The organism is Pantoea sp. MBD-2R (assembly GCF_039134845.1).
Taxonomy (GTDB): domain Bacteria; phylum Pseudomonadota; class Gammaproteobacteria; order Enterobacterales; family Enterobacteriaceae; genus Erwinia.
On record NZ_CP152417.1, the window covers coordinates 972,152 to 1,083,378 of the forward strand.

The window sequence follows — 111,227 nt, forward strand, 5'->3', positions numbered from 1 at the left end:
AGAGAACGTGGCAGCTGTGGTGCTTCCAGCTCAACCAGCTTGATGTTTTTCGGATTCTCTACCACATCCAGCGAGGTTGGCAGCAGACCAACGCCATCTTTCAGCTTGATCAGACCGACTTTTTGCAGCAGCAGCAGTGAGCGCCCCAGGTTGGTTGGGTCGTTTGGAATCGCGACCTGAGCACCGTTTTGTAACTCATCCAGTGATTTGATTTTCTTTGAGTAACCGGCAATCGGATAGACAAAGGTATTGCCTACGGAAACCAGCTTGTAACCGCGATCCTTGATCTGTTGATCCAGGTAAGGCTTGTGCTGGAAAGCGTTAACATCAATATCGCCCTTGCTTAACGCTTCGTTAGGCAGCACGTAATCGTTAAAGGTCACCAGCTCAACGTCCAGACCGTATTTGTCTTTAGCAACTTGCTTAGCCACTTCAGCAACCTGCTGCTCGGCACCGACAATGACGCCCACTTTAATATGGTTTGGATCCTTCGCTTTCTGATCGCAACCAACCAGCGCCAAAGTACCAATCAGCGCGCCCACAGCGGCAAACGTTTTAAAATTAAAAGACATATCCCTTCCTTAATCTGTTCGAACGAACGTTTATTTATGTGTGACTGCACGGACAATGCGGTCGCCAAAGAACTGAATCAAATAGACTAAAACGACTAACAGGACCAATACCGTATTCATTACCGTCGCGTTATAACCAATATAGCCATACTGAATACCAATCTGACCCAGACCGCCAGCACCGACTGCGCCGCCCATTGCTGAATAGCCGACCAGCGTGATGAGCGTAATCGTCGCTGCGTTAATCAGGCCTGGAAGCGCTTCAGGCAGCAGCACTTTCTTAACGATCTGCAAAGGCGTCGCGCCCATTGCTCGTGAAGCTTCAATCAATCCTGCGGGCAGTTCCAGCAGCGTGTTTTCTACCATACGGGCAATAAAGGGCGCGGCTCCAATGGTCAGCGGCACGATAGCGGCCTGCAAGCCAATTGACGTTCCTACAATCATGCGGGTGAATGGAATCATCCACACCAGTAAAATGATAAACGGAATGGCGCGGAAGATATTGACGACGGCCGATAAAAAGCGATACAGCGCACGGTTTTCAATGATCTGCCCCGGGCGGGTGACATATAAAAGGACGCCAAGGGGCAGGCCAATAACAAAACCGAAAAAGCCAGAGACGAACGTCATCACCAGCGTTTCCCATACGCCACGGCAGAGTAGAAGAATCATTGCCTCAGACATAACCTAACACCTCTACCTTTACATGATGCTCTTGCAGAAAACCGATTGCTGCTTGTGTATCCGCGTCTGCGCCGTGCATCTCAGTCAGCATAATGCCGAACTTCACGCCACCGGCATAATCCATCTGAGCGCTGATAATATTGTTATTCACGTCGAAACGACGGGCTGCTTCAGAGAGAAGCGGCGCGTCTACCGACTGCCCGGTAAATTCCAGCCTTAATAAAGGAACGCTATCCGCTTTGGCCACCGCTGACAAACGTTCAGCATAGTCATCGGGAATATCCAGATGCAGAGTGGACTGAATAAACTGCTGAGCCAGAGGGGTTTTAGGGTGGGAGAAGACTTCACTCACCGTATCCTTCTCTATTAACTGACCATTGCTGATTACCGCGACCTGATCGCAGATGCGTTTCACCACATCCATCTCATGGGTGATAAGCAGAATAGTAATGCCCAGGCGACGGTTGATATCTTTCAACAGCTCAAGGATAGCCCGGGTAGTCGCAGGATCGAGCGCGCTGGTGGCTTCATCACAAAGCAGCACTTTAGGGTTGGTTGCCAGCGCACGGGCGATAGCCACACGCTGTTTTTGACCGCCAGAAAGGTTGGCAGGCCAGGCGTCGTGCTTATCAGCCAGCCCAACCAGTTCCAACAGCTCGTTTACGCGCGTATTGATCTCAGAACGCGACAGCTTGCCCAGCTCAAGAGGCAGGGCGACGTTGCCCGCAACGGTACGGGAATTTAACAAGTTAAAATGTTGGAAAATCATGCCGATTTGGCGGCGAGCCTGAGTGAGCTGGCTCTCAGAAAGCGTGGTCAAATCCTGATTATCAACCAGCACGCTGCCGGAAGTCGGGCGCTCAAGAAGGTTAACGCAGCGGATAAGCGTACTTTTACCCGCACCCGATGAACCGATGACGCCATAAATTTGTCCGGCTGGCACATGCAGGCTGACGTCTGACAGCGCTGTAATAGTGCGAGTGCCCTGCTGGAACACTTTGGTGATGTTTGTAAGTTTTATCATTTTATTATCGTGATGGGGTTATCCGTGGCGTAAATTTTAGTGCATCCCGACCCGGGCCGGATGCGAGTGGATGGTAAGGCATCCAGACGTCTGAATCAATCAAAGACGTTCAATCTGCCATTCTCTCTCATGGCGCAATCATGCGATACTCTGAAGCAACATGAGTAGCAGGAGTTTCTACGTGACAGACAAAATCCCAGCAATATTTCTCGATCGTGATGGCACGATTAACGTTGATCATGGCTATGTGCATGAGAGCGACAACTTTCAGTTTATCGATGGTGTCATCGACGCAATGCGCGAACTGAAGAAGATGGGTTATGCATTAGTGATGGTCACCAACCAGTCCGGCATCGCTCGCGGTATCTTTACTGAGGATACCTTTATGCACCTTACCGAGTGGATGGACTGGTCGCTGGCCGATCGTGAGATCGATCTGGACGGCATCTATTACTGTCCGCATCATCCAGAAGCAATAGTAGAAGAGTATCGACAGGAGTGTGATTGCCGTAAGCCTCAGCCTGGCATGTTACTGTCGGCGCAGAAAGAACTGAACATCGATATGGCGGCTTCTTATATGGTAGGCGACAAAATTGATGACATGCTGGCAGGTAAAGCGGCTGGTGTAGGTATAAAGGTATTAGTACGTAGCGGTAAGCCGGTAACGGAAGAGGGTGAAAATGCAGCAGATTGGGTGATAGATAGCCTTGCTGACCTGCCTTCACGTATTAAACAGCGCTAAAAAGCAGCGTTGCGTGCATTTTTAAAGCGAACGAGAAGAAAAGTTCACTTTTGTGCAAATTAGGGGTTGTCAGCCGGCGAGAACTCCCTATAATGCGCAACCACTGAGACGGCACAACGGCTTACAGCCCGCCGGTTCAGGAGGTTCAGGAAGCTGAATCGCCGGAGAAAAACTTCCCAAAAAGAAGTTGACTCTGAAGGAGGAAAGCGTAATATACGCCACCTCGCGACAGGAAGCTAAGGCACTGTTCGCAACGCTCTTTAACAATTTATCAGACAATCTGTGTGGGCACTCGCAGGATTGATATCAGACACCTTCGGGTGTCAAAAAATATCAAGTCTTAAGAGTGAACACATAATGAAAATTCATTATGACGTTTTACACTTGAGCATCGCTGCACTCGTTGCAGCAAATCGAACTTTTAATTGAAGAGTTTGATCATGGCTCAGATTGAACGCTGGCGGCAGGCCTAACACATGCAAGTCGAACGGTAGCACAGAGAGCTTGCTCTTGGGTGACGAGTGGCGGACGGGTGAGTAATGTCTGGGGATCTGCCTGACAGAGGGGGATAACTACTGGAAACGGTAGCTAATACCGCATAACCTCGCAAGAGCAAAGAGGGGGACCTTCGGGCCTCTCGCTGTCAGATGAACCCAGATGGGATTAGCTAGTAGGTGGGGTAATGGCTCACCTAGGCGACGATCCCTAGCTGGTCTGAGAGGATGACCAGCCACACTGGAACTGAGACACGGTCCAGACTCCTACGGGAGGCAGCAGTGGGGAATATTGCACAATGGGCGCAAGCCTGATGCAGCCATGCCGCGTGTATGAAGAAGGCCTTCGGGTTGTAAAGTACTTTCAGCGGGGAGGAAGGTGTTGAGGTTAATAACCTCAGCAATTGACGTTACCCGCAGAAGAAGCACCGGCTAACTCCGTGCCAGCAGCCGCGGTAATACGGAGGGTGCAAGCGTTAATCGGAATTACTGGGCGTAAAGCGCACGCAGGCGGTCTGTCAAGTCAGATGTGAAATCCCCGGGCTTAACCTGGGAACTGCATTTGAAACTGGCAGGCTAGAGTCTTGTAGAGGGGGGTAGAATTCCAGGTGTAGCGGTGAAATGCGTAGAGATCTGGAGGAATACCGGTGGCGAAGGCGGCCCCCTGGACAAAGACTGACGCTCAGGTGCGAAAGCGTGGGGAGCAAACAGGATTAGATACCCTGGTAGTCCACGCCGTAAACGATGTCGACTTGGAGGTTGTTCCCTTGAGGAGTGGCTTCCGGAGCTAACGCGTTAAGTCGACCGCCTGGGGAGTACGGCCGCAAGGTTAAAACTCAAATGAATTGACGGGGGCCCGCACAAGCGGTGGAGCATGTGGTTTAATTCGATGCAACGCGAAGAACCTTACCTACTCTTGACATCCACGGAATTTGGCAGAGATGCCTTAGTGCCTTCGGGAACCGTGAGACAGGTGCTGCATGGCTGTCGTCAGCTCGTGTTGTGAAATGTTGGGTTAAGTCCCGCAACGAGCGCAACCCTTATCCTTTGTTGCCAGCACGTAATGGTGGGAACTCAAAGGAGACTGCCGGTGATAAACCGGAGGAAGGTGGGGATGACGTCAAGTCATCATGGCCCTTACGAGTAGGGCTACACACGTGCTACAATGGCGCATACAAAGAGAAGCGACCTCGCGAGAGCAAGCGGACCTCATAAAGTGCGTCGTAGTCCGGATCGGAGTCTGCAACTCGACTCCGTGAAGTCGGAATCGCTAGTAATCGTGGATCAGAATGCCACGGTGAATACGTTCCCGGGCCTTGTACACACCGCCCGTCACACCATGGGAGTGGGTTGCAAAAGAAGTAGGTAGCTTAACCTTCGGGAGGGCGCTTACCACTTTGTGATTCATGACTGGGGTGAAGTCGTAACAAGGTAACCGTAGGGGAACCTGCGGTTGGATCACCTCCTTACCTGAAGATACCTTCCCGCGCAGTGCTCACACAGATTGTCTGATAGAAAAGTAACGAGCAGAAAAAACCTCTACAGGCTTGTAGCTCAGGTGGTTAGAGCGCACCCCTGATAAGGGTGAGGTCGGTGGTTCAAGTCCACTCAGGCCTACCAAATTTCATCTCATGCTGCGTTATGTGTTCGGTCGTTTATAAGCATAAACTTCCCTCTCACATGCCTTGCCTGAGAAGAAATTAACATGTTCACGAAAGTGGAAATGTGACTCCTGGTGAGTGGTAGTAGATGGTCTCTGCAGTAACTGTATGGGGCTATAGCTCAGCTGGGAGAGCGCCTGCCTTGCACGCAGGAGGTCAGCGGTTCGATCCCGCTTAGCTCCACCATGCAGTTTACTGAACTATCTCAAAACTGATTTTACCGCAGGGTGAGTCACGTTTGAGATATTTGCTCTTTAACAATCCGGAACAAGCTGAAAATTGAAACGACACGTCGTGTTTATCCTCCGTAATAAGGATAAACGAAACGATGTGTTCGAGTCTCTCAAATGCTTACAACAGCAATGTGTCTTTCGGGACGCTTGTGGGTTGTGAGGTTAAGTGACTAAGCGTACACGGTGGATGCCCTGGCAGTCAGAGGCGATGAAGGGCGTGCTAATCTGCGATAAGCGTCGGTAAGGTGATATGAACCGCAACAACCGACGATACCCGAATGGGGAAACCCGGTGCACTACGGTGCATCATCGCAACATGAATACATAGTGTTGCGAGGCGAACCTGGGGAACTGAAACATCTAAGTACCCAGAGGAAAAGAAATCAACCGAGATTCCCCCAGTAGCGGCGAGCGAACGGGGAACAGCCCAGAACCTGAATCAGTTTGTGCATTAGTGGAAGCGTCTGGAAAGTCGCAGGGTACAGGGTGATACTCCCGTACACAAAAATGCACTTACTGTGAGTTCGATGAGTAGGGCGGGACACGTGATATCCTGTCTGAATATGGGGGGACCATCCTCCAAGGCTAAATACTCCTGACTGACCGATAGTGAACCAGTACCGTGAGGGAAAGGCGAAAAGAACCCCGGCGAGGGGAGTGAAACAGAACCTGAAACCGTGTACGTACAAGCAGTGGGAGCCTTGATTTATCAGGGTGACTGCGTACCTTTTGTATAATGGGTCAGCGACTTATATTCTGTAGCAAGGTTAACCGTATAGGGGAGCCGCAGGGAAACCGAGTCTTAACTGGGCGTTAAGTTGCAGGGTATAGACCCGAAACCCGGTGATCTAGCCATGGGCAGGTTGAAGGTTGGGTAACACTAACTGGAGGACCGAACCGACTAATGTTGAAAAATTAGCGGATGACTTGTGGCTGGGGGTGAAAGGCCAATCAAACCGGGAGATAGCTGGTTCTCCCCGAAAGCTATTTAGGTAGCGCCTCGTGAACTCATCTTCGGGGGTAGAGCACTGTTTCGGCTAGGGGGCCATCCCGGCTTACCAACCCGATGCAAACTGCGAATACCGAAGAATGTTATCACGGGAGACACACGGCGGGTGCTAACGTCCGTCGTGAAGAGGGAAACAACCCAGACCGCCAGCTAAGGTCCCAAAGTCATGGTTAAGTGGGAAACGATGTGGGAAGGCACAGACAGCCAGGATGTTGGCTTAGAAGCAGCCATCATTTAAAGAAAGCGTAATAGCTCACTGGTCGAGTCGGCCTGCGCGGAAGATGTAACGGGGCTAAACCATGCACCGAAGCTGCGGCAGCGACACTTAGGTGTTGTTGGGTAGGGGAGCGTTCTGTAAGCCGTCGAAGGTGGACTGTGAGGTCTGCTGGAGGTATCAGAAGTGCGAATGCTGACATAAGTAACGATAAAGCGGGTGAAAAGCCCGCTCGCCGGAAGACCAAGGGTTCCTGTCCAACGTTAATCGGGGCAGGGTGAGTCGACCCCTAAGGCGAGGCCGAAAGGCGTAGTCGATGGGAAACAGGTTAATATTCCTGTACTCGGTGTTACTGCGAAGGGGGGACGGAGAAGGCTATGTTGGCCGGGCGACGGTTGTCCCGGTTTAAGCGTGTAGGCTTGAGTTCCAGGCAAATCCGGAACTCTTTAAGGCTGAGGCGTGATGACGAGGCACTACGGTGCTGAAGTAACAAATGCCCTGCTTCCAGGAAAAGCCTCTAAGCATCAGGTAACACAGAATCGTACCCCAAACCGACACAGGTGGTCAGGTAGAGAATACCAAGGCGCTTGAGAGAACTCGGGTGAAGGAACTAGGCAAAATGGTGCCGTAACTTCGGGAGAAGGCACGCTGGCGCGTAGGTGAAGGGACTTGCTCCCGGAGCTGAAGCCAGTCGAAGATACCAGCTGGCTGCAACTGTTTATTAAAAACACAGCACTGTGCAAACACGAAAGTGGACGTATACGGTGTGACGCCTGCCCGGTGCCGGAAGGTTAATTGATGGGGTTATCCGCAAGGAGAAGCTCTTGATCGAAGCCCCGGTAAACGGCGGCCGTAACTATAACGGTCCTAAGGTAGCGAAATTCCTTGTCGGGTAAGTTCCGACCTGCACGAATGGCGTAATGATGGCCAGGCTGTCTCCACCCGAGACTCAGTGAAATTGAACTCGCTGTGAAGATGCAGTGTACCCGCGGCAAGACGGAAAGACCCCGTGAACCTTTACTACAGCTTGACACTGAACATTGAGCCTTGATGTGTAGGATAGGTGGGAGGCTTTGAAGCGTGGACGCCAGTCTGCGTGGAGCCAACCTTGAAATACCACCCTTTAACGTTTGATGTTCTAACCTGGCGCCGTGATCCGGCGTGGGGACAGTGTCTGGTGGGTAGTTTGACTGGGGCGGTCTCCTCCCAAAGAGTAACGGAGGAGCACGAAGGTCAGCTAATCACGGTCGGACATCGTGAGGTTAGTGCAATGGCATAAGCTGGCTTGACTGCGAGAGTGACGGCTCGAGCAGGTGCGAAAGCAGGTCATAGTGATCCGGTGGTTCTGAATGGAAGGGCCATCGCTCAACGGATAAAAGGTACTCCGGGGATAACAGGCTGATACCGCCCAAGAGTTCATATCGACGGCGGTGTTTGGCACCTCGATGTCGGCTCATCACATCCTGGGGCTGAAGTAGGTCCCAAGGGTACGGCTGTTCGCCGTTTAAAGTGGTACGCGAGCTGGGTTTAGAACGTCGTGAGACAGTTCGGTCCCTATCTGCCGTGGGCGCTGGAGAATTGAGAGGGGTTGCTCCTAGTACGAGAGGACCGGAGTGAACGCACCACTGGTGTTCGGGTTGTCATGCCAATGGCACTGCCCGGTAGCTAAGTGCGGAAAAGATAAGCGCTGAAAGCATCTAAGCGCGAAACTTGCCTCGAGATGAGTTCTCCCTGTGGCTTTAAGCCACCTGAAGGGACGTTGAAGACTACGACGTTGATAGGCCGGGTGTGTAAGCGCAGCGATGCGTTGAGCTAACCGGTACTAATGACCCGTGAGGCTTAACCTTACAACGCCAGAAGCGTTCTGGTAGCGTTGAGAGACGCAAAGATTTTCAGCTTGTTAACCGGATAAAGATTTATCTGTTCTGCGGACCCAGGTCCGTGGGATTTTGCTTTGTGGCAAGGCGGCAAGTGCCGTGAAGGAAAGAGCATACTGAAGTATGTGACTGACTTTACAAGCGCAGGCAACGCGGCCACGGAGCGAAAGACACAGGACAGAGCACAGAATTTGCCTGGCGGCTTTAGCGCGGTGGTCCCACCTGACCCCATGCCGAACTCAGAAGTGAAACGCCGTAGCGCCGATGGTAGTGTGGGGTCTCCCCATGCGAGAGTAGGGAACTGCCAGGCATCAAATTAAGCATTAAGCGTGTGTTTTCCGCTTACTGTAAGTAATAAGCGTGCTGATATGGCTCAGTTGGTAGAGCGCACCCTTGGTAAGGGTGAGGTCCCCAGTTCGACTCTGGGTATCAGCACCAGTAATATGGCATGAGTTCGGAAAAGAATTTGCCTGGCGGCTTTAGCGCGGTGGTCCCACCTGACCCCATGCCGAACTCAGAAGTGAAACGCCGTAGCGCCGATGGTAGTGTGGGGTCTCCCCATGCGAGAGTAGGGAACTGCCAGGCATCAATTAAGTAGCAGTAAACGTGAGTTAACCGTTTGCGCTCAGACCTCTCCCTTGACACGGAAAGGGCGAAACACCTGATATCAGAAGCAACATTCTGAGTTCAGTACAGAATCGGTGGAGCGGTAGTTCAGTTGGTTAGAATACCTGCCTGTCACGCAGGGGGTCGCGGGTTCGAGCCCCGTCCGTTCCGCCACTTTACATAAGGCCCTGAGTCATCTGACTCAGGGCTTTTTTGTTTATAGCCCAACGGCGCCCTGGGCACTATGCAAGACTTCGTGTTTCATGCAGGCTTCAATGATCAACAGCGAGCTGAATTGCAATAAAGCGATGCCCTAAAGGAACAGGGCAGGTCAGGGCTCTGGTTTACTTTCCCTGGCCGATTGCTTTCCCTTGTGACTGCCCTGCAAGCCATTCTCCGATAAAATCGATAAACGAGCGGATACGCGTGCTAACCGCACGGTCGCTGTAATAAACCGCGTTGAAAGGCATCTCAACCGGCAACAGTTTATCCGCCATCAGCTCAACAAGCTTCCCTTCAGCAAGGTCTTTATCGATCATAAAATCGGACAGGCAGGCAATGCCATTACCCGTCAGACAAAGCTGCCTGATTGTTTCACCACTATTTGACGTGCACTCGGGAGTAATGTCGTACAGCTGACCGTCTGCTTTTGCAACGGGCCAGCGATTCAGACTAAGTGGTTCAACAAATCCCAGGCAAGGATGATGAGTAAGATCTTCTACGCGTTCAGGGACGCCATACTCACTAAGATATGCCGGGCTGGCGACAATTTTTCTGCGGCTGATGAAAAGCGGGCGGGCACGTAAGCTTGAATCGGATAAATTTCCAGCTCGAATAGCAATATCTACTTTTCGCTCAATTAAATTGATAAAGGTCTCTGACGAAACCAGTGAAAGCGTTACTTCAGGAAAGCGTTTACGAAAGGGTTTAATCATTGGCATTAGCAAATGCAGAACAACAGGCGTTGCCGCATCGATTCGCAGCGAGCCTTGTGGCATATTTTTGCTCTCTATCAGCTCATTTTCGGCCGCCGCCATTTCCTGCAGGATCGACTGTACCCGACGAAAGTAAGCTTCGCCTTCTTGTGTCAGCTTAATTTGTCGGGTCGTTCGGGTTAGTAGTTCAACCCCAAGCTTATTTTCAAGCTTTTTAACAGCCCGACTAACCGCAGAATTAGCCATGCTCAGCCGTTCTGCTGCTCTGCTAAAGCTTCCACCTTCAACAACGGCTACAAAAATTGCCAGTTCTTCTGAATGGGCTTTCATTATTGCTCCCTGGACAAAATTGTATTGTCACTGTGGCTCTTTTTGTTATTTAAGCATGCGCCGATCTTCAGCGCCAGCTATGTCGTATTAACATAAATCTTTACTTAGCTTCTGACAGTTATTAGCAGGCTCTGATTGAAACCCGACGCTAAAGTCCCTATAACTGAAGGAAGCTATACACATTTTCAGCTAATAAGGTCAGGCGATAACGTGCGGAAAAAGACTTATGCCATGAGATATGTTGCAGGGCAGCCAGCGGAACGGATTTTTCCGCCTGGTGCGATGCTGCATGTCGGGAAAGCATTACCGCCAGGCGCGCCACTCACGGCTGAATCTTCATTGCGCGTGCTGGTCTGGAATATTTTCAAGCAGCAACGTGCAGAATGGCTGTCCGTTTTGCAGAATTTTGGCAAAGATGCGCATTTGGTACTGCTCCAGGAAGCGCAAACAACGCCTGAACTGGTGAAGTTTGCGACGACTAACTATCTGGCTGCCGATCAGGTTCCTGCCTTCGTATTGCCGCAGCATCCTTCAGGCGTAATGACGCTGGCGTCAGCTCATCCGGTCTACTGCTACCCCTTAAGGGAGCGGGAACCCCTGCTGCGTCTTGCCAAGTCAGCGTTGGTAACGGCTTATCCGCTCCCAGATAACCAGATGCTGATGGTGGTGAATATCCATGCCGTTAATTTCAGCCTGGGCATTGACGTCTACAGTAAACAGCTGGGGCCGATCGGTGAACAAATCATTCATCATCGTGGGCCGGTTATTATGGCCGGTGATTTTAATGCCTGGAGCCGCCAGCGCATCAATGCTTTATACACTTTTGCGCAGGATATGGGACTCACAGAGGTGAGTTTTACTGACGATCACCGCCGTAAGGCTTTTGGTCGCCCGCTGGACTTTGTATTCTATCGCGGTATGAAGGTTGCGGAAGCTTCTGTGCTGGTTACCCGAGCCTCCGACCATAATCCGTTGCTGGTCGAGTTTCAGCCCGCGCCCCCACGCTAGTTATCTTTCACCAGCGCAACTGCCCTGACAGGAGAAGCTGACGCGCCTTTAATGCGCAGGGGCAGGGCAATGAAAGTGAATTCAGCAGGAAGGCGGTAAAGATTGGCCAGGCTTTCAATAATCATCCCGCCGGCGCCCAAAACAGCCTGGTGAGCGGCATAATTTTCACTGGTAAAAGCATCCAAAGACATTGAGTCGGTGCCAAACACCGTCACGCCCTTTCGCAGTAAATACGCAGCGCCTTCACCAGACAAGCCCGCCCAGTTTTCCATAAACTCTGCATGATGTGGACGACGCTGCCATTTACGATCGTATCCGGTACGAATCAGTACAATATCGTGCGCAACAATCTCACCATGGCATGACTCCCATTCTTCCAGCTGTGCCTGGCTTATTTCGCTGTTTGCGGGCAGATGCGACATATCCATGCAGCGTCCGCGCCCCATCAGCTGGCGTACATCGGTTTGGTCGATGCTTTTACCCTGTTCAATGAAATGCACAGGCGCATCAATGTGCGTACCACAGTGGTCGCCAAGGCTAAGCTGGCAATTGTAGTTACCATCACCCGTACTAAAATCTTCGGCTTTGCTCATAAAAAAACGCCCGTCACCAGGCCAGACTGGCATCTGTTCTTCATACAGGTGATTCAGCTCGATTAGACGATGCTGGCTTAACAGATTGACAAGATCGTTATTCATAAGCTTTTTATCATTCATCGGAGAAGAGAAGCAGTAAAGCATAACGGGTCGTTGTCAGGAAAGGAAAAACCGGGGTGCCTGACTGGGAGAAGAGGAAAAGGAGACGAAACGAACGTTGAACAGAAAATAAAGCAGATATAAAAAACCAGCCCGTTAAGCATCTCAAACAAAGAGCGCTTAACTGCGGCTGGTTTTAAAGTACAACAGGCTAGCTGTCGGGCGTAACACGATTAGTGACAAACAGGGTCAGCTTATCGCCTGGCTGTATATTTGCCAGACCGCCGTTGTTCCAGCGCTGGACGTCCTTCATGTTCACGCCATGACGTTTTGCGATGCTGGCCAGAGAATCACCTTTACGAACCTGATAGGTGATGCTGTTGCCATTATCGGCCAGTTTGGTAGCGCTATCGCTGCCGCCCAGGCTTAACGTCTGTCCCGGTTTGATATTTGCACCACGCAGGTTATTTGCACGCTGCAGCTCTTTCACCGAAACGTTCAGGCGTTTTGCGATCCCTGAAAGCGTATCGCCGTTACGTACCTTGTAAGCACTGGTCGTAGTACTGGCCAGCGCCGTTGGCTGTACTGCGGCTATATCACCAGTGGCCAGCGAGTTACGCAGTTTTGCTACGTTCGACTTGGGCACCATAATGTAGTGCGGGCCGTTTGGTGCCGTCTTGCCGCGTTTGTAGCCAGTATTAAAGCTTTTTAGCTTACTTAGCGACATGCCAGCCATTTCGGCCGCCTGCGTCAGTTCAATTTGCTGACCGACCTCCACGCGCGCCAGAGCACGGGTTTCATTCGGTGCTGGCAGTCGGATACCGTAACGCTTGTTGTTTTTGAGCAGTTCGCTCAGCGCCAACATTTTCGGCACGTAGACTGTCGTTTCACGTGGCAGCGACAGCGACCAGAAATCCGTTGCTTTTCCACGGGCTTTATTGGCCTTGATCGCTTTCAGCACGCGTCCTTCACCGCTGTTATAGGCGGCAACGGTCAGTAACCAGTCTCCGCCAAACATGCCGTTCAGGCGCTGCATCATATCCAGCGCAACTTTCGTTGAGGCGACAATATCACGGCGCCCGTCATACCACTGGTTCTGTTTCAAACCATAATTACGCCCCGTTTGCGGCACTATCTGCCAGATGCCAGCGGCATTTGCAGTAGAAGTGGCATGGGGGTCAAAAGCGCTCTCCACTATGGGTAATAGTACCAGTTCCATCGGCATCTTACGTTTCTTAATCTGCTCGACTATCCAGTACATATACGGCTCTGCCCGTAACGTTACATCGTGGAGATAGCTCTTGTTTCTTAAATACTTTTGTTTTTGTTCGCGTATCCGGGTATTTTCCGGAACCTTCATCTTCAACTCGTCGCTAATGAAATTCCACAGATCCTGATCCTGCGTCAGGCTGGTCCCATCATCCTGCCATCTTGGCGATAATAACCGTTCTGTTTCACTTTGACCTGCTGAAGACAAACTCTGTGCATGCTGCTCAGGAAGGTTGGCATCATGCTTCGATGCCTGGCACCCAACCAGCAAGACCGAGGCGAGTAATATCGCTTTAGCCTTCATGTGTGTGTCATTGCTCGCTTAAAAGACGAGCAACTATACGTGCTCGCTCCTTTCAACACAACCCGAAAAATTAAAAACGGTCTTTCTTCTCGCGTAGAGTTGCGAATACGTGCCACTCTTGTTGCGGAGCTGTTTCCATGCCAATTACTTTCAGTAAATCAACGTCTTGAGTTCTTAGAAAAACATTTATTTGTCGCTCTAAATCCAGTTTTACGGGCAGTGAAACGCCATTATTTGCCCGTAACTCCTTAATTTCTTGGTAATACCGGGCAATGTTAACATCATCCGGGAAAAGGGTGTGTGCAAACTTCATGTTGGATAACGTATATTCATGCGCACAGCAGACCAGCGTATCGCCGGGTAGTTGATTAAGTTTTTGAAAAGAATTAAACATTTGTTCCGCAGTGCCTTCGAACAATCTACCGCAGCCGCCCGAAAACATCGTGTCGCCACAAAAAAGATAAGGGTAACTAAAGTATGAGATATGTCCTAAAGTGTGACCGGGCGTGCAAAAAACACTAAATTCGAGACCCAAAATAGCGACCTTATCGCCTTCGCTCACAATGTGCGTGGCACCTTTATCTTGTGTCTCAGCGGGCCCCCATACCACTATGTCTGGGTATTTTTCGACCAGTTCTTTTACGCCGCCAACATGATCATGATGGTGATGAGTCAGAAGAATAGCGACCGGCTGCCACTGATTTTTTGCCAGAGTTGCCAGTACCGGAGCCGCTTCGCCCGGATCAACAATCAGGCACTGTCCCCGATCGTCATTTAGGGTCCAGATGTAGTTATCCTGAAATGCCGGAATGCTGGTAAGATTCATCATCGCCTCTTTTAATGGCCGAAATGGAAAGAAGATGGTAAAGCATGAAGCCCGCTAAAACACGCCATATTCGTCAGGTGCCGCACTCATGGTCCCAGATCCCCTGGGGAGAATTTTACCGTGAGGCGCTCATCAAGCATCTCCAGCCCTGCCTCGCCAGGATGTACGGTTTTCATTTACTGAAGCTGGGGCAGCTAAGTGCAGAGATCGACACCGAGAGCTGTGCGATATCGCATCAGGTGAACGTAGGGCTGAACGGCGACAACCTGCAGGTGATTGCCGAGCCGGGTAGCCTGCCGTTTGAATCCAAGTCTGTCGATGCCTGTCTGCTGGCGCATTGTCTGGCATGGAGTAGCGATCCGCATCGTATCCTGCGTGAGGTCGATCGCGTCTTAATTGACGATGGCTGGATCATTATCAGCGGCTTTAATCCTTTCAGTGTCTTAGGCGTTGGCAAGCTGATCCCGGGCCTCCATCGCAAGGTACCGTGGAACAGCCGGATGTTTACCCAAATGAGGCTGATGGACTGGCTTAATCTGCTGAATTACGAAGTGGTACAGCGGACGCGCTTTCAGGTGCTGCCATGGAATCGGCAGGGTGGGAAGATGATCAGCACCCATTTTCCGGCGTTAGGCTGCTTGAGCATTATCGTGGCGCGTAAAAGAACCTTCCCGTTGATTATGAATCCGGCTAAAAAAGCCGCGGCGAAGAGAAGGCTCAGTCCGGCAGTCGGCGCGACCAGCCAGTACCGTACGCGCCAGCGTCATCAGGATTCTGACTGATAGCCCACATCTTCAAAAGCGGGACTGCCAGCGGCCGCACGCGCCAGCTCATCACAGCGTTCGTTTTCAACGTGTCCGGCGTGGCCTTTGACCCATTCCCATTTGATCTGATGATGGCTCAGGGCCGTATCCAGTCGTTTCCATAAATCGACATTTTTTACCGGCTTTTTATCGGCCGTTTTCCAGCCGCGCTTCTTCCAGTTATGGATCCAGCTGGTAATGCCCTGGCGGACATACTGACTGTCGGTACTCAGCACCACTTCACACTGCTGAGTTAAGGCTTCCAGCGCAACAATCGCCGCCATCAGTTCCATACGATTGTTGGTCGTTAAATAGTAGCCGGCGCTAAAAGTTTTTTCGTGCTGGCCATAGCGTAAAATGGCACCGTAGCCCCCCGGGCCAGGGTTGCCGAGACAAGAACCGTCGGTGAAAATTTCTACCTGCTTAGGCATCTCTGGTAGACTCCCTGCTGAAAAACGCCAAGTCTGACATAAACAGGTCCTATGAGCACAGTAAATACAACGCGTCAGATCGTACTCGATACTGAAACCACCGGCATGAACATGATCGGGGTACATTACGAAGGGCACCGCATTATCGAAATTGGTGCTGTGGAGGTGGTGAACCGCCGTCTGACCGGTAACAATTACCATGTTTATCTGAAGCCCGATCGGCTGGTGGATCCCGAGGCGTTCGGCGTACACGGTATTGCCGATGAATTCCTGGCGGACAAGCCAACTTTTGCCGATGTGGCGGATGACTTCCTGGCCTACATTGATGGCGCGGAGCTGGTGATCCATAACGCTTCGTTTGATATCGGCTTTATGGATTATGAATTTGGCATGCTGGGCCGTAATATTCCGAAGACCGAAACCTTCTGCAAGATTACCGACAGCCTGGCGATGGCGCGTAAGCTGTTTCCCGGCAAGCGCAACAGCCTGGATGCACTCTGTTCACGTTACGAAATAGATAACAGCAAGCGAACGCTGCACGGCGCACTGCTGGACTCCGAAATTCTGGCGGAAGTTTTCCTGACCATGACCGGCGGCCAGACATCGCTGAAATTTTCAATGGAAGGCGATCGGCAGGAGCAGAGCAATGATGACGCTATATATCGTATAACCCGTCCGGCATCGGGCCTGCGTATTGTTACTGCCACGGCAGATGAAGTCAGCAAACATGAAGAGCGGCTCGACTTGGTGATGAAGAAGGGCGGCAGTTGTTTATGGCGGGCATAAAACGCCAGAAATGAACAAGAAAAATACCGTAAGTTGAAAAAACAGGCAGTCGATTAGAAAGCGGCAGAAAAAGCATTGACGGCTTGCATGCGTCACCGTAATATTCGCCTCGTTCCCGACGGGGAACAAAGCGCGGAGCGGTAGTTCAGTTGGTTAGAATACCTGCCTGTCACGCAGGGGGTCGCGGGTTCGAGCCCCGTCCGTTCCGCCAAGTATCCAGAAAGCCTGATTCAGAAATGAATCAGGCTTTCGTCGTTTCAGCAGGATAAAAATTCACCCTCTGAAGCCGCATATGCCTCAAGTCCTTTTGCTTTTAAATTCCCATCCTGCCAAAAGCCTTTAACCAGTCCTGCTCAAATTTTTCGACCGCCGCCGTGACGGCCGGGGTAGTGATGAGCTGTTCTGCTACATCAACGGGCAGCGTGACGGACTGACAACCCGCCAGTAAGCAACCGAGTACCTGACGAGGCGTTTTAAAGCTGGCAGCCAGCACCTTTGCGTCAGGCGCATGAAGGGTAAGAAGCTGCTGCAAATCCCTCACGGTCTGGATCCCGTCTCCTCCCTGAGCATCCACGCGGTTAACGTAGGGCGCAACATACTCTGCGCCAGCCAGTGCTGAAAGCAGCCCCTGCGTGGCACCATAAATGGCCGTCCCCAGTGTTGGAATACGTTCCTTTCTCAATAGCTTCATGGCCGCCAAACCTTCGCCGGTGGCGGGTATTTTGACGGTCAAATCGGGAATAATCTTCCGCAGCGTTATCGCGTCTTCCACCATGTCTTCCGCGCGGGGAGCCATGACCTGAGCAAACAGTTTTCCCTGGTCGCCCAGCGCTTCCCGCAGTGCCGGCAATATCTCTTCTGGCGGCATTTTACCACCGGCAAGAATGCTCGGATTGGTGGTCACGCCATGGAGCGGAAAAAGTCGGGCGAGGCGTTTAACCGCCGCAACATCAGCGGTATCCAGATAGAGTTCCATCATTATTCCTCAAAAATGTGATGTTCAGCCGATTGCGTCCAGTCTACTTCTCCCGTGACTTCAAATATTGACCGATGTCAATATGTCTTTCTTTCGAAAGTTATTTAATTTCATCCGAAACCTTTGGGGGCGTCTGATGATTTTTAATATCCAGCGTTATTCGACTCATGATGGGCCAGGCATCCGTACCCTGGTATTCTTAAAAGGCTGTTCGCTACGCTGCCGCTGGTGCCAAAACCCGGAAAGCCGCTCGCGACATCAGGAATTACTGTTTGATGCGCGGCTTTGTCTTGCGGGATGTGACCTGTGCCAGCGGATTGCACCGCAGCGTATTCGCCGAACCGATGATAACCTGCTTATTTTCCGTGAAAAAATCCAGCCAGAGCAGCTTAAGCCACTGGCAGAGTGCTGTCCGACACAGGCGCTGAGCCTGTGTGGCGAGGAGAAAACGGTCGAAGAGATCATGGCCATTGTCAGACGCGACAAGCCCTTTTATCAGCGTAGCGGTGGCGGTATCACGCTCTCCGGCGGCGAACCTTTTATGCACCCAGGCCTGAGCGAACAGCTGTTGAGAGCCTGTTATGAGGAAGGGATTTCTACCGCGGTGGAAACCTGTCTGCACGTTCCCTGGCACTATATCGAACCCGCTTTGCCTTACACCGATCTCTTTCTCGCTGACCTGAAACATGTCGATAAGGTGGCATTCAGGCAATGGACCGGAGGCTCAGCGAAGCGGGTGCTGAATAACCTGCGCAAGCTTGCCGCATCCGGCAAAAAGATGGTGATCCGCGTGCCGCTGATTCAGGGATTTAACGCAGATGAGCCAGCCATTAAAGCCATCGTCGATTTCGCAGCGGAGGGACTTCAGGTCAGCGAAATCCATTTTCTTCCCTATCACACGCTGGGGATGAGCAAGTACGCCTTGCTCGATCTGCCCTATCTCGCCCCGGATAAGCCTTTCGACTGCCCGGAACGCCTCCTTTTCGCCAAAGATTACGCTCGGCAAAAAGGGCTGGTCGCCACTCTTAGAGGATAACATCATGACCGTACTTCATCTCAATGCCCTGAACGAACGCATTCGCACCCATAAGGCTGCGCTGGTGCATATCGTTAAGCCACCCGTTTGTACCGAACGCGCCAGACACTACACGCAAATTTATCAGCAAAATATGGACAAACCGGTGCCGGTACGGCGCGCAATGGCGCTGTCATATCATCTGGCTAACAGAACGATTTGGATTAAGCATGATGAACTGATCGTCGGCAATCAGGCCAGTGAAGTCCGCGCAGCGCCGATCTTTCCCGAATACACTGTTTCATGGATTGAAAAAGAAATTGATGAGCTGGCGGATCGTCCCGGCGCGGGCTTCTCGGTCAGTGAAGAAAACAAACGCGTTCTTCATGAAATCTGCCCGTGGTGGCGTGGTCAGACGGTGCAGGACCGTTGCTACGGTCTGTTTACCGACGAGCAAAAGGCGCTGCTGGCAACCGGCATTATCAAAGCTGAAGGGAATATGACCTCAGGCGACGCGCATCTGGCCGTCAACTTCCCACTGCTGCTGGAAAAAGGGCTGGCAGGGCTGCGGGACACCGTGGCCGAACGGCGTGCCCGTATCGATCTAACCCGGCTGGATGATCTGCACGGCGATCAATTTCTGAAAGCGATTGAGATCGTTTTACTGGCCGTAAGCGACCATATTCGTCGCTATGCCGTACTGGCGCGCAACATGGCCGTAAAAGAAACCCGCGCCGCACGGCAGGTCGAGCTGCTGCAAATCGCCGAAAACTGCGAGCTGATTGCCGACCAGCCGCCGAAAACCTTCTGGCAGGCGCTGCAATTATGCTATTTCATCCAGCTGCTGTTGCAGATCGAATCCAACGGGCATTCGGTCTCTTTTGGCCGGATGGATCAGTATCTCTATCCCTGGTACCGCCGCGATGCGGAGCTGGAGCAAAAACTCGATCGCGAGCAGGCCATTGAACTGCTGCACAGCTGCTGGCTGAAGCTGCTGGAAGTGAATAAAATCCGCTCCGGCTCCCACTCTAAAGCCTCTGCGGGCAGCCCGCTGTACCAGAACGTGACCATCGGCGGGCAAAATCTGCTGAACGGTAAAGCTGTCGATGCCGTAAACCCTCTTTCTTATCTGATTCTGGAATCCTGTGGTCGCCTGCGTTCCACGCAGCCTAACCTTAGCGTGCGTTACCATGCCGGGATGAGCGATGACTTTTTGGATGCTTGCGTACAGGTCATTCGCTGTGGTTTTGGCATGCCTGCCTTTAATAATGACGAAGTGGTGATCCCGGCATTTATTGCGCTGGGCGTGGAGCCGGAAGACGCTTATCAGTATGCCGCGATTGGCTGTATCGAAACCGCGGTAGGCGGCAAGTGGGGCTATCGCTGCACCGGCATGAGCTTTATTAACTTTGCCAGAGTAATGCTGGCCGCGCTTGAGGGGGGCCGCGATGCCACCAGCGGTCAGGTTTTTCTTCCGCAGCCCGAAGCGCTCTCTGCCGGTAACTTCCACGACGTGAATCAGGTAATGGCGGCCTGGGATCGGCAGATTCGTTATTACACGCGCAAATCGATTGAGATCGAATATGTGGTGGATACGGTGCTGGAAGAAAATGCGCACGACATTCTCTGCTCGGCGCTGGTGGACGACTGCATTATGCGGGCAAAAAGCATCAAGCAGGGCGGTGCGAAATATGACTGGGTTTCCGGACTACAGGTTGGCATTGCTAATCTGGGAAACAGTCTGGCTGCGGTCAAGAAACTGATCTTTGAACAGGGGATGATTGGTCAGAAAGCGCTGGCCGATGCTCTTGCGACAGATTTTGCCGGGCTGACTGGCGAACAGCTGCGCCAGCGTCTGATCAATAACGCGCCCAAATACGGTAACGATTGTGATGAGGTCGATAACCTGCTGGTACGAGCTTATCAAACCTATATTGATGAGCTTGGGCAGTATGTAAATCCGCGTTTTGGACGCGGCCCCATCGGCGGACGCTACTACGCCGGCACGTCTTCTATCTCAGCCAATGTGCCTTTTGGTGCGCAGACCATGGCGACGCCGGATGGCCGTAAAGCGCATACGCCACTGGCGGAAGGTGCCAGCCCCGCTTCCGGCACTGACCATCTGGGGCCAACGGCAGTGATTAACTCCGTTGGGAAATTACCGACCGGCTCAATTCTGGGTGGCGTGCTGCTGAATCAAAAACTGAATCCCACAACGCTTGATAACATCCACGATCGTGAAAAGCTGATGTTCCTGCTGCGCACCTTTTTTGAAGCGCATAAAGGCTGGCATATTCAGTACAACATCGTCTCGCGAGAAACATTACTGGAAGCAAAGAAATACCCGGACCAGCACCGTGATTTAGTGGTGCGGGTAGCAGGCTACTCGGCCTTCTTCACGGCACTTTCCCCCGATGCGCAGGACGATATTATCGCCAGGACGGAGCATACGTTATAGCGACCAGAGCCTGGTGCCCCAGGCATCAGGCTTTCCGGATGCGAAATTACCTTTTTTCCACCATCACTTTCCCACCGTAACCTTGAGGGACGCTCACGCGATCTTCCCGCGCAATCCAGCGGTAGCAGCCTGCCGAAAGCGCCACGCCAATAAACCAGCTGAAGTTTGCGACCGCATGCAGAGAAGGCGTAAAGCTAATCGCCAGGCCAATCAGTACCGACGGTACCAGCGCACCGATGGCTTTTGGATTAAAGCCGCCGCGATACCAGTACTGCCCTTTTGGCGTATCGTTAAACAGATCGTTGACGGAAATCTGGCCGCGCTTAATCAGATAAAAATCACACAGCAAAATACCAAACAGCGGGCCAATAAAGGCGCCCAGCACGTCCAGCGTATAGTGGATCAGCTCCGGCGACTGGAAGAGGTTCCATGGCGTCAGTAAAACCGAGCCTACGGCGGCGATCATTCCGCCGGTGCGGAAACTGATTTTTTGCGGTGAGCAGTTGGAAAAGTCGAAGGCTGGCGAAACAAAATTGGCGACAATATTGATGCCGATGGTCGCGGTGATCATGGTCAGCAGGCCAATCGCCACGGCTAAATCGCTGCCGACGCGGCTCACCGTTTCGACAGGATCGGTGATCATGTGGCCAAACAGCGACTGCGTACCCGAAACGATCACCACGGTAACCACAGAAAACAGCAAGAAGTTAAAGGGCAATCCCCAGCGGTTGCCGCGACGGATCTCATTCATATTTTTGCCATAGCGCGAGAAATCGCCAAAGTTGAGCAGCGGCCCCGAAAAGTAGGAGACGACCAGCGCCGTGGCGGTGATCATTTCCCATGCCTGCTGTCCGCCGCTCAGCTGTTTGCTTGCCAGCGTCAGAGAAATCCCGTTAAAACCGGTTTTGTATACAATCCAAACCGCCAGCGCCACCATCACCACATATACTGCCGGGCCCGCCACATCGATAAAGCGTTTAATCGCATTCATCCCATGCCAGAACACCAGCGCCTGAGCAAACCACATTACGCCGAAACATATCCAGCCCAGCTGCGACAGGCCCAGCCATGAAGCGTGCGTCAGCGGCGTCAGTGCAGGCCAGAATTTCAGTGAAACCAGCATAAGCGCGTTTGCCGCCAGATAGGTCTGGATGCCGTACCAGGCAAAAGCGATCAAGCCGCGGATCACCGCCGGAATATTGGCACCGAACACGCCAAAAGCCTGACGGCAGATAACGGCATAGGGAACGCCCGCCATTTGACTGGGTTTGGCAACAAGGTTTGCGCAAATCTGCACAATACAGATGCCGACCAGCAGACATAACAGCACCTGCCAGCTGGCAAGGCCAAGGGTGAAGAAGCTGGCTGCCACCACATAGCCGCCCATGCTGTGCACATCTGACATCCAGAAAGAGAAAATGTTGTACCAGCTCCAGTTCTGATCGCGCGTGGGTGCGAGGTCGTCATTGCACAGCCGCGGGCTGTAGTGGGCATGGGCTGAATCCGCCGTCGCCTGGGAAATTTTTTGACTATTTGGCATGAAACCTGCTCCTCAAATATTTCGTTAAGTGCAAACCTGCTGTGGGAGGTATTGCAGGATTCAGGCCAGAAATTGAAATCGTGTATACAAGCTTGACAAATATTGTGTACGATTTTTAAAGATCACCAACTTGACCGGACAGGAAATGAAAAGTGAAACCGGCCTGAAAACGGCCTCAGACCTGCCAGACAGGGATGAACCTATCTATCAGGCATTGTTGGCGGCTATCGTCGAGCGCCAGCTGCCGCCGGGCAGTAAATTGCCGGAAGAAGCGCTGTCCAGCGTATTTGGCGTAAGCCGTACCGGCATTCGTAAAGTGCTTCACCGCCTTGCCGCGGTGCAAATGATTGTGCTGACGCCCGGACGTGGTGCACAGGTTGCCACGCCTTCGGTGGAAGAAGCGCAGGATATTTTCCGCACCCGCTCGCTCCTGGAATGCGCCAATCTGCCCGCCGTGCTCGAACACTGTCAGTCTCCTCATCTGGTGGCGCTGGAAAAACTCAACCGGCAGGAGCAGCAGGCGCATGAGGATCGTGATGGCCCTGCGGCAATCCGGCTTTCTGCGGCGTTTCATATCCAGTTACAGGCTATCTCGGGCAATCAGGTGCTGACCGGAATGGTGACAAGCCTGACGCAGCGCTCTTCGCTGGTTATTGCCGCCTGGGGCGCACCGTGGCAGCAGGGCTGCCGCTGTGACGATCACGATCGGCTGACCGAGCTGCTGAGAAAAAAATCGCTCACGGCGCTGACTGACGCATTGCAGCAACATTTTGCGCATATCGTAGCGAGTCTGCACTTTGAACGCGGCGGTGAAACGCTGCCCGATTTCGCCAAATTATTTGCGCATGTCGGCACAGCGCAGGGAGTGAATAAATGACGGAGAGGCAAATTATTCAGGTCATTAATCCCAATACCAGCCTGGCGATGACTGAAACTATCGGTGCCGCAGCGCGCGCGGTCGCGGCACCGACGACGGAGATTCTGGCCGTGTGTCCGTCGTCAGGCGTGGCTTCCATCGAAGGGCATTTTGATGAGGCGGTGGCAACGATTGGCGTACTGGAGCAGATTAAAGCCGGACGCGAGCAGGGCGTCTGTGGGCATGTTATTGCCTGCTTTGGCGATCCGGGCCTGCTGGCCGCGCGTGAACTGGCACAGGGGCCGGTAATCGGTATTGCCGAAGCGGCGATGCATATGGCCACGATGGTTGCCACACGCTTTTCGATCGTCACGACGCTGCCTCGGACGGTGGTTATTGCACAACATCTGTTGCAGCAGTACGGTTTTGAACGCCATTGCGCAGCGCTGCACGCTATCAATCTGCCCGTTCTGGCGCTGGAAGACGGTAGCGGCGTTGCGCAGGAAAAGGTGCGGCAGGGCTGCATTCGGGCAAAACAGCAGGACGGCAGCGGCGCAATCGTACTGGGGTGTGGCGGCATGGCGAACCTTGCACGCGAGCTAACGCAAGAACTGGGCATCCCGATCGTTGATGGCGTGGGCGCGGCAGTCAAAATGGTGGAATCGCTGGTGGCGCTTGGCTTGTCGACCAGTAAGCATGGCGATTTAGACTATCCGGTGCGAAAAACCCTGACGGGTCAGTTTAAGCACCTAAACTAAGTGAAGTTGCCCCGGAACAGGACAAGCGATCATGAATGATACGAGCGAGAAAAAAGAATACAGCTTTAACAAAAACTATCCACGTGATCTGATTGGCTATGCGGGCAATCCTCCGCATGCGGCCTGGCCAAATGAGGCGCGCATCGCCGTACAGTTCGTTTTGAATTATGAAGAAGGCGCAGAAAACAGCGTACTGCATGGCGATGCCGGTTCGGAGCAGTTTCTGTCCGATATTATTGGCGCGGCCAGTTACCCCGAGCGGCATATGTCGATGGAGTCTCTGTATGAATACGGTTCGCGTGCGGGTTTCTGGCGTATCCACAACGAATTTCAGAAACGCGATCTGCCGCTAACGGTATTTGGCGTGGCGATGGCGCTGGCGCGTCATCCGGAGATCGTCGAGGCGATTAAACATGCCGATTACGATGTGGTCAGCCACGGCTGGCGTTGGCTTCACTATCAGGGAATGGATGCCAAAACCGAGCGTCAGCATATGCAGCAGGCGATCGATACATTGACCGATCTGTTTGGCAAAGCGCCCACGGGCTGGTACACAGGACGCGACAGCCCGAACACGCGCCGACTGGTGGTCGAGCAGGGCGGGTTAACCTACGACAGTGATTATTATGGCGACGACTTGCCTTTCTGGGCGCAGGTCACCTGTCAGGACGGCACGGTGAAGTCGCATTTGATTATTCCTTACACCTTAGAAACCAACGACATGCGTTTTGCCACGCCGCAGGGCTTTAATACGGCAGAGCAGTTTTATACCTATTTGAAAGACAGTTTTGACGTGCTGTATGAAGAGGGTGAAACGTCGCCGAAGATGCTGTCGATTGGCATGCACTGCCGTCTGCTGGGCAGGCCCGGGAAATTCAAAGCGCTGCAACGCTTCCTGGATTATATCCAGCAGCATGAGAAAGTCTGGATTTGCACGCGTCAGCAGATTGCCGATCACTGGGTGAAAACGCATCCGGCGCCTGAGGTTTGATTCAGCGTTGGACGAGACCTGGCGTTGGGTTGTCGTCATGTCTGTGGCGGGACAAGACCCTAAGACACTGAATTTTAGGTTGTTCAGCAAACAAAAAAACCGCCGATAAAGGCGGTTTTTTTGTGCTGGTCAGGTTAAGCGACCTTCTCAGCAGGGTGTTGGTTACCAACGTAACGCAAGCACGATCCAGTGCTCATATAGTGGGCTGCTTTATATCATCTGTCAAGTGCCTGACCCGGCTGATTAATGTACAATGCCGCTGGGCCTTTCCGCCGCCTTAAGCAAGCGGGCACCGAATTCAGGAGAGGATTTCCAACGGCCGTAGACGCAAGCACGATCCAGTGCTTGCATTCGCGGTTACATCTTCGGTGGTGGCAATCGTGAAGCGGTCTGAGCAAGGACCGCCTGTCAGCTCATCAAACTCACCTGCGCCGCAACGATTCGCCAGCCGCACGGCAGCTTCACCCAGGTTTGCTGCTGACGCCCGATTTTGTCGGTTCCCTCGCGGGTGAACTCGGTGCTGCACACCGCGTAATCCTCCCCAAAGGTGGTGATTACCGTATTACGCAGCTGGCGATCCAACCCTGTTGAGGGACGTGCCGCCCGGAAAGCGCGGATTTCTTCAATACCATATAAATTCTCTCCTGCACCCAACCGCACGGTGCGCGCGTCGTGCCAGAACAGCTCGTCCAGTACCACCGTGTCGTTGCTGATTAATGCCTCTTCATAACGATAAAAGGCGGCGGTTACCTCCGCCAGAATCAACGGTCGATCGATATATTCACTTTTCATAGTCAGAAACCCGTTATTGGTAATGCTTTCGCAATGCCCATTTTTTCCAGCGCCCAGGCTGCCCGCAGGCAGGCTTCTTCTTTGAACGGCGCGGCAATCAGCTGTAAGCCAATTGGCAGACCGCCCGGCGTTTGCAGCGGCACCGTGGTCACCGGCAGGCCGAGGAAGGAAATGGGCTGCGTCAGCATCCCCATACTGGCACGGATCGGCAAATCGCTGCCGTTAATGCGCATGGTTTCCTGGCCGACGGGCGTGGCGCTGGTGGGGGTGGCTGGCGCAATCAGCACGTCGAACTGCTCAAACAGCGGCAGCACCTGCTGTTTAAAATGCTGGCGAAAACGCTGCGCCTGCACATACCAGGCGGAGGGGATCATCGCGCCTGCCAGCAGCCGCTCGCGCGATAACGGCTCGAAACGCTCTGGCTGGCTGCGCAGGGCGGGCAAATAAGCGTTGCCCCCTTCCGAAGCGGTAAGAATAAAGGCGGCGGTGCGGGCCAGTTCTGCTTCCGGCAGGGAAATCTCATCCTGTGCATTCAGCGCTTTCGCCGCCAGCGCGACAGCAGCACGTGCATCATCATCGCACCACGTCTGGAAATAACCGCCCAGCACGGCACAACGTAAATCTTCACCGCCGTGCTCCAACAAGCGGTGTGCAGGATGGATCGCACGCTCTGCCTGAAAGCTGTCCTGCGCATCGCGCCCCTGAAGCGCATCATAAACCAGCGACAGATCCTCCACAGAACGGGCAAACGGGCCAATATGATCCAGGCTGGCGACAAACGGCTGGCTGCCGCTGCGGGAAAGACGGCCAAAGGTGGGTTTAAGGCCAAAAATACCGCACAGCGAGGCGGGAACGCGAATCGACCCGTTAGTGTCCGTGCCAAGAGAAAAATGCACCAGACCCGCAGCGACGGCTGCCGCAGAGCCGCCGGAAGATCCGCCAGCGATGCGGGTCAGATCCCGTGGATTACGGGTTGCGCCGTAATGGCTGTTTTCAGTGGTAAAACCATAAGCGTAAGCATCCATATTCAGCATGCCGGAAAGCATCGCGCCAGCGTCGGCCAGTTTACGCACCGCCCAGCCGTCATGAGTAGCAGGCTGGCGATCGCTAAACAGGCTGGCACCCGCCAGCGTGGTATGACCGGCCACATCAAACAGATTTTTAACCGCATAAGGGATCGCTGCCAGCGGCGGCAGCGGACGATCTTCTTTACGCAGTCGATCAAGGCGATCGGCCTCCTGCAACATGCGATCCTGCGTGATCTCTGTCCAGGCGTTGATCGCGGGATTATGTTGCCCGATGGCCGACAGCGTCTGTTGGGCAATCTCTCGGGCGCTAAGCTCACCTTTAATCAACGCGCGTTTCAGTTCAGCGATGGATAACCTGTGCAGATTCATGCTTTATATACTCCCGCCACTTCCTGCCGATCGTCGAGTGGAAACGCCATCAATGGCTCTGCCATACCGGCGATACGGGTAAACTGCACCAGCAGTTCGGCGCGGCGCTCGTCATCCAGCGTCACGCCCAGAACCTGCTCCATCTGTGCCACATAGGCTGCCCAGTCGGGCGAAGTCTGCTTCATGGTGTTCTCCTGTTAAAAACCGGCGGCGCTGCCGTTGCTGCGCGGATCGCATGCGCCTTCCAGCATACCGTTGGTATGACGTACGATGGCGCCTGCATGGCCGACTGCTTCGCTGAAATCATCCAGCGCTTCCACTTCATGGCCGAGTGCGCGCAGGCGGGCAAAGGTTTCGCTGGAAAAACGGCCTTCCAGCTTCAGCGAATCGGAGGCCTGGCCCCAGGTGCGGCCCAGCAGCCAACGCGGGGCGCTAACACACTGCTGTAGCGGCATGCCCTGCACGATATGACGGGTAAAAATCGCCGCCTGGGTCTGCGGCTGGCCGTCGCCGCCCATTGAGCCGTAAACCATGGTGCGCCCATCATTCAGGCGGGCAGCGGCAGGATTCAGGGTATGAAAAGGCTGTTTGCCGGGCGCAAGAGCCAGCAGATGATTGGGATCGAGGCTAAACGCCGCGCCGCGATTTTGCCAGGTAATGCCGGTGCCCGGCAGCACCACGCCGCTGCCGAACTCATGATAAATGCTCTGAATAAAGGAAACGGCCAGCCCGCTGCTGTCCATCACCCCCATCCATACGGTATCGCCTGGTCCTTTACCGCTTCCCCATGGTGCGGCGTGCCGATCATCGATCTCGCTGGCCAGCCGCGCCAGCAAATCTGAGTCGAGCAGGCTTTGCATCTGTTCCGTCATGTGGCGCGGATCGGTGATATAGCGATCGCGCAGCCCAAATGCCAGTTTGGTGGCTTCAACGATGCGGTGAATGGTTTGTGCTTCATCGGCGCCGTTCATATCCAGCCGATCGATAATGCCGAGAATGGCCAGCGACACCACGCCCTGCGTGGGCGGCGTCATGTTATACACTTCGCCGTGCTGGTGCCGGATCCGCAGCGGCGTGCGCCGTTTCGCCTGATGACGATTCAAATCCTCAAGCGTGACTGGCATCCCCAGCGCGGACATCGCGCTGGCGAGTTTACTGGCCAGCGAACCGCGGTAGAAGCTTTCCAGCCCCTCTTCCGTTAGTTGAATCAGCGTGTTAGCAAGGTCAGGTTGGGTAAAGCGGCTGCCTGCACGCGGCACCTCGCCTTCGGGCAGAAAAGTATGGGCAAAACCCGGCTGCTCCGCGAGTTCATGATATTTACTTGCCGTTGCCGCCGCCTGCGATTGCGTCACCGGAATGCCATCTGCGGCATAGCGGGTCGCATCTGCCAGCAGGCGCGCAAGCGGCGTAACCGAACTGCCCAGCTCGTCAGAAATCTTTAATGCTTCTGCCCAGCCGCTGACCGTCCCGGCGACCGTCAGGGCCGCTTTCGGACCACGATGCGGGATGGCTGAAGTCGCCTCGTAAAAACGTAAATCGGCCAGTGAACCCGCTGCGCCGCTGGCATCGATGGCAACCGGCTCACCCTGTGGCGGCACAATCAGCCAGAAGCCATCGCCGCCCAGACCATTCATATGGGGATACACTACGGCGATGGTCGCCGCCGCCGCGACCATCGCTTCAATGGCGTTGCCGCCTTCACGCAAAACGGCCAGCGCGCTTTCGCTGGCAAGATGATGGGGCGTCACGGCCATACCTAACGGGGCGACATTACTTTGGATCATCACAATCTCTTTTTCAGGGTGACAGTGCGTTAACTAAAGCAAGAGATGTTCCAGTTATCCGCTGATATCGGGTTAAACATTGAAAAAAAGCCTTAACCGCCGGAAGATACCTCGCTATTTAGCGGTTTTTTTCTGCCAGGCACGTTATTTGTATAGGCTATGTTCTCTGAAACAAAAGTTACAAGGTCCACGCATGAAGCAGCTCGATGAACGTCTGAAGAGTCACTATCCGCAGTTATCACCGCAGGAGCAGCGCGTAGCCGACTTCGTCTTCGACCACTTCGATGATGTGATCAGCTATAACAGCGCCGAGCTGGCTCGCCTCAGCGGCGTCTCTAAGGCCACCGTCAGCCGTCTGTTTAAGCGGCTCGGTTATGACAAATATCGCGACATGCGGGATGAGCTGCGCACCTTAAGGCAGAGCGGCATGCCGCTGACCGACAACCGCGATGCGGTGCAGGGAAATACACTGCTTGCCCGCCACTACAAGCAGGAAATGGCGAATCTGACCCAGTGGGTCAACGCGATTGACGCCGTACAGTTCGGCGAGGTTGTTCAGCAACTGGCGAAAAGCCAGCGCGTGTTTGTCATCGGCATGCGCAATGCTTACCCGGTAGCGCTGCATTTTCGTCAGCAGCTGCTTCAGGCAAGAGGCGGCGTGCAGGTGCTGCCGCAGCCGGGTCAGACGCTCTCCGAGGAGCTGGCTGAAGTGACGCCGCAGGATATGGTCGTGGTTATCGCTTTCCGTCGTCGTCCGCGCATCATCAAGCCGCTGTTGCAGCAATTGCAACATGATGGCATTCCCACACTGGTGATTTGCGAACCTCAGGCTCAGGCACTGATGGCGCTGGCTCGCTGGCAGCTCTGCGCGCCGCTGGACAGCGTTTCCGCCTTCGACAGCTATGCCTCGGCCAACAGTTTAATTAACCTGCTGGCAAACGCTTTACTGCATGAACTGCTTAGCGAAGGCCGTCAGCGCATTCACCATATTGCCGATCTCTACAACCAGCTGGATGAGCTGGAACAGCGTTAATCGCCAGCGGCTGCCGGTAAGCGGTGGTGCCCCGGCAATCAAAATCACATTAGTGGGGCACCGTTTTGGTGCTTTGCTTTATTTCGGGGCGAAAGATTTACGGCTGTAATTTCCAGCAACTCTTTCCCAAATCCTGTCGGTTATCGGTCTTCTCTCTGCCTGCCTTTTTGCTTTTCTAACGGCATATAATCTGATTTATCAGCCTGTTTACTAGCATAGCTGGTCTTCTGGTCGCGATCCCTGAGTCAAAAAATCACGTTGCGTGGCAGGCAGTCGCGCGGCTGGCACATTAGTTGCAAATGAATTCTTCAAGAATCTTTCGTTTCATGGTTTATTTACCGGGGCAAAAAGAATGAAGAAAGCATTACTGGCAGTAGCAGGTGTGGCGCTGATGTTGACTCAGGTAACGCATGCGTGGGCGGATCAGCTTCAGGACATTGAAAAACGTGGAGTTATCCGCATCGCCGTTCCTCAGGACTTCCCGCCGTTTGGTTCGGTGGGTACCGATCTCCAGCCGCAGGGCTACGACATTGATATGGCGAAATACCTGGCAAAACAGATGAAACTTAAGTTGCAGCTGGTGCCGGTGACCAGCGCCAACCGCGTCCCTTATCTGCAAACCGATAAGGTTGATTTGGTGATCTCCAGCCTGGGCAAAAACCCTGAGCGCGAGAAAGTTATCGCTTTCAGCCGCACTTACGCGCCGTTCTTCCTCGGCGTGTTTGGCCCAAAAGAGGCTGAGCTGAAAGATGCCGCGGCGTTGAGCGGCAAATCCATCGGCGTAACGCGTGGCGCGGTGGAAGATATGGTGCTGAGCGACGTCGCGCCGAAAGATGCCCAGCTGAAGCGCTATGAAGATAACAACACCACGCTTTCTGCCTATCTTTCTGGTCAGGTGCAGTATGTCGCAACCGGCAACCTGGTGGTCGCGGCGATTGCCCGACAGAATGCGGAAAAAGCGCCGGTGGCGAAATTTATGCTGAAGGATTCACCGTGCTTTATCGGTCTTCGCAAAAACGAACCCGCCCTGAAAGCGAAGGTAGATACGCTAATCGACCAGGCGATAAAAGATAAAACGCTGAACGGCCTCTCTGAGCAGTGGCTGAAGGCACCGTTACCGGCCGACTTTGGCGCATAAGGGCAGGCGATGACGGAACAACTCGACTTTCCTGCGCTGTGGCCTTACTGGCCGGAACTGCTTTCCGGGCTGTGGGTAACGATTCAGTTGACCGTGTTGGCCACCGTGGGCGGCGTGGCGCTGGGCATTTTCGGCGCGGCGCTACGCAGCGGCAAGCCGTCGATACTGAGCCGCGTGTGGGGCTGCTACGTTGAGCTGATCCGCAACACGCCATTTGTGGTGCAGCTGTTCTTTATCGTTTTTGGCCTGCCGGCGCTCGGGCTGAAGCTGACGGCGGGCGAAGCCGCACTGCTGGCGATGCTGATTAACCTGGGCGCTTACAGCACCGAAATTATTCGCGCCGGTATTCAGGTCACGCCAAAAGGCCAGTGGGAAGCCGGGCGCGTGCTGGGGCTGACGCGTTCACAGACCTTTCTGCGCATCGTGCTGCCGCCTTCGCTGAAGCGCATTTATCCGGCGCTGGTCAGTCAGTGCATCATCGTGATGCTGGGATCGTCGGTGGTTTCTCAGGTCTCTTATGAGGAGCTGACCTTCGCCGCCAACCTGATCCAGTCCCGGACCTTTTTGAGTTTTGAAGTCTATGGCGTTACTACGCTGCTCTATCTGGCGCTGTCGATTGCGATGCGTCAGTTACTGCTGGCCGCGGGCCGCAAATGGTTTGGAGAAACGCCCTGATGACGACGTTTACTGACTGGGACATCCTGCGCAATCTGTTGCTGGCCGCACGCTGGACGCTGCTGTTGTCGCTGACGGCATTTTTAGGCGGTACGCTGGTGGCGATGCCGCTGGTCATGGTGCGCCTGACGGGCCGTCGCTGGCCGAACCGTTTTATCCGTGCTTATACCGAACTGTTTCAGGGCACGCCGTTGCTGATGCAGCTGTTTCTCGCTTTCTTCGGCGTGGCGCTGTTTGGCATTGATGTATCGCCCTGGACCGCCGCCTCGCTGGCGCTGACGCTGTACACCAGCGCTTTTCTGGTCGATATCTGGTACGGCAGCATTCAGGCTTTACCAAAAGGGCAGTGGGAGGCTTCACGCTGCCTCGGCCTGAATTTTGGTCAGACGCTTTATCGCGTCGTACTGCCGCAGGCATTGCGCATCGGCATTGCGCCAACGGTAGGCTTTGCGGTTCAGGTTATAAAAGGCACCGCGCTGGCATCGATTATCGGCTTTGTCGAACTAACCAAAGCGGGCACCATTCTCAATAACGTGACTTATCAACCGTTCAAAGTTTTCGGGCTGGTGGCGCTGGGCTACTTCCTGATGTGTTATCCGCTGTCGCGCTACAGCCAGTACCTGGAGAAGAAATTCAATGCCGCTCATCACCATTAATCAGGTACAGAAATACTACGGTGCCAATCATGTGCTAAAAGGCGTCGATCTGGATGTCGAGATGGGCGAGGTCATCTCGATTATCGGCCGCAGCGGATCGGGGAAAAGTACGCTGCTGCGCTGTATGAACGGGCTGGAAGGCTATCAGGAAGGCAGTATCAAACTGGGCGGTATGACGATTACCGATCGCGATTCTCAGGCGCGCGAAATCAGCCGCTCGGTCGGCATGGTATTTCAGAACTTTAATCTGTTCCCGCACATGACCGCGTTGGAAAACGTGATGCTGGCGCCGCGTCGGGTTCTGAAAAAGAAGGAGGCCGAATGCCGTGCGCTGGCAGCACAGATGCTGGAAAAAGTCGGGCTGGGCGACCGGATGGATTACTACCCGGCGAATTTATCCGGCGGCCAGCAGCAGCGTGTCGCCATTGCCCGTGCGCTGGCGATGACGCCGAAAGTGCTGCTGTGCGATGAAATCACTTCCGCGCTTGACCCGGAGCTGGTGGGCGAAGTGCTGAAGGTGCTGGAACAGCTGGCGAAAGAGGGCATGACGCTGATTCTGGTCACGCATGAAATGAACTTTGCCCGGGAAGTCGGCGACCGCGTGGTGTTTATGCATCAGGGACGCGTCTGGGAACAGGGCGACAGCAAAATGGTTTTTGCCAGCCCGCAAACTCAGGAACTCAAACAGTTTATCTCATCGGTGCGCGGTCTGAACTGATGCATCGATCGACAAGAGAAGGAACCACAAGATGGATTTAGCGAACATTTCCCAAATCAATCCACCGCAGCGCCTGCTGATGGGGCCGGGGCCGATCAATGCCGATCCGCGCGTGCTGCGCGCCATGTCCAGCCAGCTGATCGGGCAGTACGATCCGGCCATGACGCATTACATGAACGAAGTGATGGCGCTCTATCGCGGCGTGTTCCGCACGCAAAATCAGTGGACGCTGCTGATCGACGGCACTTCTCGTGCCGGTATCGAAGCGATATTGCTGTCGGCGATCCGGCCTGGCGATAAAGTTCTGGTGCCGGTATTTGGCCGTTTCGGTCATCTGCTGTGTGAAATTGCCCGGCGTTGCCGCGCCGAAGTTCATACCATTGAAGCGCCGTGGGGCGAAGTGTTTACGCCCGATCAAATTGAAGATGCGATCAAAACCGTGCGACCGCGCCTGCTGCTGACCGTGCAGGGCGATACGTCTACCACCATGCTCCAACCGCTGGAAGAACTCGGTGCAATCTGCAAAAAGTATGGCGTGCTGTTTTATACCGATGCCACGGCGTCGTTTGCCGGAAACGCGCTGGAAACCGATGCCTGGGGACTGGATGCCGTGTCCGCCGGGATGCAGAAATGCCTTGGCGGCCCGTCCGGCACCTCACCCATCACGCTCAGCCCGGAAATGGAAGCGGTAATCCGCAAGCGCAAATGTGTCGAGGAAGGCATTCGTACCACCGCACATCAGGACGGCGAAGACGAGATGATCTGGTCCAACTATTTCGATCTCGGCATGATCATGGACTACTGGGGGCCAGAACGGCTTAACCATCACACCGAAGCGACTTCCGCCCTGTTTGGCGCTCGCGAATGCGCGCGTTTGATCCTTGAAGAAGGTCTGGATCAGGGCATTGCCCGCCACAAGCTGCATGGTGATGCCATGCTGAAAGGCATTCAGGGCATGGGACTGGAAACCTTCGGGGATATAAACCACAAGATGAACAACGTGCTGGGCGTCGTTATCCCAGAAGGCATTAACGGCGATCGGGTACGGAAACTGATGCTGGAAGATTTTGGCATCGAAATCGGCACCTCGTTTGGCCCGCTGCACGGCAAGGTCTGGCGTATTGGCACCATGGGTTACAACGCCCGTAAAGATTGCGTGATGCAGACGCTGAGCGCGCTGGAATCGGTGCTGACTTATCTGGGCTACAAAACGCCGCAGGGTGCCGCGATGCAGTCGGCCTGGGATCATTACTCACGCGGGAGCTGCTGATGGAGCTGATGAGTTCAGCCGCGGCTGAGCAAGCCGCTGCCAGAGTCATGGCGCGCTGCGATCGGCTGGCGGAAATCAGTGAAACGCCCGAATTTCTCACCCGCGTATACCTCTCGCCAGAACATCTGCGCGCTAATGCGCTGGCAGGCGAATGGATGGCCGAAGCGGGCATGAAAGTCTGGCAGGACAGCGTGGGTAATATCTGCGGTCGTTATGAAGGTCTGGAAGCGGGAGCGCCCGCACTGCTGCTGGGTTCCCATCTGGATACCGTGCGTAACGCCGGACGCTACGACGGCATGCTTGGCGTGCTGACCGCTATCGAAGCCGTGCAGGCCCTGAACCAGCAGGGAAAACGTCTGCCGCTGGCAATCGAAGTCGTTGGTTTTGGTGATGAAGAAGGAACGCGTTTTGGCATCACGCTGCTGGGCAGTCGTGGACTCACCGGCAGCTGGCCGGAAAGCTGGGTCAATCATCCCGATGGCAACAGTATTACCGTGGCGCAGGCGATGGCCGACGCGGGTCTGGATGCCGATGCCATCCCACAGGCGGCGCGGGAGGTGAAAGAGATCGTTGCCTATCTCGAACTGCATATCGAACAGGGGCCTTGCCTCGAACAGGCAGATTTGGCGCTGGGCGTGGTGACCGCGATCAACGGTGCACGACGGCTAAACTGCCGGTTTGTTGGCGAGGCAGGCCATGCCGGAACGGTGCCCATGTCGCATCGAAAAGACGCGCTGGCCGCGGCGGCTGAATGGATGGTGTTTGTCGAGCAGGCCGCGCCAAAGCACAGCCCGCAGCTGGTGGCGACCGTTGGCACCCTACAATGTCTGCCCGGCGCGGTTAACGTCATCCCCGGTGAGGTCATGCTGACGCTGGACGTGCGCGGGCCAGAAGACCAGCCGCTGGCGGAACTGCTTTCCGCGTTGCTGACTCAGGCTGAAGCGATAGCATTACGTCGTGGCCTGGATTTTAGCGCGGAAGAATATTATCAAATCCCGGCAACGCGTTGTGATGAGGGATTACAGGCTGCGCTGAGCCAGGCGGTGATGGCAGTTCAGGGCCGCACGCTTGCGCTGCCGAGCGGCGCGGGACACGATGCGATTGCGATTGCCGAGCGCTGGCCGGTCGGCATGCTGTTCGTGCGCTGCGATCGCGGCATCAGCCATCATCCGGCCGAATCCGTGCATGCGGCCGATGTGGCAAAAGCGATTCGGGCCTATGCTGGCGTGGTAGAGCAAATAGGGAGCGGCGAATGACGCTGGAGATATTTAACCAGGCCGCCGCTGGCGATGCAAAAGCGCAGATTGCCCATTGCGTAGCGCTGGACGACTGGGCCAGCGTGCTGGTGGCGAAAAGACCCTTTCAGTCTCAGCAGGCGCTGCTGCAAGCCGCGGACGCGCTGGCTCGCCAGTGGGATGAACGGGCGTTAAACCAGGCGCTCTCTGCTCATCCCCGTATTGGCGAAAAGGCGCAGGGCGAGGGCAAAGAAGCCGGGCTGTCCAGACAAGAACAGGGGCAGGTAAATGCCGATGACGCCGCACTCAAACAGGCGCTTCAGGCAGGTAATATCGCCTATGAACAGCGCTTTGGTCGCGTTTTTTTGATTCGGGCAAAAGGCCGCAGCGGAGAAGCGATCCTCGCAGAACTCCAGCGGCGTCTTGGTAACAATGCTCCCCAGGAACTTGACGAGGCACTCGCTCAGCTGCGAGAAATTACGTTGCTGCGCTTACAGGAGACTTTCCAATGAGCACCATCACCACGCACGTTCTGGATACGGCGCTGGGGAAACCGGCGGTGGGCGTCGCTATCTCTCTGGAGCAGAACAGCAGTCAGGGCTGGTTGCCGGTAGCCGAAGAGGCCACCGATGCAGACGGGCGTATTAAGGCGCTCACGCCGGAACCGCTGGCGCCTGGCCACTATCGACTGATTGCCGAAATCGGCGACTACTTTGCTGCCAGCGGGCGTGATGCGCTCTACGTTAGCGCGCAAATCGACTTTGTGATCCCGGCAACCGGCAGCCACTACCATTTACCGTTTTTGATTTCACCGTGGTCATGGTCGACCTACCGGGGCAGCTGAGCCCGGGCTATTTTACTTGCCATTTTGGGCGTGGACAGTGCTCAAACGCATCACGTACTTAGAGTCTGCTGCGGGTTTTGCGCGCTGGCCGCACCCAAACTGACTGCGCCAATAACGCCCACTTTGTCGTGGGGTAATCATTGAAGGGTAAAATATGGTCAGGCCTGAAGATACGCGTTATCCGGCAGGAAAATCCTTTGCCTGGGGACTCCAGCACGTATTCACCATGTACGGTGGCATCATTGCGCCACCGCTGATTATCGGGGCGGCGGCCGGGCTTTCAGCGGCAGCGTTGGGCATGCTGGTGACTGCGGCGCTGTTCGTCAGCGGCTGTGCGACGCTGCTTCAGTCGCTTGGTGTACCGGGCTTTGGCTCGCGTCTGCCGCTGGTGCAGGGCGTCTCTTTTGCGGGCGTGGCGACGATGGTCACGCTGGTAACGGGGGGCGGAGGATTGCCGGTGGTGTTTGGCGCAGTGATCGTCTCTTCACTGATTGGCCTGCTGATTGCGCCGCTGTTTGCCCATATCATCCGCTTTTTCCCGCCGGTGGTAACGGGAACCGTGATTACCGTCATTGGTCTTTCACTGATCCCGGTCGCCGCGCGTTGGGCGATGGGCGGCAATCCGGCTGCACCCGGCTGGGGCTCGCCGGGCAATATCGGGCTGGCCGCGCTGACGCTGGCCGTCGTGCTGCTACTGAATCGGTTTGGTAATGGCGCGATAAAAAGGGTGGCAGTGCTGGCGGCAATGGTGCTCGGCACGCTGTTTGCTGCGCTCAGCGGAAAAGCCCATTTTTCAACGGTGCTGAACGGCGATTGGGTGGCTTTACCGGGCGTACTAAGCTTTGGTATGCCGGTTTTTGATGTAGCGGCGATCCTGTCGATGACGCTGATTGTACTGGTGCTGCTCACTGAAACCACTGCCGGACTGATCGCCATTGGTGAAATAGTGGGTACGCCGGTTGACGGCAAGCGTATCGCCAGCGGTCTGCGGGCCGATATGCTAACCAGCGCGCTGTCACCGCTGTTTAACTCCTTCCCACAAAGCGCTTTCGCCCAGAATATTGGCCTGGTCGCCATCACCGGGATTAAAAGCCGTTATGTGGTAGCAGCCGGCGGCGTGATCCTGGTTTTGCTGGGCTGCCTGCCGGTGCTGGGCAGAATTGTGGCAGCCGTTCCGGCCCCGGTATTGGGCGGAGCAGGCGTGGTGCTGTTTGGTACGGTCGCGGCCAGCGGGATCCGCACGTTAGCCAAAGTTGAATACCGTGAAAACATGAATCTGGTCGTGGTCGCAACATCCATTGCCTTTGGCATGATCCCGGTCGTGGTGCCGTCGTTCTACGATCAGTTTCCCGGTTGGGTACGGACTATTTTCCACTCCGGGATTAGCGCTGCCTGTCTGGTTTCGGTGGTGTTGAATATCGTCTTCAACAGCGTCAGCCGCAGACCGGTCAGGCTGGCAGAACAGCCTGGGCGGGAGAATTAAGCGGCTCGCCGAAGAACAGGTAATATCCTTCAGTCGCTTAAAAACTAAATGCATCCGCATCACGCCACGCCGGGAATTTTTCGCGGTACTCCTGTAACTTCTCCAGCGAAAGTTCGGCATGGAGAATCACGGGCTGATGGGATTCGCCCTCAGCCAGAATGTCACCCTGCGGGCCGATCACTCTGCTGTCGCCGCTGTAGTGATGCTGGTTACCATCACTGCCTACGCGATTACATCCCGCGATATAGGCCTGATTCTCAATGGCACGCGCCAGCAGTAATGCCTGCCAGTGTGACGCCCGGGCGGCTGGCCAGTTAGCCACGTACAGAGCAAGATCGTAATCGTTCTGATTGCGCGAAAACACCGGGAAACGCAGGTCGTAACACACCTGCGGCAGGATGCGCCAGCCGCGCCACTCAACGACTTCACGCCGTTCGCCTGCAAGATAGTGATGGTGCTCATCCGCCATGCGGAAAAGATGCCGCTTGTCGTAGCGATGGACTTTGCCGTCCGGGTCCACCAGCAGAAAACGGTTAACCGCCCCCTGTTCAGTCTGAATCGCCGCGCTGCCGCCGACCATCGCATCGGTTTCGCGGGCTTTTTCCCGCAGCCATTGAATAACGCGCGTCTCTGGCAGCGAGTTTTTTGCGGCCTCCATCGCAAAACCGGTAGTAAACATTTCCGGCAGTACGATCAGATCCCGATCGTGCAGATCTGCCAGCAGCGCATCAAAAAAACGCAGGTTAGCTTCGCCATCCATCCAGACCAGAGGCTGCTGTAAAACGCTAAGGTTTAAAGTCGACACAGGCGCTCCGCCGCTGCATCCAACGTCGCTTCCTGTTTTGCGAAGCACAGACGGATCAGCTTATGAGGGAAAGGGCCGGCGCAAAATACCGACAGCGGAATCGCCGCCACGCCGACTTCTTTGGTCAGCCACTGACAGAACGCCACGTCATCCAGATCGGAGATGGCGCTGTAGTCCGCCAGCAGGAAATAGGTGCCTTCACAGGGCAGGACGTTAAGACGGCTTTTCGCCAGAGCCTGCACAAAGCGATCGCGCCGGGCACGATAAAAATCGGGAAGCTCGCGGTAGTGTTCCGGTTCGGCGTTGAGCATATCGGCCAGCGCCAGCTGTGCCGGCGTATTGACCGCAAAAGTCAGATACTGGTGTACCTTGCGCACTTCAGCCGTCAATGCCGCAGGCGCCACGCAGTAACCCACTTTCCAGCCGGTCATATGAAACGTTTTGCCAAAAGAGGAAACGGCGATGGAGCGCTCGCGCAGCTGAGGATGCGCCAGCACGCTGGCATGGCCTTCCTGAGCAAAACAGATGTGCTCATACACTTCATCACTCAGCACATAGATTTCCTGTTCTTTAACAGCCTGCCACAGGGATTCAAAATCGCTTTTCTGCCAGACGGTCGCCGAAGGATTGTGCGGCGTGTTGAGGATAACCAGGCGAGTGTGGGGAGAAAGCAGCGCGGCAAATTCCTGCCAGTCCACGCGAAAGGTCGGCGGCTGCAAGGCGATACGTTTCATCACGCCGCCCGCCAGCGTTACCGCTGGTGCATAGCTGTCGTAGCTGGGATCGAAGCAAATGACTTCATCACCAGGCCGGACCAGCGCGGTAATCGCGGCATACAGCGCCTCGGTCGCGCCTGCGGTGACGGTTATATCCGTGTTGCTGTCCGGCTGATGACCGTAAAGTTCTGCGGTTTTCGCGGCAATAGCTTCGCGCAGCGGCTGCACGCCTGTCATTGGCGCATACTGATTGGCGCCCGCGCTGACGTGATGCGCCAGGCGTGCCTTCAGGTAATCCGGCCCGTCAAAATCGGGAAAGCCCTGGGAGAGATTAATGGCGTTATGCTGCTGCGCGAGCGCGCTCATTTGCGTAAAAATGGTGGTGCCCAGAGCAGGAAGTTTGCTCTCAGGCGTCATCGACGTTTGGCTCATTATTATTAATCCTTGCGTAACGTTCTTCCAGGATGTGTTAACCCTGTGTTGCCGCCACTATAGCCCCGATGCTACTATTTGGCAATCGAGACGCTTAGACGTCTAAACGCTAACGTTATGCCGTTACACCGGCACCAGAAAGGAAGAGTATGAGCACTATTCCACAGTTGGATCAGCTGGTGGCGGCCTGCCACTGGATCGGCGCTCGCGGCTGGGCACCGGCGACCGGCGGCAATATGTCAGTGCGCCAGGACGGGGAGTTTTGCCTGCTGAGCGAATCCGGCAAAGATAAAGGCGCACTGACCCGCGACGACTTTATTCAGGTCGCCATCGCAAACAATCACGTGCCTTCGGGCCGTAAGCCTTCTGCCGAAACCGGCCTGCATACGTTGATCTACCGCCTGTTCCCGGAAGCGGGGGCTGTGCTGCATACGCATACGGTGAACTCGACCGTGCTCTCCCGCATTGAGAAGGGCGCTGTATTAGAGCTGCAAGGCTATGAAATGCAGAAAACCTTGTCCGGGCAGAGCTCGCATCTCGATACCGTATCGATTGCGCTTTTCGATAACGATCAGGATATTGACGCTCTGGCGGAGCGTATTGAGCATTTCGCTGCTGAAACCCCGCTGCGCTATGCCTTCCTGCTGCGAGGGCACGGGCTGACGTGCTGGGGAAGGGATGTCAACGAGGCGAAGCGCCATCTTGAAGGACTGGAATTTCTGTTCCAGTGTGAATTACAACGTCGGCTGTTGGAGGCCAAATGATCCGCGCGATAGTGACCGATATTGAAGGAACCACCAGCGATATTCGCTTTGTGCACGATGTGCTTTTTCCTTATGCGCGAGAAAATCTGGCGGCCTTTATTGCGGCTTTCCAGCATCGTGAAGATGTTGCGCTGGCGCTGAGCGATCTGCGGGATGAAATTGCCCAGCCGCAGGCGACGGTTGAAGATTTGATTACCGTGCTGTTTGGATTTATGGATGAGGATCGCAAATCTACCTCACTGAAAGCGCTTCAGGGCATGATTTGGCGAGATGGCTATGTGAACGGCAGCTTTACCGGCCATTTGTATTCCGACGTGCTGCCTGCTTTCCAGGCATGGCAGGCGCAGGGCATTAAGCTTTACGTTTATTCGTCTGGCTCAGTAGCAGCGCAGAAATTGTTATTTGGCTACAGTGACGCGGGTGATATCACCGATCTCTTCAGCGGCTATTTTGACACCCATGTCGGTGCCAAGCGTGAAAACGCGTCTTATCGCAACATTGCCGCTGAGATTGACCTGCCGTCCGATGCACTGCTGTTTTTATCCGATATTCATCAGGAGCTGGATGCGGCACAGGATGCAGGCTGGAACACCGTGCAATTAATTCGTGGCGAAGCGGACACGGCAAGCCGTCATCGCCAGGTTAACCGTTTTGATCAGATCAATCTGGAGACGTTTGCCTTATGAGCGCACTGACTATTTTTACCGAGAGCGAAGCCACTACGCCGGTCTGGCACAGCACCGAGGCTGAAGAGATTCGCCAGAAGCTGAGCAGCAAAGAGGTACGCTTTGAGCGTTGGGAAGCAGACCGTGATTTAGGCGTTGATCCCACACCGGAAACGGTGATCAACGCTTATCAGCACGCCATCGACAGGCTGGTGGCGGAAAAAGGCTACCAGAGCTGGGATGTGATCAGCATGCGTGCGGATAACCCGCAGAAAGAGGTGCTGCGCGAGAAGTTTCTTTCCGAGCATACGCATGGTGAAGATGAAGTACGTTTCTTTGTCGAAGGCGCGGGGCTGTTTTGCCTGCATCTGGACGGCCATATTTATCAGATCCTTTGTGAAAAAAACGATCTGATTTCCGTCCCTGCGGGCACGCCGCACTGGTTTGATATGGGATCGTCACCGAATTTTACCGCTATTCGTATTTTTGATAATCAGGAAGGTTGGATCGCGAAATTTACCGGCGATCGCATTGCGGATGCGTATCCGCGACTGCCTTAAGAGCGATATCTTCCTGCTTCTATACAATGGCGTAGCTGTTTAAACGCGTTGGGATGAGCGTAGAGAATCATCTGTTTTTCTTACCAACAGCGCTGATGTTTGCAAGGGGCAGATAAGCCGGGTGTCTGGCGCAGGGACGCGCCAGTCAAGCCTTAAGGGAAGGATTCACGGCGTCCCGCTGTTCTGTTCCTGACTGCCGCCAGACACTGAGGCCGGTTTTGACTTTAGCTTACAGCCGCCCGTTACCGCGCCCGGCCCGGCTGGAAAATCCCGGCTTTCACCTGTGCGGGTGTGACCACGCCGGTATCCAGCACCCAGCCGCTGATCAGCTCCGCTGGCGTCACGTCAAAGGCTGGGTTACAGACCTGCGCATCTTCCGGTGCCCACTGTACTTCACCAAAGCTGCCCGCCACCCCGGTCACTTCACTCGCAGCGCGTTGCTCAATGGGAATTGCGCTGCCGTTTGGACAAGCCGGATCGAGCGTGGTATGTGGTGCTGCAACATAAAAAGGAATGCGGTGATAGTGCGCCAGTACCGCGAGGCTGTAGGTGCCAATCTTATTGGCGACGTCACCATTAGCCGCTATTCGGTCAGCACCAACCCAAATTGCATCAACCTGCTTCTGCGCCATCAGGCTCGCCGCCATACTGTCGCAGATTAAACGATAGGGCACGCCCAGTTCGCCCAGTTCCCACGCGGTCAGACGTCCGCCTTGCAGCAGCGGGCGCGTTTCATCGACCCAGACCTTTTCCACATGACCTTCCTGCCAGCCACGAGAAATCACCCCTAATGCGGTGCCTGTACCTGCGGTCGCCAGGCCTCCCGTATTACAGTGAGTCAGTAAACGGCTACCGGCTTTAATCAGCTTCGCGCCCGCCGTCGCGATGTTATCGCACAGCAATTTATCTTCTTCGACCAGACGCAGGGCTTCAAAAGTCATTGCGGTAATATACCGATCCTGGGCCAGGGCCAGCTTCATGCGGTCAAGATTGTTCATCAGATTGACGGCGGTAGGGCGGGCGGCCCGCAGCACGTCCAGCGCTTCGCTCAACGCGGGTTTGGCCATGCCGTTTTCAGCCAGCAGCGCCAGCAGTAAACTGGCAGAAAGGCCAATCAGCGGCGCACCGCGCACCCGCAGTGCTTTGATGTGGTCAACTAGCTCCGGCACGCCCGGCGTGGGACACCAGACTTTTCTCTGCGGCAGTGCCTGCTGGTCAAGGATCCACAGCTGGTTGTCACGAACTTGTAAGCTGGTTGTGCTCAGTGTCTGCATGGAAGTTAAATCCTGGTTGCGTTATCAGGCCATATTGTGCCAACATGCCATACGGATGTATAGACGTCTGAACGGCTTATTTTGATAAAAAGGTGTGAGCAACACTGTGAGGCCGGGACGAAAAGCTGATTAGCAAGTTTTGACGAGGGTGAGTTAATGACGCAATACCGTACGTTCACCGCAGCAGATGCCGTGGAATATGCGCGCCAGTTCGGCGGCATTGAACATCCCGACACCCTGGTGGATTCGCAGGAAGTGGGCGATGGCAATCTTAACCTGGTCTTCAAAATCTTTGACCGTGATGGCGCCAGCCGGGTTATCGTTAAGCAGGCACTCCCTTACGTACGCTGTGTGGGCGAATCCTGGCCATTAACGCTCGATCGTGCTCGTATCGAAGCGGAAGTGCTGCAAATTCACGGGGAATTTTGCCCGGAACATACGGTAAAAATTCTGCATTACGATCCGGCGCTGGCGGTGATGGTGATGGAAGACCTTTCCAGTCATGCTATCTGGCGCGGCGAACAGGTCAAAGGCGTCGATTATCCGCAGGCTGCTGCCCAGCTTGGGCACTATCTTGCACAGACGTTGTTTCACACGTCCGATTTTTATCAGCATCCTCATCAGAAAAAAGCGGACGTCATCCGCTTTACCAACCCAGAACTGTGCGACATTACGGAAGAGCTGTTTTTTAACGAGCCTTACGAAGTCCATGAACGTAACGGTTATCCCCGCGCGCTGGAGCCGCTGGTCGCCACGCTGCGTACCGATGACGAACTGCGCCATAAAGTAGCCGGCCTCAAGCATCGCTTTCTGTCAAACGCTGAAGCACTGCTGCACGGTGATGTCCACAGCGGCTCCATATTCGTGGCCGAAGGCAGCCTGAAAGTCATTGATGCTGAATTTGGCTATTATGGTCCGATTGGTTTCGATGTTGGCAGCGCGTTGGGCAATCTTCTGCTTAACTACTGCGCCCTGCCGGGCCTGCTCGCACCGCGTGAAGCGGCTGACGTGCGGGAAAAACGGCTGAACGATGTTCGTATAACATGGCAAAGTTTTGCAGAGGAGTTTTTGGCGCTGGCAGCTGAAAAATCACGCGATCGTGCGCTGGCGTATCCGGGTTATGCGGCTGAATTCCTGAAAAAAATCTGGCGTGACACGCTGGGCTACTGCGGTACAGAAGCGATCCGCCGTACCGTTGGCATGTCGCAGATTGCCGATTTTAAAAGCATTCAGGATGAAGCGATGAAGGTGGAGTGTTTCCGCCAGGCGATCGCCTTAGGAAGAATGCTGATCCTGGCGGCAGATCACATCGAAGATAGTGAAGCCCTGATTGCCCGCGTGCGGCAGAACGGCTAACGCTTTTACTCTGGCGGCTTACGAGAAATACAGACCGTAAGCCGCTTTGCATTTCTCCCTTCAGCAAAACTTCTTTCTTAAATCTATTTTTTAATTTCACTGGCGTAATTATTGCAATTGCCAGCTAATTTCTTCTGCTGAATAATGGCAGGGTGAGTCGGAGACTCATATTTTATTAGCGGTATTGATTGCTAATTAATGTCATTTTTAATGCCAGGTTATTATAAACAATCATTTCTTTTCCGTAACAATCCGCGACCAAAGTCGGGTTAGTGGAAAGGCTCTGTATTGCACGATGCAGGGGTGGGTTGGCCTCCTTTTGGGAGGCACCATCCGGGTTTTCTGCGTCTGGAAAATAATAACGTTTATTTTAATTATCCATCACGGTGCAATGAAATAAAATGCATTCAGTGATGCGTGATAGCCAGTTAACTGAGAGGGCATTATGCCTTGTAAATTCACTTTTCATGATCTTTTTTATAATAAAAAAATAAAAAACGTTCATTCTGTTAAAAATAATATATCAGCAGCAAATTATTCACTGCTGGTCACCCTACTTGCGCTGACGCCATTATTTAGCCATGCACAACCCGCAACATTAACGCCGTCCTCAGCGCTTCTGGTACCTGAAATGCTGTCGCAGCAGCGTGACACGCTGCCAGGGTTGTTTGCTGCTGATGGCGAAGAACAAGCAGGATACGGCACCATCAAGAATGTGGCTTTGGGGAGTGAGAGTTGCCTTACTTTACAGCCTGATAACAGCAGCGTGACTTTCCAACGCTGCCAGGATACGGCCCGCCAACGCTGGCAGCTGTCGCAGATCATGACCGGCTATCTTAAAATTACCAGCGAGGCGTTGGCCGAAGAAAATAAAGAATATTGCCTGGGAATGAATTCCAGTGCTGCTCAGACAGAGCCAACAATGATGGAATGCACCGGCAGCGGTTTTAATTCTCAGCGATCCTGGAAGGCCGCTATTAATCAGGCGTCTGCGGTGTCAGACATTGTCTATACCCTGGAAAATAAATATCGCAACGACCTGGGGAAAAAAGAGGTACTGGGCCATAGCAATAATCGCCTGCAAATGGTGGCTACCAGTACGACAAATGATGTTTCCTGGCAGCTTTCTGTTCCTGCTCAGGTAGCGACGCGTCCGGTTATTGGTAATAAAAAGGTCCTGCTATTGCATACCCACTATAGCGACAGGCCAGCTAACGATCTGGCCGCAATAAAGAGCGCGGTGTTTGGCTCAGGAACTGACTTTAGCTCGCTCGTGAGTGCCGTCAGGATTGCCTCTTACGGAAAGCTTTTACTGAGCGGGGATACGGTCAGCGATATTGATTTGGGGCCTCGTCCAGCTATTTGCTCCAGCAGCGTGGTAGCGCAGGCGCAAACGCTGGCCCGTGCAAAGGGCATTGAACCCAATAACTATGATTATGTTTTTGTCGAAATTCCCTCCACTTCCTGTAGCTGGACCGGGCTGGCTGCCACCCCTGGCAGCTGGATTATCGGCAACGCCTCGGGCCATAAGCCCTGGATGTGGCAGCACGAATTTGGCCATAACCTGGGCGCACCTCATGCGACCTCACTGGAAGGTTGTACCACTAACAGTCTGGGTATTGTTCAACTTGACCCGCAGTGTAGGAAAACCACTGCCGGCGATCCTTCCGATACGATGAACGGCGGGGGCAGCCGACTCTACCCTGCGCCTTATCTGCTCTATGCCGGATGGCTGTCCGATGCGCAGATGCCGCAGATTGATAAGCCAGAAAACTATACGCTTACGCCATTATTCAACACGCCAAACGAGGGTGAGCTGAAAGGCTTACGTATTCTGCGCCGGGATGGCACTTACCTGACGTTGGAATACCGTCAGCCGGGTACCGGTTTTGAAGGTTGGGCGAGCAGCGATCCTTTCGTTAACGGAGTGATTGTCCGTGTGGCTTCCTTTGGCAGCACGGTCAGCAACACGCTGGTGGATACTACGCCAGGCAGCGCGGATGGCATGAAAGATGCGCCGCTGATGCCGGGTAAATCTATTGATGATGTGCTGTCCGGTAAACGGATTACGCTGTTAAACATTGATGCCCGCGGGGCACATCTTCATATCGGGACTCTTTCTGATGCTAATGAAGAGGTCAAAGTGCCTGTCGCCGTGGTGCCGGAGGATTTCAGTGTTGTTGCCCGCAACAATGATGGCACCGTCCGAATATTGAACGGTAATGCCAGCACCGGTAATGAATTTGTCTGGACGACGCTGGCGGGTTCAGGCCGGTTTGGCTTGCAGGCAGAGCCTTCCGGCCCGATGGTATCCGAAGTTCGGCAGAGCAGTGCCCGCGCCGCTTTTCCTGGCGGGGCAACGGGGCAGGCAAGGTATCAGCTAACCGTAACCGGTTCCCACGGCATGACGGACAGTAAAATTGTGACCGTGACCGTGCTGCCACCGCAGGTCAATATCAACGGACAGGAGAGCCTGGCGCCGGGCGAGGTGGTAGTCTTTAACTCGCAGGATAACTTTGAGGCGGCGAAGTGGCACTGGAGCCTGGTTAACGGCAGTCAAACCGTGGCGGAAAGCGATCTGGCGGTGTTTGAGCTGGACGGTCAAAACTATGCCAGTGGAACTTATCAGCTGAAACTGGAAGCGTCCTCGTAAGATGGACGGCACTTCCCTTCAGCGACGAAAACGGTGACCATCGCCGCAACTGAAAAGGCCTACCCTGAGTATGTGGAAGGGACGGCTTATCAGGCAGGAGATAAGGTTCACAGCGCTGGCGGCAATTATTCCTGTAAACCTTTGCCGTTTACGCCATGGTGTGCGGGTGTGGCCAGCGCCTATGCGCCGGGCGTCGGCCAACACTGGCAGGACGCCTGGGATAAGATTGATTAAATCGCTAACAGGCAGGTGATAAAAACTCAGCCGGAACTCTCTTTCGGCTGAGTTTTATCTCGCCACGCCCCATCCCATGGCTAACGCTACGCTAGCGGCCTGCTGGTTAAGCCGCTTCCGTTTTCCGCCCCTGCTCCTTCAGATTATCCGCTGGCTCCCCGCGTTTTTCTGTCTCATTATTTACTGGCTGAGTCGCCAGGGCATCGGCTGCGAACTCATCAACATTGATTGAACGCAGGCGGCTGGCCTCGGCGCGTGTCAGCACGGCCGCTTCTTCCGGGGTAAGCCATTTTTCCTGTAACCCTTTCTGCGCCAGCTTATCCAGCCGGGTAAAAGAGAGATGTTTCCCCAGTTTTTTATTCAGGCGATCGTGAATGACTTCCGCCGCCATCACATCCTGCAATGCCTCTTCGAGCTGGCCTGCGGGATTGTGCTCGCCGGGCGTCAAATACTGACCGCGGCCCAGTCGGGTACGGGTAGCGGACGGGATCTGGAGAATTTTGGCCAGCTGGTGATCCAGACGGTCAGAAGGCGCGCGGCAGTGACGGCCCAGCGGAAAAATCACCACGCGCATCAGGCCAGCGACCAGGCGATTAGGGAAATTACGTAGCAGATCGTCAAGGGCGGTTTCGGCCTGATTCAGCGCATCCTGCACGCCCCAGTGCAGCAGCGGCAGATCGGCTTCATTGCGGCCCTCATCCTCATAGCGTTTGAGCGTTGCCGACGCCAGGTAAAGCTGGCTCAGCACATCGCCAAGGCGCGCGGAGATGCGCTCACGACGTTTCAGGCTACCGCCTAATACCGACATGGCGATATCGGAAAGCAGCGCCAGGTTAGCGCTCAGCCGGTTGAGATGCTGATAATAACGACGGGTGGCATCACGTGTTGGCGTCTGGCTGGTACGGCCCGCGGTCAGCCCAAGCCACAGGCTGCGTGCCTGATTACTGCCGATATGGCCGATATGGCTGAACAGCGCCCGGTCAAAGGCCACCACATCATGATTTGCCGCCGCAGCCATCTCGGCCAGCACATAAGGATGGCAGCGGATTGCGCCCTGACCAAAGATGATCATGCTGCGCGTAAGAATGTTTGCGCCCTCAACGGTAATCGCAATCGGCGCGCCCTGATAGGCGCGAGCCAGGAAATTGCTTTTCCCCAGCATGATGCCTTTGCCGCCAGCAATATCCATCGCATCAACGATGGCCCGCTGACCGCGATGGGTACAGTGGTATTTCACAATAGCCGACAGCACTGCCGGTTTTTCACCCAGCATAATGGCAGAGGTAATCAGCGAGGCGGCTGCATCCATCACATAAGCGTTACCGGCGATGCGCGCCAGCGGCTCTTCGACGCCTTCCATCTTGCCGATAGGCAGACGGAACTGGCGGCGAATGTGAGCATAGGCGCCGATGGCCAGCGCAATGGTTTTCAGGCTGCCGGTCGAGTTAGAAGGCAGCGTGATGCCGCGACCGACGGATAAACATTCCACCAGCATTCGCCAGCCCTGACCGGCCATCACCGGGCCGCCAATAATATAATCAATCGGCACGAAGATATTGCTACCGCGCGTTGGGCCATTCTGGAAAGGCACGTTAAGCGGAAAATGCCGGTTGCCGATTTCCACGCCCGGTGTTGTTGTCGGGATCAGCGCGCAGGTAATACCCAATTCTTCGGTTTCACCTAACAAATGTTCAGGATCGGACAGCTTAAAAGCCAGGCCCAGCACGGTAGCAACCGGTGCGAGCGTGATGTAGCGTTTGTTCCAGGTTAAGCGCATGCCCAGCACCTGTTGGCCATGCCACTCTCCCATACATACCACGCCGGTATCAGGAATGGCACCCGCGTCGGAACCCGCTTCCGGGCTGGTTAGCGCAAAGCAGGGGATCTCCTCGCCGCGCGCCAGGCGGGGAAGATAATGATCTTTCTGTTTGTCCGTGCCGTAGTGTTGTAGCAGCTCACCCGGCCCCAGTGAGTTAGGCACGCCAACGGTGATCGCCAGAATGCCGGAAACGCCAGCCAGCTTCTGCAACACGCGGGCCTGAGCATACGCCGAAAAGGCCAGCCCGCCATACTCTTTCTTAATGATCATGGCGAAGAAGCGGTGTTCTTTCAGGAAGGCCCACAGCTCGGGCGGCAGGTCGGCCATTTCATGGGTGATCTGAAAATCATTCGCCATGCGGCAAGCCTCTTCAACCGGCCCGTCGAGGAATGCCTGTTCTTCCGCAGTAAGGCGCGGTTGCGGGTAAGCATGCAGCTTCTGCCAGTCAGGCTTGCCGCGAAACAGATCGCCTTCCCACCAGGTGGTACCGGCCTCAATCGCTTCTTTTTCCGTTCGTGACATCGGCGGCATGACTTTCTGAAAAGTACGCAGCATGGGTTTTGAGAAGAGCGAGCGACGCAGCGGCAATAAGTTTAAAGGCAGTAAAATTATCGCCAGCGGCAGCAGCAACCATGCTGACCAGATCCCCGCGACGGCCCAGCCCAGCGTCCACAGCAGCATAACCGCACTGGCCAGAAGCAGGTTTATGCGGTGATAAAAAAGTGCGCCAATCAACACCACTGTTGCAATACAACTGATGACTATCATAAACATCGCTCCACGAGTAGTAAGAGGTCTGACCTGTTAGTTACAGGTGTAAATGAGATGGTTTTTCTTATCAATCTATTTACATGATAATTACAACCTGGCTCACAAACCGCGAGGACGGCTGCCTGAAGTGACGGCCAGGCAGGCAGGGCGCTTTTCGCCTGAGCGGCAACTTGGTAAACTGCACCTGACCTCACCTAAAAGGACTCCCCTATGTATCAGGACATCATTCGCGCCGAGCTAAACGAAGCCGCGGACACGCTCACTAAATTCCTCAGCGACGATGCTAATATTCATGCCATTCAGCGCGCTGCCGTTTTGCTGGCGGATTCGTTTAAAGCCGGTGGCAAAGTGCTTTCCTGCGGCAACGGTGGTTCACATTGCGATGCAATGCACTTTGCTGAAGAGTTAACGGGTCGCTATCGCGAAAATCGCCCTGGCTACCCGGCAATCGCGATTTCCGACGTCAGCCATCTTTCCTGCGTCAGTAATGATTTCGGCTACGACTATGTCTTTTCCCGCTATCTGGAAGCGGTCGGCAAGCCCGGCGACGTGCTGCTGGGCATTTCCACTTCCGGCAACTCAGCAAACGTCATCAAAGCGGTAGAAGCGGCGCGCCAGCAGGGCATTAAAGTGATTACCCTGACCGGCAAAGACGGCGGAAAAATGGACGGTATGGCCGATGTGGAGATTCGTGTGCCACACTTTGGTTATGCCGATCGCATTCAGGAGATCCATATCAAAGTGATTCATATCCTGATCCTGCTGATCGAAAAAGAGATGGCTAAGTAACCTTTTTCTGCCCGTCGGGCAATACGTGAGGAGTATCTATGTGCGAACTGCTCGGGATGAGCGCGAATGTCCCAACGGACATCTGTTTTAGCTTTACCGGGCTGGTGCAGCGTGGCGGGGGAACTGGCCCGCACAAGGATGGCTGGGGCATCACCTTCTATGAAGGGAAAGGCTGTCGCACATTTAAAGACCCGCAGCCCAGCTTCAATTCTCCTGTTGCCCGCCTTGTGCAGGACTATCCGATCAAATCCCATTCGGTGGTCGCGCATATTCGCCAGGCGAATCGTGGGGAAGTGTCGCTGGAAAACACGCACCCGTTTACGCGGGAGCTTTGGGGACGCAACTGGACCTATGCGCATAACGGGCAGCTGAAGGGATATCGCACGCTGGATACCGGGCCATTTCGGCCAGTTGGAGAAACCGACAGCGAGCAGGCATTCTGTTGGCTGTTACACAAACTGACCACACGCTATCCGCGTACGCCGGGCAACTGGCCTGCGGTGTTTCGCTATATTGCAGAGCTGGCGACGGAACTGCGTGAGAAAGGCGTATTTAATATGCTGCTGTCGGACGGGCGCTATCTGATGGCGTTCTGTTCAACCAATCTGTTCTGGATTACCCGGCGTGCGCCGTTTGGCAAAGCGACGCTGCTGGATCAGGACGTTGAGATTGATTTTCAGAAGCAGACCACGCCGGATGACGTGGTCACGGTCATCGCGACTCAACCGCTAACGGGTAATGAAACCTGGCACAAGATTGCGCCAGGTGACTGGGCGTTATTTTGCCTCGGAGAGCGCGAGCGCTGACTGGTTTGGCGTGCTGTTCAGCATCGGGCTGTTCAGCACGTATTTGCCGTTGCTCACGCTAACCGCAGGCGGCTGGTGAGTCTGCACAAACTGTGCGTAGCCCGGTTGGAGCTGCTGCCAGAAACTGTAATACACCGAATAGCGATGACGTTGCAGATTGCTGTCGGTCATGCGGAACGGATAAATACTCACTTCCACTCGTGGCTGGCCGTTGCGCAACGCCGCTTCCACATAGTGATAAATATCGTCAATTGACGCATCGGTCATTGCATAGCAGCCGATGGAAACGCAGTTGCCGTGAATCATCAAATACTTACCTTCATACCCCTGCTGACGATCGTACTCGTTAGGGAATCCGGTATTAATGGCACGGTAGAAACGGCTGTCCGGCTTCAGCTGGGAAAGGCCCACGCTGTAAAAACCTTCCGGACTTTTAAAATCGCCCTGACGACGTTTTGGGCCTAAACCGCCCGAAAAATTGCAGATTCGGTAGCTGTCGAGCAGGCGATACTCGGTACCGATTTTGCCATAAAGCTCCAGCGTACGTTCTTCTTTAAAGATCTGAATGTAGACCGGGGTGCCCGTTAACTGCTTCTTTAATTCTTTGCTTACCGGTGCCAGCGGGGAAGTCTGTGCGACCGGGACGCTGGCGAAAACAACGGCTGGCAGGAAAAACATCGCAAACAGCAGTGCGATTTTGCCCATTCTGGTTCCCTTGATAGTAGGGTTGGATGCTACGCCCTGAGGCGCTGTAGACGTGCATTTTAGGAAATGTCCGGAAATGCTGCGCCACATTATCATTGTCTATTTTTTTATCAAGAGAGCGGCGCAGAAAAAAGCGAAGAAAAGTTACCTCAGCCCGCTGCCGCTGCGCTTCGCGCCGGGACAGACTTATTGAAATTGCAGGCTTTGGCTGTATACTTGTCCAGTGTTTCTGGAGGGGCAGATGCGTAAGATCATACACGTAGATATGGACTGCTTTTATGCGGCGGTGGAAATGCGCGACAATCCCAGTCTGCGCGATATTCCCATTGCGATTGGCGGCAGCCATCTGAAGCGTGGTGTGGTGAGTACCGCTAACTACCCGGCCAGAAAATTTGGTGTTCACAGTGCCATGTCGACCGCGATGGCGCTAAAACTCTGTCCGCATTTGAAGGTCATTCCCGGCCGTTTCGATGCTTATAAAGAAGCCAGCGCCCATATCCGCGAAATTTTCTCGCGCTATACCTCACTGATTGAACCGCTTTCGCTGGATGAAGCTTATCTTGATGTTTCCGACAGCCCGCACTGCCATGGCTCGGCCACGCTGATGGCGCGCGAAATTCGCCAGACCATCGCCCGCGAGCTAAACCTTACCGCATCGGCGGGGATCGCACCGATTAAGTTCGTCGCAAAAATTGCCTCCGATTTGAATAAGCCAGACGGGCAGTTTGTGATCACGCCTGACGAACTGCCGCAGTTCTTGCTGACGCTGCCGCTGGCGAAAATCCCTGGCGTCGGCAAGGTGACGGCGAAAAAGCTGGAGGAGCTGGGGTTGCATACCTGTGCCGACGTGCAGAAAACCGACCTGGCTGCGTTGCTAAAACGCTTTGGCAAGTTTGGCCGCGTCTTGTGGGAACGCTGTAATGGTATAGATGAACGCGAAGTCATTACCGATCGCCTGCGAAAGTCGCTGGGGGTAGAGCGCACGCTTTCCGCGGATATCCACCACTGGGAAGAGTGCCTGGAGATTATCGACTTTCTTTATGCCGAGCTGGAACGTCGGTTAAAGCAGATCAAACCGGATCTGCACATTGCGCGGCAGGGAGTAAAACTGAAATTTAACGACTTTCAGCAAACCACCCAGGAGCACGTCTGGCCGGTGCTAAATAAAGACGATTTTATTGCGGTAGCCAAAAAAACCTGGGAAGAACGGCGGGGCGGTCGGGGCGTGCGGCTGGTGGGCTTACACGTGATGCTGCTGGATCCGCAGCTTGAACGGCAGCTTTTACTGGGACTGTGACTGGTTTTCAAACGGGACAGAAGGGATAAACACCGCTGGCGAAGGTGTTTCGCCAGCGGTAAAAGGATTTACTTCGCCGGGATCGCCTTCAGCAGCGCAGTCAGCAGCTGCCAGTACAGACCCACGCTTTCGATATGCACCTGCTCATCCGGTGAGTGTGGGCCGGTAATGGTTGGCCCGATGGAGACCATATCCATTTCAGGATACGGCTTTTTGAACAGGCCACATTCCAGACCTGCATGGATCACCTGGATGTTTGGCGTTTTACCAAACAGCTTTTTATAGGTCTCTTCAACCAGTACCCGAACCGGTGAAGCGGCATCCGGCTGCCAGCCTGGATAGCTGCCTTTCGCGACGGTTTTGGCACCCGCGAGATCGCCGAGCGCGGTCAGCATTTCCACCACGTACTCTTTACCGCTATCGATCAGTGAACGGATCAGGCAGTTAATCGTGGCCTCACCGTCTTTAATTGCCACCACGCCAACGTTCAGTGAGGTTTCTACTACGCCTTTCATCACGTCAGAGTTACTGATAACGCCGTTTGGCGTGCTGTTCAGCAAAGCGATAAACGCATCACGGCTGGTGGCAGTGAGTGCCTCCGCGCCTGCCGCCACGTTTTCTACCACCACGTTGACGTTTTTCTCTTTAAGGCCCAGCTCATTTTGCAGCGTCTCCAGATAATGCAGCGCCGCGCCTTTTAGCGCGTCGATTTTATCTGCGGAAACTGCCAGCGTGGCTACCGCTTCACGAGGGATCGCGTTGCGCAGCGTGCCGCCGGTAAAGTCAACGAGGCGCAAATCAAGCTGCTTAGCATGCGTGAACAGGAAGCGAGCCAGCAGTTTGTTGGCATTGCCCAGACCGACATGAATATCGGCACCGGAGTGGCCACCTTTCAGGCCTTTCAGGGTAAGCTTGATATGCTCAAAGCCAGCCGGCACCGCTTCGCGTTGAACAGGCAGTGTTGAAGTGAAATCAACGCCGCCCGCACAGCCGACATAAACTTCGCCTTCTTCTTCAGAATCGGTGTTGATCAGGATCTCTGCCTGCAACCAGTCAGCTTTCAGTCCGAATGCGCCTACCATGCCGGTCTCTTCGGTCATGGTCAGCAGGACTTCCAGCGGGCCGTGTTCGACGCTGCTGTCTGCCAGTACTGCCAGCGTGGAAGCCAGACCGATACCATTATCTGCGCCCAGCGTGGTACCGCGCGCTTTCACCCACTCGCCATCAATCCATGGCTGGATAGGATCTTTGGTAAAGTCGTGTACGGTATCGTTATTTTTCTGCGGCACCATGTCCAGGTGCGCCTGCAACGCGACCGGCTTGAGGTGTTCCAGACCGGCGGTGGCGGGTTTGCGGATCAGGATGTTGCCCACTTCATCGCGGTTAGCATAAAAGCCCTGCCCGGTAGCCCATGAGAGAATATAGTGTGCCAGCTCTTCTTCATGATATGAGGGGTGCGGAATGGCGCAGATTTTGGCAAAGAAATCCCACAGGGGCTGTGGTGACAGTTGGGACAATTCAGACACGATCTATCTCCTGTGTCAGCACCATCTGGCTGAAAAGCACAGGATGGTGAGCATTTGCGATTAGTTTGGCTTACGTCAGCGAATCTAACGTATCAGCATCAAGAATATCATTGTTTCCAGAGCGATGCTTACTTCGCCCCGGCAAAAAAGCCGCATTCGGGCCAACTGAGGCTGGTTTTTAGCGGCTCAGATCTCTATAATTCCGCGCAACCCATCCCATTGTACATTTTTAAGCCGTTATCACCGGCCGGGACTCCTTTTATGAGTGAAAAATACGTCGTCACCTGGGACATGCTTCAGATCCATGCCCGTAAACTGGCTCAGCGCCTGCTTCCTGTTGAGCAGTGGAAGGGCATTATTGCGGTCAGCCGCGGCGGTCTGGTTCCGGCTTCTCTGCTGGCTCGCGAGCTGTGCATCCGCTATGTCGATACCGTGTGTATCTCCAGCTACGATCACGACAACCAGCGCGAAATGAAAGTGCTGAAGCGCGCAGAAGGCGATGGTGAAGGCTTTATCGTTATTGACGATTTAGTGGATACCGGCGGTACAGCTCAGGCCATTCGCGAAATGTACCCGAAAGCGCATTTCGTCACCATTTTCGCCAAACCGGCTGGTCGTCCGCTGGTTGACGATTATGTGGTTGATATTCCGCAGAATACCTGGATTGAACAGCCATGGGATATGGGCGTGGTTTATATCCCGCCAATCGTTAAAGGCTGATTTTAATTCGCGACTAACGCCCGGTTCTGCCGGGCGTTGTTGTTTTTACGGTTAGCGAAGCAGGCCTCGCTACGGTAGACTAAGCGACTGTTTAGTGCGCCGGAGGAGCGTTACGCTATGTCACCGAAAAACCTTAGTGAAGAGCTGTTCAAACCTCGCTTCAAGCATCCTGAGACCTCATCTTTAATCCGCCGTCTTCATCATCATAAGCCTTTGCCGATGCACACCGCACTGGAAGGGGAAAGCGATGCGGGCTGGTATCGCATGATCAACCGCCTGCTGTGGAGCTGGCGAGGCGTGCCGCCACAGGAAGTGGTTGAAGTGCTGGCCAGGATAGCCAACAGCCGGGTTGAACACACCGACGATAAGCTGCTGGATACCGTGATTGGCTATCGCGGCGGCAACTGGATTTATGAGTGGTCTAAACAGGCGGCGCTCTGGCAGCAAAAGGCGGGCGAAGCGGCCAGTGATACCGAAGCTGGCCAGTGTTGGCTGCATGCAGCCAACCTTTATGGCATCGCGGCTTACCCTCATTTAAAAGGTGATGAACTGGCTGAACAGGCTCAGCTGTTGGCGAATCGCGCCTACGAAGAAGCCACGCCAAAACTGGCGGGCGAGCTGAAAGAGCTGGAGTTTACCATTCCCGGCGGCAGCGCGATTTTCGGCTTTTTACATATGCCCGCTCAGGTCAGCGCACCTTATCCGACCGTGCTGCTTTGCGGCAGCCTGGATTCGTTACAAACCGATCACTATCGTCTTTTCCACGATTATCTGGCGCCGCGCGGCATTGCGATGCTGACGATTGACATGCCTTCCGTCGGCTTTTCCGCCAAATGGAAATTGACGCAGGATTCGAGTTTTCTGCATCAGCAGGTGCTGCGTCAGTTAGAAAATGTTCCCTGGGTTGATCATACGCGCGTGGCCGCCTTCGGCTATCGCTTTGGCGCTAACGTGGCCGTGCGGCTGGCTTACCTGGAATCGCCACGGCTGCGGGCCGTTGCCTGTCTTGGCCCGGTGGTTCACAGCCTGCTGTGCGATAAAGCGTTACAGGATCGCATTCCGGAAATGTATATGGACGTGCTGGCGAGCCGCCTGGGCATGGCGAGCGCTGCCGACTCTGCGTTGCGGGTTGAACTTAATCGCTATTCGCTGAAGCTACAAGGCCTGCTTGGCAGACGCTGCCCAACGCCGATGCTTTCCGCTTACTGGCCAAATGACATTTTCAGCCCTGAGGAAGAATCAAAGCTGATTGTGCAATCTTCCGTTGATGGAAAAATGATGCCGATCGCACTCTCACCTGCAATGGCCAACTTTGATAAAGCATTACGTGATATTGTGGAATGGCTGGCGAAACGATTATTGCGTTGAGTTGCGAAAATTCAACGGTTTGCTAAAACTATAGGCTCAACAAAGGAGGTTTGACGATGGCGTTACCAAGTGGGCATCCTAAGAGCCGCTTAATGAAGCGTTTTGGTTCTCTGGGACCCTATATCCGCGAAGCTAAATGTGTCGACGATCGCTTTTTCTTTGACTGTCTGGCCGTGTGCGTCAATGTGAAACCCGCACCAGAACTGCGTGAATTCTGGGGTTGGTGGATGGAACTGGAAGCACAAACCGACCACTTTACCTATGAATATCAGTTCGGTCTGTTTGATAAAGAGGGCAACTGGAAGCCTTCTGCGATTAAAGGTAAGGAAAACCTTGAGCGGCTTGAAGAGACGCTGCGTAACTTCCACGTTCGCCTGAAAGCGATGCTGGAAGAGATGGAGCTGGATCTGAAACCTGCCGCTGATTTCGCTGACAAGCCGGTTAAACTGACCGCCTGAAAAAGCGCCGTATAAGAAAGGCTGGCCATTGCCAGCCTTTGCTTTTTAAAGAGATAAAACAAGAGAACCTGACCCGTTGCAGGAAACGGCTGCCGCTTAGAACTGGTAAACGATACCTACAGCAACCACGTCATCGTTATTCAGACCGAGCTTGTTATCATCGTCGAGCTGGTTGATTTTATAATCGACGTAGGTATTCATGTTTTTATTGAAGTAGTAAGTCGCGCCAACATCGATATATTTCACCAAATCCACATCGCCTAACCCTTCAATATCTTTGCCTTTTGTTTGCACATAGCCCAGTGACGGACGCAGGCCAAAATCAAACTGATACTGTGCGACCAGCTCAACGTTTTGGGCTTTATTTGCCGCGCCAGCAACGGTCGTGCTCACGCCGTTGATAACTGATGTACCGCTAATCGGCGTCATATTACGTGTTTCGGTGTAGATAGCCGCCAGATAGACGCTATTGGCATCATATTTTAAACCCGTGCCCCAGGAATCAGCCCTGTCGCCTTTACCCCAGGTCCGGGCTTCCTGCGCATTGGTACGGTCAGAGGTGGTATACGCGCCGCTGAGACTGACGCCGCTGTTGCCCAGCGCATAAACCACAGAAGCACCATAGCCATCACCGTTCTGACGGCTGATATCGGTACGACTGTTGCCGGAAGTCGAATCGTTTTTCCCCTGGTATTGCAGCGCAAATTTCAGCCCGTCAACCAGGCCAAAGAAATTGGTGTTACGGTAAGTCGCTACGCCGCTGGCGCGTTGAACCATATAGTTGTCGGCACGCGCTGTACCATCACCGCCGAACTCCGGGAACATATCGGTCCAGGCTTCTACATCGTACAGCACACCGTAGTTACGACCGTAATCGACAGAACCATAATCATTGAACTTCAGGCCGGCAAAGCCCAGACGGGTTTTATTGCCGTTGTTGGCATCCGAGCCTTCGGAGTTATTGGTGTTGAACTGATATTCCCACTGGCCGTAGCCGGTCATCATGTCATTGATCTGCGTCTGGCCTTTAAAGCCCATACGCATATAGGATTTATCGCCATCCGATCCTGGATTATCGCTAAAGTAATGCAGCCCTTTGATTTTTCCGTATAAATCCAGCTTGTTGCCGTCTTTGTTATAAATTTCTGCGGCATGAGCGGCAGTGGTTATTGCCATTGCTGTGGTTAAAAGAGCCAGTGCGCTTTTCTTCATTTTGTTATCCACTCCGGGAGTAAAATTTAAATGCCTGAAGACGTTGTTCAGGGCACGAACGTTTTACCCTTTGAAGATGAATGTTTTATTACATTTGCTCGCACTTCTTGTTAATTGGGAACTTATTGTCTACGTGATGCCTCGAAGATTTTCGACCTTTTCGTTGTCGCCTGTTGGCTTCCAGCACCACACCTGATAAAACGTCTTCTCAACATTTTTTATTGCATGGCAGGAAACAATGAGCAGCAGCCAGACCCTGGTAGTAAAACTGGGGACCAGCGTATTAACCGGCGGATCGCGTCGGCTGAACCGGGCACATATTGTCGAACTGGTGCGTCAGTGCGCGCAACAGCATGCGGCAGGCCACCGGATTGTGATCGTGACTTCAGGCGCTATGGCCGCCGGACGTGAACACCTCGGCTACCCGGAACTGCCGCCGACCATCGCCTCAAAGCAGCTGCTGGCTGCGGTGGGGCAGAGCCGGTTAATCCAGCTGTGGGAGCAGCTGTTCTCGATTTACGGTATTCACATCGGACAGATGCTGCTAACCCGCGCTGATCTGGAAGATCGTGAACGTTTCCTGAACGCGCGCGATACCATGCGTGCGCTGCTGGATAACCATATCGTGCCGGTTATTAACGAAAACGATGCGGTGGCGACGGCGGAGATCAAAGTCGGCGACAACGACAATCTTTCTGCGCTGGCGGCAATTTTGGCAGGTGCAGATAAGCTGCTGCTGCTCACCGATCAGGCTGGCCTGTTTACGGCCGATCCGCGCAGCAATCCTGAAGCCGAACTGATCCGTGATGTCCATGGCATTGACGACGCGCTGCGCGCCCTGGCCGGAGACAGCGTTTCCGGGCTGGGAACCGGCGGCATGGCCACCAAACTCCAGGCAGCAGACGTTGCCTGCCGTGCTGGCATTGACACCATTATCGCCGCCGGTAGCCGTGCGGGCGTGATTGGTGAAGTCATTGACGGTACGCAGGTCGGCACCTGCTTCCATGCGCTGCAAACGCCGCTGGAAAACCGTAAGCGCTGGATTTTTGGGGCGCCGCCTGCCGGGGAGATTACCATTGACGATGGCGCGCTTGCCGCCGTGCTGGAACGTGGCAGCTCGCTGTTGCCTAAAGGCATTCGCAGCATTACCGGCAACTTCTCCCGTGGTGAAGTGATCCGCATTCGCAGCCTTGAAGGGCGCGATATTGCTCACGGCGTTTCGCGCTACAACAGCGACGCAATGCGTATGATTGCCGGACATCACTCCCAGCAAATCAGCGATATTTTAGGCTACGAATATGGTCCGGTTGCCGTTCACCGCGACGATATGATTGTGAGTTAAGGAGCAGGGCATGCTTGAAGAAATGGGTAAAGCCGCGAAGGCCGCTTCTTACCAACTGTCGGTGCTTTCCACCGCGCAAAAAAATCAGGTTTTGATGACCATTGCCGATCGACTGGAAGCGCAGAGCGCGGAGATCCTGGCGGCTAACGAACTCGACCTGGCGGACGCACGCAGTAATGGCCTGAGCGAAGCGCTACTTGACCGCCTGATGCTTAACCCTGGGCGGCTAAAAGGCATTGCCGATGACGTGCGTCAGGTTTGCCGCCTCGCCGATCCGGTTGGTGTAGTGATCGATGGCGGCGTGCTGGACAGCGGACTGCGTATTGAACGTCGACGCGTGCCGCTTGGTGTGGTCGGCGTGATTTATGAAGCGCGTCCCAACGTGACCGTCGATGTCGCTTCGCTCTGCCTGAAAACCGGCAATGCGGTGATCCTGCGCGGCGGTAAAGAGACTTACCGCACTAACGGCGCGACAGTGCGCGTGATCCAGGAGGCGTTAAAGCAGCATGGCTTACCGGCCGGTGCGGTGCAGGCGATTGAAAGCCCGGATCGCGAGCTGGTCAATCAGCTGCTGAAGCTGGATCGCTATGTCGATATGCTGATCCCCCGCGGCGGGGCGGGCCTGCACAAACTGTGTCGTGAGCAGTCGACAATCCCGGTAATTACCGGCGGCATTGGCGTTTGTCACATTTTTGTCGATCGCGACATTGAGCTGGATGCGGCAATGAAAGTGATTATAAATGCCAAAAAACAGCGCCCGAGCGCCTGTAACTCAGTGGAGACGCTGCTGGTGCACTCAGCCATTGCTGACGTTTTCCTGCCCGCCTTAAGCACACGTATGAAAGAAGAGGGCATCAAGCTGCATGCCGATCCTCGTTCGCTGCCGCAGCTGCAAAACGGCCCGGCAGAAGTAAGCGCGGTAACGGATGAGCAGTATCGTGACGAATGGCTGTCGCTGGATTTGAACGTAAAGGTGGTGGACAGCCTTGATGAGGCTATCGCCCATATTCGCGAATATGGCACTCAGCATTCCGATGCGATCCTGACCCGCAGCATTCATAACGCCGATCGCTTTGTGAATGAGGTGGATTCATCAGCGGTTTACGTGAATGCCAGCACCCGCTTTACCGACGGCGGCCAGTTTGGCCTTGGTGCAGAAGTGGCTGTCAGTACCCAGAAGCTGCACGCTCGCGGCCCGATGGGGCTGGAAGCGCTCACCACCTATAAGTGGGTCGCTTTCGGTAACGATACCGTACGCAGCTAGAGCTTAAGTGCCACAGGGACGTGGCTGTAAACCCGAGGAGAAGTGAATCCAGACTTGTTGAACCCAGACCAAAAAAGGATGCTCTGTATGGTTACGTTTTCTCAACTGCTTCCCTTCGCCGCTATCGCTTTGGGGCTGGTGCTGACGCCAGGCCCGAACATGATCTATCTGATTTCCCGTTCGCTGTGCCAGGGCCGCAAAGCCGGTTATATCTCACTGACTGGCGTAGCGCTGGGCTTTGTATTCTATATGGTCTGCGCCGCGCTGGGGATCACTGCGCTGATTATGGCGGTGCCGCTGGCCTATGAAGCGCTGCGCGTCGCGGGTGCCTGTTACCTGCTCTATATGGCCTGGCAGGCCATCTTTGGCGGTAAATCACCGTTTCAGCTGCGCGACCTGCCACCGGACAGCTCCCGTAAACTGTTTACCATGGGCTTGCTGACGAACCTGCTAAATCCCAAAACTGCTGTTATCTACCTTACGCTGCTGCCACAGTTCATCAAGCCCGAACAGGGGCACGTGCTGTCGCAGTCTCTACTGCTTGGCTCTGCTCAAATCGTTACCAGCATGCTGGTTAACAGCTTAATTATCTTTGCCGCAGGCACCATCGCCGGATTCCTGGCGCAGCGCCCGACATGGCAAAAGCTCCAGCGCTGGCTGATGGGTACGGTGTTGACCGGTCTGGCGGTACGAATGATGGTGGAAGGCAGGAAATAGCAAACGTGACGATCCTTAGGATCTTGTTATTATGGGATCTTTGCGATCGCCATATTTGCAGCCTGCTGGATCGCGATCTTAATGACCTGGCCCGGTAGGATTGCGAGCGTAACGTATAGGATTGGGAAATGCGCCAGGTGGTTGATTATAAAGTAATCATTTAGTGCGCAGGCGCTTGACTCAGCAAAGCGTTTTTCTTAACGTATGTACCGCAGCATCCTTCCCCAAGCCGATATAGCTCAGTTGGTAGAGCAGCGCATTCGTAATGCGAAGGTCGGAGGTTCGACTCCTCTTATCGGCACCAGTAAAATCAATAGCTTAAGCCATCCTCACCAACTCATCAAAAGTCCCTTGTGCCATATTTGTGCCATTATCCCCCAGAAAAGAGTCGATTTGCTTCGCGTGATTGCATTTATTGAGGCAGTGGTCATCAGAACCCGATGAGCTACCGGGTTTTTGTCAGGCTCTGCCGGATCATGCTTTTTACCACTACCGCATTTTTCGGCCGTTCTCTGTCGGGGGAACGATTCCGGGGTTTAACAGAATGTTTTCTCAAGCTGAAGGGTTGTAAGATAACTGTAATTCATACGGTTGAAATACAACGAGAGAGTATTTGCGATGTTGCTTAAGATGTTTCAGGTTGACGCCTTTTCTGATCGGATCTTTGGCGGAAATCCTGCTGCCGTTCTGGTACTTGAAGAGTGGCTGTCGGACAGCACGATGCAGTCTATTGCAGCAGAAAATAACCTTGCTGAAACGGCTTTTGTAAAACGTGCCGTTGACGGCTGGGATCTGCGGTGGTTCACCCCAACGGTGGAAGTGGATTTCTGCGGACACGCCACGCTTGCCACCGCACACGTTTTGGTAACGGAATATGGCATACCGGGACCGCTCTCGTTTTCCGCTCGGGTCGGTCAGCTGAAGGTCGAGGTGAAGGAGGATGGCTATCTGCTCGACCTGCCATGCATTCCTCCGGAAAAAATGGCGCAGCTTCCGGAAATCATCAGCCCCGTATTCAGCAATCAGGCTGAATTCTGGTTCCGGAATTTTGAAAACATCTTTGTAGTGCTGAGCGGGGAAGATGCGGTCAGAGCGTGTCAGCCAGATTTGCACGTGCTTGCCGGGCTGGGGCCGACAGGCGTGGTGGTGACGGGGCAGGGATCGGGAAGCCAGTACGATTTTGTCTCGCGCTATTTTGCGCCGGGCGCAGGCATTCCGGAAGATCCGGTGACCGGCTCAATACATGCCACCCTGGTGCCTTACTGGGCAGAAAAACTGGGTAAAAACAAATTATCCGCCTGGCAGGCGTCTCAGAGAGGGGGTCATCTGATTTGTGAGCTGAAGGATGACAGGGTCGTTATCGAGGGTAAGGCGGTTACGTTCATGAAGGCGGAGATTTGTGTACCCGTCTGACCGATACAGCCTGGCGCCGGTTATCAGCAACGCCGCGGCAGGCGGCGCTTATGCCAGCTCAAGATCGGATATTACGCGCTTCACCTCGGTGAGCTGCTCTGCCCGCAGCGGTAATAGCGGACGGGGCAGGCAGTTATCATCAGCCAGGCCAAGAAGGCTGGCAGCGGCTGACATAACCCTGAAGCTGCCGCCATGCTGACGAAAAAGGGCCCAGAGAGGGCTGAGGCGTTCGTTTTGTTCCCGGACTGCTGCATGGTCGCCTGCCGCCGCCGCTTCTGCGATCCGTTTTGCTACCGCGGGAAATAAGCCGCCACAGACAGAATACCAGACATCACAGCCGGCGATCAGACCGGTGGCGGCCGAGCCGTCACCGCTGATGCCGATGGTTACGTTGGCAGGCAGCCTGTCCCGCAGGTTCCGGACTCTGACCGCTGCTGCCTCAGCATCAGCAGGCACGCCCGGAATTTTGATTGAATGCACGCCGGGCAGAGCTGCAATTTTTCCGTGCAGCTCATCTGAGAAGGTAAAATGGGTTGTGCCCGGATTATCATAGACGCAAAGCGGTACAGATACGTGTCGGGCGACCGTTTCAAACAGTTCGTATACTTCGTCATCATTCAGCGCCTGGTAAGATACCGGCGGCAGCAGCAGGGCACCGGCGCCAGCTGCCTGTGCATCGTCGGCCAGCCTCAACACTTCATCCGTGCTGACCGCGCCCACACAGATCATCACCGGAATATTACCGGCATTTTCTACCGCCAGTCTGGCAATCCGCCCGCGTTGTTGACGGGTCATATAAGCGTAGCTGCCCGTCGATCCGAGCACGCCGAGGGAATCGACCTTCGCATCGGTCAGCCTCCGAAGTATTCTCAGAAACCCTTTTTCATCAGGGGAGCCTGCTGTAAATGGGGTAAGCGGAAACGCGCTAAGACCTTTAAACATGACTTCTCCTTTTAAGTCCGGCTGAAGCCGGATTACTGGACGGCAGGCCCGATGTTGCTGGAGTCATTAGCAGGGCGGGCCGTTTTTCTCATCGGGTTGCTTTGGCAGCATCCTGGAAAGTTGTACAAGGAAACCAATCGCCCACGTTTTCAGCGGCCTTTCTCATTTACCGTCATGGTAAACACGGCCACTTCCGCGCCATTGTTTATATAGGCATGCGGCGCGTCCGTTCTCGCAACGGCTGCATTTCCCTGATTAATCACGTAAGTAGTATCGCTGACGACCAGCGTCAGGCTCCCTTCAGACACGTGGAGCAGCTCGCTGGTCCCCTCAGGATGGCCGGCAGATTCAAAGGTTTCCCCTGGGTAAAGTACCCACTGCCACAGTTCGACCATATCCGGCCCGCTGGTCCCTGCCAGCAGGCGCGCGCTGCCGCCTTTTTCTCCTTGCCATAATACGGGAATTTCACCTGCATCGATGAGATGGACGGCGGGCTTAGCGGCCACGTCAACGAAATCCGCCACGGACACGCCCATGGCGGACGCAAGGCGGCAGAGTAGCGCAATACTGGGGTTAGCCTTGCATCCTTCAATTTCAACCAGCATTCCCTTACTCACGCCAGCCTGGCGGGAAAGTTCATCAAGCGACATTTTTTTCTGGCTGCGATAAAGCTTAATCCGTGCAGAAACCGCCTCGTTTATCCTGGCTGCACTGGCATCGGTCGTTATATTGACTTTGCGGGTCATCGGTCATTATCATGTAATAAATTAGTCATTAAAGGATTATCGTATGTCAGCCGTATTACCGTCAATCGCTCCCGAAATTTACCGTATCGCACCGGGATTTCGTGCACTCAGTATTAGTGTAGAGGCGGCCACCGTGGCTGATGAGCGCGTTGGTCAAGCCGCGCTGCGGGAAGCCTGCGAGGCCGTTCTGGCCGGCCAGCCAGCCTGGGCAGAGGCGCATCTGAGCGCATGGAGCGATCTGTTTCGTGCCTTCGGGGCAAAACCTAAGCGCACACCCTGTTCGGCGGAAGCCCTGCGAAAACGTGTTCTGAAAGATGGCGCCATGGCCGCGCTCGATCCGCTGGTCGATTTGTATAATGCCGTCAGTATCCGGTATGCCGTTCCGGTGGGCGGAGAAAACTTTGCGGCTTACGCCGGGAGGCCACGGCTGGTTGTGGCGGACGGAACTGAAATCTTTGACACGATGAAGGATGGCCAGCCGGGAAGCGAGTCACCGGAGGCGGGAGAAGTTATCTGGCGCGATGATATCGGCGTGACCTGCCGCCGGTGGAACTGGCGGCAGGGCGTCCGCACCCGGCTGAGCGTGGCAGACAGTAGCATGTGGTTCATCCTTGAGAGTCTGCCGGAAATGCCGCTGGAAGCGTTGCATGCGGCGGGCAGGATGCTGACAGACGGCCTGGAGAAAATGATGCCCGGCGTGCGCTGTCAGACCGTTCTCCTCAGCAAGGAGTCGTCAGACACGTAATCACCTTTGCTCTCCCGGCTGCCTGATGCTACTTCTTAAGCATCGATTTTAAATCGGCAAAGGGGTTGTAGGTTGCCGCAGCAATATCATTTTGCGCGTCCTCTCCTGCCACAACGGTTGTGCCGTACTGGTCTGCTTCGGTGTACTTTGAGTGTTCATGATCATGGCAGTAGAGGCATAGCAACTCCCAGTTACTGCCATCTTCCGGGTTATTGGTATGGTCATGATCGATATGATGAACCGTTAATTCGCGCAGGTTGGAATAAACAAACTCGCGTGAACAGCGTCCACATACCCACGGATAGATTTTTAATGCTTTCTCACGGTAGCCGCTTTCCAGCCGCGTGTAGTTTTTTGGGATCAAAGCCATTGCCGGTGTTACCTGTATAAAGAGACAATTTTACGATAGTGCTCACAATATATACCACAACTGAACGAAAGGAGAAGAGGTAGTGAACGTTCGCAAAGCTGAACAAAACGTCAGATAATGATAAATAAATTCACATAAGTGTTTTGCGCTTCACGACAAGTTGTTTACTGCTCTTTTCCATACTCTTTCGGGGGGGGATTTTTGCGCAAAAATACTTGCGTTAAGCAAGGGCGGTGATATTAATTATCACCCGCATTTACAGTATGGGATGTCATATATGAAATTATGGCAAATATTTTTGGTTATTTTACCTGTCAGCATGATAGCAGGTGTTATCGCCAGATATCTGGATATTAATGCTGCATTGCAAGGAATGATACCGGGCTTAGCTGCGGTTATTATGGCGAACATTATTTATAAAATAAATGCTTAAACCCTAAGGAAGAGCAAATAAGAGAAATATCCATTAGCCAAATGAATGATGTTTCAGGCGGCGAGGTAGACTGGAATCAGGTTGGAAGAGATTTTGTTACAACAGGTGCAGGAATTGCGGGAGGAGCATTCGGAATGGGCTTGGGCGGACCAATCGGTGCCGGCATTGTAGGATCAGTCGCTGCTGCGGGCGCGGCATGGCCTGATCACTTACGGATATTACCAAAATATTTGCGGGTTTATCGAAAGCATAGATGAAAAGTGGATGATTGAATGTGCCAGAGCCAGTTATATCCATGAGGTGATAATGCAAATGCCAATGGGCTATGAAACGCTAATCGGTGAACTCGGTGAGGGGCTTTCTGGCGGACAAAAACAGCGTATATTTATTGCCCGTGCACTATATCGTAAACCGGGAATTTTATTTATGGATGAAGCAACCAGCTCGCTTGATACAGAGAGTGAGCGGTATGTAAATGGTGCGATTAAAAGTCTGAATATTACCAGGGTGATCATCGCACACCGGGAAAAAACGCTCAAAGCTGTTGACCGGATTATCTCAATCTAGTCCAGAATAATTGCGTTGTAGTACGTTGAAGTGGTGGTGGGATTGTATGAAGGAAATGAGAGAAAAGGAAGCTGATTTGATCTCATTCCTGCATGCAATTCTGTTTGCAGTCGAGTAAGGTAGTTGATTTTAAATATCGTTTAACTTTTTCAGGAGAAAAAAATGAGAGCACTTTCAGCAAACGATTTATTGTCGGTCTATGGCGCGGATCGCGGCGATGCAGCGGTATCCGGTGCCACTACCGGAGCAACGACAGGCGCTGCTGCTGGTGCCTGGGCTGGTGCCCAGCTGGGCGCAGAAGGCGGGAGTCTTGCCGGACCGATTGGTGCCGTTGTCGGTTTTGGCGTAGGTGCTGCGGTCGGTGGTTATGGTGGTGCGGCTATCTGTGATTCATTTAGCTCTTCATCTGATTCAGCATCAAGCGGTAGCTAATAATGTTGGGGGAGAGAACTATGGCGTTTCTGTCTTCAGACAAAACCCCTTTTTTAATTATTGGGGTAGGTCTCATTTTTTCCGGTACATTGCCTGGTGGACCAACTCTGCTTTCGCCAAAGTTTTTGTGCATTTACTTTTTTGTTTTTCTGGCCGTTGTCTTTTATATATGGTTAGCTATCAGTAGTGGAGAAAAGAGCAGAATAATACTGGCTTGTGTAATTAGCGCACTGTCGTTAGTTTTGTTACCCATGATAAAAATACATTTTAGCAAGTGATTTTTCAGCCCTTCCTTATGGGAAGGGCTTTTAAATATATTCAAAAGGGATGCCGCTATGTATCGATAATGTTTTTTTGAGGTGAAGAATATAATTACTTTCCAATACTAATGCCTGTATTCACTTTCCATTTTTATTTCGTCAAGCAGAAAGGGGTTTCTCATGCGGGTTCTGTTTATTGGCCCTCCTTTGTATGGCCTGTTGTATCCAATACTTTCTCTTGCCCAAGGTTTCCGTGCACAGGGCCATGAGGTGGTAATTGCAAGCGCAGGAAAATTTGCGCAGAAGGCAGCGGAGGCTGGCCTTATAACATTTGATGCCGCGCCCGAACTTGATTCGGAAGCGCAATATCAACATCGTGAAGAGATACGCAAAAAGAACAAAGGAGGATGGATTGACAACGCAAATGATCAACGCATTCCTGAATAACGGTGCGCTGCGAACCGCTTCAGCACAGATCGCAGCGGAGATGGCGACGCAGGCCACGCCTGCCGAAGTTGCTGCCATGCTTGTCACCAGACTCAAGTAGGGCTGATGGCGGTAAACTGGTACCGGCATACATCGGGACGAGGATCGCTTTGGTTTCGTTTAGGGTCAGTTCGGCATCCAGCCATTGCTTTATTATGACAGTCCCAAATAGCTCTCTTTTCCAGTCATGCAGGACGTCCTCAGGAGAAAGCCGTACCGCTAAGACGAGCCGCAGCCACATCGGCCAGCACGGACAGCGCCAGCGAATTAGCATCGCGTGCTTTAGGGAAGATGCCGATCGGCGCTTTGATCCTGTCTGTATCCTGGGCCCGCCAGCCAAGTTCGTGAAGCTTCTGTACGCGCCTGCCGTGAGTTTTTCTGCTGCCCAGCGCGCCGATATAAAAAGGCGTCGCGGCCAGCGCGGCCTGTAACACCGGCAGTTCGCGATCGAGGTCATGATCGAGCAGAATGACCGCCGTATCGGCATCGATTTGCACAGGAATGGGCAAACGGAAGTCGTTAAGATGGACTTCATAGCCTGCGGCCTGCGCGACTCTGGCCGCCGCTTGCGCTTCTACTGAACGGCCACAAATAACGAGCCGTGTGCGAGGGCGGTAGCGGACTTCGAAATCTGCGCCGTTCAGGCCACTTTCACGCGTGGGAAACAGGCTGCGCAGCGTCTGCGACTGCGGGTTATAGGCCAGTCCCGCGCAGCGTCGCTGTTCCAGCGTGTTCAGCACCGACAGTAAGGGCTGTGCCGAACGCAGTTTATGAATGCTCAGGGTGATGCCGCCGCCGCAGGGCAGCACGATGTCAAACCAGGGCGATCCTTCGCCATAGATCACCGTGCGATCCTGACCAGAACTTATCACTGCCAGCGCTTCAAAAGCCGCTGCGGACTCTATGCAGCCGCCCGAGACAAAGCCGCAATACAGCCCATCTTCGCGCACGGCCATTTGCGCACCCAGCGGCCGGGGGGCGCCGCCCCGAATTTCAGTCAGCGTGACGAGAGCGGCTGCCATACCCAACTTAAGGGCGTCAGCAGCAAAGCGCAGGATTTCCACGCTGTCGTCGGTTAAAAATGCCTGCTCCGGCGAGGCGTGAGCCTGACTTGTTTGTGCGATACAGGAGAATTGTTGCAGCACCGTTTTCTATCCTTATATAAGCTTTTGCTGGTGTTTCTCGTGCCACCACGACGTCAACAACCTCAAACCGGCAGTTCTGCTGCCGGTTGCCGGGGTTAAACCAGTTCAGGCAAGGCTTTCAGCAGTTTATCGAGCGTGATGGGATAGTCCCGCACCCGAACGCCCGTTGCGTTATAAATAGCGTTAGCAATAGCCGCGCTAACGCCACACAGGCCCAGCTCGCCTACGCCTTTTGCTTTCATCGGTGACGAAACTGGATCGGTATCCTCCAGAAAAATCACCTCCTGCTCAGGGATATCGGCATGCACCGGCACTTCATAACCCGCCATATCGTGGTTAACGAAGTACCCCAGCCGCGTATCAACGGCCAGTTCTTCCATCAGCGCACCGCCCAGCCCCATCGTCATCGCGCCAATCACCTGGCTGCGGGCCGTTTTGGGATTGAGTATTCGACCTGCCGCACATACTGCCAGCATGCGGCGAACGCGCACTTCTCCGGTCGCGATGTCCACGCCCACCTCAACAAAATGCCCGGCGAAGGTGGACTGCTGGAATTTTTCCGCCAGATCGCCAAATTCGATAGCATCCTCGGCGGTTAACGTTCCCTCTGAGGTGGCATCAGTAAGAGCAGCGCTGCGATCGCCTGCCTGAATTTTCCCGTCGGCAAACGTTGCCTTAGCCGGATCGAAACCCAGCTTTTTCGCCACCGCTTCACGCAGGCTGACGCAGGCGGCATAAACACCCGCCGTCGAGCTGTTCGCTCCCCATTGCCCGCCTGAACCGGCGGAAACCGGAAAGTCAGAATCTCCCAGCCGCACCACGACGTTTTCCAGCGGCACGCCCATCATTTCGGCTGCCGTTTGCGCCAGAATCGTATAGCTGCCCGTGCCGATATCGGTCATATCCGTTTCGACCGTCACCACGCCCGCAGCGTCCAGATGGACGCGAGCGCCGGACTTCATCACCAGATTGTTACGAAAGCCGGCCGCCACGCCCATTCCTACCAGCCAGCGGCCGTCTTTTACCTGGGCAGGTTTGGCGTTACGACGGCTCCAGCCAAAATGCTCTGCACCGGTGCGCAGGCACTCCACCAGCTGGCGGCGCGAGAAAGGGCGCTCCGGATTGGCGGGATCGACCTGGGTGTCATTGAGGATGCGGAACTCGACCGGATCCAGGCCCGCTTTCTCGGCCATCTCATCAATGGCGATTTCCAGAACCATTAGCCCAGGCGCTTCGCCGGGCGCGCGCATGGCATTGCCTTCCGGCAGATCGAGCTCTGCCAGCCGCAATCCGGTAAACCGGTTAGCCCCTGCGTAAAGGAGCTGAGTCTGCTGAACCGCCGTCTCCGGCTGACCTTCCGGCAGATTACCGGACCAGCTTTCATGAGCGATGGCGGTAATATGTCCGGCCCGATCGGTGCCGATGCGCACGTGCTGAATAGTCGCCGGGCGGTGGGTGGTGTTATTAGGAATAAAAGGTCTGGGCAGCATCACCTTAACCGGGCGCCTCACCGCCCGGGCAGCAAGGGCTGCCAGTACGGCGTCGCTGCGCAGGAACAGCTTCCCACCAAATCCGCCACCGATATAGGGCGAGCGCACGCGTACGTTTTCTGGCGGCAGCTTGAGCGTTTTGGCCAGATCGGTTCGACACCAGTCAATCATCTGGTTGGAGGTCCAGAGCGTAAGCTTATCCCCTTCCCAAACCGCCATTGAGGCATGCGGTTCCATTGCCATATGACTCTGATCGGGCGTGGTGTAGGTGGCATCGAGTTTGACTTCAGCGGCTGAAAACGCACGCTCAAAGTCGCCGGTTGTTTTGTCTGGCTCGCTTTCCGGCGCTTTGGCCGTGGATTTTTGCTCAGCCAGATTGTAAGCGCCGTGCTCGCGGTTATAGTGAACCTCTACCAGCTTTGCCGCTGCCCGGGCCTGTTCAAACGTTTCCGCCACGACGACGGCCAGCGCCTGGTGGTAATGCTCGATTTCCGGTCCGCCCAGCAGTTTAGCCGTGTTTTTCTCACCCTTGCCGAGCGGACCGGCATTGGCGGCTGTAACAACGGCTAATACGCCGGGGGCATTTTTAGCGGCAAGTACGTCAATTGAGGTAATACGCCCTTTGGCAACCGGCGAGCCCACCACATAGCCATAGGCAGCATTCGGCGCGACATCATGCCACTCATAGGCGTAATGCGCGGCTCCCGTGGTTTTCAGCGGGCCGTCGATTCGGTCATGCGGATGGCCGACAACCTTCAGCTGATCGATGGGATTATCCTGTGCGGGTTGATCAAATTTCATGGCTTTATGCCCTCGCTTCGGTCAGCGTTGAGGCGAGCGTGCGCTTCGCCAGGATCAATTTAAACTCGTTTTCATGAGTGGGTTGCGCGTCGGCAAACAGCCGTTGATAAACCGGTTGAACGCCGTGTATCAGCTGGGCATCAGCCGCTTCAAGCCGCCAGGGTTTATGCGCCACGCCGCCCAGCGCAACCCGGCCGCTACCGTCTGACTGCACAATGGCGGCAACCGACACCAGCGCAAAAGCGTAGGAAGCACGATCGCGGACTTTGCGATAAATATGGGTGCCGCCGAGCGGGGAGGGTAGGGTGACGGCGGTAATCAGCTCGCCTGGCTTCAGCACGGTTTCCAGATGAGGCGTATTTCCCGGCGCACGATAAAAATCGGCAACGGGAATTTTGCGCTCGCTGCCGTCCGGGCTGACCGTCTCTATCACCGCATCCAGCAGCCGCATCGCAACGGCCATATCACTGGGATGCGTGGCAATGCAGGCTTCGCTTGCACCCACCACCGCATGCTGACGGCTGAAGCCCTTCAGGGCGGCACAGCCGCTACCGGGCAAACGTTTATTGCAGGGCTGATTCGTATCGTAAAAATAAGGGCAGCGCGTACGCTGAAGAAGATTACCGGCAGTGGTGGCCTGGTTGCGTAACTGGCCGGATGCCCCCGCCAGCAGCGCCCGTGAAAGCACCGCATACTGCTGGCGTACCCGCGCGTCAGCGGCCAGATCGGTATTGCGCACCAGCGCGCCAATTCGTAAGCCGCCTTCAGCAGTCGGCTCAATCTTATCGAGGGCCAGACCGTTAACGTCGATCAGATGCGTTGGCGTTTCGATTTCAAGCTTCATCAGGTCAAGCAGGTTTGTCCCGCCCGCAATGAACTTGGCGCCAGGCACTCGCTGAGCGCTTGCGGCCGCTTCGGCAGGCGTTTTCACACGCTCAAAAGTAAAAGCCTTCATGATTCATGGCCCCCGGCGACATCTTCAATCGCGGCAAGAATGTTGGAGTAAGCGCCGCAGCGACAGATGTTGCCGCTCATTCGCTCGCGTATTTCATTGGCCGTCACTTCGGGTTGAGAAACCAGATCGAGAGTGACATGGCTTGGGATACCTGAAGCAATTTCCTGCAAAACCGCGACGGAGGAGCAGATTTGCCCTGGCGTACAGTAGCCGCACTGGTAGCCATCGTGTTTAATAAACGCGGCCTGCATCGGATGCAGTTTGTCAGTGGTTCCCAGTCCTTCAATGGTGGTGACGTCCGCATCCTGATGCATTACCGCCAGCGTCAGGCAAGAATTGAGTCTTCGGCCATCGACAATAACGGTGCAGGCACCGCACTGGCCGTGGTCACACCCTTTTTTTGTGCCGGTGAGATGCAGATTTTCGCGCAACGCATCCAGCAGCGTGGTTCGCGTATCGACCTCAAGCTGACGGGTTTCGCCGTTGACTTTTAGCGTAAGCGGCAGCATTTCTGGCGCTGGCGTCACGGGCAGTTCTCCTGCGCCTAACGCCACACCCGGCGATACTGCCGCTGTTGCTGCTGTGGCGGCGCCGGCTTTAATTAAACTTCGACGTGACAGATTAAAATCTTTCCGTGTATAATCTTTTATATAACGCCCCCGGTTTTCTTTTCTTTTTTCGTCGTCAGGACGTCTGTCTTCCGCGTTATCGCCTTGGTTGCTCATGCCAGGCCTCCAGTATGATCAAAGTGAATGGAAAAATGCTTACCGCAACGTTGTTATGGTTTTTTGAACCTTAATCATAGTCGGGTCTGGCGCAGGCGATTACGCTAAAATGCGGCATGCTGCAATGAATCAAACTAATGAATAAAAAAGTATGATGTTTGCGGTTTGCCATAAGAAAATTAGCTGGCAGGCGTGAAGGGGTTATTTAATTAACGTGCGCTGTCGGCACCGTATAACCGCCGTAATAAAGCCATTAAATTGGTTAGAAATAGTGAAGTTTCTGGCCGCATAATATTTTGAATGGTTAACTGTTTTGAGCAGCCTGACGGCAGGCCTCCCCCTGTGGGAGAAAAAATTTACCCGCAGTCAAAAAAGTTCGCCAGCCAGGCTGACACATCGGGTATGTTTGTCCATCGGTTGTCATTAACGCATTTACAAATGCGTCCTGTCGACATAATAAAAACGGTAGAGCAGGGCGGAAAAAAGTCACATTCCACGGCGGTATTTTATTTCCAATAAATGTGACGTAACGCGTCTGCGTGCGCATGGCAACTCCTATAGTTAAGTTACCCATACGGGCTAACGGAGGTGAGTATGTCTGAACGTCCTGATTACGTAGAGCCAGTTCCTGATGATGCCGAATACCCTGCTCATGAGGATGATGAGGATCTGCCAGAAGGTACTGACGAAGTGGTCGATCCTCTTGAAGATGAAGATCCTTTAGACGATGAAGATACCGACGATCTTTCAGAAGATGATGAAGTGGATGACGATGATGTAGATGAGGAAGACGACGATTCTGATGAGCCTCGGGAAAATATCTGATAGTTCAACCGCACGGTGAAGCGAGCCCATCATGGGGCGCTTTGCCGGGGCGGTTTTTTTACGGTGACGCCAGAGCATGGGAGATCTCTGAAAACGTTCCCTGAACCGCCAGCGCAGCGGGATCGTTACGCCGGTGTGCTGTACTGACTGGAAAAATTAATAAATACTTATTTTTCAGTTACGTTGTTCGGGGAAAAACGATGATGAGTTATCCGACAGGGCCAGCAGACATCTATTCACGTCGTTCGCAGGAAACGTTAGCGCTATGGCAAAAAGATCGGGGCAAAGAGAATCCTCTGCGGGGCGAATTCTACCCGGAAAGCTTAAAAGCGATTGCGACCGGCATTCAACCGCGATTATCTCAGTCGATTGTCGAGGTGCTGGAAAGGCTGCAAGCCTTAACGGCTGGCGACGCAAACGCCGATGTTATGCAAATAGGGCACTTCCACCTCACTTTCCTCGCCATTACGCCCGCCATCTTTGACGATAACAACGTGCCGGAGCAGACGGCAGAATTAAAGCATCTGTTTGCTCAACACTGCGGCGATCGTCCTCTTACCGTTCACGAACTCAGGCTGGTCGCTTTACCCAATCAGCTGCTGCTGGCAGGCTATCCTGATGACGAAAGCGTACAGCGGCGGCAGGCTTTCTGGCGCGCTTTGCAACACTCTTCCTTCGCAGAACAGCTAAAACAGCGCTATCCGGGCTCCGACCAACCGCCAGCGTTTTGGCACAGCACGCTTTTAAGGTATCACGCCGGGCGGCTACCGCCTTATGTGCAGGATTTCTTTATTGCTCAGCAAACGGCACGATACGGTACGGTTTCAGGAAATATTAAACTACGGCTGGTCACCTATAACTGGTCGGTGGCAGAGACGATCCTCGGGCTGCCACAATGAGACGATCGTCACAACTTTACCCCCTGTAGCCAGTTTCTCCATACCTATGGACTGTTTCACATAACTTCCTGCCCCCTGAATTCTGTATGTTGCGTTACAGATGCAGGGATAAAAACCGGAGTTGTGAAATGTCGTATATTAACAATAGCTTGAGTTTGCCACAGTCTCATAAGCAAAAAGTTCGTCGTATGAACATTTTCATCGCGTTTTCCGCCGGACTGGCTGGGTTACTTTTTGGGTTGGATATCGGCGTGATTTCAGGGGCGCTGCCTTTTATCACCGATCATTTTTTACTGAACAGTCATCAGCAGGAGTGGGTGGTCAGCAGCATGATGCTCGGTGCTGCCATTGGAGCAATCTGTAACGGCTATGTCTCCCACCGGCTGGGGCGTAAATACAGCCTGATGATTGGCGCGATGCTGTTTATCGTCGGTTCGCTGGGGTCGGCGATGTCGACCAGCCTGGAATGGCTGCTGGCTTTTCGCGTGCTGCTTGGCATTGCTGTGGGTATCGCTTCTTATACAGCGCCGCTTTATCTCTCTGAAATGGCAACAGAAAATATCCGTGGCAAGATGATCAGCATGTATCAACTGATGATCACCGTCGGCATCCTGCTGGCATTCCTGTCGGATACGATGTTCAGCTACAGCGGCAACTGGCGAGCCATGCTGGGCATTCTGGCGCTGCCCGCTATCGCTCTGTTTGTGCTGGTGGTATTTCTGCCTAACAGCCCACGCTGGCTGGCGGCAAAAGGTCTGCATGTCGAAGCGGAAGAGGTCCTGCGGATGCTGCGCGATACCTCTGAAAAAGCCAGACAGGAGCTAAATGAAATCCGTGAAAGCCTGAAGATGAAACAGGGCGGGCTGTCGCTGTTCAGAAAAAACGATAACGTTCGACGGGCCGTTTTTCTTGGCATGCTGTTGCAGGCGATGCAGCAATTTACCGGCATGAACATCATCATGTATTACGCGCCGCAGATTTTTAAGATGGCCGGTTTTCAGAGTACGCATGAACAAATGATGGCGACGGTAGTCGTAGGCTTAACCTTTATGCTTGCGACGTTTATCGCTGTCTTTACCGTGGATAAGGCGGGCCGTAAACCCATTTTGAAAATCGGCTTTTCGGTGATGGCGTTCGCCACGCTGGTATTGGGGTATTGCCTGATGAAAGCGGGCGAAGGCGCGGTCACCGCTAATCTCTCCTGGGTTTCTGTTGGAATGACCATGCTCTGTATCGCTGGCTATGCAATGAGCGCCGCGCCGGTAGTCTGGATCCTCTGTTCTGAAATCCAGCCGCTGAAATGTCGTGATTTTGGTATTACCTGTTCAACCACCACTAACTGGGTCGCGAATATGATTATCGGCGCAACGTTCCTGACGCTATTGGGAAGTATTGGCGCTGCGGGGACTTTCTGGCTCTATACCGGTTTTAATCTGTTGTTCATCGTGATTACGATTTTCCTGGTGCCGGAGACGAAAAACGTCACGCTTGAGCATATTGAAAAAAACCTGATGAGCGGCAGTAAACTGCGGGATTTGGGAAAATAGTTCCGGCTGGAGAGAGTTTTGCTCTCTCCACGCTCATCTGCTGATAGCGAAATGAAGAAAAAGTCTCTTCTTTGACAGGATAAACGCCTGTTTTACCCGGCCAGCTTGCATGGAGAACGGCTTCGCGACTACTGTTTAGGGCTTGGGTTTACGCTTACCGGACAGTTAACGACAGGGAGCCGTAATGAAAAAGGTCCTCGGCACTTTTTTACCGCTGTACACAACCACGCTACTGATGCTGCTCGGCTCGGGCCTGCTAACCACCTGGGTCTCACTGCGGCTGGCTCATGAACATGTTAGCGGCGCGCTGATCGGCGGTATTACGGCGGCTAACTATATTGGGCTGGTGATTGGCGGCAAGGTTGGGCATAACTTGATCGCGCGTGTCGGCCATATCCGCGCCTATGTTTCCTGCGCGGGTATTATCACCGCCTCGGTTCTGGGGCACGGCCTGACCGATTTTCTTCCGGTTTGGGTTTTGCTCAGAATGGTTATCGGGCTGTGCATGATGTGCCAGTACATGGTGTTGGAAAGCTGGCTGAATGACCAGGCCGAGCCGGGACAGCGCGGACTGATATTCGGTTTTTATATGGTGGCAACCTATCTGGGCCTCTCTTCAGGGCAAATAATCCTGATGGCACAAAGCGATTCCGGCCTCACCAGCCTGTTGATTGTGGCGCTCTGCTTTGCGCTTTGCCTGGTACCCATTGCCCTCACGACCCGCACTAATGCACACCCCATGACGCCAGCGCCGATGGAGTTAGGTTACTTTTTCCGTACCATTCCTAAAATCCTCGTTATTACCCTGGCGACCGGAATGGCCGTGGGTGCCTTTTATGGCATGGCACCGGTTTATACCAGTATGCTGGGATTCAGCACGCGGCAAACCGGGCTGTTTATGGCCATTGCCATCTTCGCCGGTCTGGTCTCGCAGTTTCCTCTCAGCCTGCTTTCCGATCGCATCGATCGTCAGCGCCTGCTGTTTTATATCGCCCTGTTTTATGCGCTGGCAGCTTTACCGCTGACGCTGCCTTTGCATGTTCATTTTCTGTGGATCACCGTAGCGGCTTTTATTACCAGCATGATGCAGTTTTCGCTTTATCCGCTGATCGTGGCGATGGCTAACGACAGCGTGGTGCCTGAGCGACGCGTGTCTCTCACGGCCTGCCTTCTAATGGCCTTCGGCATCGGTGCCTGTATTGGCCCGATGGCAACGGGCGCCATCATGCAGCCGCTGGGAGGCAATATGCTGTACCTGTTTTTTGCCCTTTGCGGCGTGGCGATTGCCGCAATGAGCTGGCATCGGCATAAAGTCGTTCAGGAAAATATCGATACGCCTATTCCTCACGTTGCGGTCCCGGACAGCCTGAGCAGCTCACCGCTGGCTGTGGCACTGAATCCTACCGTCACTGAAGATGAGATCCAGGCGACAATGGTGAACAGCGAAGAAGACCCCCCTACAAACGGTTAAAGCCATACCGCCTGCCTTCCCTTTATTTGAGGTATTTTTTTAAAGAAATACCTCCGCCTGCCGTTTATTAAAAGGGCAGGGGATACCGAAAACCGGCATTCTTCTCAGGAAGTTAACTTTACAAGCGTCGCAATGCCGGGCTGTCAGTTTACCCAAAAGCGAACAATTGACGTCAAGACGTCTTAATATTGTCATACGTCGTAGTGAAAGGCCTTAAGGCGATATATCGTTTCTAAAAAATGAATTTTTATGAAACATTTGTCTAAGTGCTATAATTTGCGGCGGATCTATTTTGATAAGGAGAGTCAATGGAGATGAGCATGTCCTCAAGAAGGAAAGTCTGGATGACAATGGTGACAGCGAGCGCCGCTGTTTGGATATGTTTCGCCGCGGTTGTAGCGGGAGGAATGAGCTGATGAACAGCTTTGAAGAAGGTGTAATCAATACAAAGGCTGTGGAAGAACAACCGTATTTAAAAGGTTGGGTACTGAGTGAAGCACAGCGCAATTTTCTGGAATCTTTTCTGAAAGAAGAAGATGAAACCTCAGTAAAAGAGCAACATTAAGCAGTCCGGCTCGCCGTTGCGGGCCGGTCTACCTGAGAATTTGCCGACGGGTAAAAAAGCGGGTCATCAGAATGGCGAAAAGGGCAAACAGCCCGCCCGTTGCCGTTGCCTCTAACCGATGGGTGGCTACCTGCAATTGCGAAGCGCCGAGGCTCGAGATCATAAAGACCACCATTAGCGTGACAAAAAAGGTGAAAACAAAATAAGACTTTGAGATCAAAGAGTAGGAAAAGCTAAACGCGATGTAGCCAAATAATATGAATCCCCCCACCAAAAACAGCGGGCTGTGGCAAAGGTCGATTAGCATTGCTGCCAGAATACTGCCTGTTAAGGTTCCCAACACCCTTGCCTGAACGCGAGAAATCGAATCGCGATAATTATTACGCAGGCAAATCAGCAACGTCATGCCCGCCCAATAACCATTCTGCACGTGCAATATTTCCACCGTGCTTAACGCCAGGCACATGGTTAACACCCCGTAAAAGATTGACCATTGCAGATGTATTTTGTGTTTGTATTTACCCATGGTGATGCGCAGAAACCGTAACCAGGCATGAGGCTTAAAATCCTTCAGCTGGAAAGGGTAGCGTCGAAAAACCAGATAGAGAAAGCACATTTGCACTAAACCGCCACTGCCGGTGAGCGCAGCACGCGCGGCAGCATGTTCAACGGTGCCGGCAAAATAACCAGAAACCAGGTAAGCGATTGACCATTGCAATAACATCCACCAGGCGCTGGCATCAACATTCGTCATCATCACGTACACGCCCGCGTAAACCATTGCGCCTGCAATATAGAGCGGAACACTATTCCCCGTCAGGCAGCCAATCCAGGAAGAGAAAGCGATGCCCAACGTGGTGGTGATCAGCAGTGAAAACGATGAGCCGCCCCAGGTTTTGTTCGCACCAAAAGCCAGCGTCAATGCGCCGCTGGCCGCAATGCTGGCGGCGGCAACGTGGTTAAACGTAAAACCCGCCAGATAGATGGCGGCAATGGCTGGCAGGCAACATAGTCCTAACAGTAAATCGTGTTGCAGTGTGGAAGTAAGGCGCATTTGCTGACAGCATCTCCTGAATGTTGTCGGTAGAATAAAAAAGCGTGACGCTTGCAAAAGCCACTTTCAATGATTAGGCTTTGCCCGCAAAGGTGATGGTGTTCCACCTTACCCAACCGCTCCGTAAGTCTGGCGCTGATGACACCTGATACAGCCATCTTTTTCACGAAACAGGGTGGCCGCCCGTCAGGATGCCAGCATCCCTGTACTGCCTGCCTCGTTTAAACCAGAGGACTCTATGAAAGCACTGTTCGCCGTTATCGTTGGCGGTTCCGCTGGCTGCGTTATTCGCTGGCTGCTGGCCGTTCGCCTTAACGCACTTTTCCCCAATCTGCCGCCCGGCACCCTGATTGTGAATCTGGTTGGCGGCTTTATTATTGGTGCGGCGATGGGCTGGTTTTTACGCAACCCGCAGCTCGATCCTGCATGGAAACTGTTAATCACCACGGGCTTATGCGGTGGGATGACAACCTTCTCGACCTTTTCACTGGAGATCGTAACGCTGCTCCAGGCCGGGAACTACTTTTGGGCCATGGTTTCCGTCTTTACCCACGTTATCGGCTCACTGTTAATGACGTTTTTGGGCTTCTGGCTGATGACGCTGATTGCCGGATAACTGCCGCTGCATGAGCGTGATATTTTGTCTGGCTCAGGCGATCACGCATTACCGACATAAACATTCGGTTCATCTGACTCCAGCGCCAGCGCGCTCGCACTGGCCGCATCAAACAGCGACAGGCTTTCAATCTGATCCAGTAAAATCACCTTGCGAAATGCCATGGCGGATTTCGGTTCTGAATCCAGCGTAATATTATGCTCGGCGTACCATTTGCTGTAATTATGCTCGATGCACAGGTTTAGCGTCTCGCCGTCACGGTAGCCGCTGAGCATAGGAATCAGGACGATATTGGATGTTGAGGTATTCTCGTACGCGGCAGTGTGGATCATTCCAATATAAATGCGGCGGGATTTTAACGTTACCCACGCCAGCTCGCCTTCTTCCATACACTGAAACAGCAAGCCTTCTACGCCGTTCGCGCGGGAAAGTTTTTTGTAGAGTCTTTTACGTCCGCTGCTGTTCAGGCGGGCGCTGCCAGACCAGCTGGAGCGATAAATACAGAAGGCGACGGCAAACGTCAGCATGACGACAACGGGCGCCTGGATGCCGAGAAAGCTCCAGTTCATAAACTCCATTTGCCAGTCGTGATGATGACCGCCAGCGAGCTGTGGCAAAGCGTTAAGCAGGGAAGAGAGCCCAAACAGAACCAGCCAGATCAATCCTGTGGCAATGACGCCCTGTAAAACGAAGATACAGCCATAGAGCGCGACAAGAAAATAGACGTCCCAGCCAAATGAACGTTTGATTTTAAAACGGGTGGAGAGGTCACGGCTGGTGTACCAGTAACCGCAGACCATTAACACCATAAATATCGCGGTACCCATCTTAAGCCCTCTTTAGCGTATGGACGTGACGGGAGAAATCTTCGCGAACTTCATCGCTGGCGATATTGACCGTAGCGATGCCATCTTCATCAATAATGATGCGTTCGCCTTCTTCGATGGTTTCTTCAAAATTGCGCTGGCTCATTAACTGCAACAGCGATTCAGGACTGGAAAAAAGAGAAAACAAAAATTTTAACACGTCGATCTCCTTCAATTGCCAGTGGTAAGCCTGGCAGCTCGTTTCCTTTTGTTCTATGAGACGATGATTAAAGCGGGGAAAATCGCCATCCGTGGCAATCGATTATCAGCTGCCGGTCTGCGGCGCTGGATCGTCCTGTAAATGTTTTTTGAAGTGCTTCTCAATCTGCTCCAGCGTCTTGCCCTGCGTCTCCGGTGCAAACAGAATCGCGAAGATACCACCGGCAACACCGATGGCGGCAAAACCGAAGAAGGTCATGGTCAGGCCGAAATGCTCGAGTAATATCGGGAACATAAAGGCGATCGAGAAGTTGGTCATTTGCATGGCAAACACCGAAATCCCGTTGGCCATGCCGCGAATACGCATTGGGAACATCTCGGACAGCAGCAGCCAGGTGACAGGAGAAAGCGCGCCCTGCTGGAAGCAGAGGAACACCAACATGCCGGCCAACACCAGATAGCTGCGTAATACGTCAGGATGGCCATCAACGGTTTCCGGCATCAGCCAGGTCAGCAGCCCAATCGCCAACAGCGTACAGGTGCAGCCAATTTGCCCGGTCAGCAGCAGAGGACGACGGCCAAAACGGCTGAGCAACATAATCCCCACGAAGGTCATAATCACCGAGATCACGCCGTTAGCAATGGTGGCCAGCAGGGAAGCGTTGGTGCCAAGGCCCGTTGCCTGCAACATTGTCGGTGCATAAAACATAATGGTGTTCACACCGGAAAGCTGTTGCAGCATGGCAATGCCGATACCGAGAGCAACCAGACGTTTCATCCAGGTAGAGATGGTTTTCTTACGGCGAGCATTTTTCTCGCTTTTAGAAGACATGGATTTACGAATTTCACTCAGTTCTTTTTCCACCATTCGGGAGTGGCGGGTACGTTCCAGCACGTCACGAGCATCGCTGTAACGGCCATGCATCGCGTACCAGCGCGGCGTATCCGGCAGGAACAGCATGCCGACCCACAGGATCACCGCCGGGACACAGGCCACGCCCAGCATCCAGCGCCACGTTGCTTCACCACCCCAGACCTCATTGATTGCGGCGTTGCTGGTGTAAGCAATCAGCTGGCCAGAAACAATCATCAACTCCTGTAGGGTAACAAACTGCCAGCGGCGATTCGCAGGAACGATTTCGGCAATATAGATAGGAACGATAGCTGCCGCACCGCCAACAGCCAGGCCAAGAATAAAGCGGAACGAGATCATCATTTCCACATTTGGCGCCGTAGCACAGCCGATCGAGCCAACCATAAAGATCAGCGCCATTACCAGAATGATTTTTTTACGGCCAAAGCGATCGGCCACACGACCCGCAAAGATAGCGCCGATCGCCGAGCCAAGAATCAGAAAGCTGGTTACCATGCCGGTAGTCAGTGAGGTCAGATGAAGATCGTGCTTCATAAACAGTAAGGCGCCGGCAATCACGCCGGTATCATAGCCAAACAGCAGGCCTCCAAGTGTCGCAATAAAGGCAATTACTTTTACCAGCGGTTCGGTCGAGGTCGGCGCCTTTGCCGACGCGGCCTTTGTCCCGCTGCTTGATGTCTCAGTCACAAGTTACTCCCTGTTAAAACGTTATTATTGTGGTTGTGATGTGATGCAGATCACATGACTATAAATTTAATCTACCCGAGCGATTTTGGTAGGAAAATGACAAAATTTAATTTCAGGCTGGCGAGGCAACAAGCGGGATGAGCGCAAAAAATAATGCCGGAACGCTTTCCGGCATTGGTCTGATTTTTTGAGCGACAGGGAGACTGAAGGAACCTGTCCTGCTTTTTACTCACGCTATACAGAAGAACGTGTCGAAGAGGCCCGGCATAGCCGTTTGGCCAGATGAGACATATTTTCCTGCGCCACCAGCGGGTTATCGGCTGTCATCTGATTGTATTCCTCCAGCCAGTGTCGATATTGTTCGGCGATCTGCTCAGGATTTTCATCGTTTCGGGTTGTACAAATAAACAGCTGCGCGGAAAGGCGAGCCCGATCCTGTAGGTAAATTTCGTACTTTTTATTCCATGCAGGCGTACCGGGGTATTCCCGAATAATCACCTCGCTGAAGTGCAGATGCGGCCAACGCTTCAGTCGTTCAGTAAAATATTTTTTATCCATGACGGATTAGCTCTCCGTTTTTTTAGTGGTTTCACCTGGTTTTAAAACATGCTGCGTCAGTCTGCGTAAGCACTGAGAAAGTAAAGTTAGTTGAAATTACCCGCTTCGCCAGCCGAACGCTTTTTTTCAGATTAATAGCCAATAATCCCGACTATCTGTAAATTTTAACTTAATGAAAATTAAAGATTAATACCTAAACAGCATTGAGGCAATGAAGCGGCTTTTTCGCATTTTTTGTTTACTCGCTGTCGGACCTAAGGTAATTTCAGAAGCACTACACGCCGGGGAGTAACCATGAAGCAATTAGTAATCGATATTTTAATGAAAATCGCTAAGGTTGAAGTCGATGCGAAGGAACTGACCGCACAGGTGGAAGCTCAGTCTTTGCTCATCGCGGCGCTGCTGCTGACGGCAGGAAAAGAGGGCGCGTCCACTATCTCGGAAAATATTCAAAATGCCGTACTTGCGGCCACCTCTTCCGGGCAACAATTTTTGCAAACGGATGTCGATCTGTTGCTGACCCACATCAACCGTCTGCTGGCCGTCACTCGCTACATTGATGAGAAGAAAAACGTCGAAGAGCCTAACTAATCTGGGGGAAAATCATGTCTCAGACTCCACATCGTCCGCCGTTGCCGCCTTTTACCCATGAAACCGCGAAGGAAAAGGTTCGTCTGGCAGAAGATGGCTGGAACAGCCGCGATCCGCACAACGTGGCGCAGGCTTATACCATCGATACTCGCTGGCGTAACCGGATTGAGTTTGTCTCTAACCGACAGGAAGCTGAAGCGTTTCTCAGCCGTAAATGGCAAAAGGAGCTGGACTACCGGCTAATCAAAGAGCTTTGGGCGGTGGACGGACGGCGTATTGCCGTGCGTTATGCCTATGAATGGCATGATGAGGCTGGAAACTGGTATCGCTCATACGGTAACGAAAACTGGGAATTCGATGATAACGGACTGATGGCGCATCGCTACGCCTGCATTAACGATCTGCCGATTCAGGCATCCGACCGTAAATTCCACTGGCCGCTCGGCCGCCGCCCGGACGATCATCCGGGGCTTAGCGAGCTGGGCTTGTAGCCCGCCTCAGGCGAAATAAAACCACGCAGTTTGTATCAGCCCGTCCGCTATCTCAAACACCGCAATACTTTCTATGGGTTCAGCCTGTAACCCATAGATCACCTCATGATCGAATACATGATTGCCCAGTACGGTACGCGACAGCAGCTCCGCTCTCAGGTTTGCATTATTAAATCGATGATCGCGGTAAAACTCAGCCAGAGCCGTTTTTCCGGTGAGCGAAGGAGAATCTGCTGGCATCCGCCATGCAGTAAAGTTTTCCGAGAAACAGGCGATAAAGGCCGGCAGATCGTGGGCGTTATAGGCGGCGAACTGCTTTTCGACAGGAAGCGTTACTGACATCTTGACCTCCATTGAATTTATATTCACAAATAGTGAATATAAATTAATTTAACTTTGTCAGTAATAAAAGTAAAATTTAGGTTATGTGTACAAGGATGTAGAAGGTCGGGGATAAAATTTGCCCGTTAATTGACGTTGGTCGTTTCACTGCCGCCATGTCGCCATACTTCGCCGCACATCAGCACGGCATTGGGACGACGCTCATGAATGCGATCCGCCATCTGTTGGCAGGCCGTTTGTGTTGGGAAAATATGTTCAGAAACGGGCAGGGCGTCACAGGCATCATGACCACATGCGCTGACCAGTAAAACGAATCCAATTAGCATTGCCCACTCCTCTGACGCTCTGTATCAATACCCAGTATAGGTGATGAGCGAGGCGGCGGTGGTTTTGCTGTGTCTGTCGATAAAAGCCAGGCCGTTGCGTACGCATAAAAAAATGGCCTTCCGTTAAGGGAAGGCCATCAGGCAATCAACAGCGATTATGGCGCGGTTGTCGAGGTTGTGGTCGTGGTTGTCGTGGTGCTGGTGGAGCCATCATCGCCACCGCCGCCGCCCATGGTGGCTAAAGCGACGCCGAGCAATGCGGTAACGGCGCCTACGCCTACGGCATTAGAATCGCCGTCTGACATCGTTGTCGCTTCGCTCCCCGCAGCGGCCCCGGCAGCGGGGGCCGCCCAGGCGCTGCTGCTGCCGGCCATCATCAGGAACAGGACAAGTGCTGTGATCTTTTTCATTATTATTTATCCTCGGGCAGTAAACAGGTGTTGTTGCACAGAGCTTAATTTCAAAGCGGCGAGTTGAAAATAGCGTGAAAAGGGGGCTTTTCTCTGTTTTCCAGTGAGTAAATGGATAAACAGGTCCGCGAGTTAATAGAGTTTAACGGCATGTTTTATTTGGTTTTAATCTGTTGAAAAATTTTAAATGGCAAGAAATATGAAGTCGACCTGTCAAAATGCAGAATTTTCTTAACGCCAGGGTAATAATGATTTAATTATTTAGCAGGTTGTCGTGGGCGTAAATAAGTGCCAGTTATAAGTGTATTTACAGCCGCATTTTAAGAATAAACGATGGTACTGATTGGCGAAATAAATGCCGGATTTTCACTTAACCAAAATTTTTTATAGCGGCCTTAAGTGTGTGTCAATGTGTACAGGCATGACCAGATATAAACAACGAGCCGGTTAACCCCTTTTCCTGATACGAATAGTCTTAGTTTTCCTTTCACCGGGAGGCTTTTAAGAACTCCCTGACCTATCTGTGGCCTGATAAGAATACATTTTCGCCAGAGGCCCAATTATGCTGTTATCTGCGTGTTCCTGGATTAAAAATAAAACAGACTATCTGCAGGAATTTCTTTCCGATCCGCGGCAAACCGGGACTATTGCGCCATCTTCACTGTCATTGTGCAAAACGATGTCTGATGCCGTGGACTGGAGCGAGTGTGCCCGGATCGCGGAGCTGGGTGCCGGAGACGGCGTGTTAACCCGGCATCTGCTACAGCGTATGCGGCCGGATGCCGGACTGCTGGCTTTCGAGACAAACCCCAGATTTCATTCGAAATTACAGGCGATCGGCGACAAAAGACTGCAAATTTCTGCTGCGTCGGCGGAAACGTTAAGCGGCGAATACGACGCGATTTTCTCCGGTTTGCCGCTGCTCTCGCTACCGCAATCTGTTCGCCATGACATTCTTGAACGGGCCGCACAGCGGCTTACGCCGGGGGGCGTCTTTGTGCAGTTTCAATATACTTCCCTCTCTGAGCCACTGCTCTCCAGCTATTTCGTCTGGAACCGCACGCGTGTACTGCGCAACCTGCCGCCGGCCTGGGTCTACAGCTGCCAGCGTCCCCAGGCTGAGAAGTAACCAGGAAAATTCGAGATGGCAATCTCTGAAGGGTCTGCCAGGCTTATTATTCACCCATTACAGGAGGAGACGATGAGCATTGAAACTGAATTACCAACATCGAGTGATGATGAAGTCTGCAACATCATAGGCAAAGCGGTGGTTGACCTGAGCGTAACGGGACAGCCGGTCAATAAAGCCACGCTGGCGCTGAAGCTGTTAGCGATGGCAGACCAGGACAACGATGAAGAGAGAATTTTGCTCTACTGGATTGCACGTAAAGCAATCAATCAGCCACACAGATTTGCCTCAGCCTGACAAGCCTGTGGCGCCCGGTAGCATTCCGGAAGAACGGCCGCTCCTTCAGGTGCGGCCGTTTTCGTTAGGGGGCAATGCGACGTACCCAGCGGACCTGGCGTAACAGCCAGACAATCACTGCGGAAATGGCAAAGCAAACCAGCGCAACCAGCGGGATAGTCAGGGCAGAATAGTAGCCTTCAAACTCGATATGCAGCGTCTTAAGCAGGGTTTCGAGCACAATAGGGTGCACAAAGAAAATCCCAATACTTAACCTCGACAGCGAATGAATGGCATTGTTGGTATGCTCTCGCCAGGCGAAAGGGGCGTTCAACAGCATAAAGAAGCAGGCCAGGGACACAACCACAATCGTCGGTGCCGAGTAGAACAGAAACACCTGATTAGGGGCGAAGGTACTGATAGAAAGCGAGTAGGTCATAACGGCGGTTAACACCGCAGAAAGGATAAAAATAATGGCCGAGATGATGACCTTTGGATTGATATCAAAGCGCCTGACCACGCCACCAATGATATAAAACCCCGAAAGATAAACCACCATATCAATATTGCTCGGCACCGGCAGTGCCTGGCCTTCCAGCAGGTTAGCCTTTACGTTATCAAACAGCATATAAACCGAAGCGAGCACAAACCATACCGTCAGGGTGTAGTTCACTCGTTGCTGGCTACCGTTCTGGATGAAGGTGTTCAGTAACGGCGTCACCAGATAGAGCAGGATCATGGTGTAGACAAACCATAGATGCGGATAGGCGGGCGTACTGAGCAGTTCCAGCAGGCTAACCGGAGCGCTGCTACCGTTGATCTGCTGGTTATAAACAAGGTAGATAGCTGACCAGACAACCAGCGGGATCACCAAATCCAGCACGCGGGTTTTTAATGTACTGAGCAGCGATTCGTTTTTGTTGAGTGAGACAAAACCCGCGATTAGCAGGAACAGAGGAAAAGCGATGCGCCCTAACGCTTCATACATCACCGATACCGACCAGGCAGCGTGGAAATAGCTGAAAGGTATTGCTGCAGTGTGCAATAAAATGACGAGAAATGTTGCCAACAGCGTCAGCAACTTAATATTGATCGTTTTCAACCCCTAACTCCTTGTCAAGAAGCACAATCGGACGCGAGCAGTCAGATTATAGCCAATGGGCTAAAGGTAACATACTCCGTCGTGTCGACGTATCTCCGAACAAGAAAAAAGCGCTATCACCGGTTAGGTGCGGCGTGCGTGCGTTTCAACCGTTACTGAAGCCGGACAGCTAGCCGCAGCGTTAACAATACGGTATTCGGCTTTGCCCTGATGAATGTACATGCAGGCACGACCCGCCGATCCGCCATCCTGTTCCTGCGAAAGCGACACGGTGACGGTTTCAGCCTGTACTGTGGGTAGCAGAACAGCAAAAATCGCTGGAATACTCAGCGTAATAAATTTACTTAATCCATTCATAATAAATACGGCCAGACGTTAAGAATTAAAAAAGGGGTCGGCTCTGCTTTTATCAGGCACTGCCAGTTATAGAGTATGACGTTAACGGTCGGTTAAGTTAGCTGCAAGCGTGCGAAGTAAATATAGGAAGAAGCCTGGAAAGCACGGTTAACATATTCTGAATAAGGCTGGAATGAGATTACGGCGGGGGGCTATTAAAGGGTTACCTTTAAAAACAGTATGTTATTGGAGACTTAAGTCCCATTTTTTGCCGGAGGCAAAGAAAAAAGGAACACTTTTAGTACCAGCTTATCTATGCAGTAACAGGGCAAAAAAAAACAATTTGCCTTAGGCGGGCTAAAAGGGGCTGACAGGCGGCGTTTGGCAGCCTGTCAAATGCCGTCAGGCAACCGGATCATCTTCGGTCTGATGCACAACAAGCTCCAGCGCATGGCGATGAATATCCAGAGAAACCACATCGCTGGAGGTCTCCAGTCGCTGTAGCAAACGGCTGATAATCGCTTTATTCGTCACCGGCGCGCCGCTGTGTAGGATTTCTACGACAACGGAGCCAAGAATTTCAACTTCAGTATGGGCTTCTTTTATCTCAGTCTGGAAATACTCGGCCAGTTCATGGTTGCTCTTGGTCAAAGTGCTGTGCATGTGTTTTTCTCCAGGTTCCCCAACGAAGCGGCGTCGGGGCATGCGGCTGTCTGATGCAAGAAATGCATTATGGTTTGTGCGCAGTCTAAAAAAGAGCCTCGGGAAGTGGGAAACCCACAATCACTTCCTGAGGCCATGCAAGTGCATAATACGTTACAGCGTAAAAAGGTAGACGCTTTTCACTTTCTGTACAAGTTTAATTTCTAACTGTACAGGTTTGCTTTGTTTTGCATAATTATTCATTTTGGCGTCATCAGCAATCGGTCTCTTGACCTTACCCCTACGGGAAGGTGCAGGATAATGTGGATAACATTCGTTCACCGATACAGGAAGACATCATGCATAAAATGACGGCTTTAATTTGTACCCTGATATTTTCTGCTGCGGTTAATGCCGACGGTAAAGAGGCCATGGCCGGGCATGCGCCAGCGTCAGCAGCGCAGCAAAGCTATCAGGCGGGAATGGACAAAATGCATCATCAAATGATGACGAGCATGCAGGAAAGCGATCCTGACCGGGCTTTCGCCAAAGGCATGACGGCCCACCATCAGGGCGCGATCGACATGGCGAAAACCGAGCTGAAATACGGTAAAGATCCCGAGATGCGCGCGCTGGCAGCGGAGATTATTAAGGCGCAGCAGCCGGAAATCGACCGCATGCAGAACTGGCTGAAACATCAGCCGAAATAAAGCAGACAGGCGGGCACCTGAGCGGTGAAAAAGTTATAGCGGGCAGGGTGAAAGTTGTTAAAATTATCCTTTAACCCCTATTTACGGAAGCCGTTATGACATCTGAAATTTCTCATCCTGCCAGCAGCCCAAAACAGGCTGCGTTGCAGCTGGTGATTGAACTGGTACGCGCGGGAAAACTTAGCCCGATGCAGGGCGATGCCGCAAATATGATCTCGATTTATGAGCAGTTCAAAGCGCATTTCGAAGCTGACAAACACAAGCACGCTTCAGACTCCGCTATTTCCTGAATGCGGCCAGCAGCCGGTTAAAACGTCCCCTCAAAGGTCATATTTGAGGGGAGTTTGCTTTGCTCCTGCGGGATGCGGACAGCGCGATTCAGCGCTTGCTCACCCGATCGTAATACAGCATGCTGACGCCAATATTCTGTTGCGCGCCCTGGATGTTATCGCGTAAACCCACCAGTTTTTGTCCCTGAAGCGTCACGACATAAGGCGAATTCTGCTGGATTTCGGTTTGCAGCTGTTGATACTGCGCAATACGCTTTTGCACATCGCTTTCCGCTGCCGCCGTCTGCGTTTGCTTGCTCAATTCTGGCACTTGCCAACCCACCCGCCACGCCAGCGTTTTCGGGCCGCCCGGTACGTTGTACGCAAAGGCATTGGCGTTACTGTTCGGATCGACGTAGTCCGATCCCCAGTAGACAAAGATTGACTGGAAGTCACGGCCACGCATTTTTCCCCACAGTTCAGCCTCCGCTACCGGCTGAATATCGATAGTGATATCGGCTTTGGCAAAACTGGCCTGTAGCGCCTGCGCAACGTCGGTATACGGCGGCTGATTCGCGATTGTCATTGAAAAACGCGTACCCGGCTTGATGCCGCCTTGCGCCAGGATCTGCTTCGCTTTTGCCAAATCATAATGGAACGGCTGGTTTTCCAGCGCGCCATCAAAACCCTGAGGCAGAATGGTCTGATGAACCTGATATTGCCCCTTCAGCAGATCTTTCGAGATAGCATTGTAATCTACCAGCCAACGCGCTGCCTGCCACAGAGCGGGATTGCCTAACGCACTTTGCTGTTTGTTTTGAGTATTAAAGCCGAGGTAATAAACCAGGCTGGAAGGGAAACTTTCGACCTTTATGCCCGGCTGATTTTTCAGTGCGGCAAACTGATCGGCACCTAAATCGTAAGCCACATCGGCATCGCCCTGTTGCAGCAGCAGACGGCGTGAACCCGGATCGGCAACGTTTTTCAGAATGACGCGCTCAAGCTTAGGCTGTTCAGCGGCGTGGGGGTTCTTCTCCAGAACCAGCGCCTGCTGAGGCACATAATTACGGATACTGTAACCTGCACTGCCCGCAGAATGGGTACGCAGCCAGCCATTGCCAAAATCGCCGTTAACGGCATGCTGCTCTGCCAGCTTGCTGTCGATAACCGATCCAACCGGTGCGGTCAGCAGACGCAGCGCCAAATCACGGCCAATGTTGGAAGACCAGCGAAGCTCGACCTGGCTATCGCTGCGTCGGATCAGCTGCTGGTCGATATTGTCCGGCGTCCAGCCAAACTCGCTAAACAGAAACGCCGGGGTTTTATTCAGCTGCACGACGCGGCGGAAGGAATAGATGACATCGTCCGCGGTAACAGGATTGCCGCTGGCAAAGGTCGTTCCCGGTTTCAGCGTAAACAACAGGCTGTGTTCACTGCTGCCGGGTTGCCACGAACTTGCCAGTGCCGGAACCAGCTTCCGGGGATCGCTATGATCCGACGCCAGCAGTCCCTGATAGATATTCACCAGGCTACTGCTGCTGACCGTTTCGAAGCTTTCTGCCGGGTCAAAGCTGATAATGCCATCCAGCGGGATCGCCACAATCAATGTATCTGACGGTGTGGCAGCGTGAGAGATCTGAATGCCCGACAGCAGGCAGGAGAGAGCAAGGGCGATGGGAGCAAGCTTTCGCATGGGCATATCCTGAATAAGGAGTGATATCAGGACTATAGGCGGAAAAGAGAGGCAGGGAAATGCGGATTCCGGCAAGCGTTAGCTGTTTAAGACATTAGCCAGATCAAGGGCTTATGGTTGCAGGCGCGCTGATAAGCAGAGCGGGAGATATGCCGTACTGACACCGATAGAAAAAGTCTGAATACACATCGGCAGGGGGAACCGGCGATACAAAAGAGAGTAAAAAGCCGCCATCAGAACATGGCGGCTTTTAAAGCCAGCACACTCAACCGACGATATGGCCGCGATCCATGCGAACCGCGCGGTCACACATATGATCGATCACGTCGGGATCGTGGCTCACCAGTACCATCGTCAGATTATCCTGCTGCTTAAGCGTGTTCAGCAAATTGAGGATTTCGGCCTGTACCGACATATCCAGCGCTGAGGTTGGCTCATCCAGCAGCAGGATTTTCGGCTGGAGCAGCAGCGCCCGCACAATTGCCACGCGCTGACGCTGACCGCCAGAGAGCTGATGCGGATAGCGATCGGCCAGCGCAGGATCCAGACCAACATGGCGGAAGCCGCTGTCAATGCGATCGTTGATATCCTGCACTTTCAGCAGTTTTAACGGCTCGGCGAGGGTGCGGCGAAGGCGATGTCGAGGATGCAGCGAAGCATAGGGATCCTGAAACACCATCTGCACATCGCGACGAAGCTGACCGGTAAAAGCTTTGCCGTGCGCCGCTTCATGACCGGCCAGCGTCATCCTGCCGTCCCAGTGAGGATTCAGACCAGCCATCACCCACAGCAGCGACGACTTGCCGCAGCCGGACGGGCCAACCAGCCCAAAGCATTCACCGGCGGCGACGGTCAGAGAAACATCATGGACGACGGTACGCTGCTCATAGCCCTGGCGATGCGAAACGCTCAGGTTTTGCAGATCAATCATGTTCACGGTGAGCCTCCAGTGCTGCACGATCCAGAACCGGCAGCGGTTTGCCCTGCGTCGCCTTACTCGGACGGCAGGACCACAGCGTGCGGGTATACGGGTGAGTAGCGTTTGGCAGCTCGGCAGCCGGTAACGTATCGAGAATATCACCCTGATACATCACCATCACGCGTTCGCAGTGCTCGGAAACCTGCTGTAAATCGTGGCTAATTAGCAACAGCCCCATGTTGCGATCCTCCACCAGGCGGCGAATAAGCGCCAGCACCTGATCGCGCATAGCGTGATCGAGCGCGGAGGTGGGTTCATCGGCAATCAGAAATTGCGGATCGGCAATCAGCGCAATCGCCAGCATCACACGCTGTCCCATCCCGCCGGAAAGCTGGTGGGGATAGCGCTGCATAAGCTGAGCGGGTTGCGGCAGACCTACCGCATCCAGCATGTCGCAAACTTTCTCTTTAATCTCTGCACGGCCCAAACGGCTATGCAGCTTCAGCGGTTCCGCAACCTGCCAGCCAATAGTTCGCATCGGGTTCAAGGCATATTTCGGGTCTTGCATAACCATTGCCAGCTTGCTTCCGCGAAGCTGGCTCCAGCGACGCTCGTTTAGCGTCAAGGCGTTTTCACCGGCAACGCTTAGCGTGTCGGCATGCAGCTGGAGCGAAGGCGACAACAGGCCCATCAGACTACGGGCGGTAAGCGACTTGCCGGAACCGGATTCGCCGACCAGCGCCACGCGTTCCCGGCCCAGGCTGAAGCTGATATCTTTTACCAGCGCAGTACCGGTTGCGCTGGCGATATGCAGACGTTTTGCGACGATCAGCGGGGAATTTTCAGTTGGCATTTCGGGTATCCAGTCGGTCACGCAGGCCGTCGCCCGTCAGGTTAAAGGCCAGGCTGGCAAACAAAATTGCCCCGCCCGGTGCGGCGGCAACCCACCACTGATCGAAAATGACCTTGCTGCCTTCGGCGACCATCGAACCCCATTCCGCGGTCGGCGGCTGTACGCCCATGCCTAAAAAGCCCAGTCCGGCAGCCGAAAGAATTATACCGCCGAGGCTCAGTGCCGCACGCACGACCGCGCTTGGCAGGCAGAGCGGCAGAATATGGCCGAACATCAGGCGCAGGCCGTTGATGCCCTGCATACGCGCAGCGGCCAGATAATCACTGCGGCGCAATGCCAGCGTTTCCGCACGGGCCTGGCGGGCAAACGGCGGCCAGCTGGTCAGCGCCAGCGCCAGCGCACCGTTCATCAGGCCTGGCCCCAGCATGGCGACCAGCGCCAGCGCAATGACCAGATTCGGCAGAGACAGGAAAATGTCGGTAATGCGCATCAGCACGCGCTCGGTCCAGCCGCCAAGGTAGCCGGCACAAATGCCGACCAGCATGCCAACCGGAATGGTCAGCAGCAGGATCAACGAAACCAGCAGCAGGGTAGGGCGCGCACCATAGATAACGCGTGAAAGCAGATCGCGGCCAAAACCATCCGTGCCCAGCCAGTGTGCTGAGGAAGGCGGCAACAGGCGAGCAGTCATCAGCTGTGCATTAGGATCAAAAGGTGCCAGTAGCGGTGCCAATAGCGCCGCCAGCAGCAGTATCGCCACCAGCGTACCGCCAATCGCCAGCGAGGTTACGCGCACACGGCGACGACGCTGCGGCTTCGCGATTTCAATATCGGTTAAATTTTGCGTCATCGGGTTCTCGGATCGGTGAGATAAGTTAACGCGTCCGCCAGTGCATTGAGCGTAATAAAGCAGCCGCCAATCAGCAGCGTCGAGCCAAGAATCGCTGGCGTGTCAGAAGCAAACAGCGCGGTCGTCATGTAGCGACCCACGCCGGGCCAGGCGAAGACGGTCTCAGTCAGTACTGAGCCTTCCAGCAGCGTGGCGTAAGAAAGCGCGAGAACCGTGATTAGCGTGCCGCGCACGTTAGGGAAAATATGCAGTAACAGAATGCGGCCCCGGCTGGCGCCTTTTGCGCGGGCGAGCGTCACGTATTCTTTGCTGTTCTCTTCCAGTAGCGCCGCACGCAGCAGGCGGGTGATCCCGGCCATTGCCAACAGGCCCAGCACCACAACCGGCAACCAGAGATGCGCAATCGCGTTGCGGAACATCTCTTTATCACCGGAAAGCCAGCTGTCGACCAGCACCAGACCGGTTTTCGGTTCGAGCGTATAGATCCAGATATCGTCCAGCCGTCCCGGCCCGGCTGACCAGTGCAGCACGGCATAGAACAGCAGCAGGCCGAGCAGACCAAGCCAGAATACCGGCACCGAATAGCCCAGCAGCGAAACCAGACGAGCCAGATTATCGACCACGCTTCCTGGTTTCCACGCCGCCAGCAGCGCCAGCAGAATGCCAAAAACGGCACCGAACAGCATGGCGCAGCTTGCCAGCTCGATCGTCGCCGGGAAAGTGCGCATCAAATCACCTGCAACTGACGAATTAGTCAGGCGGGAGATGCCCAAATCACCATGGGCCAGATGCGTGAGGTAATGCCAGAACTGCATCAGCAGCGGCTGATCCAGACCCAGCTCGCGACGAACCTGAGCATAGGTAGATTCACTGGCGTGGTCGCCGGCAATCTGCAACACGGGATCGACCGGCGAGAGATGAGAAAGCATAAACGTGAACGCCAGCAGGCCAAGCAGCGTCACCGCCAGCGAGGCCAAACCGGTCATGACACGTCCGGCTCGTAACCAAAACAGCCGGGCGGACCCGGCTTCAGCAGCAAGTGATACCATTACTTAGTGACCTGGCTGTAGTAAACCATATCGGGGTTGATGCCCTGAATATAGCCCTTAAGATTTGCGCGCAGCGCAATCAGGTTGCGAGCCTGCAAGCCCACTACGTACGGCGAATTCTTTTGCACTTCGCGCTGCATGTTTTTGTACAGCTCAACGCGTTTCGCCTTGTCGCTTTCAGCCGTAGCCGCCAGCGTTTGCTTATTCAGCTCGGGAATGTGCCAGTTAGAACGCCACGCCAGCGTTTTGCTGCCGTCTTCCGGATTGTAAGCAAAGGCAGAAGCGTTGGTATTCGGATCGAAATAATCCGCGCCCCAGGCATTCAGCGTCGCTTCATATTTATGCGCTTTTACCGAAGTGGCGACTTCAGTGCTGATGCCAGGGATCAGCTCAACCTTGATGCCACCCTTAGCAAAGCTGGCCTGCAACGCCTGAGCAATATCCAGATACGGCGGCTGATTGCTGACGCTCAGCTTAAAGCTGACGTTTTTCAGCCCGGCCTTGTCCAGAATCGCCTTAGCTTTTTCAGGATCAAACGTGTATGGGTTATCGTTCAGCGCACCGAGGAAACCTTCCGGCAGGAACGACTGATGGACCTGGAACTGGCCTTTCAGCAAGTCGTCGGCAATGCCGTGGTAGTCGAACAGATAGCGTGAAGCTTCCCACAGCGCCGGATTTTTCAATACGGGATTAGCGTCGATGTTGAACTGCATGTAGTACAGCGAGGCCATCGGGATCGCCAGCGGTTTCACATCGGCTTTGCCCTTCAGCGCGGTCATCTGATCGGCACCCAGGTTACGCGCGATATCCGCATCGCCCTGCTCAAGCAGCAGTCGGCGAGCAGCCGGTTCCGGCACGTTTTTGATTAGGACATTTTTAAGCTTAGGTGCGCCGCCCGGTGAGGTCGCGTTAGCAGAGAACAGCACGACTTCATGTGGGATGAATTTGCGGATCTGATACGGGCCGCTGCCTGCCGAATGCAGAGCCAGCCATTTGTTGCCGAAATCGCCATTTTTGGCATTGGCCGTCGCGATCTTTTCATCAACGATGGAAGAGACGGGCGCGGCAAGCAGGCTCAGAACATAGGTCGGGCTGACATCGGCAGTCCAGCTTACCTGCACATGCGTGTCGTCAATTTTTTTCAGCTGAGTATCAACGTTCTCTTTCGTCCAGCCCAGTTGGGTAAGGATAAATGAAGGATCAAGGTTAAGTTTGACCACGCGGCTGAGAGAGAAAATAACGTCTTCCGGGCGCACTGGATTGCCGGAAGCAAATTTTGCACCGTCACGTAAGGTAAACGTCAGGCTGCGATTGTCTTTACCGGGCTGCCAGCTGGAAGCCAGCGTCGGTTGCAGTTCGGTCGGATTTTGTGGATTAGACTGCACCAGACGTTGATAAAGGTTGGTGAAGGCCTGTACCGAGGTCAGTTCGAAACCTTCTGCCGGGTCAAAGCTGCTTGCATCATCAATAGATTGTGCGATTACCAGCGTATCTGGCGGCGTGGCAGCCTGTGCTGCAAAAGAACCCGCCAGCGCCGCGGCGATCATTGGGACAATAATTTTCATGACGTTTCCTTTTATAATTTGCCAGCGAGTGTAAAGGAGCGCCTCGTCAGACCAATAGTAGAATATCCGCTATCGATATTCGAAAAAGTTATAACCCAGTCGTAATGGTTATAAATGCTAATCCTTAAGTTCAGTGCTGCCAGCTAAGCCAGAGCGCGGGAGCGACGCCAAGGGCGTTATTTAGCATATGCAGCGCCACCGGCAGTTTGAGGCCACCGGATTTCATTCTGGCATAACATAGCAGGAGTGAAAGGGCGATAAGCGCAATCAGGGTTTGCGGATGAGTGTATTGCGTATGCATTGCGGCAAAGGCTAATGAGGTGAGTAAAGCGCAGGCAAAGCGTTGTTCTGGTGCCCAGATCAATAAAGATTCCAGCAAAAAGCCCCGAAAAATTATTTCTTCAAAGAAGGGCGCAAGTAATACGACAGCCACTGAAAACGCCAGCGTTCTTCGCCATGCTTCGCCCTGGCCCAGCTGCGAATGGGTCCAGCTTTCCTGCTGCATATACAAGGATTGTAAAGCAATCAGTCCCAACAACAGCAGACCGAACAGCAACATTTGACTGCCTCGCAGCTTTCCCAGCGGGATCGCCTGATAGCGACGGGTATACCAGAGATAGAGCGGCACCAGTATGCAAAATTCCATTGTGCAAAGAACCGGCATCAGCATGCCGTTGTTAAGCAGCAGCGGATAGCTTGCGGACGTTTTTAACAGCAACGTTATGCTGAACCAAATCAGGCACATTCCCAGACACAGCAGGGTATGAACCACCTTTTCATACTCATTCTTCATTCGAGGCGTTCCGGGAAAGGGATCGGCCGATGTTAGCAAGCGCCCCTGCCGCTGTCGAGGCAGAGGAATAACTCACCGACAGACCTAAATTGTTTAGCTTCCAGGCCGATAGTGCACTTATCGATCGCGTCTGGAGAAGTTGTGGACCAGCGATTTTCTCAGATGCCCTCAAAACTGACGAACAGGAACGTTCGCCAGTCAGCAGGAAAAGGTCCGGATAAATGAATTTTTCCCCATTACAGACAAACCTGGTGCTGACTGACGGTCAGAAAAGCACTTTTTTTACCCGACGACTTTTAATGTCGCTTTCTCTGCTGATGAGCGGCGTAGTGCTGCTGTCGATGCTGATGGTGGTAGGAATTGCCTGGCGACAGAACGAAAGCTCCATCAGGCAAGAGAGCCTTCTGCTGCATAACGGCTGGAAGGATCGTCGCCAGGATTTAATGAAGAACATTCGTGACTACGCCTTCTGGGGCGAAGCCTGGAACCATCTGCATCTGAATGTGGATACCGACTGGGCGTACGATCAGCAAAATCTCGGGCCGGGTCTGTTCAGTGAATTCCATTACGAAGGCGTGTTTGTTGTCGATGGCGAAGGCCGTACGCGTTATTCAGTCATTAACGGCCAGCTGTCGGACTTGCCGGTTGAAAGCTGGTTGGGTACTCATGCCGCACCGCTGGTCAGACAGGCCAGAGCACTGCTGAAGCAGGAAAGTGCGACCTCAACCAACATGATGATTGGCTCGACACCGGCTATCGTGGCGGCTGCCCCAATTACCACAGGAAAAGTCCCCGGACTGAAAACCCGGGCCGGAATGCCTTCCGTGCTGATTTTCATCGATCGTTTAACGCCGGAAAAATTACGCGATTTCGGTGCAGCAATCGGCGTGGCCAATGCCCGCGTGCCTGGTAGTTTACAGGATGCGTTTATTACGCCGTTTATCAACGAAGAAGTGGCAGACAGTACGCCGGTCGTCATCCGCTGGGATTCCGATCAGCCGGGGCGAAATTTACTGCTGATCCTGTTGCCTATGCTGTTTGCCGCCGCGGTTATTCTTGGCCTGGTGGCACGCAGAGTGGTTAATCATGCGATGCATAACGCCATGCTGTGCGACCAGCGCTTTTTGCTGCTGATGCACAGCCAGCGCGAACTGGCGGCCAGCGAAGCACGTTTTCGCGACGTGGCCGAAACCGCGTCGGACTGGATCTGGGAGACCAATGCGCAGGGCATCTTAATTTATCTGTCGGAGCGTTTCACTGCCGTCACCGGCTACGATGTTGAGCAGCTGCTTGGCAAATCCATCGACGATCTTTTGCAGCATGACACTCAGCCCGTGTCTGGCTGGATTTTTCAGCAGCGTGAGGAGCATCACCGACAGACGCTGCGCTGTTATTCGGTTTCTGCTGGTGGAGAAACGCGCATTTGTACTCTGGTCACTAAGGTGGTTGAAGGTAACGGGCAGATTGCTGGCTACCGTGGCACGGTTTCGGATGTGACCAAAGAAGTCGAAGATCAGGCACGTATTCACTATCTCTCACAGCATGATGCGTTAACCGGACTACCAAACCGGCTCTATATGAGTGAATTTTTACTTGGCAGGCTACAGGCACATCCCACCGCGGAACGGCCGCTGGTGTTGATCAGTCTTGATCTCGACAATTTCAAACCGATCAATGACACCTGGGGCCATGCGGCGGGCGACAGTGTGCTAAATGAAGTGTCGCTCCGTTTACGCAGTGTGCTGAAAGCCGGTGACCTGGTATCACGGCAGGGCGGCGATGAATTTATTGTGATTGTCTCCGATCTGGCGAATGAGCAGGAGATCAACAACTGCTGTCGGGCGTTGCTGAATGAAATTTGTCGGCCTTTTTATCTGGGCCAGCAGGAGATATTTATTGGCGCGAGTATGGGGATTGCGCTCGCCCCGAAAGATGCGATGCAGGCGGAGGAACTGCTGCGGCTGGCGGATATTGCCTTGTATAAGTCGAAGCGTGAAGGCCGTAACCGCTGGACGTGGTACAGCCCGGAAATGGCGGAACACCTGGTACTACGGCGTGAAATGGAGCGTGGCCTGCGCAAAGCTATCGTTGGCAACGAGCTGCGACTTTACTATCAGCCTCGCTACGGGCTGAAAAATGCCAGACTGGATGGCGCGGAGGCGCTTATCCGCTGGGAGCATCCGGACAAAGGGCTGATCATGCCGGACAAGTTTATTGGCCTGGCGGAAGAAACCGGCCTGATCGTTGAAATCAGCGACTGGGTGTTGACCCGAGCCTGTACCGATGCTTTAACCTGGCCAGAAGCGATGTATGTTTCGGTGAATATTTCACCCGTGGAGTTTCGCAGCGGCAATCTGGCAAAACGCGTTGCCGAGGCGCTCGCTCGCAGCGGATTGGCAGCCGGGCGTCTGGAGCTGGAGATCACGGAAAATATTACGCTGGAGAATCCACAAAGCGCACTGGAAGTGATGCAGCAGCTGAAAAAGCTGGGCGTTAAACTGACGGTTGATGATTTTGGGGCCGGACACGCCTCGCTGGGGTATTTAAAAACCTTCCCGTTTGACGGCATGAAAATGGATCGCTCCTATATGAACGATTTTCCCCATTGTTCGCAGGCCGCGTCGATTGTGGAAGGGATTATCGGGCTGGGTAAAGCCTTTGCGCTAACGGTAACGGCGGAAGGTGTTGAAACGCGCGAACAGTTGCAGGAGCTACAGGCTATTGCCTGTCAGGAAGGGCAGGGTTACTACCTTGGACGGCCCATGCCGCTTGAGCGCTTTAGCCTGTTGCTTAACGAACCGGTGACGCTGGGGATAAGAAAACAGCCCGTATAACGGGCTGTAAGCCTAGCGGACTTTAACCGCAACGGCGGTCATGATAACCGCGAAGAGAACAAATACGACGAGTTCCATAATCTGCTCCTTTGCTAAGACTATTCCTAAATTATAGCGCCACCTCAGGCTGTTTAAAAAGCAATCTGTGCCATTTTGCGCGGGATCACAAAGTGCGCACCGTTTTTATCCACAGCCGCTTATCTGCTAACCTTGCGGTGAACTGAATGGAAACCTGTGCATGAGGAAAACGGCATGATATTTAATGGAAAGGTCACGCTACTGGCAGCCGTATTGGTACTGGCGGGCTGCCAGTCAGCGACGAAAAATGGATCTGCGCAGCGTGATCCAGAAATGGATCGCTGCGGCGCCTCAGAGTATCAACATTACCTGGGTAAATCGCTGTCATCGCTGGACGGGGTACGGTTTGAAAAGCCCGTTCGCGCCGTCCCTTACAACGCGGCTGTCACCATGGACTTCAATCTTAATCGCTTGAATTTTATGGGAGACAGTAAAAATATCATCACCCGTGTTTACTGCGGATAAGCGTGATTTATCTGTACCATTTGTTGACCCACCACAAACGAATGCGGATGCTCAGGGTACTGGTCCAGCCGCTGGTACTCTGCACCATCTTACCGCGTGAGACGATAAGATAAGTAGGCGACGCGTTGATTTTCCAACCGCTGAACAATTCCCCAACGGGATCGTTGACCACCGGCAGAACCAAATGTTTGCCATGCAGCAGGCGTACGACGTGGATATCATTTCCAGAACGTAGCGCAACGGCCAGCACGTTATAGTCGTTGTCACTTAGCGTGAGCATTCCCGCGGTGGTGTAGCGACAGGCACTGCATCCGTTAGTCCACAGGTAAACCAGCAGCGGCTTTTTTGCGCTAAGTTCGGCAATGGTGACCTCTTTCCCGTCGATGGTATGAAGGTTCTGGCGGGCAAATTCTTCCGGCAACGTCGGCGCTCTGAGCCAGTCTGAGGCAATCGATGCCAGCCCAACGGAAAACAGCATTAGCAAAACGATCGCCGTTCCCTGGTTGAAAAATATCTTTTGTTTCATTCCATTTTCCCTGGATTATTCATCGCGACTCCTGTCGCCGTCGGAGAATTTTATCATTTCCTGAAGGCGGGGCGGCTTTTTTTACCTCATCTTGTCAAAAGGCCTGACAGGCTGTCATGCCATTGCAACAAGGGGGAGATAAGATAACGCATCAAGAACAGCGATATTTAAATATCGCCAAAACAGAAGTGCTCGTCGCCTAACCCGCCCTGTGCGGGTTTTTTTTGCCTGTGATGTTGGGTATGAATTTGCTTTACGGGCGAAACGCTTGTTAGCCTTTAGCTAAGCGGATCGCGTTTTTTCATCCAGCAGCTGGGTGAGTAAATTGCGGTAGCTCTGCAATTTGTTTTCATCAACTTCGCCTTCAAGCTTCGCGATGACGTTGGCAATAATGGCCTTTGTCGTTGCTGGTCTGCCGTTACGCATCATTTCAGTCATGATTGCCGCCAGCAGCTCACTCTCTTTCGGCGCATGAAAAGCCGGGCTGTTAAAATAATCGGTGATTGCGCGGCCAGCGCCAGGCGTGTGATGTCTCATATAAACCCCCAGAAAGACGCCTTCGGTGAAAACCGGTGAGGTCGGAAAGAGCATTGTTTACGGTCCAGTCCATCAAAACGACGGTCTGGCGCTTAGCCTAAAAAATAAACAGGTGGAGATTTATTAGTCTGGATGGGCGCGGCGGAAATGCCAGTAACGATTGGAAATATTTTCACCGCTGCCAAAATTTACTCTCTGTAGAAAGCCCCAAATTGCAGAGCGATAACAAAGATGGATAAAACAGCAAAAATAATATGATATTTATTGCTATAAAAATCAGTTGCTTATTTGCTATTTCATTTTTTTTATGCCGATGGGCTTGTGTCGCAACGTCGGTTATGAGTAAATGCACCCGTCGGTTTTGAAACAGACAACGTATGCGAGCAATTTTAGTAAAGCAGTTTTCAGTTAAAGCGTTATCTCAGATATCTCTTCTTCCTGACTTCCTTCTTAAGTGCCTCATAAGTCCACCCTGTTGACAAACCCCGTGCCCTTAGCGGCTTAATACTTATTGAAGGAAAGACAAATGTCTAACAAAATGACTGGTTTAGTAAAATGGTTCAACGCTGAGAAAGGTTTCGGCTTCATTTCTCCAACTGACGGCAGCAAAGACGTGTTCGTACACTTCTCTGCAATCCAGAACCAGGGTTTCAAAACTCTGGAAGAAGGTCAGAAAGTTGAGTTCTCTATCGAAAACGGCCAGAAAGGCCCAGCAGCTGCTAACGTAACTGCTCTGTAATTCGAGAGAACTTTCACAAACGCCTAACCGGCTGATGTGAAAACCAAAAACCCGCCTTATGGCGGGTTTTTTGCGTTCTGGCTATAGAGATTCAGGGCTTTAACAGTACCTTGGTCCAGCCTTCGGCGCGTTTATCAAACTGCTCGTAGGCTTTAGGCGCTTCGGCAAGGCTTAGACGGTGCGAGACGATGGCGGCCGGATTCGCTCGCCCGTGCTGAATAAGGCGTGCAAGGTTACGGTTATAGGCCTTCACGTTTGCCTGTCCGGTTCGCATAAATTGCCCTTTAAACCAGAAGTTTCCGTAATCGAACGCCATCTTACCCTGCTGTTGGAGTCGATCTTTGGCACCCGGATCCTGAGGCACAAATACGCCGACCACGCCAATGCCTCCTGTTGCTTTCGTACTGCCTACCAGGCTGTTTAGCGTAACGCTATTATCTTCATGCCCATGCTTATCGCAGCACTGATAGCCCACGCATTCACAGCCGCAGTCGGTGCCGCGGCCATCGGTCAACTCAAGGATCTTGTCCACGGCCTGCTGGCCCACAGCATTGATTGCGGTTGCGCCAAATTTTTCGGCCAGGGCGAGCCGATCGGGATGCGTATCCACCACAAAAATTTGCGAAGCGCCTTTGATGGCGGCTGAATGAGCGGCCATCAATCCTACCGGCCCCGCGCCATAAATAGCCACGCTGTCGCCTGGCTTCATGCCTGCGAGTTCGGTGGCGTGCCAGCCTGTTGGGAAGATATCGGAAAGCATGACGTAATCATCTTCCCGTTCAGCGGCATCTTTTGGCAACACCAGACAGTTAAAGTCAGCCCATGGCACGCGCAGAACTTCCGCCTGTCCACCTTGCCAGGGTCCCATTTCGGCAAAACCATAGGCGGCACCCGCCGCGCCCGGGTTAGCATTCAGGCAAAAAGCCGTCTGGCCTCTTTCGCAGTTTTCACAATGACCGCAGGCAACGTTAAAAGGCATGCAGACATAGTCACCTACTTTAACGGTTTGAACTGCCGCACCGACTTCAATAACTTTCCCCAGATTTTCATGTCCAAAAACTTTCCCTTTTTCAAAGCTGGTACGTCCTTCATACATATGTAAGTCAGAACCGCAAATATTCGTCGTGGTTATTTGCACCAGGACATCACTGGGATGCTCAATAACAGCATCGGGAATGTCTTTTACGGAAATATTTTTAGGGCCGTGATAGACAACAGCTTTCATTAGCAGTTCTCCTGTTTATTTATAGTAGATAAATCTCTGGCGTAAAATAAAAGCCCCGGCCTATCCGGAGATAAACCAGGGCAGATAAAAAACATATTCAGGCAACGTCAGCTACGGCTCTTGCTGCCGCTCTGACCGCCTTTTTTACCGGCGTCAGAGGCTTTTTCCCGATCGTTGCTAAAGCTGCCGCTGCTTTGCTGGCCGCCTTTTTTGCCTGCTTCAGATGCACGTTTACGATCTTCGGCAAAATTTCCTGATCCACCACGATGATTTGTCATAATAATCTCCAGTCATTTTAGATTATAAAATAAAATGCCATTATTCAGCTGATGTAATGAACATTTCGTCGTGTTGAAAGTAAAGTGTAGATGCCATGGCTGTATATTCAAGTTATGAGATTAATTAATTAAAAATTAGGCCATTACTGTTTGTAATAATGGAAAATACAATAAATGTTACAGCCAGAAAGATTTGTTTTCACCGTTAGCAGAATAAGAAAGAGTTTTGATAGGGTGCGTTTTCCTGCCCTGAGACGTTTGCGAAAGGAGAGAGCATTCTGCTCTTCTTCAGAGTTTTGTCTCCTGTAAGAGCGAGTAGGCAGCAGACTACGCTAAAATGATCGCTATCCCGCGTTTTGTTGCTCTTAACCAAAAAGCGCTTGATACACTCTGAACTTGCGCAGCTGCTATAAGGCTTTAAAACGGTAAGATGGAATCCTGGAAGGTTAACCTCATCTCAGTCTGGTTCGGCTGCCTGTTTACCGGCCTCGCTATCAGTCAAATTATTCCTTTCCTTCCGCTCTACGTTGAGCAACTTGGCGTTACCGATCCCAGCTCGCTGACGCTATGGTCAGGACTCATTTTCAGCATCACGTTTATGATTTCCGCCATCGTCTCGCCGATGTGGGGCAGCCTTGCCGATCGTAAAGGCCGCAAGCTAATGCTGCTACGCGCTTCGCTGGGCATGGGCGTAGTCATCTTTTTGCAGGCCTTTGTCAGTAACGTTTGGCAGCTCTTGCTGCTGCGGGCGCTGATGGGACTCACCTCCGGCTATATCCCCAATGCCATGGCGCTTGTCGCGTCACAGGTGCCGCGTGAGCGTAGCGGCTGGGCGCTGAGTATGGTGTCAACCGCGCAGATATGTGGGGTGATTATGGGACCGCTAATGGGCGGCTTTCTGGCCGATTGGGTGGGATTGCGCGCCGTTTTCCTGATTACTTCCTGTCTGCTGCTAACCAGTTTTCTGATTACGCTGTTTCTGATTAAAGAAACAGGTCTGCGGCAGGCAAAAAAAGGCGAGAAGCTCAGCGGCAGTATGGTCTTTCGCTCGCTCAGTCATCCTGGGCTTATCGTCAGTCTGTTTATTACAACGCTGGTTATTCAGCTCTGCAATGGTTCTATCAGCCCGATCCTGACGCTGTTTGTACGGCAACTGGAACCCGATGTGCAGAACATTGCCTTTATTAGCGGCGTGGTGGCGGCGATCCCTGGCGTTTCAGCGCTGTTTTCCGCGCCGAAGTTGGGGAAGCTGGGTGACCGGATTGGCGCGCAGCGCATTCTTTTTGCAGCATTAATGCTGACCATCATCCTGTTTATGGCCATGTCGTGGGCAGACAGTGCACTCCAGCTCGGGGCATTACGTTTCCTGCTTGGCTTTGCCGAAGGGGCGATGATGCCAGCGGTGCAGACTCTGCTGCTGCGTTACTCCAGCGACCGCATCACCGGAAGAATATTCGGTTATAACCAGTCGTTTATGTATCTGGGGAATGTCGTTGGCCCGCTGCTGGGATCGGGGATTTCCGCTATCGGTGGCTTCCGCTGGGTTTTTGCGGCAACGGCCGTGGTGGTGTTGGCAAATACCGTTCAGCTAATGATGATGTGGCGTCGCAGGCAGCCTGACCAGCCGCCTGCCGATAAACCGGCCTGAGAGAAGCATCCCGGGCCGGATTTTCAGGCGTTACTTCGCCCTCAGCACGATGCTGTATGGGTAAGTCTGTGCAGAGAGCAGAAAATCCGGGCTGACGCTGGGGCTCCAGGAGTCATCGCCGCCCACGCCCATATGATAACCATCAATATGCAGCCAGCGACCTTCTTCCGGCTGCAATAAATGGCGATGCGAGACGTCACGTAGCTGTTCGAGGCTGTAAGGGCTTAATGAAAAATGGAAGTCGCCGCTGACGTGCAGCCTGCCAAATTCCAGTTCTCTGGTTCCGCCTCGCAGCCCATTTTCACAAGGAAAAACATAGGGCGTGTAAAGTTCATCGGGGGATAAAGTCCAGCGGGAAAATTGCGCGGCCAGCTGGCGATCGGGATAGTTTTCATGCGGTCCCAAACCCAGCCAGCTCACCTGTTCTGCCGGCTGGCTCAGCCGACAGCGCAGGCCAATCCTGGCGGGTGCCGGAAGACCGGCCGCAATTTTCACCTCTACATGAAGGCTCATTTCGCCGGTATGGGTTAACTGATAAAGCTTCCTGCTGATAAAGCGAATGTCGCCCTGAAAACGCCAGGCGTGAACAGTTGCCAGCTGTGCGCCATGCCGGAGACGATCGCAGTGCAGCTCCAGTAATTCCCCCTCTAACTGGTTAAAGCCCGCGCGGTGCCAGCGCTCAATCCAGGCATTAGGATCGACCTTACTCACTTCGCTGATCCCAATATCGTTGTCCAGCGGTGCACGGACAAAGCAGTCGCGCAGGGGAGAGAGCAGCTGGGGCTGGTCGTCGATTAGCCACTGCACTAATTCACCGCTGTGGGGCGAAAACTGCCAGCGCTGGTTATGATGCAAAAACGCTATTTCGTCGGCGTTTTCCAGCAAAACGACCGCTGAACCATCATTTATTTTCTCAGGCTGTACCAGCTGTGACGGGAGTCGCCATTGATCCCAGGCAACCCGCCGTCCGGCATCAGACCAGGGCGTGGCCTGCGTTTGTATAACGGCAACGTTTAGCCAAAGCTCACCGCTCAGAGCAGGAATGTCGCCCAGCACCAGTGAAACGCTGGCTTCAGGTGCCAGCTCAAGCCTTTGTTCGCCACCGGCTACGCGTTTGCCGTTGTGTTCAATGTGCCAGTGCAGCTGCTCGTTATCGCTGAAGCGAAACAGATATTCGCTGCGGATAGCTATGGTTAGCGGTACCGTCTCCTCCAGCGTAAACTGGAAGAACTGCTGCGCGCGCTGCGCTTCAAACAGGGAAGGGTGCGGCGTGCGATCGGCAAAAACCAGGCCATTCATGCAGAACTGACGATCGTTAGGCTTGTCGCCAAAATCACCGCCGTAGGCTTGCCAGGGCTGGCCCTGCTCATCGTAACGCGTCAGGCTCTGGTCCACCCAGTCCCACACGAAGCCGCCCTGCAAACGAGGAAATTGGCGAAACGCCTGCCAGTAGCGGGCAAAACCTCCGAGACTGTTGCCCATGGCATGAGCATATTCACACAGAATCAATGGCCGGTTTTCCTCCGGCAAGCCAATCCATTTTTTTAGCGACCACTTGGGCACGGCGGCAAACGGCTGGTCCTGATCGACTCGCGCATACATTGGGCAAATAATGTCGGTTGCCGCCGTATTCGCGCCGCCCCCTTCATATTGCACAGGACGAGTGGTATCGCTGCTTTTAACCCAGCGATAAAGCGCATCATGCGTACTGCCATGGCCGGACTCGTTGCCCAGCGACCAGATAATGATGCAGGCATGATTGCGATCCCGCTGCACCATGCGGGTAACGCGTTCACTAAAAGCATTGAACCACTGCGGATCGTCAGACAGGCGGTTCATGGGCTGCATGCCGTGCGTTTCGATGTTGGCTTCATCCACCACATAGAGACCATAACGGTCGCACAGCCGATACCACAAAGGATGATTGGGATAATGCGAGCAGCGTACCGCGTTGAAATTATGCTGCTTCATCAGCCGGATATCCCGAATCATCGTCGCCTCGTCCATGACCTGGCCGTTTTCAGGATGATGTTCGTGGCGGTTAGTGCCCCGAATCAGTAGCGCTTTGCCGTTGAGTTTCAGCAGTCCCTGATGAATTTCTATTTTGCGAAAACCCACATCATACGCTTCGACTTCCAGCAGATGACCCGACCGATCCAGCAGAGAAAGAGTGGCACGATAGAGATGAGGGGTTTCGGCACTCCAGAGCAGCGGCCGTTCAACATGCAGATTCACAGTGGTGCGATCGTGATAGCACCCACGCTCATCAACGGTCTGGCTGATCAACGACTGACGCTGTACGGCGACGCAGCGATCGTTGTGCCATAGCGCGACCTCGACCTGGTAATCGCTGGCCTCAATGTGCGAGCAAACGGCCAGCACCTGTAAACGGGCGGAGTGAAATTCCGGGCTGAGATGCGTTTCAATCTGAATATCTTCAAGCCGCACGCTGGGCTTATGCAACAGGCTGACATCGCGGAAAATTCCGCTCATACGCCACATATCCTGATCTTCCAGGTAGCTGCCATCGCTCCAGCGCAGTACCAGCACCGCAAGCCGGTTTTCGCCAGCCTGTAACGCAGGCGTCAGATCGAATTCTGCGGTCAGGCGGCTGTCTTGCGAATAACCGATAAAATGCGCATTACACCAGAGATAAAAGGCGGAGTTTACGCCTTCAAACTGAATACGAACCTGTCCATCCGCCAGCCAGTCATCGGCACAGTAGAAGGTGCGGGAGTAGCAGCCGGTCGGATTTGTGACGGGAACAAAGGGCGGATCGACCGGGATTGGGTACTGCACGTTGGTATAAATGGGACGATCGAAGCCCGCCAGCTGCCAGTTGGCGGGAACGGTTAGCCGCCCGGCATCGCTAAGATCCGCTTCCAGCCAGTGCTCCGGTACCTGTTCCGGCTGAGAAAAATAGCTGAATGTCCATTCGCCATTCAGTAACTGAACGCTGGCGCTGGGCGCGTCATCTTTTGCATCCTGAAGCGAGCGCCAGCTTGCAAAAGGGGGATGCGAAGGCAGGCGATAAAGTTGAGTGATGGCTGGATTTTCCCAGTCACGACGGATGAGCAGCTGCGGCAGCGTTAACGAACGAGCGAATGTCATGGCGATACCCCGAAAATGTTATGCGCTCACATTGACGAGGAAGTGGGGCGCTGTAAAGTCGTAAACAGCGATCCTGCGAGCTGGCTCGCAGCAAATTACCCTGAGCTTTTTCCGGTAATGCCTGACAAGGGTTAGTATTAATACGGATTACCGCAATGAAACCGTTAAGCGCTGTTACCCGCCGTAAAAACCGCCCCGAACAGGAATCTTCTGCATTGTCGGCAACTAAAACGGCGCTTACTATCAGCGCCAACGTTACCACGAGGAAATAACGATGAGTCGATTGATCAAAGCAGTAAGTGTCATTGCGCTGGTAACAGCCCTGAGCGGTTGTCTGTTCCCACCTCCGGGCGGCGGTGGTGGCGGTGGTGGTGGCTGGGGCGGTGGCGGCGGCCCTCGCGGCGGCTTCTCACAAGGCCCAGGCCACTAATAATGACAGGAGCCAGAGCGGATACTCTGGCTCCTGATCTTTTATCGCTTTACTTTCTGTTCTGCAAAGTAATATGCGAGCGATAGCGGGATAATTTGGCTTAACTCACGAATAATTAACGCGATTATCTGTTTTCTTTTTACCTGCCCGATGTTACCGTCTCGCCTCAGATGAGACATTCGTCTCGTTCAACAATAACTGAGACCTTCCATGAAAAATCTTATCGCTGAACTGTTAGTCAGACTGGCGGAAAAAGAAGAAGAATCAAAAGAACTGGTGGCTCAGGTTGAGGCATTGGAAATCGTAGTGACCGCCATTCTGCGCAAACTGGAAGTCGGCCAGTTACAGCAGATTACCGATAATATCAGTCAGGCGATGCAAAGCGCTTCAGATTCGCAAAACGTCAACAGCCATGACAGTTCTATGCTGAATAATTATATCCAGCGTCTGCTTACTCACCCGCGTAATTAACATTTCTAACAAAAAAAATAATTCATGAAAATCATCTAATTAATTTTAAAATCCCCGCAGTTTCGGCCTCCTGGCGTGGTCGATCTCCCTGTTAATGCCAGGCTTATTACTTCTCAACGTGTCACAACATAAGAAGAAAGGAGCCTGTCGTGAGCTATCAAAATGCCATTGTCCTCCAGGACTTACCCTCGTTAAAACCTGTCAGAGTGCCTGTCGGTGACGAAGAAATTTTGCTCATCCGTGATCAGCAAGAGGTGAAAGCCTTTCAGGCAAAATGTCCCCATTCCGGCGCGCCATTAGAGCAGGGCGCTATTTACGACGGAAAGCTGGTTTGCCCCTGGCACAAAGCGAATTTTGACATCAAGGATGGCAGCCTTTGTGAACCGCTGGCCTTAAGCGATCTGAAACGCTATCCAGTGCGGGTTGAAAACGGAATGGTGCAGGTAAACCCTCAACCGCTGCCCGCGTATTCGTTTGCTGCCGATCGTCAGGAGCCGGTATTCGTCATTTTAGGATCGGGCGCGGCGGGTGCG

The 111,227-nt window shown here is 53.6% G+C and carries 109 protein-coding genes, 6 tRNA genes, 4 rRNA genes, 2 pseudogenes and 1 riboswitch (2 of these 122 running past the window's edge); of the genes and pseudogenes, 70 read left to right on the plus strand and 51 right to left on the minus strand.

What is annotated here, in order from left to right; translation table 11 throughout:
* The 3 genes in view from AAGQ96_RS04380 to metN are tightly spaced (at most 30 nt apart) and all read right to left on the minus strand, a layout consistent with a single transcriptional unit that may run on beyond the window.
* A protein-coding gene (locus tag AAGQ96_RS04380; protein ID WP_147195450.1) for a MetQ/NlpA family lipoprotein crosses the window boundary here: on the minus strand, positions 1-572 show its 5' portion. It extends 244 nt beyond the left edge of the window; the window shows 572 of its 816 coding nt (coding positions 1-572); its start codon is at positions 570-572; the stop codon falls past the left edge of the window.
* A 30-nt stretch (positions 573-602) separates the two neighbouring features.
* Complete coding sequence (locus tag AAGQ96_RS04385; RefSeq protein ID WP_342754945.1) at positions 603-1,256, minus strand: methionine ABC transporter permease MetI; 654 nt, start codon at positions 1,254-1,256, stop codon at positions 603-605.
* Positions 1,249-2,280, minus strand: a complete 1,032-nt coding sequence (gene metN / locus AAGQ96_RS04390; protein WP_342754946.1) for a methionine ABC transporter ATP-binding protein MetN — start codon at positions 2,278-2,280, stop codon at positions 1,249-1,251. Before metN ends, AAGQ96_RS04385 begins: the two co-directional genes overlap by 8 nt.
* A gap of 181 nt (positions 2,281-2,461) precedes the next feature.
* Between metN and gmhB the strand changes: the two genes are divergently transcribed.
* From gmhB to AAGQ96_RS04435, 9 genes are all read left to right on the plus strand, one after another.
* Positions 2,462-3,022, plus strand: coding sequence for a D-glycero-beta-D-manno-heptose 1,7-bisphosphate 7-phosphatase (gmhB, locus tag AAGQ96_RS04395; protein WP_147195457.1), 561 nt, complete (start codon positions 2,462-2,464; stop codon positions 3,020-3,022).
* 422 nt (positions 3,023-3,444) lie between these two features.
* Positions 3,445-4,985: ribosomal RNA gene (locus AAGQ96_RS04400) — 16S ribosomal RNA — on the plus strand.
* 74 nt (positions 4,986-5,059) lie between these two features.
* Positions 5,060-5,136: transfer RNA gene (locus tag AAGQ96_RS04405), tRNA-Ile, on the plus strand.
* 151 nt (positions 5,137-5,287) lie between these two features.
* Positions 5,288-5,363: transfer RNA gene (locus AAGQ96_RS04410), tRNA-Ala, on the plus strand.
* Between the two features lie 207 nt (positions 5,364-5,570).
* Positions 5,571-8,480, plus strand: a 23S ribosomal RNA gene (locus AAGQ96_RS04415).
* Positions 8,481-8,704: 224 nt separating this feature from the next.
* Positions 8,705-8,820 (plus strand): 5S ribosomal RNA (gene rrf, locus AAGQ96_RS04420).
* 52 nt (positions 8,821-8,872) lie between these two features.
* Positions 8,873-8,948 (plus strand) — tRNA-Thr (locus tag AAGQ96_RS04425).
* Positions 8,949-8,979: 31 nt separating this feature from the next.
* Positions 8,980-9,095, plus strand: a 5S ribosomal RNA gene (rrf, locus tag AAGQ96_RS04430).
* The 16S, 23S and 5S rRNA genes sit together here with 4 tRNA genes alongside, the layout of an rRNA operon.
* Before the next feature lie 118 nt (positions 9,096-9,213).
* A tRNA-Asp gene (locus tag AAGQ96_RS04435) sits at positions 9,214-9,290 on the plus strand.
* A gap of 170 nt (positions 9,291-9,460) precedes the next feature.
* Here the strand turns inward: AAGQ96_RS04435 and yafC are convergent.
* Complete coding sequence (gene yafC, locus AAGQ96_RS04440; RefSeq protein ID WP_147195459.1) at positions 9,461-10,381, minus strand: DNA-binding transcriptional regulator YafC; 921 nt, start codon at positions 10,379-10,381, stop codon at positions 9,461-9,463.
* A gap of 210 nt (positions 10,382-10,591) precedes the next feature.
* Here yafC and AAGQ96_RS04445 point away from each other — a divergent pair, with 210 nt between their 5' ends.
* A complete protein-coding gene (locus AAGQ96_RS04445) occupies positions 10,592-11,389 on the plus strand; it encodes an endonuclease/exonuclease/phosphatase family protein (protein ID WP_147195462.1) in 798 nt (265 codons plus the stop codon).
* Here the strand turns inward: AAGQ96_RS04445 and AAGQ96_RS04450 are convergent.
* From AAGQ96_RS04450 to gloB, 3 genes are all read right to left on the minus strand, one after another.
* Positions 11,386-12,087: a cyclase family protein gene (locus AAGQ96_RS04450; protein WP_342754947.1), complete on the minus strand. Its 702-nt coding sequence runs from the start codon at positions 12,085-12,087 to the stop codon at positions 11,386-11,388. The two genes, AAGQ96_RS04445 and AAGQ96_RS04450, sit on opposite strands and share 4 nt — an antisense overlap.
* A 208-nt stretch (positions 12,088-12,295) precedes the next feature.
* Positions 12,296-13,657, minus strand: a complete 1,362-nt coding sequence (mltD, locus tag AAGQ96_RS04455; RefSeq protein WP_342754948.1) for a murein transglycosylase D — start codon at positions 13,655-13,657, stop codon at positions 12,296-12,298.
* A gap of 70 nt (positions 13,658-13,727) precedes the next feature.
* Positions 13,728-14,483, minus strand: a complete 756-nt coding sequence (gene gloB, locus AAGQ96_RS04460) for a hydroxyacylglutathione hydrolase (RefSeq protein WP_342755519.1) — start codon at positions 14,481-14,483, stop codon at positions 13,728-13,730.
* A gap of 44 nt (positions 14,484-14,527) precedes the next feature.
* Between gloB and AAGQ96_RS04465 the strand changes: the two genes are divergently transcribed.
* Complete coding sequence (locus tag AAGQ96_RS04465; protein ID WP_342754949.1) at positions 14,528-15,265, plus strand: class I SAM-dependent methyltransferase; 738 nt, start codon at positions 14,528-14,530, stop codon at positions 15,263-15,265.
* Here AAGQ96_RS04465 and rnhA read toward each other — a convergent pair.
* The gene (gene rnhA / locus AAGQ96_RS04470; protein WP_147195470.1) at positions 15,250-15,717 is read right to left on the minus strand and encodes a ribonuclease HI; all 468 of its coding nucleotides are present in this window, start codon (positions 15,715-15,717) and stop codon (positions 15,250-15,252) included. The two genes, AAGQ96_RS04465 and rnhA, sit on opposite strands and share 16 nt — an antisense overlap.
* A gap of 51 nt (positions 15,718-15,768) precedes the next feature.
* Here rnhA and dnaQ point away from each other — a divergent pair, with 51 nt between their 5' ends.
* Positions 15,769-16,503 carry a DNA polymerase III subunit epsilon gene (gene dnaQ / locus AAGQ96_RS04475; protein WP_147195472.1) on the plus strand — a complete coding sequence of 245 codons (735 nt, stop codon included), beginning with the start codon at positions 15,769-15,771 and terminating at the stop codon, positions 16,501-16,503.
* A gap of 134 nt (positions 16,504-16,637) precedes the next feature.
* Positions 16,638-16,714: transfer RNA gene (locus AAGQ96_RS04480), tRNA-Asp, on the plus strand.
* Positions 16,715-16,816: 102 nt separating this feature from the next.
* On the opposite strand, the gene fsa is transcribed toward AAGQ96_RS04480, so the two are convergent.
* The gene (fsa, locus tag AAGQ96_RS04485) at positions 16,817-17,479 is read right to left on the minus strand and encodes a fructose-6-phosphate aldolase (protein WP_342755520.1); all 663 of its coding nucleotides are present in this window, start codon (positions 17,477-17,479) and stop codon (positions 16,817-16,819) included.
* 136 nt (positions 17,480-17,615) lie between these two features.
* Between fsa and AAGQ96_RS04490 the strand changes: the two genes are divergently transcribed.
* Together AAGQ96_RS04490 and AAGQ96_RS04495 are read left to right on the plus strand one after the other, a co-directional pair.
* On the plus strand, positions 17,616-18,515 hold the full coding sequence (locus AAGQ96_RS04490) for a glycyl-radical enzyme activating protein (RefSeq protein WP_342754950.1): 900 nt from the start codon (positions 17,616-17,618) through the stop codon (positions 18,513-18,515).
* 4 nt (positions 18,516-18,519) lie between these two features.
* Entirely contained in the window at positions 18,520-20,952 is a 2,433-nt protein-coding gene (locus AAGQ96_RS04495) for a formate C-acetyltransferase/glycerol dehydratase family glycyl radical enzyme (protein WP_342754951.1), read from the plus strand.
* A 46-nt stretch (positions 20,953-20,998) separates the two neighbouring features.
* On the opposite strand, the gene AAGQ96_RS04500 is transcribed toward AAGQ96_RS04495, so the two are convergent.
* On the minus strand, positions 20,999-22,492 hold the full coding sequence (locus tag AAGQ96_RS04500) for an NCS1 family nucleobase:cation symporter-1 (RefSeq protein WP_342754952.1): 1,494 nt from the start codon (positions 22,490-22,492) through the stop codon (positions 20,999-21,001).
* A gap of 145 nt (positions 22,493-22,637) precedes the next feature.
* On the opposite strand from AAGQ96_RS04500, the gene AAGQ96_RS04505 reads away from it, so the two are divergent.
* Genes AAGQ96_RS04505 through puuE form a run of 3 tightly spaced genes read left to right on the plus strand, consistent with a single transcriptional unit; the run spans position 22,638 to position 25,097 of the window.
* Positions 22,638-23,369 (plus strand): GntR family transcriptional regulator, encoded by a 732-nt coding sequence (locus AAGQ96_RS04505; RefSeq protein WP_342754953.1) that lies wholly within the window; start codon positions 22,638-22,640, stop codon positions 23,367-23,369.
* The gene (hpxA, locus tag AAGQ96_RS04510) at positions 23,366-24,106 is read left to right on the plus strand and encodes an allantoin racemase (protein WP_342754954.1); all 741 of its coding nucleotides are present in this window, start codon (positions 23,366-23,368) and stop codon (positions 24,104-24,106) included. Before AAGQ96_RS04505 ends, hpxA begins: the two co-directional genes overlap by 4 nt.
* A gap of 31 nt (positions 24,107-24,137) precedes the next feature.
* On the plus strand, positions 24,138-25,097 hold the full coding sequence (gene puuE / locus AAGQ96_RS04515) for an allantoinase PuuE (protein ID WP_147195482.1): 960 nt from the start codon (positions 24,138-24,140) through the stop codon (positions 25,095-25,097).
* A 408-nt stretch (positions 25,098-25,505) separates the two neighbouring features.
* Here the strand turns inward: puuE and hpxZ are convergent, their stop codons facing one another.
* Genes hpxZ through AAGQ96_RS04535 form a run of 4 tightly spaced genes read right to left on the minus strand, consistent with a single transcriptional unit; the run spans position 25,506 to position 29,070 of the window.
* Positions 25,506-25,889, minus strand: coding sequence for an oxalurate catabolism protein HpxZ (gene hpxZ, locus AAGQ96_RS04520; protein ID WP_147195484.1), 384 nt, complete (start codon positions 25,887-25,889; stop codon positions 25,506-25,508).
* A 2-nt stretch (positions 25,890-25,891) separates the two neighbouring features.
* Positions 25,892-27,286 (minus strand): AtzE family amidohydrolase, encoded by a 1,395-nt coding sequence (locus tag AAGQ96_RS04525; protein ID WP_342754955.1) that lies wholly within the window; start codon positions 27,284-27,286, stop codon positions 25,892-25,894.
* Positions 27,283-27,471 (minus strand): oxalurate catabolism protein HpxX, encoded by a 189-nt coding sequence (gene hpxX / locus AAGQ96_RS04530; RefSeq protein ID WP_147195488.1) that lies wholly within the window; start codon positions 27,469-27,471, stop codon positions 27,283-27,285. Before hpxX ends, AAGQ96_RS04525 begins: the two co-directional genes overlap by 4 nt.
* A 12-nt stretch (positions 27,472-27,483) precedes the next feature.
* Entirely contained in the window at positions 27,484-29,070 is a 1,587-nt protein-coding gene (locus tag AAGQ96_RS04535) for a gamma-glutamyltransferase family protein (protein WP_342754956.1), read from the minus strand.
* A 193-nt stretch (positions 29,071-29,263) separates the two neighbouring features.
* On the opposite strand from AAGQ96_RS04535, the gene hpxU reads away from it, so the two are divergent.
* From hpxU to AAGQ96_RS04585, 10 genes are all read left to right on the plus strand, one after another.
* The gene (hpxU, locus tag AAGQ96_RS04540; protein WP_147195492.1) at positions 29,264-30,103 is read left to right on the plus strand and encodes a MurR/RpiR family transcriptional regulator HpxU; all 840 of its coding nucleotides are present in this window, start codon (positions 29,264-29,266) and stop codon (positions 30,101-30,103) included.
* A gap of 352 nt (positions 30,104-30,455) precedes the next feature.
* A complete protein-coding gene (locus AAGQ96_RS04545; RefSeq protein WP_147195494.1) occupies positions 30,456-31,241 on the plus strand; it encodes a transporter substrate-binding domain-containing protein in 786 nt (261 codons plus the stop codon).
* A gap of 9 nt (positions 31,242-31,250) precedes the next feature.
* On the plus strand, positions 31,251-31,916 hold the full coding sequence (locus AAGQ96_RS04550) for an amino acid ABC transporter permease (RefSeq protein WP_147195496.1): 666 nt from the start codon (positions 31,251-31,253) through the stop codon (positions 31,914-31,916).
* Positions 31,916-32,572, plus strand: a complete 657-nt coding sequence (locus AAGQ96_RS04555; RefSeq protein WP_147195498.1) for an amino acid ABC transporter permease — start codon at positions 31,916-31,918, stop codon at positions 32,570-32,572. The genes AAGQ96_RS04550 and AAGQ96_RS04555 overlap by 1 nt, the downstream gene beginning before the upstream one ends.
* The gene (locus tag AAGQ96_RS04560; protein WP_147195500.1) at positions 32,553-33,290 is read left to right on the plus strand and encodes an amino acid ABC transporter ATP-binding protein; all 738 of its coding nucleotides are present in this window, start codon (positions 32,553-32,555) and stop codon (positions 33,288-33,290) included. The genes AAGQ96_RS04555 and AAGQ96_RS04560 overlap by 20 nt, the downstream gene beginning before the upstream one ends.
* Before the next feature lie 31 nt (positions 33,291-33,321).
* Positions 33,322-34,560, plus strand: coding sequence for an alanine--glyoxylate aminotransferase family protein (locus AAGQ96_RS04565; protein WP_342754957.1), 1,239 nt, complete (start codon positions 33,322-33,324; stop codon positions 34,558-34,560).
* Positions 34,554-35,816, plus strand: a complete 1,263-nt coding sequence (hpxK, locus tag AAGQ96_RS04570; protein WP_342755521.1) for an allantoate amidohydrolase — start codon at positions 34,554-34,556, stop codon at positions 35,814-35,816. Before AAGQ96_RS04565 ends, hpxK begins: the two co-directional genes overlap by 7 nt.
* Entirely contained in the window at positions 35,813-36,307 is a 495-nt protein-coding gene (gene uraD / locus AAGQ96_RS04575) for a 2-oxo-4-hydroxy-4-carboxy-5-ureidoimidazoline decarboxylase (RefSeq protein ID WP_342754958.1), read from the plus strand. The genes hpxK and uraD overlap by 4 nt, the downstream gene beginning before the upstream one ends.
* Positions 36,304-36,639 (plus strand): hydroxyisourate hydrolase, encoded by a 336-nt coding sequence (gene uraH, locus AAGQ96_RS04580; RefSeq protein ID WP_147195506.1) that lies wholly within the window; start codon positions 36,304-36,306, stop codon positions 36,637-36,639. The genes uraD and uraH overlap by 4 nt, the downstream gene beginning before the upstream one ends.
* A gap of 154 nt (positions 36,640-36,793) precedes the next feature.
* A complete protein-coding gene (locus AAGQ96_RS04585; protein ID WP_342754959.1) occupies positions 36,794-38,122 on the plus strand; it encodes a nucleobase:cation symporter-2 family protein in 1,329 nt (442 codons plus the stop codon).
* Between the two features lie 37 nt (positions 38,123-38,159).
* Here AAGQ96_RS04585 and AAGQ96_RS04590 read toward each other — a convergent pair whose 3' ends face one another.
* Positions 38,160-38,927 (minus strand): amidohydrolase, encoded by a 768-nt coding sequence (locus AAGQ96_RS04590; RefSeq protein WP_342754960.1) that lies wholly within the window; start codon positions 38,925-38,927, stop codon positions 38,160-38,162.
* The gene (locus tag AAGQ96_RS04595; RefSeq protein ID WP_342754961.1) at positions 38,915-40,075 is read right to left on the minus strand and encodes a pyridoxal phosphate-dependent aminotransferase; all 1,161 of its coding nucleotides are present in this window, start codon (positions 40,073-40,075) and stop codon (positions 38,915-38,917) included. Before AAGQ96_RS04595 ends, AAGQ96_RS04590 begins: the two co-directional genes overlap by 13 nt.
* Positions 40,076-40,224: 149 nt before the next feature.
* Here AAGQ96_RS04595 and AAGQ96_RS04600 point away from each other — a divergent pair, with 149 nt between their 5' ends.
* The 3 genes from AAGQ96_RS04600 to AAGQ96_RS04610 are packed head-to-tail and all read left to right on the plus strand — an operon-like array spanning position 40,225 to position 42,064.
* Positions 40,225-40,839 carry a methylthioribulose 1-phosphate dehydratase gene (locus AAGQ96_RS04600; protein ID WP_147195555.1) on the plus strand — a complete coding sequence of 205 codons (615 nt, stop codon included), beginning with the start codon at positions 40,225-40,227 and terminating at the stop codon, positions 40,837-40,839.
* Positions 40,836-41,525 carry an acireductone synthase gene (mtnC, locus tag AAGQ96_RS04605; protein ID WP_342754962.1) on the plus strand — a complete coding sequence of 230 codons (690 nt, stop codon included), beginning with the start codon at positions 40,836-40,838 and terminating at the stop codon, positions 41,523-41,525. Before AAGQ96_RS04600 ends, mtnC begins: the two co-directional genes overlap by 4 nt.
* Positions 41,522-42,064, plus strand: a complete 543-nt coding sequence (locus AAGQ96_RS04610; protein ID WP_147195559.1) for an acireductone dioxygenase — start codon at positions 41,522-41,524, stop codon at positions 42,062-42,064. Before mtnC ends, AAGQ96_RS04610 begins: the two co-directional genes overlap by 4 nt.
* 242 nt (positions 42,065-42,306) lie before the next feature.
* On the opposite strand, the gene mtnA is transcribed toward AAGQ96_RS04610, so the two are convergent.
* The gene (gene mtnA, locus AAGQ96_RS04615; protein WP_342754963.1) at positions 42,307-43,338 is read right to left on the minus strand and encodes an S-methyl-5-thioribose-1-phosphate isomerase; all 1,032 of its coding nucleotides are present in this window, start codon (positions 43,336-43,338) and stop codon (positions 42,307-42,309) included.
* A gap of 156 nt (positions 43,339-43,494) precedes the next feature.
* Between mtnA and mtnK the strand changes: the two genes are divergently transcribed.
* The 3 genes from mtnK (at position 43,495) to AAGQ96_RS04630 (ending at position 47,581) form a co-directional block, all read left to right on the plus strand.
* The gene (gene mtnK / locus AAGQ96_RS04620) at positions 43,495-44,694 is read left to right on the plus strand and encodes an S-methyl-5-thioribose kinase (protein WP_147195563.1); all 1,200 of its coding nucleotides are present in this window, start codon (positions 43,495-43,497) and stop codon (positions 44,692-44,694) included.
* A 631-nt stretch (positions 44,695-45,325) separates the two neighbouring features.
* Positions 45,326-47,347 (plus strand): hypothetical protein, encoded by a 2,022-nt coding sequence (locus AAGQ96_RS04625; protein ID WP_342754964.1) that lies wholly within the window; start codon positions 45,326-45,328, stop codon positions 47,345-47,347.
* A gap of 33 nt (positions 47,348-47,380) precedes the next feature.
* On the plus strand, positions 47,381-47,581 hold the full coding sequence (locus tag AAGQ96_RS04630; protein WP_342754965.1) for a hypothetical protein: 201 nt from the start codon (positions 47,381-47,383) through the stop codon (positions 47,579-47,581).
* Positions 47,582-47,687: 106 nt separating this feature from the next.
* Here the strand turns inward: AAGQ96_RS04630 and fadE are convergent, their stop codons facing one another.
* The gene (gene fadE, locus AAGQ96_RS04635; protein ID WP_342754966.1) at positions 47,688-50,168 is read right to left on the minus strand and encodes an acyl-CoA dehydrogenase FadE; all 2,481 of its coding nucleotides are present in this window, start codon (positions 50,166-50,168) and stop codon (positions 47,688-47,690) included.
* A gap of 213 nt (positions 50,169-50,381) precedes the next feature.
* Here fadE and lpcA point away from each other — a divergent pair, with 213 nt between their 5' ends.
* Together lpcA and AAGQ96_RS04645 are read left to right on the plus strand one after the other, a co-directional pair.
* Complete coding sequence (gene lpcA / locus AAGQ96_RS04640; protein ID WP_147195570.1) at positions 50,382-50,960, plus strand: D-sedoheptulose 7-phosphate isomerase; 579 nt, start codon at positions 50,382-50,384, stop codon at positions 50,958-50,960.
* A gap of 38 nt (positions 50,961-50,998) precedes the next feature.
* Entirely contained in the window at positions 50,999-51,766 is a 768-nt protein-coding gene (locus AAGQ96_RS04645) for a class II glutamine amidotransferase (RefSeq protein WP_342754967.1), read from the plus strand.
* On the opposite strand, the gene dpaA is transcribed toward AAGQ96_RS04645, so the two are convergent.
* Complete coding sequence (dpaA, locus tag AAGQ96_RS04650; protein ID WP_147195574.1) at positions 51,737-52,471, minus strand: peptidoglycan meso-diaminopimelic acid protein amidase; 735 nt, start codon at positions 52,469-52,471, stop codon at positions 51,737-51,739. The genes AAGQ96_RS04645 and dpaA overlap by 30 nt on opposite strands.
* 241 nt (positions 52,472-52,712) lie before the next feature.
* Here dpaA and dinB point away from each other — a divergent pair, with 241 nt between their 5' ends.
* Positions 52,713-53,768: a DNA polymerase IV gene (dinB, locus tag AAGQ96_RS04655; RefSeq protein WP_147195576.1), complete on the plus strand. Its 1,056-nt coding sequence runs from the start codon at positions 52,713-52,715 to the stop codon at positions 53,766-53,768.
* 68 nt (positions 53,769-53,836) lie between these two features.
* On the opposite strand, the gene pepD is transcribed toward dinB, so the two are convergent.
* A complete protein-coding gene (gene pepD / locus AAGQ96_RS04660) occupies positions 53,837-55,294 on the minus strand; it encodes a beta-Ala-His dipeptidase (RefSeq protein ID WP_147195578.1) in 1,458 nt (485 codons plus the stop codon).
* Positions 55,295-55,555: 261 nt separating this feature from the next.
* Here pepD and gpt point away from each other — a divergent pair, with 261 nt between their 5' ends.
* The 3 genes from gpt to crl all read left to right on the plus strand — a co-directional run bounded on the left by gpt (position 55,556) and on the right by crl (position 57,840).
* Positions 55,556-56,014, plus strand: coding sequence for a xanthine phosphoribosyltransferase (gene gpt, locus AAGQ96_RS04665; protein ID WP_147195580.1), 459 nt, complete (start codon positions 55,556-55,558; stop codon positions 56,012-56,014).
* A gap of 117 nt (positions 56,015-56,131) precedes the next feature.
* Positions 56,132-57,382: an esterase FrsA gene (gene frsA, locus AAGQ96_RS04670; protein WP_147195582.1), complete on the plus strand. Its 1,251-nt coding sequence runs from the start codon at positions 56,132-56,134 to the stop codon at positions 57,380-57,382.
* Positions 57,383-57,438: 56 nt separating this feature from the next.
* Positions 57,439-57,840, plus strand: a complete 402-nt coding sequence (crl, locus tag AAGQ96_RS04675) for a sigma factor-binding protein Crl (protein ID WP_147195584.1) — start codon at positions 57,439-57,441, stop codon at positions 57,838-57,840.
* Positions 57,841-57,936: 96 nt separating this feature from the next.
* On the opposite strand, the gene ompC is transcribed toward crl, so the two are convergent.
* Positions 57,937-59,052: a porin OmpC gene (ompC, locus tag AAGQ96_RS04680; protein ID WP_147195586.1), complete on the minus strand. Its 1,116-nt coding sequence runs from the start codon at positions 59,050-59,052 to the stop codon at positions 57,937-57,939.
* Positions 59,053-59,290: 238 nt separating this feature from the next.
* On the opposite strand from ompC, the gene proB reads away from it, so the two are divergent.
* The 5 genes from proB (at position 59,291) to AAGQ96_RS04705 (ending at position 63,788) form a co-directional block, all read left to right on the plus strand.
* Positions 59,291-60,394 carry a glutamate 5-kinase gene (gene proB / locus AAGQ96_RS04685; RefSeq protein ID WP_342754968.1) on the plus strand — a complete coding sequence of 368 codons (1,104 nt, stop codon included), beginning with the start codon at positions 59,291-59,293 and terminating at the stop codon, positions 60,392-60,394.
* Positions 60,395-60,404: 10 nt separating this feature from the next.
* Positions 60,405-61,658: a glutamate-5-semialdehyde dehydrogenase gene (gene proA / locus AAGQ96_RS04690; RefSeq protein WP_342754969.1), complete on the plus strand. Its 1,254-nt coding sequence runs from the start codon at positions 60,405-60,407 to the stop codon at positions 61,656-61,658.
* An 87-nt stretch (positions 61,659-61,745) separates the two neighbouring features.
* Positions 61,746-62,375 (plus strand): LysE family translocator, encoded by a 630-nt coding sequence (locus AAGQ96_RS04695; RefSeq protein WP_342754970.1) that lies wholly within the window; start codon positions 61,746-61,748, stop codon positions 62,373-62,375.
* A gap of 228 nt (positions 62,376-62,603) precedes the next feature.
* Positions 62,604-62,679 (plus strand) — tRNA-Thr (locus AAGQ96_RS04700).
* A gap of 314 nt (positions 62,680-62,993) precedes the next feature.
* Positions 62,994-63,788, plus strand: a complete 795-nt coding sequence (locus AAGQ96_RS04705) for a PhzF family phenazine biosynthesis protein (RefSeq protein ID WP_147195594.1) — start codon at positions 62,994-62,996, stop codon at positions 63,786-63,788.
* Positions 63,789-63,836: 48 nt separating this feature from the next.
* Here AAGQ96_RS04705 and AAGQ96_RS04710 read toward each other — a convergent pair whose 3' ends face one another.
* Together AAGQ96_RS04710 and AAGQ96_RS04715 are read right to left on the minus strand one after the other, a co-directional pair.
* On the minus strand, positions 63,837-64,730 hold the full coding sequence (locus AAGQ96_RS04710; RefSeq protein WP_342754971.1) for a dihydrodipicolinate synthase family protein: 894 nt from the start codon (positions 64,728-64,730) through the stop codon (positions 63,837-63,839).
* Between the two features lie 149 nt (positions 64,731-64,879).
* Positions 64,880-65,476, minus strand: coding sequence for an XRE family transcriptional regulator (locus tag AAGQ96_RS04715; protein ID WP_147195597.1), 597 nt, complete (start codon positions 65,474-65,476; stop codon positions 64,880-64,882).
* 43 nt (positions 65,477-65,519) lie between these two features.
* On the opposite strand from AAGQ96_RS04715, the gene AAGQ96_RS04720 reads away from it, so the two are divergent.
* The gene (locus tag AAGQ96_RS04720) at positions 65,520-66,221 is read left to right on the plus strand and encodes a B3/4 domain-containing protein (protein WP_342754972.1); all 702 of its coding nucleotides are present in this window, start codon (positions 65,520-65,522) and stop codon (positions 66,219-66,221) included.
* 28 nt (positions 66,222-66,249) lie between these two features.
* On the opposite strand, the gene yajD is transcribed toward AAGQ96_RS04720, so the two are convergent.
* Positions 66,250-66,591: an HNH nuclease YajD gene (gene yajD, locus AAGQ96_RS04725; protein ID WP_147195601.1), complete on the minus strand. Its 342-nt coding sequence runs from the start codon at positions 66,589-66,591 to the stop codon at positions 66,250-66,252.
* Between the two features lie 277 nt (positions 66,592-66,868).
* On the opposite strand from yajD, the gene AAGQ96_RS04730 reads away from it, so the two are divergent.
* The 5 genes and pseudogenes from AAGQ96_RS04730 to AAGQ96_RS04750 all read left to right on the plus strand — a co-directional run bounded on the left by AAGQ96_RS04730 (position 66,869) and on the right by AAGQ96_RS04750 (position 68,830).
* Positions 66,869-67,024 carry a hypothetical protein gene (locus AAGQ96_RS04730; RefSeq protein WP_342754973.1) on the plus strand — a complete coding sequence of 52 codons (156 nt, stop codon included), beginning with the start codon at positions 66,869-66,871 and terminating at the stop codon, positions 67,022-67,024.
* Between the two features lie 222 nt (positions 67,025-67,246).
* Positions 67,247-67,591: pseudogene (locus AAGQ96_RS04735) on the plus strand (ATP-binding cassette domain-containing protein); the annotation flags it as partial.
* Between the two features lie 162 nt (positions 67,592-67,753).
* Entirely contained in the window at positions 67,754-68,023 is a 270-nt protein-coding gene (locus AAGQ96_RS04740; protein WP_342754974.1) for a hypothetical protein, read from the plus strand.
* Between the two features lie 440 nt (positions 68,024-68,463).
* Positions 68,464-68,682 (plus strand): annotated as a pseudogene (locus AAGQ96_RS04745) (glycosyl transferase); the annotation flags it as partial.
* 25 nt (positions 68,683-68,707) lie between these two features.
* A complete protein-coding gene (locus tag AAGQ96_RS04750) occupies positions 68,708-68,830 on the plus strand; it encodes a hypothetical protein (RefSeq protein WP_342754975.1) in 123 nt (40 codons plus the stop codon).
* A 139-nt stretch (positions 68,831-68,969) separates the two neighbouring features.
* On the opposite strand, the gene AAGQ96_RS04755 is transcribed toward AAGQ96_RS04750, so the two are convergent.
* From AAGQ96_RS04755 to paoA, 4 genes are all read right to left on the minus strand, one after another.
* The gene (locus tag AAGQ96_RS04755) at positions 68,970-69,893 is read right to left on the minus strand and encodes an XdhC family protein (protein WP_254446339.1); all 924 of its coding nucleotides are present in this window, start codon (positions 69,891-69,893) and stop codon (positions 68,970-68,972) included.
* A gap of 116 nt (positions 69,894-70,009) precedes the next feature.
* The gene (gene paoC, locus AAGQ96_RS04760) at positions 70,010-72,205 is read right to left on the minus strand and encodes an aldehyde oxidoreductase molybdenum-binding subunit PaoC (protein WP_342754976.1); all 2,196 of its coding nucleotides are present in this window, start codon (positions 72,203-72,205) and stop codon (positions 70,010-70,012) included.
* A 4-nt stretch (positions 72,206-72,209) separates the two neighbouring features.
* Complete coding sequence (locus AAGQ96_RS04765) at positions 72,210-73,160, minus strand: xanthine dehydrogenase family protein subunit M (protein WP_147195607.1); 951 nt, start codon at positions 73,158-73,160, stop codon at positions 72,210-72,212.
* Complete coding sequence (paoA, locus tag AAGQ96_RS04770) at positions 73,157-73,885, minus strand: aldehyde dehydrogenase iron-sulfur subunit PaoA (RefSeq protein ID WP_147195609.1); 729 nt, start codon at positions 73,883-73,885, stop codon at positions 73,157-73,159. The genes AAGQ96_RS04765 and paoA overlap by 4 nt, the downstream gene beginning before the upstream one ends.
* A 594-nt stretch (positions 73,886-74,479) precedes the next feature.
* Between paoA and AAGQ96_RS04775 the strand changes: the two genes are divergently transcribed.
* The 5 genes from AAGQ96_RS04775 (at position 74,480) to AAGQ96_RS04795 (ending at position 79,192) form a co-directional block, all read left to right on the plus strand.
* The gene (locus tag AAGQ96_RS04775; protein WP_168199592.1) at positions 74,480-74,710 is read left to right on the plus strand and encodes a hypothetical protein; all 231 of its coding nucleotides are present in this window, start codon (positions 74,480-74,482) and stop codon (positions 74,708-74,710) included.
* A gap of 200 nt (positions 74,711-74,910) precedes the next feature.
* Entirely contained in the window at positions 74,911-75,609 is a 699-nt protein-coding gene (locus AAGQ96_RS04780) for a hypothetical protein (RefSeq protein WP_342754977.1), read from the plus strand.
* Between the two features lie 128 nt (positions 75,610-75,737).
* Entirely contained in the window at positions 75,738-77,156 is a 1,419-nt protein-coding gene (locus AAGQ96_RS04785) for a sugar porter family MFS transporter (protein WP_147195613.1), read from the plus strand.
* Positions 77,157-77,340: 184 nt separating this feature from the next.
* On the plus strand, positions 77,341-78,627 hold the full coding sequence (locus AAGQ96_RS04790) for an MFS transporter (RefSeq protein WP_342754978.1): 1,287 nt from the start codon (positions 77,341-77,343) through the stop codon (positions 78,625-78,627).
* 415 nt (positions 78,628-79,042) lie between these two features.
* Positions 79,043-79,192 (plus strand): hypothetical protein, encoded by a 150-nt coding sequence (locus AAGQ96_RS04795; protein WP_168199593.1) that lies wholly within the window; start codon positions 79,043-79,045, stop codon positions 79,190-79,192.
* Positions 79,193-79,220: 28 nt separating this feature from the next.
* Here the strand turns inward: AAGQ96_RS04795 and AAGQ96_RS04800 are convergent, their stop codons facing one another.
* Positions 79,221-80,246, minus strand: a complete 1,026-nt coding sequence (locus tag AAGQ96_RS04800) for an FUSC family protein (protein WP_342754979.1) — start codon at positions 80,244-80,246, stop codon at positions 79,221-79,223.
* 82 nt (positions 80,247-80,328) lie between these two features.
* Positions 80,329-80,401: riboswitch (Fluoride riboswitch) on the plus strand.
* Between the two features lie 83 nt (positions 80,402-80,484).
* On the opposite strand from AAGQ96_RS04800, the gene crcB reads away from it, so the two are divergent.
* Complete coding sequence (gene crcB, locus AAGQ96_RS04805) at positions 80,485-80,862, plus strand: fluoride efflux transporter CrcB (protein WP_147195619.1); 378 nt, start codon at positions 80,485-80,487, stop codon at positions 80,860-80,862.
* Positions 80,863-80,903: 41 nt separating this feature from the next.
* Here the strand turns inward: crcB and AAGQ96_RS04810 are convergent, their stop codons facing one another.
* From AAGQ96_RS04810 to AAGQ96_RS04825, 4 genes are all read right to left on the minus strand, one after another.
* Positions 80,904-81,689, minus strand: coding sequence for a hypothetical protein (locus tag AAGQ96_RS04810; RefSeq protein WP_147195621.1), 786 nt, complete (start codon positions 81,687-81,689; stop codon positions 80,904-80,906).
* Position 81,690: 1 nt separating this feature from the next.
* Entirely contained in the window at positions 81,691-81,888 is a 198-nt protein-coding gene (locus AAGQ96_RS04815; protein ID WP_147195623.1) for a hypothetical protein, read from the minus strand.
* Between the two features lie 105 nt (positions 81,889-81,993).
* On the minus strand, positions 81,994-83,448 hold the full coding sequence (locus AAGQ96_RS04820) for a sugar porter family MFS transporter (protein ID WP_147195625.1): 1,455 nt from the start codon (positions 83,446-83,448) through the stop codon (positions 81,994-81,996).
* Between the two features lie 234 nt (positions 83,449-83,682).
* Complete coding sequence (locus AAGQ96_RS04825; RefSeq protein ID WP_147195627.1) at positions 83,683-84,006, minus strand: hypothetical protein; 324 nt, start codon at positions 84,004-84,006, stop codon at positions 83,683-83,685.
* Between the two features lie 294 nt (positions 84,007-84,300).
* Between AAGQ96_RS04825 and iraP (AAGQ96_RS04830) the strand changes: the two genes are divergently transcribed.
* Positions 84,301-84,597 carry an anti-adapter protein IraP gene (gene iraP, locus AAGQ96_RS04830; RefSeq protein WP_147195629.1) on the plus strand — a complete coding sequence of 99 codons (297 nt, stop codon included), beginning with the start codon at positions 84,301-84,303 and terminating at the stop codon, positions 84,595-84,597.
* A gap of 14 nt (positions 84,598-84,611) precedes the next feature.
* Positions 84,612-85,088, plus strand: coding sequence for a nuclear transport factor 2 family protein (locus AAGQ96_RS04835; protein ID WP_342754980.1), 477 nt, complete (start codon positions 84,612-84,614; stop codon positions 85,086-85,088).
* Positions 85,089-85,094: 6 nt separating this feature from the next.
* On the opposite strand, the gene AAGQ96_RS04840 is transcribed toward AAGQ96_RS04835, so the two are convergent.
* From AAGQ96_RS04840 to yjbE, 3 genes are all read right to left on the minus strand, one after another.
* Positions 85,095-85,430, minus strand: coding sequence for a nuclear transport factor 2 family protein (locus AAGQ96_RS04840; protein ID WP_342754981.1), 336 nt, complete (start codon positions 85,428-85,430; stop codon positions 85,095-85,097).
* A gap of 125 nt (positions 85,431-85,555) precedes the next feature.
* On the minus strand, positions 85,556-85,756 hold the full coding sequence (locus AAGQ96_RS04845; protein WP_342754982.1) for a hypothetical protein: 201 nt from the start codon (positions 85,754-85,756) through the stop codon (positions 85,556-85,558).
* 155 nt (positions 85,757-85,911) lie between these two features.
* Positions 85,912-86,166 carry an exopolysaccharide production protein YjbE gene (yjbE, locus tag AAGQ96_RS04850; protein WP_147195637.1) on the minus strand — a complete coding sequence of 85 codons (255 nt, stop codon included), beginning with the start codon at positions 86,164-86,166 and terminating at the stop codon, positions 85,912-85,914.
* Between the two features lie 562 nt (positions 86,167-86,728).
* Between yjbE and AAGQ96_RS04855 the strand changes: the two genes are divergently transcribed.
* Positions 86,729-87,295 (plus strand): methyltransferase domain-containing protein, encoded by a 567-nt coding sequence (locus AAGQ96_RS04855; RefSeq protein ID WP_174822351.1) that lies wholly within the window; start codon positions 86,729-86,731, stop codon positions 87,293-87,295.
* 72 nt (positions 87,296-87,367) lie between these two features.
* Positions 87,368-87,592, plus strand: a complete 225-nt coding sequence (locus tag AAGQ96_RS04860) for a hypothetical protein (protein ID WP_147195639.1) — start codon at positions 87,368-87,370, stop codon at positions 87,590-87,592.
* A gap of 64 nt (positions 87,593-87,656) precedes the next feature.
* Here the strand turns inward: AAGQ96_RS04860 and AAGQ96_RS04865 are convergent, their stop codons facing one another.
* The 3 genes from AAGQ96_RS04865 to AAGQ96_RS04875 form a co-directional block, all read right to left on the minus strand.
* Complete coding sequence (locus AAGQ96_RS04865) at positions 87,657-88,673, minus strand: acyltransferase family protein (protein WP_254446306.1); 1,017 nt, start codon at positions 88,671-88,673, stop codon at positions 87,657-87,659.
* Between the two features lie 123 nt (positions 88,674-88,796).
* Positions 88,797-89,030: a hypothetical protein gene (locus tag AAGQ96_RS04870; protein WP_147195641.1), complete on the minus strand. Its 234-nt coding sequence runs from the start codon at positions 89,028-89,030 to the stop codon at positions 88,797-88,799.
* A gap of 381 nt (positions 89,031-89,411) precedes the next feature.
* The gene (locus tag AAGQ96_RS04875) at positions 89,412-89,672 is read right to left on the minus strand and encodes a biofilm/acid-resistance regulator YmgB/AriR (protein WP_147195643.1); all 261 of its coding nucleotides are present in this window, start codon (positions 89,670-89,672) and stop codon (positions 89,412-89,414) included.
* A gap of 338 nt (positions 89,673-90,010) precedes the next feature.
* Here AAGQ96_RS04875 and AAGQ96_RS04880 point away from each other — a divergent pair, with 338 nt between their 5' ends.
* Both AAGQ96_RS04880 and AAGQ96_RS04885 read left to right on the plus strand, forming a co-directional pair.
* A complete protein-coding gene (locus AAGQ96_RS04880; protein WP_342754983.1) occupies positions 90,011-90,361 on the plus strand; it encodes a DUF305 domain-containing protein in 351 nt (116 codons plus the stop codon).
* A 95-nt stretch (positions 90,362-90,456) separates the two neighbouring features.
* On the plus strand, positions 90,457-90,651 hold the full coding sequence (locus AAGQ96_RS04885; protein WP_147195646.1) for a hypothetical protein: 195 nt from the start codon (positions 90,457-90,459) through the stop codon (positions 90,649-90,651).
* Positions 90,652-90,739: 88 nt separating this feature from the next.
* On the opposite strand, the gene AAGQ96_RS04890 is transcribed toward AAGQ96_RS04885, so the two are convergent.
* The 7 genes from AAGQ96_RS04890 to AAGQ96_RS04920 form a co-directional block, all read right to left on the minus strand.
* Positions 90,740-92,323 (minus strand): ABC transporter substrate-binding protein, encoded by a 1,584-nt coding sequence (locus tag AAGQ96_RS04890; RefSeq protein WP_342754984.1) that lies wholly within the window; start codon positions 92,321-92,323, stop codon positions 90,740-90,742.
* 265 nt (positions 92,324-92,588) lie between these two features.
* Positions 92,589-93,254, minus strand: coding sequence for an ABC transporter ATP-binding protein (locus AAGQ96_RS04895; protein ID WP_147200528.1), 666 nt, complete (start codon positions 93,252-93,254; stop codon positions 92,589-92,591).
* A complete protein-coding gene (locus AAGQ96_RS04900) occupies positions 93,247-94,095 on the minus strand; it encodes an ABC transporter ATP-binding protein (RefSeq protein ID WP_342754985.1) in 849 nt (282 codons plus the stop codon). Before AAGQ96_RS04900 ends, AAGQ96_RS04895 begins: the two co-directional genes overlap by 8 nt.
* Positions 94,085-94,945, minus strand: coding sequence for an ABC transporter permease (locus tag AAGQ96_RS04905; RefSeq protein ID WP_147195649.1), 861 nt, complete (start codon positions 94,943-94,945; stop codon positions 94,085-94,087). The genes AAGQ96_RS04900 and AAGQ96_RS04905 overlap by 11 nt, the downstream gene beginning before the upstream one ends.
* A complete protein-coding gene (locus AAGQ96_RS04910; protein WP_147195650.1) occupies positions 94,942-95,994 on the minus strand; it encodes an ABC transporter permease in 1,053 nt (350 codons plus the stop codon). Before AAGQ96_RS04910 ends, AAGQ96_RS04905 begins: the two co-directional genes overlap by 4 nt.
* Entirely contained in the window at positions 95,994-97,559 is a 1,566-nt protein-coding gene (locus AAGQ96_RS04915; protein WP_342754986.1) for an ABC transporter substrate-binding protein, read from the minus strand. The genes AAGQ96_RS04910 and AAGQ96_RS04915 overlap by 1 nt, the downstream gene beginning before the upstream one ends.
* Before the next feature lie 130 nt (positions 97,560-97,689).
* Positions 97,690-98,352 (minus strand): CPBP family intramembrane glutamic endopeptidase, encoded by a 663-nt coding sequence (locus tag AAGQ96_RS04920; protein ID WP_342754987.1) that lies wholly within the window; start codon positions 98,350-98,352, stop codon positions 97,690-97,692.
* Between the two features lie 221 nt (positions 98,353-98,573).
* Between AAGQ96_RS04920 and AAGQ96_RS04925 the strand changes: the two genes are divergently transcribed.
* Both AAGQ96_RS04925 and AAGQ96_RS04930 read left to right on the plus strand, forming a co-directional pair.
* Positions 98,574-101,186 carry an EAL domain-containing protein gene (locus AAGQ96_RS04925; RefSeq protein ID WP_342754988.1) on the plus strand — a complete coding sequence of 871 codons (2,613 nt, stop codon included), beginning with the start codon at positions 98,574-98,576 and terminating at the stop codon, positions 101,184-101,186.
* 252 nt (positions 101,187-101,438) lie between these two features.
* The gene (locus tag AAGQ96_RS04930) at positions 101,439-101,729 is read left to right on the plus strand and encodes an I78 family peptidase inhibitor (protein ID WP_147200530.1); all 291 of its coding nucleotides are present in this window, start codon (positions 101,439-101,441) and stop codon (positions 101,727-101,729) included.
* A 7-nt stretch (positions 101,730-101,736) separates the two neighbouring features.
* Here the strand turns inward: AAGQ96_RS04930 and AAGQ96_RS04935 are convergent, their stop codons facing one another.
* Both AAGQ96_RS04935 and AAGQ96_RS04940 read right to left on the minus strand, forming a co-directional pair.
* Positions 101,737-102,255 carry a protein disulfide oxidoreductase gene (locus tag AAGQ96_RS04935; protein WP_342754989.1) on the minus strand — a complete coding sequence of 173 codons (519 nt, stop codon included), beginning with the start codon at positions 102,253-102,255 and terminating at the stop codon, positions 101,737-101,739.
* A gap of 282 nt (positions 102,256-102,537) precedes the next feature.
* Positions 102,538-102,792 (minus strand): biofilm development regulator YmgB/AriR family protein, encoded by a 255-nt coding sequence (locus tag AAGQ96_RS04940; protein ID WP_147195658.1) that lies wholly within the window; start codon positions 102,790-102,792, stop codon positions 102,538-102,540.
* 526 nt (positions 102,793-103,318) lie between these two features.
* Here AAGQ96_RS04940 and cspA point away from each other — a divergent pair.
* Positions 103,319-103,531 carry an RNA chaperone/antiterminator CspA gene (gene cspA / locus AAGQ96_RS04945; RefSeq protein WP_125288360.1) on the plus strand — a complete coding sequence of 71 codons (213 nt, stop codon included), beginning with the start codon at positions 103,319-103,321 and terminating at the stop codon, positions 103,529-103,531.
* A 91-nt stretch (positions 103,532-103,622) separates the two neighbouring features.
* On the opposite strand, the gene AAGQ96_RS04950 is transcribed toward cspA, so the two are convergent.
* Entirely contained in the window at positions 103,623-104,756 is a 1,134-nt protein-coding gene (locus AAGQ96_RS04950; RefSeq protein WP_147195660.1) for a glutathione-independent formaldehyde dehydrogenase, read from the minus strand.
* A 107-nt stretch (positions 104,757-104,863) separates the two neighbouring features.
* Positions 104,864-105,034 (minus strand): general stress protein, encoded by a 171-nt coding sequence (locus AAGQ96_RS04955; protein WP_342754990.1) that lies wholly within the window; start codon positions 105,032-105,034, stop codon positions 104,864-104,866.
* Positions 105,035-105,464: 430 nt separating this feature from the next.
* Between AAGQ96_RS04955 and AAGQ96_RS04960 the strand changes: the two genes are divergently transcribed.
* Entirely contained in the window at positions 105,465-106,682 is a 1,218-nt protein-coding gene (locus tag AAGQ96_RS04960; protein WP_147195664.1) for a multidrug efflux MFS transporter, read from the plus strand.
* Positions 106,683-106,712: 30 nt separating this feature from the next.
* Here the strand turns inward: AAGQ96_RS04960 and AAGQ96_RS04965 are convergent, their stop codons facing one another.
* Positions 106,713-109,793: a beta-galactosidase gene (locus AAGQ96_RS04965; RefSeq protein ID WP_342754991.1), complete on the minus strand. Its 3,081-nt coding sequence runs from the start codon at positions 109,791-109,793 to the stop codon at positions 106,713-106,715.
* Between the two features lie 274 nt (positions 109,794-110,067).
* Here AAGQ96_RS04965 and AAGQ96_RS04970 point away from each other — a divergent pair, with 274 nt between their 5' ends.
* The 3 genes from AAGQ96_RS04970 to AAGQ96_RS04980 form a co-directional block, all read left to right on the plus strand.
* On the plus strand, positions 110,068-110,223 hold the full coding sequence (locus AAGQ96_RS04970; protein ID WP_168199594.1) for a hypothetical protein: 156 nt from the start codon (positions 110,068-110,070) through the stop codon (positions 110,221-110,223).
* A gap of 210 nt (positions 110,224-110,433) precedes the next feature.
* Positions 110,434-110,694 carry an anti-adapter protein IraP gene (iraP, locus tag AAGQ96_RS04975; protein ID WP_147195668.1) on the plus strand — a complete coding sequence of 87 codons (261 nt, stop codon included), beginning with the start codon at positions 110,434-110,436 and terminating at the stop codon, positions 110,692-110,694.
* A 149-nt stretch (positions 110,695-110,843) separates the two neighbouring features.
* Positions 110,844-111,227: the start of an FAD-dependent oxidoreductase gene (locus tag AAGQ96_RS04980; protein ID WP_342754992.1), read on the plus strand. Its footprint extends 1,137 nt past the window's final position; the window shows 384 of its 1,521 coding nt (coding positions 1-384); it begins with the start codon at positions 110,844-110,846; its stop codon lies beyond the right edge, outside the window.

What these genes read in the sequence shown, in the direction of transcription:
- AAGQ96_RS04385 (WP_342754945.1), bottom strand. Translation starts at nt 1,256, where the DNA reads ATGTCTGAGGCAATGATTCTTCTACTCTGCCGTGGCGTATGGGAAACG.
- metN (WP_342754946.1), bottom strand. Translation starts at nt 2,280, where the DNA reads ATGATAAAACTTACAAACATCACCAAAGTGTTCCAGCAGGGCACTCGC.
- yafC (WP_147195459.1), bottom strand. Translation starts at nt 10,381, where the DNA reads ATGAAAGCCCATTCAGAAGAACTGGCAATTTTTGTAGCCGTTGTTGAA.
- AAGQ96_RS04450 (WP_342754947.1), bottom strand. Translation starts at nt 12,087, where the DNA reads ATGAATAACGATCTTGTCAATCTGTTAAGCCAGCATCGTCTAATCGAG.
- mltD (WP_342754948.1), bottom strand. Translation starts at nt 13,657, where the DNA reads ATGAAGGCTAAAGCGATATTACTCGCCTCGGTCTTGCTGGTTGGGTGC.
- gloB (WP_342755519.1), bottom strand. Translation starts at nt 14,483, where the DNA reads ATGAATCTTACCAGCATTCCGGCATTTCAGGATAACTACATCTGGACC.
- AAGQ96_RS04465 (WP_342754949.1), top strand. Translation starts at nt 14,528, where the DNA reads ATGAAGCCCGCTAAAACACGCCATATTCGTCAGGTGCCGCACTCATGG.
- rnhA (WP_147195470.1), bottom strand. Translation starts at nt 15,717, where the DNA reads ATGCCTAAGCAGGTAGAAATTTTCACCGACGGTTCTTGTCTCGGCAAC.
- dnaQ (WP_147195472.1), top strand. Translation starts at nt 15,769, where the DNA reads ATGAGCACAGTAAATACAACGCGTCAGATCGTACTCGATACTGAAACC.
- fsa (WP_342755520.1), bottom strand. Translation starts at nt 17,479, where the DNA reads ATGGAACTCTATCTGGATACCGCTGATGTTGCGGCGGTTAAACGCCTC.
- AAGQ96_RS04490 (WP_342754950.1), top strand. Translation starts at nt 17,616, where the DNA reads ATGATTTTTAATATCCAGCGTTATTCGACTCATGATGGGCCAGGCATC.
- AAGQ96_RS04495 (WP_342754951.1), top strand. Translation starts at nt 18,520, where the DNA reads ATGACCGTACTTCATCTCAATGCCCTGAACGAACGCATTCGCACCCAT.
- AAGQ96_RS04500 (WP_342754952.1), bottom strand. Translation starts at nt 22,492, where the DNA reads ATGCCAAATAGTCAAAAAATTTCCCAGGCGACGGCGGATTCAGCCCAT.
- AAGQ96_RS04505 (WP_342754953.1), top strand. Translation starts at nt 22,638, where the DNA reads ATGAAAAGTGAAACCGGCCTGAAAACGGCCTCAGACCTGCCAGACAGG.
- hpxA (WP_342754954.1), top strand. Translation starts at nt 23,366, where the DNA reads ATGACGGAGAGGCAAATTATTCAGGTCATTAATCCCAATACCAGCCTG.
- puuE (WP_147195482.1), top strand. Translation starts at nt 24,138, where the DNA reads ATGAATGATACGAGCGAGAAAAAAGAATACAGCTTTAACAAAAACTAT.
- hpxZ (WP_147195484.1), bottom strand. Translation starts at nt 25,889, where the DNA reads ATGAAAAGTGAATATATCGATCGACCGTTGATTCTGGCGGAGGTAACC.
- AAGQ96_RS04525 (WP_342754955.1), bottom strand. Translation starts at nt 27,286, where the DNA reads ATGAATCTGCACAGGTTATCCATCGCTGAACTGAAACGCGCGTTGATT.
- hpxX (WP_147195488.1), bottom strand. Translation starts at nt 27,471, where the DNA reads ATGAAGCAGACTTCGCCCGACTGGGCAGCCTATGTGGCACAGATGGAG.
- AAGQ96_RS04535 (WP_342754956.1), bottom strand. Translation starts at nt 29,070, where the DNA reads ATGATCCAAAGTAATGTCGCCCCGTTAGGTATGGCCGTGACGCCCCAT.
- hpxU (WP_147195492.1), top strand. Translation starts at nt 29,264, where the DNA reads ATGAAGCAGCTCGATGAACGTCTGAAGAGTCACTATCCGCAGTTATCA.
- AAGQ96_RS04545 (WP_147195494.1), top strand. Translation starts at nt 30,456, where the DNA reads ATGAAGAAAGCATTACTGGCAGTAGCAGGTGTGGCGCTGATGTTGACT.
- AAGQ96_RS04550 (WP_147195496.1), top strand. Translation starts at nt 31,251, where the DNA reads ATGACGGAACAACTCGACTTTCCTGCGCTGTGGCCTTACTGGCCGGAA.
- AAGQ96_RS04555 (WP_147195498.1), top strand. Translation starts at nt 31,916, where the DNA reads ATGACGACGTTTACTGACTGGGACATCCTGCGCAATCTGTTGCTGGCC.
- AAGQ96_RS04560 (WP_147195500.1), top strand. Translation starts at nt 32,553, where the DNA reads ATGCCGCTCATCACCATTAATCAGGTACAGAAATACTACGGTGCCAAT.
- AAGQ96_RS04565 (WP_342754957.1), top strand. Translation starts at nt 33,322, where the DNA reads ATGGATTTAGCGAACATTTCCCAAATCAATCCACCGCAGCGCCTGCTG.
- uraD (WP_342754958.1), top strand. Translation starts at nt 35,813, where the DNA reads ATGACGCTGGAGATATTTAACCAGGCCGCCGCTGGCGATGCAAAAGCG.
- uraH (WP_147195506.1), top strand. Translation starts at nt 36,304, where the DNA reads ATGAGCACCATCACCACGCACGTTCTGGATACGGCGCTGGGGAAACCG.
- AAGQ96_RS04585 (WP_342754959.1), top strand. Translation starts at nt 36,794, where the DNA reads ATGGTCAGGCCTGAAGATACGCGTTATCCGGCAGGAAAATCCTTTGCC.
- AAGQ96_RS04595 (WP_342754961.1), bottom strand. Translation starts at nt 40,075, where the DNA reads ATGAGCCAAACGTCGATGACGCCTGAGAGCAAACTTCCTGCTCTGGGC.
- AAGQ96_RS04600 (WP_147195555.1), top strand. Translation starts at nt 40,225, where the DNA reads ATGAGCACTATTCCACAGTTGGATCAGCTGGTGGCGGCCTGCCACTGG.
- mtnC (WP_342754962.1), top strand. Translation starts at nt 40,836, where the DNA reads ATGATCCGCGCGATAGTGACCGATATTGAAGGAACCACCAGCGATATT.
- AAGQ96_RS04610 (WP_147195559.1), top strand. Translation starts at nt 41,522, where the DNA reads ATGAGCGCACTGACTATTTTTACCGAGAGCGAAGCCACTACGCCGGTC.
- mtnA (WP_342754963.1), bottom strand. Translation starts at nt 43,338, where the DNA reads ATGCAGACACTGAGCACAACCAGCTTACAAGTTCGTGACAACCAGCTG.
- mtnK (WP_147195563.1), top strand. Translation starts at nt 43,495, where the DNA reads ATGACGCAATACCGTACGTTCACCGCAGCAGATGCCGTGGAATATGCG.
- AAGQ96_RS04625 (WP_342754964.1), top strand. Translation starts at nt 45,326, where the DNA reads ATGCTGTCGCAGCAGCGTGACACGCTGCCAGGGTTGTTTGCTGCTGAT.
- fadE (WP_342754966.1), bottom strand. Translation starts at nt 50,168, where the DNA reads ATGATAGTCATCAGTTGTATTGCAACAGTGGTGTTGATTGGCGCACTT.
- lpcA (WP_147195570.1), top strand. Translation starts at nt 50,382, where the DNA reads ATGTATCAGGACATCATTCGCGCCGAGCTAAACGAAGCCGCGGACACG.
- AAGQ96_RS04645 (WP_342754967.1), top strand. Translation starts at nt 50,999, where the DNA reads ATGTGCGAACTGCTCGGGATGAGCGCGAATGTCCCAACGGACATCTGT.
- dpaA (WP_147195574.1), bottom strand. Translation starts at nt 52,471, where the DNA reads ATGGGCAAAATCGCACTGCTGTTTGCGATGTTTTTCCTGCCAGCCGTT.
- dinB (WP_147195576.1), top strand. Translation starts at nt 52,713, where the DNA reads ATGCGTAAGATCATACACGTAGATATGGACTGCTTTTATGCGGCGGTG.
- gpt (WP_147195580.1), top strand. Translation starts at nt 55,556, where the DNA reads ATGAGTGAAAAATACGTCGTCACCTGGGACATGCTTCAGATCCATGCC.
- frsA (WP_147195582.1), top strand. Translation starts at nt 56,132, where the DNA reads ATGTCACCGAAAAACCTTAGTGAAGAGCTGTTCAAACCTCGCTTCAAG.
- crl (WP_147195584.1), top strand. Translation starts at nt 57,439, where the DNA reads ATGGCGTTACCAAGTGGGCATCCTAAGAGCCGCTTAATGAAGCGTTTT.
- ompC (WP_147195586.1), bottom strand. Translation starts at nt 59,052, where the DNA reads ATGAAGAAAAGCGCACTGGCTCTTTTAACCACAGCAATGGCAATAACC.
- proB (WP_342754968.1), top strand. Translation starts at nt 59,291, where the DNA reads ATGAGCAGCAGCCAGACCCTGGTAGTAAAACTGGGGACCAGCGTATTA.
- proA (WP_342754969.1), top strand. Translation starts at nt 60,405, where the DNA reads ATGCTTGAAGAAATGGGTAAAGCCGCGAAGGCCGCTTCTTACCAACTG.
- AAGQ96_RS04695 (WP_342754970.1), top strand. Translation starts at nt 61,746, where the DNA reads ATGGTTACGTTTTCTCAACTGCTTCCCTTCGCCGCTATCGCTTTGGGG.
- AAGQ96_RS04705 (WP_147195594.1), top strand. Translation starts at nt 62,994, where the DNA reads ATGTTGCTTAAGATGTTTCAGGTTGACGCCTTTTCTGATCGGATCTTT.
- AAGQ96_RS04710 (WP_342754971.1), bottom strand. Translation starts at nt 64,730, where the DNA reads ATGTTTAAAGGTCTTAGCGCGTTTCCGCTTACCCCATTTACAGCAGGC.
- AAGQ96_RS04715 (WP_147195597.1), bottom strand. Translation starts at nt 65,476, where the DNA reads ATGACCCGCAAAGTCAATATAACGACCGATGCCAGTGCAGCCAGGATA.
- AAGQ96_RS04720 (WP_342754972.1), top strand. Translation starts at nt 65,520, where the DNA reads ATGTCAGCCGTATTACCGTCAATCGCTCCCGAAATTTACCGTATCGCA.
- yajD (WP_147195601.1), bottom strand. Translation starts at nt 66,591, where the DNA reads ATGGCTTTGATCCCAAAAAACTACACGCGGCTGGAAAGCGGCTACCGT.
- AAGQ96_RS04730 (WP_342754973.1), top strand. Translation starts at nt 66,869, where the DNA reads ATGAAATTATGGCAAATATTTTTGGTTATTTTACCTGTCAGCATGATA.
- AAGQ96_RS04740 (WP_342754974.1), top strand. Translation starts at nt 67,754, where the DNA reads ATGAGAGCACTTTCAGCAAACGATTTATTGTCGGTCTATGGCGCGGAT.
- AAGQ96_RS04750 (WP_342754975.1), top strand. Translation starts at nt 68,708, where the DNA reads ATGATCAACGCATTCCTGAATAACGGTGCGCTGCGAACCGCTTCAGCA.
- paoC (WP_342754976.1), bottom strand. Translation starts at nt 72,205, where the DNA reads ATGAAATTTGATCAACCCGCACAGGATAATCCCATCGATCAGCTGAAG.
- AAGQ96_RS04765 (WP_147195607.1), bottom strand. Translation starts at nt 73,160, where the DNA reads ATGAAGGCTTTTACTTTTGAGCGTGTGAAAACGCCTGCCGAAGCGGCC.
- paoA (WP_147195609.1), bottom strand. Translation starts at nt 73,885, where the DNA reads ATGAGCAACCAAGGCGATAACGCGGAAGACAGACGTCCTGACGACGAA.
- AAGQ96_RS04775 (WP_168199592.1), top strand. Translation starts at nt 74,480, where the DNA reads ATGTCTGAACGTCCTGATTACGTAGAGCCAGTTCCTGATGATGCCGAA.
- AAGQ96_RS04780 (WP_342754977.1), top strand. Translation starts at nt 74,911, where the DNA reads ATGATGAGTTATCCGACAGGGCCAGCAGACATCTATTCACGTCGTTCG.
- AAGQ96_RS04785 (WP_147195613.1), top strand. Translation starts at nt 75,738, where the DNA reads ATGTCGTATATTAACAATAGCTTGAGTTTGCCACAGTCTCATAAGCAA.
- AAGQ96_RS04790 (WP_342754978.1), top strand. Translation starts at nt 77,341, where the DNA reads ATGAAAAAGGTCCTCGGCACTTTTTTACCGCTGTACACAACCACGCTA.
- AAGQ96_RS04795 (WP_168199593.1), top strand. Translation starts at nt 79,043, where the DNA reads ATGAACAGCTTTGAAGAAGGTGTAATCAATACAAAGGCTGTGGAAGAA.
- AAGQ96_RS04800 (WP_342754979.1), bottom strand. Translation starts at nt 80,246, where the DNA reads ATGCGCCTTACTTCCACACTGCAACACGATTTACTGTTAGGACTATGT.
- crcB (WP_147195619.1), top strand. Translation starts at nt 80,485, where the DNA reads ATGAAAGCACTGTTCGCCGTTATCGTTGGCGGTTCCGCTGGCTGCGTT.
- AAGQ96_RS04810 (WP_147195621.1), bottom strand. Translation starts at nt 81,689, where the DNA reads ATGGGTACCGCGATATTTATGGTGTTAATGGTCTGCGGTTACTGGTAC.
- AAGQ96_RS04825 (WP_147195627.1), bottom strand. Translation starts at nt 84,006, where the DNA reads ATGGATAAAAAATATTTTACTGAACGACTGAAGCGTTGGCCGCATCTG.
- iraP (WP_147195629.1), top strand. Translation starts at nt 84,301, where the DNA reads ATGAAGCAATTAGTAATCGATATTTTAATGAAAATCGCTAAGGTTGAA.
- AAGQ96_RS04835 (WP_342754980.1), top strand. Translation starts at nt 84,612, where the DNA reads ATGTCTCAGACTCCACATCGTCCGCCGTTGCCGCCTTTTACCCATGAA.
- AAGQ96_RS04840 (WP_342754981.1), bottom strand. Translation starts at nt 85,430, where the DNA reads ATGTCAGTAACGCTTCCTGTCGAAAAGCAGTTCGCCGCCTATAACGCC.
- AAGQ96_RS04845 (WP_342754982.1), bottom strand. Translation starts at nt 85,756, where the DNA reads ATGCTAATTGGATTCGTTTTACTGGTCAGCGCATGTGGTCATGATGCC.
- yjbE (WP_147195637.1), bottom strand. Translation starts at nt 86,166, where the DNA reads ATGAAAAAGATCACAGCACTTGTCCTGTTCCTGATGATGGCCGGCAGC.
- AAGQ96_RS04855 (WP_174822351.1), top strand. Translation starts at nt 86,729, where the DNA reads ATGCTGTTATCTGCGTGTTCCTGGATTAAAAATAAAACAGACTATCTG.
- AAGQ96_RS04860 (WP_147195639.1), top strand. Translation starts at nt 87,368, where the DNA reads ATGAGCATTGAAACTGAATTACCAACATCGAGTGATGATGAAGTCTGC.
- AAGQ96_RS04870 (WP_147195641.1), bottom strand. Translation starts at nt 89,030, where the DNA reads ATGAATGGATTAAGTAAATTTATTACGCTGAGTATTCCAGCGATTTTT.
- AAGQ96_RS04875 (WP_147195643.1), bottom strand. Translation starts at nt 89,672, where the DNA reads ATGCACAGCACTTTGACCAAGAGCAACCATGAACTGGCCGAGTATTTC.
- AAGQ96_RS04880 (WP_342754983.1), top strand. Translation starts at nt 90,011, where the DNA reads ATGCATAAAATGACGGCTTTAATTTGTACCCTGATATTTTCTGCTGCG.
- AAGQ96_RS04885 (WP_147195646.1), top strand. Translation starts at nt 90,457, where the DNA reads ATGACATCTGAAATTTCTCATCCTGCCAGCAGCCCAAAACAGGCTGCG.
- AAGQ96_RS04890 (WP_342754984.1), bottom strand. Translation starts at nt 92,323, where the DNA reads ATGCGAAAGCTTGCTCCCATCGCCCTTGCTCTCTCCTGCCTGCTGTCG.
- AAGQ96_RS04895 (WP_147200528.1), bottom strand. Translation starts at nt 93,254, where the DNA reads ATGATTGATCTGCAAAACCTGAGCGTTTCGCATCGCCAGGGCTATGAG.
- AAGQ96_RS04900 (WP_342754985.1), bottom strand. Translation starts at nt 94,095, where the DNA reads ATGCCAACTGAAAATTCCCCGCTGATCGTCGCAAAACGTCTGCATATC.
- AAGQ96_RS04905 (WP_147195649.1), bottom strand. Translation starts at nt 94,945, where the DNA reads ATGACGCAAAATTTAACCGATATTGAAATCGCGAAGCCGCAGCGTCGT.
- AAGQ96_RS04910 (WP_147195650.1), bottom strand. Translation starts at nt 95,994, where the DNA reads ATGGTATCACTTGCTGCTGAAGCCGGGTCCGCCCGGCTGTTTTGGTTA.
- AAGQ96_RS04915 (WP_342754986.1), bottom strand. Translation starts at nt 97,559, where the DNA reads ATGAAAATTATTGTCCCAATGATCGCCGCGGCGCTGGCGGGTTCTTTT.
- AAGQ96_RS04920 (WP_342754987.1), bottom strand. Translation starts at nt 98,352, where the DNA reads ATGAAGAATGAGTATGAAAAGGTGGTTCATACCCTGCTGTGTCTGGGA.
- AAGQ96_RS04925 (WP_342754988.1), top strand. Translation starts at nt 98,574, where the DNA reads ATGAATTTTTCCCCATTACAGACAAACCTGGTGCTGACTGACGGTCAG.
- AAGQ96_RS04930 (WP_147200530.1), top strand. Translation starts at nt 101,439, where the DNA reads ATGATATTTAATGGAAAGGTCACGCTACTGGCAGCCGTATTGGTACTG.
- AAGQ96_RS04935 (WP_342754989.1), bottom strand. Translation starts at nt 102,255, where the DNA reads ATGAAACAAAAGATATTTTTCAACCAGGGAACGGCGATCGTTTTGCTA.
- AAGQ96_RS04940 (WP_147195658.1), bottom strand. Translation starts at nt 102,792, where the DNA reads ATGAGACATCACACGCCTGGCGCTGGCCGCGCAATCACCGATTATTTT.
- cspA (WP_125288360.1), top strand. Translation starts at nt 103,319, where the DNA reads ATGTCTAACAAAATGACTGGTTTAGTAAAATGGTTCAACGCTGAGAAA.
- AAGQ96_RS04950 (WP_147195660.1), bottom strand. Translation starts at nt 104,756, where the DNA reads ATGAAAGCTGTTGTCTATCACGGCCCTAAAAATATTTCCGTAAAAGAC.
- AAGQ96_RS04955 (WP_342754990.1), bottom strand. Translation starts at nt 105,034, where the DNA reads ATGACAAATCATCGTGGTGGATCAGGAAATTTTGCCGAAGATCGTAAA.
- AAGQ96_RS04960 (WP_147195664.1), top strand. Translation starts at nt 105,465, where the DNA reads ATGGAATCCTGGAAGGTTAACCTCATCTCAGTCTGGTTCGGCTGCCTG.
- AAGQ96_RS04965 (WP_342754991.1), bottom strand. Translation starts at nt 109,793, where the DNA reads ATGACATTCGCTCGTTCGTTAACGCTGCCGCAGCTGCTCATCCGTCGT.
- AAGQ96_RS04970 (WP_168199594.1), top strand. Translation starts at nt 110,068, where the DNA reads ATGAGTCGATTGATCAAAGCAGTAAGTGTCATTGCGCTGGTAACAGCC.
- iraP (WP_147195668.1), top strand. Translation starts at nt 110,434, where the DNA reads ATGAAAAATCTTATCGCTGAACTGTTAGTCAGACTGGCGGAAAAAGAA.